Origin of the sequence: Mesorhizobium hawassense, from assembly GCF_003289945.1 — a bacterium.
GTDB lineage: Bacteria > Pseudomonadota > Alphaproteobacteria > Rhizobiales > Rhizobiaceae > Mesorhizobium > Mesorhizobium hawassense.
Window position 1 is genome coordinate 459,086 of record NZ_QMBP01000001.1, and the last position, 112,397, is coordinate 571,482.

Genomic DNA, 112,397 nt, shown 5'->3' on the forward strand with positions numbered 1-112,397 from the left:
TGAGGAGACGCTGGAGGATGCCGAGCAGATGATCTGGTTCCAGGGCGACTATACCAAGGAGCTGATGGACCAGACCGACTATCCGGGCTTCGACGTCGAGGCGGTCAACCACACCTTCATGGAGTGGGAGCACCACAAGGCGGAAAACATCATGACCTTCCGCGACAACGCCTACCGCTCGCTGATGACCGGCACCATGGCGCCGGTCCACCATACGCCCTGGCTGCAGGCGCTGGATGATTCCATGGAGAGCTATCTCGAAGTAAAGGGCGTCGCGGCCGAGTAGAGGAGAGGGCCGGCCCGCCACGGCGTCGCGCCCTAGTCCTACTGACTTGGCGAACCGCTAGTCCGCGGGTGCCCCCCGGGGATCGGCAGCTAATCCCGAAGGCGTCCGTATGAAAGCGGATCCGACGGGAGCATCAAGCAATGGAATGATCTCGGGATCATAGTTGGCAATTGTGTTCACGTCGTAGATGGCGTGATTGGCAGAATTGCTCATGTAAGCGTCGGTCTCGTCTCCTGCGAGAAAAGCCCAGCCGCTATCCATCTCGTTGTGTGGTCGCGTTCGATACATGTACCCTACGGGTCTTCCATCGACCGTAATTCGATCACTCGCGATCGCGCCGCCGTAGCCTGTTGCTAGTGGCTGAATTTGCTCGGCTGACAGTTTGAAGCGCTTGTTCATGGTCGTCTATATTACTCTCCGATTGTTCCGGAGAAACACGCTGCATTCACGAGGCCCGCCGATGGACGGTCGTCTCTACCAGCACACGTATCCGCCATCGACGATCAGGTCGAGGCCGGTGACGAAGCTTGCGGCGCGGCTGGCCAGGAACACGGTCGGTCCGACCATTTCCTCCGGCGTTGCCATGCGGCCCATCGGCGTGTCGCGCTTGAAGATCTTTATCTCCTCCGCCACTTCGGGCCGCTTGTTCATCGGCGTCAGCGTGTAGCCGGGGCTGACGACGTTGACCCGCAAGCCACGGCCCGCCCATTCCATGGCCAGGCTCTTCGACAGGTGGATGACGGCGGCCTTGGAGGAGTTGTAATGCGCCTGGGTCAGCCCGCGGTTGACGATGCTGCCCGACATCGAAGCGATGTTGATGATCGAGCCAGCGCGCCGGGGAAGCATGACGCGCGCTTCGGCCTGACAGGACAGGAACACGCCAGCGACATTGACCTCGTGCACCTTGCGCCATTTTTCCAGCGGCATGGTCTCGGCCGCTTCCGAACCGGCTATGCCGGCATTGTTGACCGCAACGGTCAGCGCGCCGAGCTCGGCTTCGACGCGGTCGATCGCCGTCGCCAGGTCGGTCTCGGAGGTCACGCTGCCGGTCAGCGCCAGCGCGTTGCGGCCGAGCGCCTTGATCCTCGCAGCCGTCTCCTCGAGCCCGCCATTCGAGGTATGGCCGAAACAGGCGACATCGGCGCCGGCTTCCGCAAGCCCGATGGCGATCGCCTGGCCGATGCCGCTGCCGGCGCCCGTCACAAGTGCTACGCCGCCGTCCAGTTTGAAAAGATCCATCACACCCTCCCTGGTCGCAGGGAAGGTATGCGCAGTCGCCTCATGCGATCAACCTCTTCAGAAATCACAGGCCTTGGGGCGCATGTCCGAGGACCAGTCCTCCAGGGGCACCGGCTTGAACTTGCCCTTGACGGGCTTGCCATCCTCAAGGTCCTTTGAGGCGGTGCCCTTGCCGGTAAGATAGTTGATGTCGCAGTCGCCGAGCGTCGTCTCGACGCCGCTCGATGTCTGCCGGTTCCAGTCCCAGTTTCGGCTGTAGCCGCCGACCAGGAATTCTCCCCGGCGATAGACGATCGTCAGCGTCTCTTCCGTCGATTTGCTGGCGCCGCAGCCGAAGCAGGACGTGATCGACAGCGATCCCTTGCCCTTGCTTTCGAGGCCGATGACCTGGTCTTCGGTCAGCCCCATTTTGACGAAATCCGGCCGGCGCGCGGGACCGGTTTTCTGCTCGTTGAGATAGATGTAGAGATCGGCGGCACCGCCGGCGTCCTGTATCACGACCGCCCTGTCGGTCCTGCCGTCCCGGTCGATGTCGAGCTTCAGTTCGAGACCGGAAGCATTTTCGGCAAGCACCGGAACCGGCGTCGCCGCCAGGACGACAAGCCAGGGCCAAACCGCATGATGGAATGCGTTCCTCATAGGCATGTGTCCGCCGCGCGGCGCAAAAATAGCACCGGCACAGGCGGACGCAAAATATGAACCGAGCCCGGTCCTGGCCAACCGAGCCTGAAGGCTCAGAAATACCCGTCCGACGCCGCCGTCGCTTCCTTTGGAATCTCCACGCCGTCGACCAGGATCTTGTCGACCAGTTCATGGTGGAAGCACACCAGCCCCTTGATGCGCTCGGCCTCGTGCACCGGCTCGGGATAGTACCAGACGAGGTTCTCGTGCCGCTTCTTCGGCGTCGTCACGTGGTAGTAGTTGGACATGCCCTTGTAGGGGCAGCGCGAGATGTAGCGGCTGGGCGAGAACATGTCGAGCCTGGTGTCCGAGATCGGCAGATAGTGGCGCACCGGATGTCCGGTCTCGAACAGGAACACGCCGCGCCGTGAATCGGCCACCTGCTCGCCGTCGAGGATCACCTGCACGCGTCGCGACGAGGGCAGGCAGTCGACGCGGCGGAACGGGTCGCGGGCGTGGACGAAGATCTCCTCGTCCTCTTCAAACCAGTGGGTCATCTTCGGCCAATAGAAGGAGATGTAGTCGGCGATCGGCGGGCAACCCTTGACCGGATCGAGGTAGCGCCACGCGCCGTCCTCGACCAGCGTGATGCCGGTGTTCAGCGAATAATGCGTGGCGACCCCTTTGAACGGGTCTTCGGTCGTCGTCCGGCTCGGCAGCAGGAACTCCTCGCGCACGTCGCTCATAGGGAAGTAATAGACCGGCAGATGATCGCTCTCCTGGAACACCAGCGCCTTGGTGGTGTCGGCGACGATCATCGGCCCGACCTGCACGCGCAGCCGCTTGGGCGAGGGCATGGTGAACGCGACATAGCCCGGTTCGAACTCATATTGCACGATATTGTCGAGCACCGGGAAATGCGGCCCGCGGCCGCGCAGATGTGGCTTGCGAATGGTCGTCGTCCTTTTCTCGTCGTTGGCGGCCGGGCTCTTTCGCGCAACCATGGTCATGATGCCACCGATACGCGATCGAGCAGCAGGCCGGCGGCGATCGGCGGCACGCCGCTGACATTCTTGCGCACCGGCACCAGAAGGTCCGGGAAATAGCTGAAGATCACCGGCGTCTCGTCGAGCAGCAGCTTCTGGATGTCGGAAGCGGCCTTGCGCTGCGCGTCGAGGTCGAGCGCCTTGAGATAGCCGGTGACCAGCCCGTCATAGCTCGCGTTCTTGAAATGCGCCGCGTTCCATGGCCCGTCGCTGACCAGCGGGCTTTTCAGGAAGACGTTCGGTACGCTGCGATGCGCGTAGTCGGTGATGCCGAGCGGGCTGTCCAGCCAGTCCGACTGGCCGAACACCGCCTTGCCGTAATATTTGTCCTGGTCCTCGATGTCGAGCGAGATGCGGGCGCCGATCTCCTTGGCGAAGTTCTGGAAGAGCTGCGCATAGCCGGGGATATCGGAATAGCGCAGCGTCGTCAGCGTCATGTCGAAACCGCCACCAAGCCCCGCAGCTTCCATAAGCTGCTTGGCCTTGGCGATGTCCCGCGTGCGCTGCGCCACCGACTTGTCGGTGACCGGGAAGGCCGGCGCGAACGGGCTGTCATTGCCGGTCGCCGCCATGCCGCGGCAGAGGCCGTTGACCAGTTGGGTACGGTCGATGCACAAGGCCAGCGCCTGGCGCACGCGCTTGTCGGTGAAGGGCGCCATGTCGCAGCGCATGTGGAGCTGGCGGTGCGCGGTCGAGGCGACGCGCAGCACGGTGATGTCGGGGTTGCCCAGCACCACCTGGCTGACGTCGAGCGGGATGGCATCGAGCACGTCGACCTCGCCCGCCTGCAGCGCCAGGATGCGCGGCTGCACGTCGCCATAGAACTTGAACTCGAGCCGGTCGGGCAGGGCCTTCTCGCCCCAATAGTCGGGGTTGCGCACGAAACTCGCGCCGACCTTCGGCGTGTAGCTTTCGAGCCGGAACGGACCGGTGCCCTCAAAGGTCTTCTCGTAGTCGCCCTTGTAGCTCGCCGGCAGGATGACGGCGTTGTAATTGTCGATCGACACCGAATAGGGGAAGCTGCCGTTCGGCGCGTCGAGATGGAATTCGACGGCGTGGTCGTTGACCTTGCGCGTGCCGCCCTTCGACAGCAGGCCTTTGAACACCGACAGCGCGTTCGACGTGCCGCTCGGATCGGCGAGGCGGTCGAACGTCGCCACGACGTCGTCGGCCCTGAAATCCTCGCCATTGTGGAATTTCACGCCCTTGCGCAGCTTGAAGGTCCACACGCTGCCGTCGGCATTGGGCGACCAGCTCTCGGCCAGCACCGGCTTCAGCGTCAGGTCAGGCTGCGTCACACACAGGAACTCGGCCACCTGGAAAACGAGCTGATAGCTGCCGCTGTCATAGAAGGTGACCGGGTCGATGGCGCCGCCGGGCACCGCGATGCCGGCGCGCACCGTGCCGCCGGGCTTGCCTTCGGCGCGCGCCTGCGGAGCGCCGAGGCCGACCGCCGAAGCGATGCCGCCGAGGAAAGGCAGCGACAGGCCGAGCACACTGCCATGGCGCAGGAATTCGCGCCTGCCGATCTTGCCGGCGAGCAATTCATCGATAGCGGAATTTTCGATTGCGCTGAGCGTTTTGCGAGCGGCGTCGATCGTCCTGAAATGCTTCGGCATGGTTGCATTCCTCGCTTCTTGTGGAGATGCCGTCATCTAGGTCACTGTTGACCGCAGCCGGAAAGCGATATTTTTTGATTGCGGCCATCGGAAATTTCGATGGCTTCAGATTGAAAGGCGGGAAGCCATGGACACCGAGAATCTGCGCAGTTTCCTGGAGGTGGCGACGCATGGCAGCTTCACCGTCGCGGCCAATCGGCTGAACCTCGCCCAGTCGACCGTCAGCGCCCGCATTCGCGGCCTCGAGGAGCAGCTGGGCCGCAAGCTGTTCGTCCGCGACAGCGACGGCGTTTCGCTCACGCCGGCCGGCCGGCAATTCCTGCCGCACGCCTCGACGATCACCCGCACCTGGGAGCAGTCGCGCCAGGACATCGCCGTTCCCGATGGTTATGAGACGCTGCTCAGGCTGACCGCGCCCGCCTATCTCTGGGACAGCATCACCTCGCCCTGGATCGGCTGGATGCGGCAGCGGCGGCCGAATGTGGCGCTGCGGCTGGAAGGCAGTTTTCCGGATCTGGCGATCGACCAGATAGCCGAGGGCCTGCTCGACATCTGCATCCTTTATTTGCCGAAGCCGCATCCGGGCATCGTCTATGAGACCTTGGCCGTCGACCAGGTGGTGCTCGTCCAGCACGCCGAGCAGCCCGGATCGTGGACCGACAACTACATCCTGATGGATTGGGGGCTGGAATTCCGCATCGAGCACGACCGCGCCTTTGCCGGTGTCGTGAAGCCCGCCATCTCGGCCGGGCTGGTGTTCATCGGGCTGCAGCACGTCCTGTCGCAGAAGGCGGCCGCCTACCTGCCGCTCAGCGCGGTGAGCGCGCATATCGAGCGCGGCGAGCTGAAGCGCGTCGAAGGAACGCCGGTGTTCCAGCGGCCGATCTATCTTGCCTATCCGGCCAACCCGGCTTCGTCCGACGCTCTCGACATCGCTTTGACGGGGCTGCGGATGCTGGTGCGGGATTGGTCAGGCGCAATCGGCTTTGCCGAGGGCGATCGAGCCCTCAGCATGGCGGACGCGCCGGCGCCCTGACTGCCGTCAAGCCGGCTCCACCGCCCTCGGCCTCTGCAGCTTCGCCAGTTCCGCATAAGGGATGTGGCAGCGGATGGTGTGGCCGGGCTGGGCCTCGGTGAGCTGCGGCTCCTGGGTTTCGCAGATGGCGCCGATCTTGCGCGGGCAACGCGTGTGGAAGACGCAGCCCGTCGGTGGATTGGCGGCGCTCGGGATTTCGCCGTCGAGGCGGATGCGCGAGCTCTCCGTCCGATCGAGCTTCGGCACTGCCGACAGCAGCGCTTCGGTATAGGGATGGTGCGGACCGGAGAACACCGCTTCCGACGGTCCGAACTCCATGATGCGGCCGAGATAGAGCACGGCAATCTTGTCGGAGAGATAGCGCACGACGCCGAGGTCGTGCGAGATGAAGATGTAGCTGACATCCTGCCTCGACTGCAGGTCGGCCAGAAGGTTGAGGATCGCCGCCTGCACCGAGACGTCGAGCGCCGAGGTCGGCTCATCGCAGACGACGATGCGCGGATCGCCGGCGAAGGCGCGCGCGATCGCCACGCGCTGCTTCAGCCCGCCCGAGAGCTGGCGCGGCTTGACCGCGAGGTGCCGGTCGGTGAGGCGCACAGAACGGACGAGCTCTTCGAGGCGTGTGTCCAGCGTCTTGCCGCTGAGCCCGCCCAGCCGCTTCAGGGCTCGGCTCAGGATGTGGCGGATCGAATGCGAGCGATTGAGCGCGGAGTCCGGATTCTGGAAGACGATCTGCACCGCCTTGACCTGATCCTCCGAGCGGCTGGCAAGCCGCGGCGCCAGCTTCTTGCCTTCGAGCTCGATCGAGCCGCCGTCGTCGGGCGCGACGAGGCCGAGCAGCAGCCTGGCGAAGGTCGTCTTGCCGCTGCCGGATTCGCCGACCAGCCCAAGCGTCTCGCCGGGCCTCAAACTAACCGAGACGTCCTTGACCGCCCGTAGCGGATGGCCGTGGCTGCCATAGGTCTTGTTCAGGCCTTCGACCTGCAGCACCGGCGGTGCATGCTTCGGCGCGACGGCGGGGACGTCGGCCGGCGTGGCGCGCGGCAGCGACTGTGCGTTGTCGTGATAGTGGCAGCGCGACAGCCGGCCGTCTCCGAGCTCGTAGAGCGGCGGCGGCTCTGTGCGGCAGCGCTCGGTCGCCAGCGCGCAGCGGTCGGCGAAGGCGCAGCCGACGATGGTGGCGCCGATGCCGGGCAGGAAGCCGGGGATTGTGTCTAGGCGGCCCTGGTCCTTGCGCTGGCCGCCGCGCGGCAGGCAGCGCAACAGCGCCACCGTGTAAGGATGGCGCGGGTCGTTGAAGACGTCCTTGGTCGAGCCTTCCTCGACCAGCATGCCGGCATAGAGCACGCCGACGCGGTCGCACATGTTGGAGACGACGGCGAGGTTGTGGCTGATGAACAGGATCGACGCCGACAGCTCGCACCGCAACTGGCCGATCAGGTCGAGCACCTCGGCTTCGACCGTTGCGTCGAGGCCGGTCGTCGGCTCGTCGAGGATCAGCATCGACGGATCGTTGGCCAAGGCCATGGCGATCGCCACGCGCTGCTGCATGCCGCCGGAGAGCTGGTGCGGATAGCGCTGCATGACGCTGACCGGATCGGAGATGCGCACCCGGTTCAGCATCGCGGTCGCCTTGTCGGTGGCCGCCTGTCCGGTGATGCCGGCGAGTTCGAAGATCTCGGTCAGCTGGCGGCCGATGCGCAGCGACGGGTTCAGCGCCTTGCCGGGATCCTGATAGACCATCGACACGCTGTCGGCGCGGGCGCGCCGCAGCGCCTCGCTGTCGAGCTTCATCACATCCTGGCCGTCGAGCGCGATCGAGCCGCCGGTGATCGAGCCGTTGCGCGGCAGGTAGCGCACCACCGATAACGCGACAGTGGATTTGCCGCAGCCCGATTCGCCGACCAGCCCATAGGCTTCGCCGGCCTTGATGGTCAGGTTGACGTTGCGCAGCACCGCGCGGTTGCGGCGTCCGACGCGATAGGCGACCGAAAGGTCCTTCAGCTCGAGCGCGTTGGCGGCGTGGCTAGGCTCAGTCATTGAACGCTCCATGCACACCGTCGGCCACCAGGTTGACGCCGATCACCAGCGAGGCGATGGCCAGGGCATCGAACAGCACCGTCCACCAGAAGCCGCCGCCGATCATGCCGTAATTCGACGAGATCGAGAGGCCCCAGTCGGGAGAGGGCGGCTGGATGCCGAAGCCCATGAAGGAGAGCGTGGCGACGGCAAAGATGGCGTAGCCAAGCCGCACCGTCGTCTCGACCAGGATCGGCGGGATGACGTTGGGCAGGATTTCGACGAACATCGTGTGCAGCGCGCCTTCGTGGCGCAGCTTTGCCGCCGCGACGTAGTCGAGCTCGCGTTCGGCCAGCACCGCCGAGCGCACCGTGCGGGCGATGATCGGCGCGAAGCTCAGGCCGATGACGACGATGACGGTGATCTTCGAGGTGCCGAGCGCGACGATGGCGAGCAGCGCGATGATCACCACCGGGATCGCCATGAAGGCTTCCAGCACGCGGCTGACGATGTCGTCGACGATGCCGCGGAAATAGCCGATCAGCAGGCCGAGCGCGGTGCCGGCGATGGTCGCAAGGATGGTCGCCAGCGGCGCCACTGTGAGGATGTCGCGCGAGCCGACGATGACGCGCGAGAACACGTCGCGGCCGAGCTGGTCGGTGCCGAACCAGTGATCGGCCGCCGGCGGCGTCAGTGCGTTGATGATGTCGCTTGCGAGCGGATCGTAAGGGACGAAGTACTGGCCGAACAGCGCGCAGACGACCCAGAACAAGAGGATGAAAAGCCCGGTGAGGAAAGTGCCTGATCTGAGCAGCGAATGCAGCACCTCGCCCCATGGGCTGCGTGATGCGGTGTCGGGCGCGGCGGGCGCCGGCGGGCTGGCGGGCGTGTCTGTGGCACTCATTGCTCTGCTCCCAGCCGGATACGCGGATTGAGCACGGAATAGAGGAAGTCCGCGACCAAGGTCGCCACTGCATAGACGATGCCGATGGTCAGGATGCCGGCCTCGAGCATTGGAAAATCCTTGCCGCGCGCGGCGGTGAAGATCAGCGAGCCGATGCCCTGATAGCGGAACAAAGTCTCGATCACGACCAGGCCGCCGATGAGATAGCCGGTCTGGGTGGCGATCACGGTGATGGTCGGCAGCAGCGCATTGCGCAGCACGTGGCGCCAGATCACCGTGCGCCACGGCAGTCCCTTCAGCACCGCGGTGCGCGTATAGTCGGAATCGAGCGCCTCGATCATGCCGGACCGCGCCATGCGCGCGATATAACCGAACAGCACCAGGAACAGCGGCAGCGAGGGCAGGATCAGGTAGTAGAGCTGGGTGAAGAAGCCGGCGCCTTTCGGCCATGCGGCGGCGATCGGCAGCCAGCGCAGCCAGACCCCGAAGATGAGGATCAGGATGATGCCGGTGACGAACTCCGGCAGCACCGTGACCGAGAGGCCGCCGAGGCTGATGATGCGGTCGAGCGGCCGGTTGAAATTGAGCGCGGCGATCACGCCGCCGAGAATGCCGATCGGCACCACCAGCACGAAGGCGACGAGCGCCAGCTTCATCGAATTGCCCAGCGCATCGACGACGAACGGCGCCACCGGCGCGCGGAACACATAGGACGTGCCCATGTCGCCATGCAGGAAGTTCCAGATCCAGCTTCCGTATTGGACGAGCAGCGGCCGGTCGACGCCGAGCGAGTGGTTGAGCGCATCGACCGCGCGCTGGTCGGCGAAGGGCCCGAGAATGGCGCGCCCGACATTGCCCGGAAGCACCTGGCCGCCAAGGAAGACCATGACGCTGAGCAGGAACAGCGTGATGAGCGACAGAGCCAGGCGCCGGGTGAGGAAAGCTAGAATGGCAGCGTCTCCTTACGAAAGGTCTTGGTGTCTGGCCTCGCCGGACATGTCGGACGAGCTGATAGTGGCAGGCGGATCGAAGGCTGTCACGGGCGGAACCGGTCCGGCAAACCGCGACACCTCAACCAGCGTCGAATTGCAGGTTGGCGATTGCGCGAGACGCGACGTGCCGCGATCGGGCGTCAGCACATTCGGATTGCCGTGTTTTTCGAGGCCCTCCGGTTCGCCTGGACGGGCCGGGTCGAACCAGGCGCCGGTCGGCAGTTGCACGACGCCCGGGATCAGGCTGTCGGTCAGCACGGCGCCGGCAAGGCATGATCCACGCTCGTTGAAGACAAACACGACCATGCCGTCCGCGATGCCGCGCACCGCGGCATCCTGGCGGTTGATCAGCAGCGGCGCGCGCCCCGCGACCTTGCTCGCCCGGCTGACCGACCCGTGGTCGTACTGGCTGTGCAGCTTGTCGGCCGGCTGCGGTGACAGGAGGTGCAGTGGAAACCGCTCGGCGAGGCGGTCATTGCCCAGCCACTCGCGCGGCTCGCGCCACACGGCATGGCCGGGGCAGTCGTCATAGCCGAAGGACTCGATCGTCGCCGAAAACAGCTCGATGCGCCCCGACGGTGTCGCCAATGGGTGCCGCTCCGGATCGTCGCGGAACGCGGCAAGGAATGTCTGCGACGTCACCGAGCGGGCAAGCTCGGCATGGCCGTCCTGCCAGAAGCGGTCGAACGGCGGCATCGCCACGCCGGCGGCCTCGGCATTCTCAACCGCCTGGTCGTAGAGATGCCGGATCCATTCGTCGGCGCCGCGTCCTTCGGTGAAGGCATCGCTTGTGCCGAGGCGCGCCGCGAGCTCGGCGAAGATGGCAAAATCGTCGCGCGCCTCATGGAACGGCTCGATGGCCTGCTTCATGGCGACGATGAGGTTCTCGCGGTTCGAGAAGGCGAGGTCGTTGCGCTCCAGCGGCGTCGTTACCGGCAGCACGATATCGGCGTGGCGCGCCGTCGCCGTCCAGAATTGCTCGTTGACGATGATCGTCTCGGGCCGCTGCCAGGCCTCGACCAGGCGGTTGAGGTCCTGGTGGTGATGGAACGGATTGCCGCCGGCCCAATAGACGAGCCTGATGTGGGGATAGGTCAGTTTGGTGCCGTTGAAGTCGAACGATCCGCCCGGATTGAGCAGCATGTCGGCCATGCGCGCGACGGGTATGAAATGCGCCACCGCGTTTCTGCCCTGCGGTACCGAAGGCCAGCGGAATCCCATCTCCGGCCTGCCGGCGCCGTTCGTCGAAGAATAGCCGAAACCGATGCCGCCGCCCGGCAGTCCGATCTGGCCGAGCAGCGTCGCCAGCGTGATCGCCGCCCAGTAGGGCTGCTCGCCGTGGTCGGCGCGCTGCAGCGACCAGCTGACCATCAGGATGGTGCGCCTGGCGGCCATGTCGCGGGCCAGCGCATCGATCGTCGCCGCGTCGACGCCGCTGAGTTTCGCCGCCCAGGCCGGATCCTTCGGCTGGCCGTCGCTCTCGCCCAATATATAGGCGCGAACCGCCTCGAACCCGGTGCAATAACGTGCGAGGAACGCCTCGTCGTGCAGCCGCTTGCTGATCAGCACATGGCAGAGCGCCAACATCACGGCGGTGTCGCTGTTCGGCCGCAGCGGCAGCCATTCCGTGTCGGCTCCGCGCGGCGCGTCGTCGCGCACCGGCGAAACGTTGATCAGCCGCGCGCCGTTGGCGACGGCACTGCGCAACGCCGCCGACGCCTCGTGCCGCGCCGAGCCGCCGCCCTGCACCTGCGTGTTGCGCCAAGGCAGTCCGCCAAAGGCGACGATCAGCTTGGCATGCCGCTCGATCCCGTCCCAGGTTGTATGGTTACCGGTCAGCGCGTCGGTGCTGCCCAACACATGCGGCAGGATGATCTCGGCCGCGCCATAGGAATAGCTCAGCACCGAACCCGTATAGCCGCCGATGGTGTTGAGGAAGCGATGCACCTGGCCCTGCGCATGGTGGAAGCGCCCGGCGCTCGCCCATCCATACGAACCCGCATAGATCGCGCTGTTGCCATATGTCGAGCGGACGCGGTCGAGCTCAGCCGCGACGATGTCCAGTGCGGTCTCCCAGGACACCTCGACGAAGGGCTCGTCGCCGCGCCTGCTTGCCGGACCGGACCTGTCTCCCTCCAGCCAGCCGCGCCTGATGGCGGGGCGGGCAACGCGCAGCTCGCCCTGCACCGTGCCGAGCAGCGACCTGCCGATCGGCGACGGGTCGGGATCGCCGCGCCACGGCTCGACGCCGACGAGCCGGCCGTTCTCGGCGCGGACCTCGTACGTCCCCCAATGCATGGTGGTGAGCACGGTTCCCATGGGACGCGTCATCCCGCTGCGGCGATGACGGGCAGGACGCACGGCGCCTTGTCCCGATCTCGCCGGCAAGCGCCGGCCCCTTTCGAGGCCGGCGCCGTGGGATCTACGCTTGCCTCATGCTCAGCCTTTCGACGCTTTCTCGAGGAACAACTGCGACATGGCGGTGGGCTGCACGCCTGCCACGCCTTTCGCCGTCGCCGTCAAGTAGTCGTAGAAATAGCCGAAGACCACCGGCGTTTCCTCGAGCAGCAGCTTCTGGATCTTGCCGGCGTCGGCCTTCTGCGCCTCGAGGTCGAGGGCGCCAATATAGCTCGCCGCGAGCTGGTCGTAGTCCTTGTTCTTGAAGTGGGCGGCATTCCAGGTGCCGTCGCTCTTCAAGGGAGCGGCAAGATAGACGTTGGGCACGCCGCGATGGCCGTAGTCGGTGATGCCCATCGCCGAATCCAGCCAGTTCGACTTGCCGAACACGGCGTCGCCGTAGTAAGCGCCCTGGTCGAGGATGTTGAGCTCGAGCTCGATGCCGATTTCCTTGACCCAGTTCTGAATGAGCTGCGCGTATTCCGGGATCTCCAGATAGCGCTCGGTGGTGAGCGTCATCTTGAAGCCCTGGGCGAGGCCGGCCGCTTCCATCAGCTGCTTGGCCTGGGCGATGTCCTGCTTGCGCTGCGGCACGCTGGTGTCGGTCGAGGGATAGACGGCGGCGAACGGGCTGTCGTTGCCGAGCGCCGAGCGTCCCTTCATCAGGCCGGCGGCGAGTTTCTCGCGGTCGAGGCAGAGCGCGATGGCGCGGCGCACGCGGGCGTCTTTCGTCGGGCCCTCGTCGCAATGCATATGCAGCTGCTGGTGCGCGGACGACTTCAGGCTGATGATGTCGACATTCGGGTCGTTGAGGACGGCGACGCCCGCCAGCACCGGCATCTGGTTGATGATGTCGATCTGGCCGCCCTGCAGCGCCAGGATCTGCGGCTGGATATCGGTGAAGAAGGTGAATTCGGTGCGATCCGGCAGCGCCTTGTCGCCCCAATAGTCGTCATTGCGCACGAAGGAGGCGCCGACCTTCGGGGTGTATTTCTCGAGCTTGAAAGGCCCGGTGCCGTCGAAGCTCTGCTCGTAGCCGCCCTTGTAGCTCGCCGGGATGATGACGGCGTTGTAGTTGTCGGACGACAGCATGTAGGGGAAGTTGCCGTTCGGCGCGTCGAGGTGGAATTCGACAGTGTAGTCGTCGACCTTCTTGGTGTTGCCCTTCTGCAGGATGCCGGTGAACACCGACAGCGCGTTGGACGAATTGGCCGGATCGGCGAGCCGGTCGATGCTGGCGATCACGTCCTCGGCCTTCATCTCGCCGCCTGAATGGAACTTCACGCCCTTGCGCAGCGCGAAGGTCCACACCGTGCCGTCCGCATTCGGCTTCCAGCTTTCCGCCAGCGCCGGCTTCAGCACCAGGTCGGGGCCGTCGATGCAGAGGAATTCGGCCACCTGCTGCATGACGAGCAGGCCGCCCGCGTCGGCGATGGTGACGGGGTCGATCGCCGCGGCCGGCACGCTGCTGCCGACGCGGATGGTGGCGCCGGCCGCTCCGGCGGCGCGAGCGAGCGAGGGCGCGGCGCCGAAGCCTGCCGCCATGCCGATGCGGCCGAGCAGCGGCAGCGACAGGCCGAGCAGGCTGCCGTGGCGGACGAATTCGCGGCGGCTGATGCGGCCGTCGACCAGGCCGTCGATGAGGTGGTTTTCAAGCGGCGTGCGGCCGCGCCGCAGGAGATCGAGAATGCGATAGTTCTTGCTCATGGTCTGAGCCCTTTCCCCAGTTGTTGTGGTTGGCGAGTGCATTCCTGTTGACGAGTTCCGCGGAGTTCTCCTGTTCCTGGGCCTCATCAATATCGGTCGATGTACAGTAGCATGCGGCTCCGACCGATCCATCCGCTCGTTGGGACGGAAAAGTCAGATTTTCTTGATGAATTGTCTGTCGGCCAGGCGACCCGTGGCCGCCTCTTTCCAGATAAATCCTGCTTGCTTTTCGACATCCCTCCTAATTCAGCGGCAGTCTGCGGTAAGTCCCGGGTTTTTCCGGGTCGTGATATTTGTTGCAGGGGCCGTTCTCGACGAAATCGCGATGGCAGGCGGCAAGCCGCTCCTGCGACAGCGTCACCCCGAGGCCGTGGCCTTCGGGCACCGGCACGGTGTTGTTCTTCGGCGAAAACGGGCCTTCCTCGATGATGTCCATCGGCTGCATGCGAAACAGGGACTGGTTGGGCTCCCTGATCCAGCCGAGCGCGGCGCACAGATGCAGGTAGCAGGCGCTGCCGATGCCCGTGTCGCCGCTGTAGCACCAATAGTCGATGCCGGCATGCTCGCAGGCGCCGACGAAACGCAACATGCGGTTGATGCCGCCATGCGCCGTCGGGTTACCGACGAAGGCGTCCGGCACCTTCAGCTCCATGGTGCGGGCGATGTCGATATTATGGGTCGAGAACGGGATTGAGGTGTGCCGGCGCAGTTCCCGCATCTCCTCAGATGTAGCCACCGGATCCTCCCAATTGCGCACGCCGAGTTCTTCCAACGGCCGCGCCAGTTGCCTGGCGGTGGCAAGCGAATAAGCTTGGTTGGAATCGATGCGGATCATCGCCTCGTCACCGAGCTGTTTGCGGATCAGCTCGACCATCTTCATCGAGACCTTTGGGTCCTGCGTCGAGAACTTGCCCTCGAAGAAGGTCGTGCCGTGGCCCTCGTTGAGTTCGACGCAGTAGTCGGCGACTTCCTCCGGCGTCTTCTCGCCCTTCACCCTGGCGCCGTCGCCGCGCAGCGAGAAATAGTCGGTGAAGGGGATCTCCTTGCGCACCGCGCCGCCAAGCAATTGATAGAGCGGCTGCTTCCAGGCCTTGCCGCGCAGGTCCCACAGCGCCATCTCGATGGCGCCGAAGGCCATGATGCGGGTGCGGTCGTTGATCGACTGCACGCCGTTCCAGAACGGCAGGCAGACTTCCTCCGCGCCGGCGATGTCGAAGGCGTCGCGGCCGGCGAGCCTCGGCGCCAGCGCGTCGTTGATGATGGCAGCGGCACCCGGTGTCGGCGCCTCGCCGATGCCGACGAGCCCGTCCTCGGTCTCGACCTCGACGATGGTCGGCGAGAAGCCGTCGAGCTCGCCGAAGACCCAGACATAAGGGGCCTCCAGCCGGTAGTTGATCGGTGTTGCTTTGACCCGCCTGATCCTCATGTCAGGCGATCTCGAAGAAGGGTTCGCCGAGCAGGCCCGGGTCAACGTCGATGCCGAGGCCGGGGCCGTCGGGAATGCCCATATGGCTGCCCGTCACCGGCGGAGCGTTCCTGGCCGTGCGCACCGTCACCCATTCGTGGAAGGCGATGGCATGCAGCCGGCGCTCCGCCGGTGTCGACAACGACAGATGCGCCATCGCGGCGGTATCGATCTCGGCGCCGCCGGTGTCCTCGACCGTGATCATGAAGCCGAGATCGACGGCGACGTCGCGGATCAGCCGGGTCTGCGTCACGCCGCCCAGCCGCGAAATCTTCAGCGTCAGTCCGTCGGCAGCGCCGCGGCGGTGGATTTCAAGCATCTCGCCGAGCGAGGTGACGGACTCGTCCAGAACCATCGGCTTGTCGAGCATGCGGCGCACGGACATGTTCTCGTCGAGCGTCGTGCAGGGTTGCTCGAACGTGTAGTCGATGCCGCGCGTGGCGTCGGCGAACTGGCGCGCCTGGTAGGGCGTCCAGCCGGCATTGGCGTCGCAGAAGATCACCGTGCCCTTTGGCACGGCGGCGGCCACGGTCGTCACCCGCTCGATGTCGTCATGCACATTGCCGCCGACCTTGACCTGCAGGCGGCGGCAGCCTTCGGCGATGATCCGCCTAGCCAAAGCCGCCATCTGGTCGAGCGTGCCGTGCGTGACGACCCGGTAGGTCTCCGCCATATCGCTTTCGCGGCCGCCGAGCATGGTCACCAGCGGCACATCGGCCGCCCGCGCCGCCAGGTCCCAGCACGCCATGTCGAGCGCCGACTTGACGTAGGGATGGCCCTTGAACACCGTGTCCATCAGCCTGCCGATGCCGGCAAACCCGCGCGGATCCTGGCCGATGAGATGCGGCGCGATTTCCGGCACGCCCGCGCGGGTTCCGGCCGGGAACGCGGCAGAATAGAAATTGCCGAGCGGCGCCATCTCGCCCCAGCCGGTCACGCCGCCGTCGGAGGTGATTGCGACGATCACCGCGTCGAAACAGTCGGCGACGCGCCCCTTGGACATGCGGTAGGGTCCGTCCACGAAGGGCTGCACGACATGATAGGCCTTGATGCTCTTGATCTTCACTTTTGCTGTCCGCTGTCAGGTCCGTCAGTTCTTCAATGCGCGCTTTTCGAGGCCGCGCGCGTAGGCAAGCAGCTCCTCGAAATCGAGGTCGATATGCTCGCGCGCATGGCGCTGGGCGGCGCGCATGTCCGAACCCTTCATCAGCGCCACATAGGTTTCGTGCACGTCCTCGGCCGGCACCGGCTCGTTGCGCGCTCGCTGATGCAGGGCAAAATACATCTGCAGCCGGCTGGTCAGCCGCTGCCAGGTCTCCAGCAGCACCGAGTTGTCGGCCCATTCGTAGATCAGCCCGTGCAGCTGCAGCGCCGTCTCGATCTGGCGCGTGGTGTCCTTTGCCCGCGTCGCCTCTTTCACCGCGTCGTGGCGGCGGTCGAGCTCGTCGAAGAAACGCTGGTCGCGCAGCGGCCAGGTCCGCTCGATGGCGAATTCGTCGAGCACCTGGTTGAGCGAATAGGCGTCGATGATGTCCTTGGCGGTGACCTCGATGACGAAGGTGCCGGCATAGGGGATGCTGGTCAGGATGCCTTCCTGCACCAGCTCGCGCATGGCCTCGCGCAGCGGCGCGCGGCTGACCCGCATCTGCTCCGCAATCCTGAGCTCATTGAGCTTCTGCCCCGGTTCCAATTGCCCGGTGAGGATGGCGCGCCGCAGCAGGGCGACGATCTCCGCCCTGCGCGTCGTATCCGCGATCGGACTGAAATCCAGCTTTGCCATAGGTCGACTCCCAGGAGGAATTCCTGCAAGACAAGCAGATTGTCGACAATCTAACAAGAGCCGATTTTTCACGAACTCCGGATCTCAGATCGACAGCCTCAAGCAGCCCTGCCGTAGAAGCCGATGCGCTCCTCATCGGTGAACATCACGCCGGGATGTTCATAGTAGGAGAACACCGCGATCATGCGCTCGCGATTGCCCTCGACGGTGGTGACGCGGTGCGCGGTGTTCTTGCCGCGGAAGACGTTCAGCGTGCCGGCCTTGATGCGCAGGATCTTCGCTTCGGGGTCGCGCCCCTCGAGCAGCTTCGCCACGCCGTCATAGTTCGGGTCGCTGTCCGAGCGCAAGTCGGTTCGATACTCGAAATCGCCGCCGATCTCCGGCGCCTGAAGAAGCAGCGTCGTCGTGAATTCCGAGCGATCGAAGTGCCAGTTGAGCGCTTCGCCGGCGCGGTAGCCCATGACATTGGCGCGGGCGAGAGGGTCCTGCATGACATGCAGTTGCGGCTTGTCCATCGTCGCCGCCAGGAACCGCACCAGCGGCGCGTACTCGTAGATCGACAAAACGGTGCTGCCCGGGATCTGGTCGGCGCAGACGGTGTGGCTGATCGTCTCGACCTTGCGCAGCGCGGGATGATCGGGCGCCAATTCCGGGATCGACGGCTTGAAGTAGATGTTGTGCATGCGCTTGTGGACATGCGAGTGGGCGTCCATCACCGGCCGGATTTCGGCGACGGCCTTCTCGGCGATGCCGGGGCGCAGGAACCCTTCCAGGTTGAACATGCCGTTTACCGCGAGCGCGGCCTTGGACTCGTCCACCAGGCGCTGCCATTCGGCACTGCCTTCGCGGTTCAGCGGATAGCGGTCCAGGTCGAGAATGTCTTCGATCATAGCGTCCTCCAAAATCCGGGGTCACTACACAGCAAGAAAATCTTTGCCACAACGTGGAAAATTGTTAGGATTCCCCTAGAAAAACTTTCGAGGAAAATGTGGAAAAGCTTCCGCCTTTGAATGCGATGCGGGCCTTCGAGGTCGCGGCCCGCGCCGGTTCCTTCACGCTTGCCGCGAGCGAGCTTGGCGTCTCGTCGGCTGCGGTCAGCCAGCAGATCCGCAACCTGGAGGACTGGTTCGGCAAGCAGCTCTTCATGCGCAACGGCAACCGCATCGCGCTGACCGATGCCGGCCACGCCATTTACCCGCAGACGGCGCATGCGCTGGGCGAAATCGCGGCTGTAGGCCGGCGAATGCTGGAAGGCGGCCTGCGGACGCGCCTTGTGGTCAGCGTGCCGTTCTCCCTGGCGGAGCTTTGGCTGGCGCCGAGGCTTGCGGTGCTGCTCGACGGTTTTCCGCGGATGGCGATCGATGTCCGTGTCGAGGACGATCCCGTCGACATCGTGCGCCAGAACATCGACCTGCGCATCTCCTATGGCGACTACCATTATCCGGCGCTGAAAATGGTCCGCCTCGTCCACGACGACGTGCTGCCGGTGGCATCGCCGGATTACTGGCAACGCCACGGCGCCGCCGATCTGGCGGATGTGCATGAGAGCCAGTTCATCCACACCAATTGGGGCCCGAACTATGCCTCGCATCCGAGTTGGGCGGACTGGTTCGTGGCGGCCGGCGGCAGCCGTGCGCCCGACCCCTCGCATGGTCGCCGCGTCGGCCTGTCCAGCCTGGCGATCGGCGCCGCCCGGCTGGGGCTTGGGATAGCTTTGGGGCAGAGGGTGATGGCAAGTGCCGACCTGGAAGTGGGTCGACTGATCGCGCTGTCGTCCGTCTCCGTTCGCCTTGGCCAGCCCTATTGCGCCTTCATGCTTCCGGCGAAGGCGGAACGCGCAGACATTACCGGTCTGGTGGAGCTGCTTGGAAGCAACCCCGGGAGGCCACGCGCGGAACCGACTGAGCCCAGATAACAAAACGGCGCCCTCGGAGTAGGAACCGAGGGCGCCGTCGGACCGGAAACTGATGGGGGAATCAGCTGGCCGGTTTCGGTTGCGGCAAGGGAGAAACCGGCATTCCGGGTCCGATCTTCTGCAGATTGCCCGTGATCACCTGGTCGGTCTCGGAGATACCGGAGGTCACGGAAATCAGGTCGCCGTCGGTCGGGCCCAGCGAGACCAGCTTCTGGTCGACGGTGTTGCCCTTGCCAAGCACGTAGAGGTACTTGCCGAGCTGGCTGGAGCCCAGTGCCACCTGCGGCACCATCAGCGTGTTGGGCTGCTCCTTCACATGCAGGCGCACGCGCACATATTGTCCCGGCAGCAGCGCGAACTTGGCGTTGCCGATCGTGGCGCGCGCCGTGATCGTGCCGGTCGAATGGTCGATCGTGTTGTCGATGAAGGTGAGCTCGCCCTTCTGACTGGGCTCAGTCTCACCGGGCAACAGCACGTCGACGGCGATCGGACCGTTAGCCTTCGCCTGCTCGATCTGCACGAGGTCGGTCTCGCTCGGATTGAAGGTCACGTAGATCGGGTCGAGCTGCACCAGCGTGTTGAGCACGGTGCCGGCGACGCTGACCAGCGTGCCGACAGAAGCCTGGTTGCGGCCGATACGGCCGTTGAACGGTGCCTTGATCTCGGCATAGCCGAGATTGAGCTCGGCCGTCCGCACCGCCGCCTGGTCGAGCGCGAGCGCGGCTTGCGCCGTGCGCAGATTGCTGGTGCGCTGGTCGAAGCTGTCCTTGTCGAGATAGCCGGCCTTGGCGAGGTCGCTGCCGCGGCCGAGATTGGACTTGGCATAGTCGAGCGTCGCGGTATCGCGCTGCACCTGCGCCTTGGCCTGGTCGAGCGCCGCCTGATAGTCCTCCGGTGCGATCCGGTAGAGCAGGTCGCCCTGCTTGATGTCGCTGCCATCGGCGACGGTCTGCTCCTGCAGATAGCCCGGCACGCGCGCCTGCAGCGTGATGCTGCGGATCGACTCCACCCGCGCGGCGTAGTCGAGATAGATCGGCAGCGTCTTCTTGACGACATTCACCACCGGCACCGGCATCACGAAGGCCGCCGGCGCGGGCGCAGCGCCCGCCGTGCCGCCGCTGAGATTGCCCATGTCGAGCAAATGCACGCTCGCCACCGAGATCGCGCCCAGCGCGACGGCCGTTCCCAAAGCGATTTTCCATTTACGCATCTTGGTTCTCCAATCCTATTCGGCCGCCTGGGCGAGCTGGAGCGCCGGCTCGGCGGTCGGTTCAATTTCTTGCTGCTGAGGGACGTCGTGATGTCCCTTGGCTGGTTCCTTTTCGCCGCGCTCGCGCAGCTGTTCGATCACCGCGTAGAAGACCGGCACGAAGACCAGCGACAGGATGGTCGCCGCCACCATGCCGCCGAAGACGGTGGTGCCGATCGACTGCCGGCTGGCAGCACCCGCGCCGGTCGCGAACATCAGCGGCAGCACGCCGAGGATGAAGGCGAAGGCGGTCATCAGGATAGGCCGCAGCCTCAGCCTTGCGGCTTCCATGGACGCCTCGACGATGGTCAGGCCTTCCTCGCGCCGTCGTCTTGCGAACTCGACGATCAGGATCGCGTTCTTGGCCGCGAGGCCGATCAGCATGACGAAGCCGATCTGCGAGTAGACGTCGATCTGCATGCCGCGCAGCAAAAGCACGACGAAGGCGCCGAACAGGGCCAGCGGCACGGCAAGCAGCACCATGAAGGGCATCGCCCAGCTTTCATACTGCGCCGCCAGGATCAGGAAGACGAAGACGATCGCCAGTCCGAAGACGACCGAGGCGATCGATCCGGCCTTGAGCTCCTGATAGGTGATGCCGGTCCATTCGTAGCCGAAGTCGCGCGGCAGCACGTTTGCCGCCGCCCGCTCCATGGCTGCCACCGCCTGTCCGGATGAGAAGCCGGGGGCAGCACCGCCATTGATGAGGGCCGAGGCATTGTTGTTGTAATGCGGCACGGTTTCCGGTCCGACGATCGGCACCAGCTTGCCCAGCGTGCTCAGCGGCACCATGCCGCCCGAGGCGTTGCGCACATAGAGCCGCGAGATGTCGGTGGCGTCGGCGCGCGCGTCCTTGTCTGCCTGGATGGTCACACGGAAGGTGCGGCCGAACAGGTTGAAGTCATTGACGTAGAGCGAGCCGAGATAGATCTGCAGTGTATTGAAGACATCAGGCAGGTTGAGGCCGAGAAGCTTCGCCTTGCTGCGGTCGAGGTCGTAGTTGAACTGCGGCGTCGAGGTCGAGAAGGACGAGAACAACTGCTGCGGATTGAGCTCCGGCTGCTTGCGCGCCTCGGCCAGCAGTGCCTGCGTGACATCGTTCAGCGCGGCGCTGCCGCGGCCCGACAGATCCTCCACCTGGAACTCGAAGCCACCGGTGGTGCCGATACCCGGGATCGAAGGCGGATCGAAGGAGAGCGCGAACGCATCCGGCATCTGCAAGAGCTTGCCGCGCACCTGCTCGACCAGTTTCGACGCGCTCTGGTCAGGGCCGCGTTCGTCCCATGGCTTCAGGATGGCGAATTCCACCGCCGAATTCGACTGCGCGGCGCTGGTCAGGAAGTTGAGGCCGCTGATCGAGCCGACGATGTCGACGCCGGGCGTGTTCTGCAGGATATCGCGCGCCTTCTGCGCCACCGCGTCGGTACGCTCCAGCGAAGCGCCGTCGGGCAACTGGATGACGACGAAGAAGTAGCCCTGGTCTTCCACGGGAAGGAAGGTCGAGGGCAATTTCTGCCAGACGAAATAGGTTGCGACCAGACCGGCCGCGAACAGGCCGAGCATGGCCCAGCGCAGCTTGATCAGGATGCGCACGCCATGGGCATAGGCATGCGACAGCCAGTCGAAGCCGGCGTTGAACCAGCGGAACAGCACGAACTGGGTTTCGCCGCGATGGCGCAGGAAGGCGGCGCTCAGCGCAGGCGAGAGCGTCAGCGAGTTGAAGGCCGAGATGCCGACCGAGATCGCCACGGTGAGCGCGAACTGGTTGTAGAGCCGTCCGGAAACGCCGGGGATGAACGCGACCGGGATGAACACCGCCATCAGCACCGCCGTGGTGGCGATGATCGGCCCGGTCACTTCGGCCATCGCCGCGCGCGTCGCGGCGAGCGGCTTCAAGCCCGCTTCCAGCTGTCGTTCGACATTCTCGACCACGACGATGGCGTCGTCGACGACAAGGCCGATCGCCAGCACCATGCCGAGGAGCGAGAGCATGTTGAGCGAGAAGCCCAGCATGTACATCACCGCCAGCGTTGCGATCAGCGACACGGGTATGGCGATGGTCGGAATGATGGTGGTGCGCCAGCTCTGCAGGAAGATGAACACCACCGCCACGACCAGCACCAGCGCTTCGCCGAGTGTGATCAGCACGTCATGCATCGAGGCCGACACGAAGCGCGTCGTGTCGTAGTGCATGGCGTAGTTGACGCCCTTCGGGAAACGGCCCGACAGCTCCTGCATCTTGTCCTTGACCCGCTGCTGCAGGTCGAGCGCGTTGGAGCCGGGCATCTGATAGACGGCCAGAACCACGGTCGGGTCCTTGCCGAAGAAGGCCGAGGACGAATATTGCAGCGCGCCGAGCTCTATGCGGGCGACGTCACGCAGCCTAACCAGCGAGCCATTCTGCGAATCGGCGCGCACCACGATGTCGCCGAATTCCTTCGGGTCGCTGAGGCGGCCGACGGCATTGACCTGCATCTCGAAGGCGGTGCCGGCGGGCGCCGGCGACTGGCCGATCTTGCCGGCCGCCACCTGCACGTTCTGCTCGGCGATGGCGTTCTGCACGTCGACGGCGGTGATGCCGAGATTGGCCAGCTTGTCCGGATCGAGCCAGACGCGCATCGAATAGCGGCGCTCGCCGAAGATCTGCACGTCGCCGACGCCGGGCAGGCGCTTCAGCGGATCGACGACCTGCAGATAGGCGAGGTTGCTCAGCGCCACCGGATCGACCGAGCCGTCCGGCGAGGTGAGGTCGACGATCAGCACGAAATTGGGGTTCTGCTTCTTGATCGTCACGCCGCCCTGGTTGACGATTGCGGGCAGGGAGGATGCCGCTTGGCTGACCCGATTCTGCACGTCGACGGCCGCCGTGCTCAGCGGATAGCCGACGTCGAAAGTGATGGTGATGGTGGACGAGCCGTCATTCGAGCTCGTCGACGACATGTAGGTCATGCCTTGCACGCCGTTGATCTGCTGCTCGAGCGGCGTCGTCACGGTATCGGCGACGACCTGCGCGCTGGCGCCCGGATAGTGGGCGCTGACCACGACCTGCGGCGGCGTGATGTCGGGGAACTGCGAGACCGGCAGAAGGAAATAGGCGATCGCGCCGGCGAGCACCATGATGATGGCGATCGCCGACGCAAAGATCGGGCGGTTGACGAAGAAGTTTACCATGATGCGGATGCCTCGCCGAAGGGCTTTGCGAAATGGCGCAGGCGCCGGGCCCGGCCGGAGCCGGAATCCGCCAGGAAGGATGGCAGGACGTCATCGTCCGGCGCCTGTTCCGCCGCGCGCGAGCGCAGCATCCTCTCGAAGGCTTTGGGATCGATTCCGTCAGCCTTCATCACCAGCCGGATCATCGGATCCCGGATGGCTTCGTCGATTGTCAGGTCTTTGCGCTTTTGCATAGGAGTGGCTCCTTGCTCGTCCCGCATCGGTTGATCACGGGCCGCTTTTTTCTCGTTCTTCACCGGCCGAAGCCGCATGACAGGCAGGTTTTGCGTCCTATCTCACTCTTGGCAGGCCATCGGTGGGCCTTGTCGTTTGACGGAGAGTGATATAGGTGTTACCAGTAAGTAACATGCTAAAAGTTACAGACCGGTAACACCCTAGTCAAGAGGTGACCTCGGTTTTTTTGGAAACGACGAAAGGAGAGCATGATGACTGACGGCGTTGCGGAGCGTTCCCGCCCCCGGGATCGAATCCTGGAAACGGCGCAGGACATGTTCCACAAGCACGGCATCAAGGGTGTGGGCGTCGACGCCATCACCGAGGCTGCCGGCACCAACAAGATGACGCTTTACCGTCATTTCGAGTCCAAGGACGAGCTGATCATCGAATGCCTGCGCGCGACGGCCGCCAAGGCTTCACGGATATGGGACGAGTTCGAGGCTCAGCATCCCGGCGACAAGCTCGGCCAACTGCATGCCTGGGTTCAAAAGGCTTCCGAGCTGCTTAGCGCCGACAGCCGCGGCTGCGACATGGCGAACGCCGCCGTAGAGCTCAGCGAGGCCGATCATCCGGCCAGGCGCGTCATCAAGGAACTGAAAGAGGCGCAGCGGGAAAAGCTGGTTATGCTGTGCCGCGATGCCGGCATAGGCCAGGCCGAGCTGCTCGCCGACACGCTGTCGCTGCTGCTCGAAGGCGCGCGCGTCTCGATGCAGAGCGTCGGTTCGGAGGGTCCGAGCGCGCAATTCGTGCGCATGGCCGAGAGCTTGATCGCCTCGTTCCGGGCGCGCTGATGTCTTCGCCTCATCCTGGTTCTGTTATGCTGTCTCGGAATCGGGAGCTGCGCGATGGGTCAGATAAGTTTTCCGGAGATGTATGAGCGCTGGCTCGTGGGGCCTCTCTTCCGCCCTTGGGCCGAAGTGACCTTCGATGAAGTGAAGCTATCTCGAGGCAACCGGGTCTTGGACATCGCCTGCGGTACAGGAATAGTCGCGCGCGTTGCTAAGGAGCGGCTCGGTGCCGCTGGATATGTTGTCGGCATCGACATCAACACGGATATGCTTGCCGTCGCGCGCGCTGAGGCGCCAGACATCGATTGGCGCGCAGGTAATGCCAGTGCTCTGCCACTGCGCGACAGAGAGCAGTTCGACGTGATCGTCTGTCAGCAGGGGCTGCAGTTCTTTCCCGACAAGCCCGCCGCGGCGGCGGAGATGCGGCGAGCGCTGGCGCAGGGCGGCCGCTTGGCAGTTGCCACGTGGCGCTCCGACGAGGAAATCCCCTTCTTTCGAGAACTCCGCCGGGTCGCCGAGCGGTTCCTCGGCCCAATCACGGACCTGCGCCACAGCTTTGGGAATGCGGCGTTGCTCGAGGCGCTGCTCCGGGACGCCGGCTTCCACGATGTTCGATCAAGGACAATATCGCGCACGATACGCTTTGAGGACGGCGCGCCTCTACTGCGATTGAATACGATGGCGCTGGTCGGCATGAGTGCTGCCGGCAAGGCAATGGCCGATCAGGAACGCAAGCGCGTCCTGGAGGATATCGTGAGCGGGAGTGCACCCGTGCTGCAGTCACACGCCGATGGATCGGGAGTCGTTTTCGAGATCAGCTCCAATCTGGCGACGGCTAAAGGCTAGAGCAATCCCAGGAAAAGTGTGACACGGATTTCCGTCAGGGATTGCGTCAAAACAAAGAGATAGAGCGGCTCGCCGTTTCCATGACGGTTATACGCTCCAGACGCATACCTGGCCAGCATCAGATGGACGCTCGCTCCACGCGGCTGACGTTGCTTCCGTGTTGTCCATGCGGGCAAAGAAAAAGCCCGCTGCCGGGAGGAGGTGGCAGCGGGCTCGATTTCGAGTACGGCACGGGAGGAGGTGTACCGCACTCACCGTCGGCATCACATCTGGGAGGAGGAGACGGCCGACACCCAGACATTTACGAATTGCCTAACGATTCGGCAATTGCGAAAGTTGCATAGCTGGTGTGCAGATTTGTAAGATCAATTGTCATACAAATCCGGAAAGAGCGGCTTTTCCAAGGCGGCCGCGTCACTGCACCGGCACGTTTTCCTTGAAGATCAGCCGCGGCTCGATGAATTTCTTTGTCAGGTACGGCGCCGACGAGGCAATCGAGCCGAGCAGGCGGATCACCGACTGCTCGGCGATCAGCCGCGCATTCTGGTCTATGACTACGTCGGCGAGATCGTCGACGAGATAACGGCGCGTTTCCTTGGTCAGGTCGTGGCAGATGAACACCGGCTTCCGGCGCGGCCTGACCTCGAGCAGCGCCTTGGCGACGCCGGAACGCCCGGCCCCGACGCAATAGATGCCAAGCAGCTCCGGTTCGTTATGCAGCGCCTTGATGGTGGCGCTGTAGCTGGCCTCCGGGTCGTCGTTGCTCTCGGCGGCACTGGAGACGGTGAGGTTGGGAAACTCTTCGCTCAGCACCGAACGAAAACCCATCTCGCGCTCCTCATGGCCGCGATAGGAGCGCGAGCCGACCACCATCGCCAGATGTCCTGTACGGCCGCCGACGAAGCGGCCCATCAAGAGCGCGGCCGTGCGACCCGCGACCCGGTTGTCGATACCGACATAGGCCGAGCGGGGCGCTGCCGGCACGTCCGAGACCAGCGTCACCAGCCTGATCCCGGCCTCGACAAGCTCGCGTAGGATGTTGCGCGTGCGCGGGTGGTCGACGGCGATGACGCCGACGCCATTGGCCTTGAGCGACAGGTTCTCGACCGCGCCCTGCAGCGCGCCGGGCGAGATGCCGGCAAGGTTGTGGATGCGGCAGGAGGCGACCAGCGGCAGGCGCTGGGCATAATCCTCGATGTGATGGGCGAGGTCGGCCATGAAGGCGTTGGACCCGATCGGCAGGAAGAATTCGAGATGCGCCGGCTTCGACGGCAGCACCACCTGGTCGAGGGTCGGCAGATAGCCGAGCTGCTTGGCCGCCTCCATCACGCGCTGCCGGTTGGCGGCACTTGCGCCCGGACGGTTGTTCAGCACCCGGTCGACGGTCGCGGTCGATAGGCCGCAGCTTCTGGCGATGTCGGTTACGGTGGCTTTCATGGGTCCAGTCATAGGCGCTGATGCAATCCCGTGCCAATGGCCGGCGTGAAACTGCGTGCGGTCGCCGACGCGATCCGCCCGGTCAGCAATCAACCATGTTGCTGCGGGCCGTCGGCGATCGCGTCGCGGATTTCCTTGTCCGACATGCCGGTGATGACGCGCTCGACCTCGGCGACCGTGGTCTTTTTCGGATCGATATCGTCGGCCACCACCTTGCCCCGCCGCATCACCACGATGCGGTCGACCACCTGGAAGACATGGTGGATGTTGTGCGCGATGAAGATGCAGGAATGGCCCGAGTCGCGGGCGCTGCGCACGAAGCTCAGCACGCCTTGCGTCTCGGCGACGCCGAGATTGTTGGTCGGCTCGTCGAGGATGATGAGATCGCTGTCGAAATGCATGGCGCGGGCGATCGCCACCGCCTGCCGTTCGCCGCCCGACAGCGAGCCGATCGGCGTCGTCGGCGGGATGTTCTTGGTGATGCCGACCTGCCTCAGCAGGTCGCGCGCCACCGAGTTCATCGCCTCCTGGTCCATGCGGTTGAGGAAGCGCGGCGGCTTGATCGGCTCGCGCCCGAGGAACAGGTTGCGCGCGATCGACAACTGCGTGACCAGCGCCGAGTCCTGGTAGATCGTCTCGATGCCATGCGCGATGGCGTCGCTGGTCGAGCGCAGCGTGACCTTCTTGCCGCGGATGAAGATGTCGCCGCTGGTCAGCGGCACCGCCCCCGACAGCACCTTGATCAGCGTCGACTTGCCGGCGCCGTTGTCGCCGAGCAGGCCGACGATCTCTCTTTCGTTGACGTGGAAATTGGCGTCCACCAGCGCCTGCACGCGCCCGTAGGACTTGCGGATGTTTTCCATGCGGATCAGCGGTTCGGCCATGGTTTCACGTCCCTGCCTGGTGCCGGCGTTCGAGCCATGAATGCAGCGCCATCATGCCGAGGATGATCGCGCCGATGAAGATGTTGTAGGCGAGCCCCGGCACGCCGATCAGCACGATGCCGTTGCGCATGACGCGCAGGATCAGGATGCCGAGCACCGTGCCGATGATGGTGCCGCGCCCGCCAGTCAGCGCCGTGCCGCCGATCACCACCATGGCGATGACCTCGAGCTCGTAACCGGTGCCGCTGTTGGGGTTGGCGGCCGATGTGCGCAGCGACGAGATCACACCGGCGAGCGAGGCCATCACCGCCGACAGGATGAACAGGCCGACCTTGACGCGGTTGACGTTCACGCCGCGCGCCCGTGCCGCAAGCGGATTGCCTCCCGCCGCCTGGATCCAGTTGCCGGTGCGGCTCTGCGTCAGCACATAGCCGAGCACGATCGCGGCCCCGATGAACCAGAACAGCGAGGCGTAGATGCGGAACGGCCCGACATAGAAATCGCCGACCAGGATGTTCGCCAGCCAGCTGCCCTCGGCGCTCCAGGTGCGCTGCGGGAAGCCGTCGGTGACGAAAAGTGCCGTGCCACGCACCACCAGCAGCATGCCGAGCGTGACCAGGAAGGACGGGATCTTGAGCTGGGTGACGAACCAGCCATTGACCAGCCCGATGACGGCCGCGACCACCAATGCGATCAGCAGGCCCACTTCCAGCGAGGTGACGCCGCTGTTGTAGAGCGTCCACATCAGAACCGGCGAGAAGCCGAACAGCGAGCCGACCGACAGGTCGAATTCACCCGACGTCATCAACAGCGTCATCGCCAGCGCGATCAGGCCGAGCTCGACGGTGAAGGCCAGGATGTTGGAGATGTTCTGCGCCGACAGGAAGTCGGGATTGATGCCCCAGAAGACGACCAGCTCGATGACGAGCAGGACGAGGGGGCCGAATTCGGATCTGCCGATCAGGCGCTGGATGAAGGAACGATTTTCCACGAGGTACCCGCGACGTGATTAGAACTGGCCGGATCTTGCGCCGCGTGTGTGACGGCGGCCTCCGGCGGCGGCATCCAGCGCCGCGCCTTGAGCTGGAAAGCGCGGCGCTGGTGAAACGCGCGGGACTTATTTGCCGGACAGGATCTTGTCGTAGACGCCGGCGGTGTCCTTCTCATAGAGCGCGCCGGTGATGACGTTGAAGCCTGGAGGGATGCCGCTGGCGGCCATATTGGCCAGCGAAAGCGCCACGTAGCTCGTCGCCTGCGGATCTTGCCACTGCGCGGCATTGACGTAGCCGTTCAGCACTTCCTGCGTGGTGTCGAGCGAGTTGCCCCAGCCGACCACCGGGATTTCGCCGGGCTTGACGCCAACCTGGTCGAACACGCGCTTGATCGAGCCGGTGACGAGGTCGCCGAGGCCGATGATGGCTTTCACCTTGCCTTTGTGCGCGGTGAGATAGTCGGACATGCGGCTGATCACTTCGGCCTGGTCGAGGGTGGCCTCGGTGATTTCATAGGTGACGCCGAGCGGCCCGAAGACGCTCTTGATGCCTTCTTCCTCCTGCACGCCATAGGTGGCGCCGGGCACCTCGACGGGCATCCAGACGAAGTCGCCTTTCTTCACCAGGCCCTTGTCGACCAGATATTGCGCCCAGTGCTTGCCAAAGGTGGTGTTGTCGCCGCCGACATAGGCGTTGAAATTGGCTTTCGGATCGGGCGTGTTGAAGTTGATGATCGGGATATTGGCGGCGCGCGCTTCCTTGGCCAGTTCGATCAGGCTGCCCGGATCGGGGCTGGTGGTGACGATGCCATCGGCCTTGGCCGAGATGGCGGCGCGGATCGCCTCCTGCTGCGAGGCGACGTCGCCATTGTGGAACGAGGTATTGACCTTGTTGCCGGTGTCGGTCGCCCATTGCTTGGCGCCGGCGAGGAAGTAGGTCCAGACCGGGTCGGCCGGGCCGCCATGCGAAATCCAGTAGAACGTCTTGGCCTGAGCCATCGCCGGGATGGCGATGGCCGCGATCAAGGCAAGCACGAGCAGTCTTAGCCGCGAAAGCATTCGATTTCCTCCCATGTTGAAATTCTCCTCCTGGATCAAGCGTGGCGCGATCGCCTGGGACCGCACCTCCTGCCAGCGCCGACCGGAACGTCCAGAGCATTCCCTTTTTCGGGCGGTGGCAAGCCTCCATCGCCAATGGATGTTGGCACAGGCGCGCACGCCATCAGCAATCCCATCAGATTGCATCAGCTATGGTGATATTTTCCAGGGCAACCGCCACCGTCGCCCATCGCGCTGCGTGGACGGCCTTTCGACGACTTCGCTCGTGGTGCAGCGTTAGATGAGATTGGCCTTTGCCAGGTCGCGCATCAGGTGGCTGGCGCCGTAGGTCCAGTGCGGACAGTCCGGCGAAAGGCGCACGCGGTTGGTGAGCGCGCCGAGTTTTTCCGACGAGATGGTGACGATGTCGCCGACCTTGTGGGTAAAGCCTTTGCCCTTCTCGCCGCGATCCTTCGACGGCACGAACATGGTGCCGAGATAGAGCGCCAGCCCGTCGGGATACTGGTGATGCGGGCCCATCGCGGCCTTGACCAGCTCTTCCGGCGAGCGGCTGATTTCGGCCATCGAACTGGCGCCCTCCAGCGAGAAGCCGTCTTCGCCTTCGACGCTCAGCCGCACCGTGGCCCGTTTGACGTCGGCGATCGCGAAGGTGTCGTCGAACAGCCGGATGAACGGCCCGAGCGAGGCGGAGGCGTTGTTGTCCTTGGCCTTGCCGAGCAGCAGCGCCGAGCGTCCCTCGACATCGCGCAAATTGACGTCGTTGCCGAGCGTGGCGCCGACGATACGGCCGGAACTGTCGGCAATCATGGCGATCTCCGGCTCCGGATTGTTCCAGGTCGAGACCGGGTGCAGCCCGACATCGGCGCCGAAGCCGACGGAGGCCATCGGCTGGCATTTGGTGAAGATTTCGGCATCCGGCCCGATGCCGACTTCCAGATATTGCGACCAGGCGCCGCGCGAAATCAGCTTGGCCTTGATCTCCATCGCCTCTGGCGAGCCAGGCTTGAGCTTCGACAAATCGTGGCCGATCAGCCCGGCGATGTCGGCGCGGATGGCGTCGGCCTTTTCCGCCGAGCCGCGCGCCTGCTCCTCGATGACGCGTTCCAGCAGGCTGACGACGAAGGTCACGCCGGAAGCCTTCACCGCCTGCAGGTCGACGGGTGAAAGCAGGATCGGCTTAGTCGCATCGCGTTTGGCCTCGAAACTGTTCGCCCCGATGTCGGCGAGCGCGCCGATCGCCTTGCCTTTAGCAGAACGCAGGTAGCCGGCCGGATCCGTCAGCTCGCAAAGGTCGCGCACGGTCGGCGCCGCACTCGAGGTGATGTCGATGACCTCACCGTCCCGCACCGTCACCACCAGCGGATGGGCAGCCTGGCTGGTCCGGGCACGGCCGACGAAAATGCCGTCGGCGGGCAGGCGGGTCGGATCGGTCATGGCAATGGTCCTCTCGATTTTTCGGGCGGCACTTTCCCCGGATTTTGCCCGAACGTCTATCCCGTTGATGGCGTGGTCTATGGGGCCAATGGGCTTGTGTCACAGCCGCCGGCGATCTGGCCTATGGAAACGCGCTTTCAAATCTGTGAAATCGACAATAGGATTTTCATGCAACTCCAGCGCCGAGGTGGTCTTTGCCCGCAGCCTTCTCCGATCCGGTCTGGCGGAAGCCCCAAACGGCACCGGCGTTTCGGTCCGAACTGTCATTCGGCGGCACGCTGGACGCGATCATCGTCGGCGGCGGCATCATGGGCCTGTCGACGGCGCTGCATGCGGCCCGCGCCGGGCTTTCCGTGCAGGTGCTGGACGCCGGCGCGATCGGGCAGGGCGCTTCGGGCCTCAATGGCGGACAGGTCATTCCCGGCCTCAAATACGATCCAGAATGGCTGCTCAGGCATTTCGGCAAGGAGCGCGGCGAAGCCCTGGTCGCGTTCGCTGCCTCGACGGCCGACGCGGTGTTCGACGTGATCCGCGACGAGAGGCTGGCCGTGCCGTTCACACGCAATGGCTGGATCCAGGCGGCGCACACCGAGACCGCCCTAAAAGCCGCGGCGAACCGCGATCGCCAATGGCGCTCGCGCGGCGCCGACGTCGAGTTGGTCGACCAGGCAGAAATCGCCGCGATGACCGGAGCCAGGGGCTATCTCGGCGGCTGGCTCGACCGCCGCGCCGGCGTCATCGATCCGCTGTCCTACACGCTCGAACTCGCCCGCGTCGCCTCGGCGGCCGGCGCCAGCATCGCCGAGCAGCAGAAGGTGGTGAAGCTCGCCAAGAAGGCCGGCGTCTGGTGGGTTTCGACGCAAGGCGGCGTCGAATTGCGCGCCAAGTCGGTCGTGCTCGCCACCAATGCCTATACGGACGGGCTGTTGCCCGGGCTTGCCCAGACCATCGTGCCGCTGCACTCCTTCCAGATCGCCACCGCGCCGCTGCCGGCCGAGCTTGCCGCAAGCATCCTGCCGGGCGGCCAGGCGGTTTCGGATTCTCGCCGCATCCTGGTCTATTACCGCCGGAGTCCCGATGGCCGCATGGTGCTCGGCGGCCGCGGCCGTATGGCGCTGCCGTCAAGCGCCGCCGACTGGGCGCATTGCGAACGCGCGCTCACCCGCCTCTATCCGGCGCTTGCCGGCATCGCGATCGAAAAGCGCTGGTTCGGCCGTGTGGCGCTGACGCCGGACCACCTGCCGCATCTGCATGAACCGGAAAAGGGGCTGCTCGCCGTCGTCGGCTGCCAGGGCAGGGGTGTCGGCCTGATGAGCGCGCTGGGCAGGCGCGTGGCGAACTACCTCGCGAGCGGCGATGCCGGCCAATTGCCGTTCCCGCTGTCGCCGATCCGGCCGATCCCGTTCCACGCTTTCCGCCAGGTCGGCGTTGTCGCGGCAATCACCTGGTACCGGATGCTCGACGCGTTCGAGCGCTGACCAATGCATGTCGCCCAGAAGTTTGCAGCGGTTCTGGGAAAACGACATGCATCAAAACAAAGACTTAAAGCGCGTCGCCTGAATCCGCTTCATCGCGACGCGCATTAAGCATGCAGCGCACAAGCGATTCAGCTTGACAGTTTCATGAATATGAAAAATCATTAGGTGATTTCAGAATTCCGATGGGCAGTTCGATGTCATCGACCATCGTCGCAGCACGGCCACTGCCGGAAAACCGCATCTCGCCGGTGTTCCGCTTCGCCATGCTGCTGCCGGGCGGGCTGGTCACCTTCTTCCTCATCCTGTTCGCGCTCGGCCTCGTGGTCTTCCTCGCCTTTCGGGGCAATGACGGCTCGCTGCTCGGCGTCGGCCTGACGGCCGAAAATTTCCTCACCGTCGCGACCGATCCGCTTTACTGGACGGTGACGCTGCGCTCGCTGGTCATTGCCGGTCTGGTGACGCTTGCCACCGTCGTCACTGCCTATCCGGTCGCATATTACCTCGCCTTCCATGCCGGGCGACGCCGCAACCTGCTGCTTTTCCTGGTCACGCTGCCGTTCTGGACCAGCTATCTCTTGCGCGTCTTCGCCTGGAAGATCGTGCTTGCCTATAATGGCGTGCTCAACTCGGCCTTCATCGAGACCGGCCTCTGGTCGCAGCCGACGCTCGCCTTCCTCAACACGCCGGCCGCGGTGGTCGTCACGCTGGCGCATGCCTATGCGCCCTTCGCCATCCTGCCGATCTATGTGGCGCTGGACACCATCCCGAAATCGCTGCTCGAAGCCGCCTCCGATCTCGGCGCGCGGCCCTTCACCAGCTTCCGCCGCGTCGTGCTGCCCAACTCCATGCCGGGCGTGCTGGCGGCGGCGCTCGTCGTCTTCGTGCCGACGGTCGGCGATTATGTCACGCCGGCCATGGTCGGCGGTCCGGCGAGCACCATGATCGGCACGCTGATCCAGTCGCAGTTCGGCAAGGCCAATGACTGGCCGTTCGGTGCCGCGCTCTCGGTCTGCGTCATGCTGGTCATCCTGTGCGTCGTCCTGGTCGCGCGCGGCGCCGACCGCAGATTTGGCAGCCGCACATGAGCGCGCGGACCGACATCAACGCAGGCGGCGGCTGGCTCGGCCTCTATGTGCTCGGCTATCTCGTCTTCCTTTATCTGCCGGTGCTTTTGATCCCGCTGTTTTCCTTCAACAACTCCATCCAGGCGGCGTTTCCGCTGCAGGGCTTCACGCTTGACTGGTACCGCACGCTCTATGGCAATCCGGCGCTGTCCGGCGCCTTGGCCAACAGCCTCGTCATCGGTGTCATCGCCGCCTTCGGGGCAACGCTCTGCGGCATCACCGTTTCCTATATGGACCTCTATGGCCGTTCGCCGCTCGCCACCATCATCAGCGCCATCGCCCGGCTGCCGATCCTGATCCCCGGCGTCATCGTCGGCATTTCGCTGCTGATCCTGGTCAACCTCGTCGGCCTCGGCCCGTCGCGCGTTTCCATCGTGCTCGGACATATCCTCGTCGCGCTGCCGACGACGGTGGTGGTGATGCGCAGCCGCTTCGCCGCCATCCCGAAAACGATCCGCGAGGCGGCGCTCGATCTCGGCGCCTCCGACTGGACGACGTTCCGGCGCGTCATGCTGCCGCTCAGTGCGCCCGCCGTGCTGTCGGCTTTCATGCTCTCTTTCCTGATTTCCTTCGACGAGTTCATCGTCGTCTTCTTCCTCGCCGGCACCGAGCCGACGCTGCCGCTCTACATCTGGAGCCAATTGCGCTTCCCACGCTCGCTGCCGACCGTGATGGCGCTGGGAACGGTGATCCTCACCGTCTCCTTCATCATCGCCGGCAGCGCCGAAATCCTGCGCCATCGCGGCCTTGGCGCCGCGCGCCGCAATCCAGCCTGAACCACAACAAAGAAGAGGAGAACGAAAATGACATTCCACCTGAAATCGATCACCGGACACAAGGCTCGGGCCGGCCTTGCCGCGCTCGCCCTCGCGCTGTCGTCGACGGTCGCCCTAGCCGCCGACAAGCTGCAATATTTCACCTGGTCGGGCTACGAATTGCCCGACTTCAACAAGAGCTTCCTCACCGCGCATCCGGACGGTGTCGAGGCGACGATCTTCGGCGATGACGACGACGCCTTCACCAAGGTCAAGGCCGGCTTTCGGCCCGACATAGCGCATCCCTGCTACGACAAGGTGGCGCGCTGGAACAAGGAAGGCCTGCTGCAGCCGATCGACACCAAGCGCATCAAGAACTGGGATTCGATCTTCCCGGTGTTCAAGAACCTGCCCGATCTGCAGGCCGGCGACGGCAAGGTGTGGATGGTGCCGTGGGACTGGGGCAACACCTCGATCCTCTATCGCACCGATCTGGTGAAGAACCCCGAGGCGAGCTGGAACCTTCTGTGGGACAAGCAATATGCCGGCCGCATGGCGACCATTGATGCCGTGCATGACACGCCGATCGTCGCGGCTCTTCTGGCGGGCGTGAACCCCTTCGACATGACGCCCGAGCAGATGGACAAGGTGGCCGAAAAGCTGCGCGAGCAGCGGCCGCTGCTGTCGAGCTACACCACCGACATGACCTCGGTAGAGCAGGCGCTGGCGAGCGGCCAGCTGGTCGCCGCCATGACCTGGAACGCGTCGGCCACCTCGCTGAAGAAGCAGGGCGTGCCGGTCGAGTTCATGAAGCCGAAGGAAGGCATGCTCACCTGGGCCTGCGGCTTCGTCATGCTGAAAGACGCCAAGAACGTCGATCTTGCGTATGACTTCATCAACAGCCGGCTCGACGCCGACTCGGGCAAGTTCCTGATCCAGTCCTACGGCTATGGCAGTTCGCTCGCGACCGCCTTCGCCGGCGTGTCGAAGGACGAGCTGGAGAAACTGCAGCTGCCGGCGGATCCGGACGTGATGCTGAAGACCACCATCTTCACCGGCCCGATGAAGCAGAACGACGATATGGCAAAGATGTTCGAGAAGGTGAAGGCTGGCGGCTGAGCTGAGGCCTCCCCTTCTCCCCTGTGGGAGAAGGTGGATCGGCGCGCAGCGCCGAGACGGATGAGGGGTGTTGGACGGATCACCGTCCTTGCCAAGCTGGAACACCCCTCATCCGTCGCCTTCGGCGACACCTTCTCCCACAAGGGGAGAAGGGGGAGCCTGGCGGCGCTGCGCCGCACCGGTGGAAAGACAACGAGGACCGATGCATGGATGTTCTTGACGAAGCGGCGACAAAACCGAAGGACGATGCCGATATCCGCGTCGGCCGGCGCGTGCGGGCGCTGAGGCTCGAGCGCAACCTGTCGCTGGCCGATCTCGCGGCAAAAGCAGGCATTTCCATTGGCGCGCTCAGCCAGATTGAACGCGGCATGTCCTCGCTGCGCGTCAAGGTGATCTGGCCGCTGGCCGCCGCCCTCGACATCGAGCCTTCGGCGCTGATCGCCGACGGCAACGAGGCAGTCAACGACCTCTATTGCGTGCGCGCCGACAAGCGGCGCGCGATCCCGGTGAAATCGGAAGGCATCGCCAAGGCGCTGCTGTCGCCGCCCGCCGCGACGCTCACCGGCATGCTGGTGACGGTCGAGGCCGGCGGCGGCACGGCGGAAGCCTACGCCCATGCCGGCCACGAATTCGGCTTCGTCATGGCCGGCGAGGTCGAGCTGGTCGTCGACGCCACCACCTATTTGCTGAAAGCCGGCGACAGCTTTGCCTTCAAGAGCACGCTGCTGCACGCCTTCCGCAATCCCGGCGCCGAGCGCTGCCAGATTCTCTGGGTCAACACGACGAAACCCTCCGAGGTGCGCGATGGCGCCTGATGCGCTCGTTCGACTGCAGAAAGTCTCCAAGGTTTTTCCGGGCGGTATTGTTGGCCTCGAAGCCGTCGATCTGGACATTGCTCCCGGCGAGTTCCTGACCCTGCTCGGCCCCTCCGGCTGCGGCAAGACGACGAGCCTTCGCGTCATTGCCGGCTTCGAGAGCCCGACCGGCGGCAATGTCCTGCTCGAAGGCCGCGACATCACGGGCTTGAGGCCCTTCGAGCGCCCGGTCAACACCGTCTTCCAGGACTATGCGCTGTTCCCGCATATGGATGTCGCGGCCAATGTCGGCTTCGGCCTGTCGCTGCGCAAACTCACCAGCGCCGAGCAGGTAAAGCGCGTCCGCGACGCGCTCGACATGGTCGGTCTCGCCGACAAGCTGCGCGCCCGCGTCTCGGAGCTCTCGGGCGGCCAGCGCCAGCGCGTCGCTCTGGCCCGCGCCATCGTCTGCGAACCGCGCGTGCTTTTGCTCGACGAGCCGCTCTCGGCGCTCGACGCGCATCTGCGCGAGCAGATGCAGATCGAGCTGAAGCGGCTGCAGGCGCGGCTCGGCACCACTTTCGTCATGGTCACCCACGACCAGACCGAGGCGCTGTCGATCTCCGACCGCATCGTCGTCATGAACAAGGGCCGCATCGAGCAGACCGCCGCGCCGGCGACACTCTATGACCGCCCGGCGACGCGCTTCGTCGCCTCTTTCATCGGCACGATGAACCTTTTGCAGTCGCGCTTTATCGGCCGCGACGGCGAGCGCCTGCGCTTTGCCGCGGGCGAACTGCCGCTGGAGGCTACCTCCGACAACGGCGACACGCCGGCTGCTGGCGACACGCGCACCATCGGCGTTCGTCCGGAGGATCTTCTGGCTGCCGGCGAAGCCGCCGAGGGAACCGCACCGGCGCGGGTCAGCGGTGTCGTCTTCCATGGCCGCACGCTGCGCCTTCATGCCGAGCTCGGGCAGGGGACGCCGATTGTCATCGACGCGCCGCGTCGCGCCGACGGTTCTCAATTCGGTGTCGGCGACGTGGCACACATAAGTCTGCGGCGGGGCGCCAATTGCCCTGTGCTGTCGAACTGAATGTCTAGCCAAGGGGTTACGACGCCTTGGCGAAAAATCCCTGATAGTCGGACTTGGCCTGCAGCAGGCGCAGGATGTTCTCGCGCGAGCCGCGCACATGCGCCCGGGCGCGCGCGCCGGCTAAAGTAACATCGCCATCACAGATCGCATCGACGATGCCGGTATGCTCCTCGCGGGTGAGCTTCCACTCGTCCAGCCACAGAAGCTCGGTCCAGACATATTGCTGGCATTTGTCGAGGATGCCGCCGAGCATGCCGGAGAGCATCTCGTTGCCGCTGATCTCGGCGATCACCCGGTGCAGGTCGATGCCGACCTGCAATTCCTCGAATTTCTCCCTGGTGTTGCGGTCCGGAATCGCCGCCAGCCGCTCGCATTCGGCGAGCATCTCGCGCAGCCGAGCCTTGTCGGCGGCGGTCGCGTTGGCCGCCGCCAGCTCGGTCGCGCGCCCGTCGAGCAGTTCGCGGATATCGAAGGCCTCGCGGAACATGGTCAGGTTGAACTCGGCCACCACATAGCCCTGGCGCGGACGCCCGATCACCAGTCCGTCGCGCTCCAGCCGGTTGAAGGCCTCACGCACCGGCGTGCGGCTCACCTTCAAGCGCTCGGCGATCTCGTTTTCCGTCACGCGCCCGCCCGGCGGGATCTGGCCGGTGATGATCAACGCCTTCAGCGCCTCGAACACCGAGTCGCGCAGCGTGTTCTTTCTCTCTTTCAAGCGTCCCGCCTCCAACGTTGCGTCACGGATTCGCGAGTTTAGTTCGTTTTAGGGCACGCTTGAACAGGAGCATTTCGCGGGAGGCAATTGCCTCCTGCGGAATGGGCCTGTCTCTCCCGTACCAAAAAACACGAAAACCCGAGTTGACATCGGCCTCCGAGAAATTACACTCAAAATTGTATACAAATTCGCATACCAAATCAACGATAACGGGAACACCGATTGGAGAAGCGAAAATGACGAAGAGACTTTGTATTCACGGGCTGACCGTTGCCGGCCTGCTGGCTTCGGTCGCCGTTCCGGCGTCGGCCGCCGACACCATCACCGTCGCCTCATGGGGCGGCACCTACCAGGAGGCGCAGACCAAGGCCTTCTTCGATCCGACGGCCAAGGATCTCGGCATCACCATCAAGCAGGACACCACCAACGGCCTCGACGACGTGCGCCTGCAGGTCACCGGTAATGCCGTCAAATGGGACATCACCGAGCTTGGCGCCGACGAATGCGCCCGCGGCTCCAAGGAAGGCCTGTTCGAAAAACTCGACTACAGCGTCATCGACAAGAGCGGCATCAATCCCAAGCTCGTGCATGACGACTGGGTCGGCATCTCCTACACCTCCGTCGTGCTGATCTACCGCACCGACGTCTTTGGCGACAAAGGCCCGAAGACCTGGGCCGATTTCTGGAACGTCGAGAAATTCCCCGGCCGCCGCGCTCTCTCGGGCAGCCAGGCGACCGAGACGCTGAGTGTCGCCGCCCTCGCCAAGGGCATTCCGATCGACAAGGTCTATCCGGTCGACATCGACGGCGCCTTGCAATCCGTCGACAAGGTCAAGGGCCACATCGATGCCTGGTGGACATCCGGCGCGCAGGCCATGCAACTCGTCAAGGACGGCGAGGTCGACATGGCGAGCATCTGGAACGGCCGCGCTGGCACGCTGAAAAAGAGCGGCGCCCCGGTCAGCTTCTCCTTCGACCAGGGCGTGCTCACCGCCGATTGCATGGTCATCCCGAAGGGCTCGAAGAACAAGGATGTCGCCATGAAGGCGCTGGCCAAGTTCGTCAGCCCTGATCTCCAGGCCAACCTGCCGCTCTATGTCGATAACGGCCCGGCCAACGAGAAGGCATTCGAGACCGGCAAGATCCCGCCCGAGCGCATCAAGGACATCAACTCCGCGCCGGAGAACGTCAAGAAGCAGGTGCTGCAGGACCCGGCCTTCTGGCGCGACACGCTCGTCGAGGCGACGGAGAAATTCAACAACCTGATCCAGCAATGATGAACGTGTGTGGAGCGGCGCAAAACGCGCCGCTCCGCATCGTTTTCGCGAAAAAGATCCGGAGTTGAAGGGAGATGCTCTTGTCTCTTGCGCAGTCCGCGCTTCCCATCGCGATCGGCGGTATCGAGAAGCGCTTCGGCGGCGTGTCGGTGCTGCACGATCTCGGCCTCGATGTCGCCGCGGGCGAATTCCTGACGCTGCTCGGACCGTCCGGCTCGGGAAAGACGACGCTGTTGATGATCCTGGCCGGCTTCGTGCGGGCCAATGCCGGCTCCATCAAGGTCGGCGGCGAGGAAATCATCACCATGCCGCCGCACAAGCGCAACATCGGCATGGTGTTCCAGAACTATGCGCTGTTCCCGCATATGAACGTCTTCCACAACATTGCTTTTCCGCTGAAGCAGCGTCGCGTATCGGCCACGGAAACGGCGGAACGCGTCGAGCGGGCGCTGGACCTGGTGCAGCTGAAAGGCCTCGGCGAGCGCCGTGTCGACCAGCTCTCCGGCGGCCAGCGACAGCGCGTGGCCCTGGCCCGCGCCATCGTCTTCGAGCCGCGCATCGTTTTGATGGACGAGCCGCTGTCGGCGCTCGACAAGAGCCTGCGCGAGCATATGCAGATCGAATTGCGCAACCTGCATCGCAGGCTCGGCATGACGACGGTCTACGTCACGCACGACCAGCGCGAGGCGATCACCATGTCGGACCGCATCGCGGTCATGAATGCCGGACGCATCGAGCAGATCGACCAGCCGGAAGTTCTCTACGCCAAGCCGCAGACCAAGTTCGTCGCCGGCTTCATCGGCGAGTCCAACTTCGTTCCCGTCGAATGCCGCAATGGCAGCGTCTGGTATGAGGACAGGAAGCTTCGCATGACCACGGCCGCGCCGTCCGCCGGCCGGCATCTGATGGTGGTGCGGCCGGAAAAGCTGCGCCTGATCAACGGCGAACAATCGGGCGACGTCAATGCGTTGCCGGCGACCGTCGGCGACGTCATCTACCAGGGCGACAGCTTCGTCTGCTACGCGACGCTCAGGGACGGGCGGCAGGTGACGTTGCGCGACTATTGCCGCTCCGACGTGCTGGCGAAACTGCCGGGGCCGGGCGAGCCGATCACGCTCGGCATCGACGCGCAGGACGTCGTGCTGGTGGCGGACCAATGAGCATCGTGTCCGCCAGTCTCGATCATGCCGGCAGGCCCGATCGCGCGCTCAACGCCGATGCGCTGGCCGCCGACGCGCGGCGGGAATCGCGCGGCCTGCTCGCGCTTCTGTCGCCCGGGCTGTTCCTGGTCTTCGCCGTCATCATCGTGCCGATCGGTTGGCTGTTCTGGCTCTCGCTGTTCGACGAAACCGGCCAGCTGAGCGCCGCCAATTACGCCCGCTTCTTCGAGCAGGCGTCCTACATCAAGACCTTCGTCACCACCTTCAAGGTGGCCTTCATCGTCACCGGCGCCTGCGTGCTCTTCGGCTATCCGCTGGCCTATATGCTGTCGCAGCTCCCGCGCCGCGCCGCCTCGATCTGCCTGATCTTCGTCATCCTGCCGTTCTGGACCTCGGTTCTGGTGCGCACCTATGCCTGGCTGGTCATCCTGCAGCGCAAGGGGCTGGTCAACAGCTGGCTGATCGATCTCGGCGTGATCGGCCAGCCGCTGCCGCTCGCCAACAATTTCAGCGGCGTCGTCATCGGCATGACCCACATCATGCTGCCCTTCCTGGTGCTGCCGCTTTACGCCTCGATGAAAACCATCGACGTCGATTGCCTGCGCGCCGGGATGAATCTCGGCGCCAGCCCGGCCGCTACCTTCCGGCAGATCTTCTTCCCGCTCTCGCTGCCGGGGCTGGCCTCGGGCGTGGTCATCGTCTTCGTGCTGTGCCTCGGCTTTTTCGTCACGCCGGCGCTGATGGGCGGCGGCAAGGTGATCATGTGGGCGATGCGCATGGAGCAGACCACCAGCCTCTATTCCAACTGGGGGGCGGGCGCTGCGTTGGGCGTCGTGCTGCTTGGCTTCACGCTGGCGCTGCTCGGCCTCTTCCAGTGGCTGCTCGGCGCCCGTGCCACCGGGGTCTGGAGCCAGCGATGAGCGTGGAAAACGCCTTGCCTATCACGCATCGCCAGCGCCTCTGGCTTTACACGCTCGGCGGCCTCGTCATGCTGTTCCTGATCGCCCCGTCGGTGATCATCGTCATCATGTCCTTCTCCGACTCGACGCTGCTGCAGTTCCCACCGCAGGAATGGTCCCTACGTTGGTACGAGAGCTATTTCGGCTCCGTCGAATGGCGCGACGCCACCATCGTATCGGTCAAGGTGGCGGTGATGACGGCGATCGTCGCGACGCTGCTCGGCACCGCCGCCGCCTACGCCATCAATGCCCGCACGCTGCGGCTGACCGGCTTGATCAACGCGCTGCTGACGGCATCGCTGATCATCCCGGTCATCCTGATCGGCATCGGCACTTTCTTCCTCTATGCGCGCATCGGCCTCAACAACACGCTGACCGGCCTCGTCATCGCGCACACGGTGCAGGCGCTGCCGCTGGTCGTGCTGACGGTGCTGTCGGGGTTGCGCTCCTACGACATGAACCAGGAGAAGGTGGCGCGCAGCCTCGGCGCCGGCCGTTTCTCGGCCTTCTTCCAGGTGACGATGCCGCAGATCCGTTTCTCGATCGTCTCGGGCGCGTTGTTTGCCTTCATCACTTCCTTCGACGAGGTGGTGGTGTCGCTGTTTATCTCCGGCGGCGAGACCACGACGCTGACGCGGCGCATGTTCAATGCGTTGCGCGACCAGATCGATCCGACGATTGCCGCCATTTCGACTTGCCTGATCGTGCTATCGATCGTCTTGTTGTCCGCCGCCCAGCTTTTCGGCCGCGAACGTTGATTTGAGGGATACCAAAACCAGCATGCGTGACTTCCAGTTCCCAGGCCGCTCGCCGGTCCGTGCTACCGAGGCGATGGCCGCGACCTCGCACCCGCTCGCCACTTTAGCCGCCATCGACATGCTGCGCTCCGGCGGCAACGCCATGGATGCCGCCGTCTGCGCGGCGGCCGTGCAGGCGGTGGTCGAGCCGCAGTCGACCGGCATCGGCGGCGACTGTTTCGTCCTCTGCTGCCCGAAGGGCGACGGCAACGTTCTTGCGTTCAACGGCTCCGGCCGTGCGCCCAAGGCCGCGACAGTCGACTGGTATCTGGACAAGGGCTTCAGCGAACTGCCGAAACAGGGGCCGCACGCGGTTACGATTCCCGGCGCCATCGACGCCTGGTGCCGGCTGCTGGAGGATCATGGCCGCAAGGGCATCGCCGACGCGCTCGCTCCGGCTATCCGTTATGCCGAAGACGGCTATGTCGTGCACGACCGGGTCGCGTTCGACTGGGAGGATCCGGAAACCGACCTGTCGGCCGACGAGGTGGCGACGCGCATCTTCCTGCCCGGCGGCAAGCCGCCGAAAGCGGGCGACGTGCACCGCCAGCCGGAACTTGCCGAGACCCTGCGCATCATCGCCAGGAAAGGCCGCGCCGGCTTCTATGAAGGCGCGGTGGCTGAGGACATCGTCGGACGTCTCCGCGCGCTCGGTGGTCTGCACACGCTCGACGATTTCGCCGCCACGAAGGGCGATTACCGGGTCCCGGTCAACACCTCCTATCGCGGCCATGACATCCACCAGATGCCGCCGAACAATCAGGGCCTGACCGCGCTTCTGATGCTAAACGTGCTCTCCGGCTACGACCTTGGCGCGCTCGACCCGAACGGTCCTGAGCGCCTGCATCTCGAGATCGAGGCGGGTCGGCTTGCCTATCAGGACCGCGACGCCTTTTTCGGCGACCAGGACCATGTCGACGTGCCGGTAAAGGCGCTGCTCTCCGGCGCCTATGCCGACCGGCTGCGCGCCGCGATCGACCCCGCGCGCGCCATGACCGATCTGCCGCGCCTCGATCTTCCGGGCAGCGACACGGTCTATATCAGCGTCGTCGACCGCGACCGCAATGCGGTGAGCTTCATCAACTCGACCTACTATTCCTTCGGCAGCGGCGTCGTCGGCCCGAAGACCGGGGTCGTGCTGCAGAACCGTGGTTCCAGCTTCCGCCTCGATCCGAAGCATCCCAACGCGATAGCGCCGGGCAAGCGGCCGATGCACACGATCATGCCGGGCATGATGACGAAGGGCGGCCGCGCGGTGATGCCCTTTGGCGTCATGGGTGGCGGCTACCAGCCTTTCGGCCATGTGCATCTTTTGACCAACATGATCGACTTCGGCATGGACCCACAGCAGGCGATCGATGCCGCGCGCGTGTTCTACAACCACGATGTCGCCGAGGCCGAGCGAAGCGTGCGCGCCGAGACGATCGAAGGCCTGCGCCGGCGAGGCCATAAGGTGGTGGAGCCGGATCATCCGCTGGGCGGCGGGCAGGCGGTGCTGATCGACTGGGAAAAGGGCACGCTGACCGGCGCGTCCGATCCGCGCAAGGACGGCCTCGCGCTCGGATATTGAGAAGGCCTTTGCTGGACATCGGCCGATCCTTCGAAACATAGTCTGGAACCATGACAAACAGCGAAAACGCCACCGATCTCGCCCATCGCCTAACGCCCGGCGACGAAGACGCGCCGGCCATTGCCGCGCCCGAACGGCCAGCCCTGTCGCATGGCGGGCTGCGTCGCCTGATCCGCGATACGTTGGCGCGGCTCAACGCACTCGGCATTGGCCGTGGCGACCGTGTCGCCATCGTGCTGCCCAACGGCCCGGAAATGGCGACGGCGTTCATAGCCGTGGCGGCCGCCGCGTCCACCGCGCCGCTCAATCCGGCCTATCGCGCCGACGAGCTTGACTTCTATCTCAGCGATATCGGCGTCAAGGCAATCCTTGTCGGCAAGGATGAGGTAGGCCCTTCGGTCGAGGTTGCCGAACGCCTCGGCATCCCGGTGCTGCGGCTGGTGGTGCCTGACGATGCGCCGGCCGGTGTCTTCACGATCGAGGGCGACCCTGTCGCATCGCCGGTCTCATCCGGATTGGCCGAGAACGGCGATGTCGCGCTGCTGCTCCACACCTCAGGCACCACTTCGCGTCCAAAACTTGTTCCGCTCAGCCACGCCAACCTTGCGGCGTCGGCGGCGCATATCGGCGCCACGCTCGGCCTGACGCCGGCCGACCGCTGCCTCAACATCATGCCGCTATTCCATATCCATGGCCTGATCGCCGCGGTGCTGTCCTCTCTCGCCGCCGGCGGCAGCGTCTTCTGCACGCCGGGCTTCAGCGCGCTGCGTTTCTTCCAATGGCTCTCTGAGGCCAGACCCAGCTGGTACACCGCCGTGCCGACCATGCATCAGGCGATCCTGCCGCGCGCCGCCCGCAATCCCGAACAGCTTGCGGAGGCGAAATTGCGCTTCATCCGTTCGTCTTCGGCCTCATTGCCGGCGCAGGTCATGGCCGAACTGGAAGCGACCTTCGGCTGCCCGGTGATCGAATCCTACGGCATGACCGAGGCCGCGCATCAGATGGCCTCCAACCGTTTGCCACCCGGCCAGCGCAAGCCCGGCAGCGTCGGCGCGTCGGCAGGACCGGAAGTCGCCGTGATGGCGCCGGATGGGCGGCTGCTCAAGGCCGGCGAGGTCGGCGAGATCGTCATTCGCGGCCCGAACGTCACCGCCGGCTATGAGAAGAGCCCGGACGCCAATGCCAGCGCCTTCGCGCATGGCTGGTTCCACACCGGCGACCAGGGCGTGCTCGACGAGGACAACTACCTGCGCGTCACCGGCCGGCTGAAGGAGATCATCAATCGCGGCGGCGAAAAAATCTCGCCGCTCGAGGTCGACGAAGTGCTGATGGACCATCCGGCGGTGGCGCAGGTCGTCACCTTCGCCATGCCGCATGACAAGCTGGGCGAAGAGGTCGCGTCCGCCGTCGTGCTGCGCGAAGGCCAAAGCGCCAGCGAGGCCGACATCCGCGGTTTCGCCGCGACGCGTCTCGCCGATTTCAAGGTGCCGCGCAAGGTGGTGATTCTCGACGAGATCCCGAAAGGCGCGACCGGCAAGCTGCAGCGTATTGGTCTCTCGGCAAAGCTCGGGCTCGGCTGATGCGCGTCACGGTTTTCGGCGCTGGCGCCATCGGCGGCTATCTCGCCGCCAAGCTGGCGATCGCCGGCTCGGTCGATCTGTCGATCGTGGCGCGCGGCGCACATCTTGAGGCGATCAAAGCCGATGGCCTTCGCCTGATCGAGGGCGGCAAGGAAACGGTGGCGCGGGTAAGGGCCGTCTCCCGCGCGGAAGAACTCGGCGTGCAGGACTATGTCGTGCTGGCGATGAAGGCGCATTCGCTGGCGCCGGCGCTTGGCGAGATCGCGCCGCTGCTGGGTGAAGGGACCGCCGTCGTCACCATGCAGAACGGCGTGCCCTGGTGGTATTTCCACAAGGCGGGCGGCGCGCTCGAAGGCACGCGGCTCGATGCGGTCGATCCAGGTGGCGCGATCTGGCAGTGCATCGGACCGGAACGCGTCATCGGCTCCGTCGTCTATCCCGCCGTCGAGGTCGATGCGCCAGGCCTGATCCGCCATGTCGAAGGCACGCGCTTTTCGCTGGGCGAACCTTCGGGCGAGAAGAGCGAGCGGGCGACAGCGCTCGCCCGCGAAATGGTCAAGGCCGGGCTGCAGGCGCCGGTGCGCGAGGACGTCCGCTCCGAAATCTGGGTGAAGCTCTGGGGCAATCTCTCCTTCAACCCGATCTCGGCGCTGACCGGCAGCACGCTCGCGGCCATCGTCGCCGATGAAGCCACACGCGCCGTCGCCCGCGCCATGATGCTGGAGGCGCAGGCGATCGGCGAAAGCCTCGGCGTGCGTTTCCTCATTCCCGTCGACCGGCGCATCAAAGGCGCCGGCGATGTCGGCGAGCACAAGACCTCGATGCTTCAGGATCTGGAGCGCGGCCGCCCGATGGAGATCGACGCGCTGGTCGGCGCCGTGCGGGAGCTCGGCCGCCTGACCGGCCAGCCGACGCCGACCATCGACACCGTGCTGGCGCTGGTGCGGCGGCTGGCGACCGAGCGCGGGTGTTATTCTCCCTCATAGTTCTTGCGGCAAGCCAACGCGCTGACTGTCATGTGGGCATCTCAGACGGTGACTATCATTCACCGGCTGGCGCCTGCATCCTGACACGAATTGTCACCTTGGAACGGCGCGCGGGTGGCAGCCGAACAGTCGGCAGCCTACCTGCAGTTCGTCTGAACAGGAGGACATCATGACCACTGCCGATATTGCCAAGGACTTCACCGAACTCCTCAAGCAGGGCGACCACAATGGCGCTGCTTCGAAGTACAATGCCGACGACATCGTCAGCTACGAAGCGATGGAGGGGCCGATGGCCGTCTGCCACGGCAAGGATGCCCTCAAGCAGAAGAGCCAGTGGTGGCAGGAAAACCACGAAGTCCATGGCGGCTCCGTTGAGGGCCCCTATGTCAACGGCGATCAGTTCGCGGTTCGCTTCAGCTTCGACATCACGCCCAAGTCCACCGGCGAACGCGTCAAAATGGACGAGGTCGGCCTCTATACGGTCAAGAACGGCAAGATCAGCGAAGAGCGTTTTTACTACTAGGCCGCTGCATCACCTTCGACCACGGCGGCAGGGGCGCCACGCCCCAGCCGCCATGCTTGGACAAAAAACTCAAATCGTCTTCGCATAGTCCGCGAGCTGGTCGGCAACCGTGCCCCAGCCGTCGAAGAACCCCATTTCCTCATGGTTGTTGCGGGTCGCCTCGTCGCGATGGATGGCGGTGGCGGTGTAGCGCGTGCCCTTGCCTTCGGGCGCCAGCGCGATTACCGCGGTGATGAAGGGCTGGCCGGACGGCCGGTAGCCCGGCAGCAGCGCGTCGGTCCACACCAGCCGTTCGTTCGGCACGATTTCGAGATAGCAGCAATGGCGGTCGCTCACCTCCTTGCCGTCGGGCGACTGCATGCGCGTGCGGAACAGGCCGCCGGGTCTGAGGTCGATCTCGCAATCGATGATGACCCATGGTTTCGGCGTGAACCATTGACGGACGTACTCCGGCGTCGTCAAGGCACGCCACAGCAATTCGCGCGGCGCGTCGAGGAAGCGCTCCAGCGTTAGGTCCAGGTTCGGATTCGGCTTGAACGGATAGCTCACTTTTCACTCTCCTTGAGGCTCATCACATAGGCGTCGAACTGGTCGAGGCGGCGTTCCCACAGCGCGCGCTGTTCGGCGAGCCAGTTTTCCGCGAGCTTCAGGGGCTCGGGCGAAAGACTGTAAGTCCTGACCCGGCCGGCCTTTTGCGACTGCACCAGCCCGCAGCCCTCCAGAATTTTCAGGTGCTCGATGAAGGAGGGCAGGGCCATCTCGAACGGCTCGGCCAACTCGCTGACCGATGCCGGGCTCCTGTTCAGCCGCTCCACCACGCGCCGTCTTGTCGGGTCGGCCAGCGCGCGAAAAATGCCGTCGATCTGCGGCACACTTTGGCTGACGCTTTGCAGGTTGATCATTGGCCGTTGCTCCAAAGTTCGAATAATACTTAGGGAAAAACCTTAGTGTTAGCAAGAGCCAAATCGGCGTCGATGCAAAGCGCTGGCAAAGCAGCTAGGGCGCGCCTAGGGTTTTGCCGGATTCGCAACCCCATTCGACCGAGGCCTGAATTGACCATCACCATGTACGGCATCACCACCTGCGATACGATCAAGAAGGCGCGCGTCTGGCTGGAGGGCCACGGCTTGCCGTACCGCTTTCATGACTACCGGGCCGAGGGGATCGAAGCTGACAAACTGAATGGCTGGGTCGGCAAGGTCGGTTGGGAAAAGCTGCTCAACAAGGGCAGCACGACCTTTCGCGAGTTGCCGGAGGCGGACAAGGCCGGGCTGGACGAGAAGAAGGCGAAGAAGCTGATGCTCGCCAGGCCGACAATGATCAAGCGGCCGGTGCTGGAGGTGGGCGATCGGGTGTTGGTGGGGTTCAAGCCGGAGGTTTATGAGGGGGCGGTGAAGTAGGATTAGGCTGGACCCTACCTATCGCGTCGTCATTCTAGGGCGGAGCAAGGAGCGAAGCGACGCGCGCAGACCCTAGAATCCATGCCGTGACGCTAACGCGTTGCAGCGGTTGAGAATTCTACTCCGTTGCGCCCTTCAGTGACGGTCACGGCATGGATCCTCGGGTCAAGCCCGAGGATGACGAAGTAGATAGTCGGCCAGCGCCACGGCATTGTTGTGCTTCTCGTCATGGGCGCCGTAGAGCAACGTCACCTTGCCTTCGCGCAATAGCTCACGCAGCTCCGCCACCGCGTCACCATTCGCGTCGAGCTCCGCTCGATACCGCTTCTGAAATTCCGCCCAGCGCTCCGGCTCATGCCCGAACCATTTGCGCAGCGCGTCGCTCGGCGCGATATCCTTGAGCCAGAGCGCCAGCGCGGCGTCCTTCTTGGCAACGCCGCGCGGCCAGATGCGGTCGACCAGCACCCGCTGGCCGTCGGCTTCTGCCGGCGGCTCATAAATGCGCTTCACCGGTATGTCGAAGGCCATCGCGTCTCCTGGTCAGGGTCTGTCAGGCCCACTCGCCCTTGCGCATAACCGGCACGCGGCTGCCATCCTTCGCCACGCCGTCGATGTCGATCTTGTCCGAGCCGATCATCCAGTCGATGTGGATGAAGCTCTTGTTGCCGCCGCGCGCGGCGATCTCGTCCTGACTGAGCGAGGCACCGTCGACGAAGCACTTCGAATAGCACTGCCCGAGCGCGATGTGGCAGGCGGCGTTCTCGTCGAACAGCGTGTTGAAGAACAACAGCCCACTCTTCGAGATCGGCGAGGAATGCGGCACCAGCGCCACTTCGCCGAGGCGGCGCGCGCCCTCGTCGGTGTCGAGCACTTTCTTCAGCACGTCCTCGCCCTTCGACGCCTTGGCCTCGACGATCCGTCCGCCTTCGAAACGCACCGAGATCTCGTCGATCAGCGTGCCCTGGTAGGACAGCGGCTTGGTCGAGGAGACATGGCCTTCGACGCGCCTCGCATGCGGCGTCGTGAAGACCTCCTCGGTCGGGATGTTCGGGTTGCAGGTGACGCCGTTCTTCGCCGTCGAGGCGCCGCCCATCCATTCATGGCCTTCGGCCAGTCCAACGGTCAGGTCGGTGCCCGGCCCGGTGAAATGCAGCGCGTGGAAATTATGCTCGTTCAGCCATTTCGTGCGCTCGGCCAAGGCCGCGTTGTGCGCCTTCCAATTGCCGATCGGATCCTCGACGTCGACGCGCGAAGCCGAGAAGATGGCGTCGGCAAGCTTGACCACCGCGACGTCATCCGGCTCGCTCGGAAAAACCTGCTTGGCCCACGCAAGGTCGGGATAAGCGACGATGTTCCAATTGATGTCGAAGCCGGTGATCTTTTCCAACGCCGGCTGGTAGGCCATCGAGTTCGCCTTGTTGGCGCGCGCGACCTTGGCCGGGTCCTGCGCGGAAAGCAGCGACGGGTCCTCGCCGCGCACGGCAAGCCGCGCGGCATTGTTGGAGAAGGCCTTCGCCATGCCTTCGTAGAGCCAGCCGGCGGCGCGGTCGAAACTGGCCTCAGCGCCATAGCGGAAGCGCGCCAGCGTGATCTCGTCGTCGTTGAAGATCGGCGTCACCAGCCCGGCGCCGGCCTTGTAGGCATGCTCGACGATGCGGCGGGTCAGCGGCAGCGCCGCGATCGAGGAGGTCAGCACCAGGTCCTGCCCGGGCTGCAGCTGCAGCCCGACCTTGATGGCGACTTCCGCCAGCCTGTCGAGCTTCACCGGGTCGATGCTTGCCGAGACGCCGCGTGAATGTGTGGTCATGATCCTGCCTGCCATTTGTTGGGGTCTGGCTCTTACATAGACCGCTGGGCCTGGCCTTTCCACCGCGATCGACTGGGCCTGCCGAACCGCGGGACCGCGTCAGCGAAAAACGCAGAGCGATTCAAGCGGCGCTGTCCAGCGCCTGGAACTGCGCCATGGTCGCTTCTATCTCCTCGCGTACCCAGGCCTTGAAGTCGCGCACCTTGCGGCTTTCGCTCTTGGTGGCGGACGTCGCCATCCAATAGCCAAGCCCGCTCTCGGCGCGCACGCCGAAAGGCGCGACCAGCCGGCCGTCGGCCAGCGCATCGGCGGTCAGCAACTGCCAGGCGAGCATCACGCCATGGCCGGCGATCGCCGATTCCACGCACAGCATCGGATCGGTGAAGCGCGCGCCCTTCTGAAAGGTCACCGGCTCGACACCGGCCGCCTTGAACCAGCCGTCCCAGTTGAACATCGCCCGCTCGTCGGTGATGGCGCAGGTCTGCGCCAGATCCTCGATCGAGTGCAGCCTGGCCGCGATCGACGGCGCGCAGACCGGAAATACTTCCTGCGCCAGCAGTAGTTCCGAATGCACGCCCGGCCATGCGCCATCGCCCATCCGGATCGCGACGTCGATATCGGAATGGTCGAGATCGGAGAGTTTGCCCGATGCGTCGATGCGCAAAAGCACATTCGGATGACGCGCGAAGTGCCGCGACAGCCGCGGCAGCAGCCATTTCGAGGCGAAGGCCGGCGCCACCGAGACGACCAGCGTGCATTGGCTCGTCTCGTCGGCAAGCGCCACCGCCTGCGCGAGCTCGCGGAACCCGGCGCTGAGTCGCGCGGTGAAGGCGGTGCCGAATTCCGTTGGCGCGAGCCCGCCTGGCGTGCGTTCGAACAGCGCCTGTCCAAGCTGCTTTTCCGTGCGCTTGACCTGCTGGCTGACGGCGCTGACCGAGACATTGAGCTCTGCCGCCGCCGCGGCGAGCGAGCCCAGCCGGGCGACGGTTTCCACGGCGCGCAGGCCGTTGAGATGGACGCGGTTCAGCATAGCCATTCAGTTTTTCTAAAGTGCATGGGCCGAAATCTCAATTGAAACCTGATGGCAAAACGCAGAATTTAGCCGGACTGGCCTTGAGGTAGCAGGTTCGTCCCATGAAGATTTTATCTTTGCTGAAAGGGCTTTCCGGCGCCGAGGCCAAGCCGCGCGACGATGGCGAGCTCGCCCGCTGGGTCGCCGATCCGCTGTCGCATCCGGTGCTCGACACCATGTCGGAGCGCGAGCTTGGCGACATGCCGTTCCGGCTGACGGCGCGCCGGACGGCGCATGAAACGGCGAGCTGTTGAGGAACGCTCTCCGGAAATGACGCTCATCAGGGGCAAGGCGCTGCGACCATGGTGTACAGCCGGCTGTCGTCAGCGCTGCCCCTCATTGCCCTGCCGGGCATTTCTCCCCGTATAGTGACGGGGAGAAAGGGCTAGGCGCCGGCGTCGCGACGCTACCTTCTCCCCGTTTCACGGGGAGAAGGTGCCCGAAGGGCGGATGAGGGGCGGCGCTGACATAGAGGATTTTGGTACCAATCCGGTGTAGGCGATCCTTCCACATCGCCATTCTGGCCCAACGCAAGCGCATTGTTTCGCGGGCCTGCACACTTATTGTGCGCCGCAATGAACGCCTCGCCATCTCCCTTGCGTCTTGCCTTTGCCGGCATGACGGCGCTCGCCGTCGCCATGGGCATCGGGCGCTTCGTCTACACGCCGATCCTGCCCGGCATGATGGAGGCGCTGCATCTGACGCCGGCCGATGCCGGCTGGATCGCGTCCGCCAACTATCTCGGCTATCTCGTCGGCGCGCTGGCTGCGGCGGGCGGCTGGGCGCATGGCCGCGAGCGTATGCTGATGTTCGCCAGCCTCGCCGCCAGCGCCCTGCTTGCCGGCCTGATGGGACTGAACGAGACGATGGCCGCCTTTCTCGTCATCCGCTTCCTCGCCGGCCTCGCCAGCGCTTTCGTCATGGTGTTCATGTCGTCGATCGTCTTCAGCCATCTCGCCGAAGCCGGGCGCGGCGATCTGCAGGCGCTGCATTTCGGCGGCGTCGGCCTCGGCATTGCGGCGTCTTCGGCCCTGCTGGCAATCCTGGTCACCGAGCATGCCGATTGGACGGCGGGCTGGCTCTGGTCGGGAGCGATCTCGCTGGCCGGCCTGATTCTGGTCGCGCTGCTTGCCGGCGCCGCCAGGCCCGCCAACGGCGTAGCCGGCCGCGAGCCGGCGCTGCCTAAGGACAGGTCGCTGACGAAGATGATCGTCGCCTACGGCCTGTTCGGCTTCGGCTATGTGGTGACGGCGACGTTTCTGATTGCCATTGTTCGTCAGGGCGGCGGTAGCCGCGTCTTCGAGGCGAGCGTGTGGATGGTCGCCGGCCTTGCCGGTTTTCCCTCGACCTGGTTCTGGCACAAGCTTGCCGGCCGGATCGGGCTCAATGCCGCCTATGCGGTCACCTGCCTGATCGAGGTGGTCGGCGTCACCGCCAGCGTCGTCGTCAAAGGCGCTGCCGGACCGCTGATCGCCGGCGTCCTGCTCGGCGGCACCTTCATCGCCATCACCGCGCTGGGGATACAGATTGGCAGGCAGCTCGCACCGCAGGCACCGCGCCGCATCTTCGCGGTGATGACGGCGGCCTTCGGCCTCGGCCAGATCGTCGGCCCGATCGCCGCCGGCCTGCTCGCCCAGGCCTCGGGCAATTATGTGCTTGCCTCGATCATGGCGGCGGCAGCCCTGTTGCTCTCCGGCGTCATTGCCTGGTCGGCCGCGCCAAAATCGCCATGATTTGCGGCCTTGCTCGCTGACGGGCATCGGGCAAGGCATTTTCTTTCCCACTAATGTGTGACCTTATGCCCGCCGAACAGCAATGCCGCTGATTTGCGGTCAGACCGAGGAAACCCGCCACAGTGTTCGTATCCTTCTTCCCGCAGCCGAAGCTCTTCTTCACCTCGGCCGCCGCCTGGAGCCTTGCCGCGATCCTGTTCTGGTTTTTCGGCGGTGAGCAACTGGGCGCTCTCTTGGGCCTGCCGCCTGCTGCCGCCGATGCGCCGCCTATCATCGGCATCGCCGTGCTGTGGTCGAAGCCGTTCCTGTGGTTCTACATCTACTTCGTACTCTGCGTGGCTGCCTTCTATGCATTCTGGGCCTGGTATTCGCCGCATCCGTGGCAGAACTGGTCGATCCTGATGACCGCCGTCATCCTGTTCTTCATCTATTTCAATGTTCAGGTCAGTGTCGCCGTCAACAACTGGTATGGCCCGTTCTTTGATTACGTGCAGAACCTGATGTCGGGCAAGTCGGAGTCGACTAATTCGGAATTTTACATAGGGTTGGCCGATTTCTCCTGGCTAGCGCTGGTCGGCATGAACGTGCAGGTGGTCAATGCCTTCGTCGTCAGCCACTGGATCTTTCGCTGGCGCACCGCCATGAACAATTATTTCATGGCGCACTGGGGCCAGTTGCGGCATATCGAGGGCGCCTCGCAGCGTATCCAGGAAGACACGATGCGCTTCTCGCAAATCATGGAGGATCTGGGCTCGACCTTCGTCCAGTCGATCATGACCCTGATCGCCTTTCTGCCGGTGTTGATTCGATTGCAGGCCCACATTACCGAGTTGCCAATCATCGGCGCGGTCCCGCAGCCGTTGGTCGTTGCGGCATTGGCGTGGTGTCTGTTCGGAACGATTTCCGTTATGGTCGCCGGTCTCAAACTGCCGGGCCTGCAATTCCGAAATCAGCGCGTTGAAGCGGCCTATCGCAAGGAGCTCGTCTATGGTGAGGACCACGCGGACCGCGCACAACCCGCGACGACGGCCGAACTCTTTGCCAATGTGCGGCATAATTATTTCAGGCTCTACTTCCACTACATCTATTTCAATGTCGTTCGCTACACCTACCTCCAGGCCGACAACATCTTCTCGCTCCTCATCCTTGGCCCCTCATTGGTTGCCCACAAGATCACCTTCGGCGTCCTGAGCCAGATATCGAATGCTTTCGGCAAGGTGACCGGATCGCTGCAGTTCCTGCTTACGTCGTGGTCGACCATTGTCGAGCTGCAGTCGGTGCATAAGCGCCTGCGCGCCTTCGAGGCGACGCTGGAGGGGGCGCCGCTGCCGGACATCGACCAACGCTATCTCGCCCGGCAGAGTGCCGAGGATCCCGCCTGAATCGGATTAGATAGCGGGCGGCTCAGCCGCCCGCTACCGCCTGCGCCTGGCCGCCGCGCTGGCGCTGGATATAGTCGCGAAAACTGATGCACTCGACGTCTGCCTTCACGCAAACCTCGCCGGCGAAGCGTTCCAGCGCGTTCCAATAGGCGCCGTCGTTCATCAACGTGAAGTGGAAGCCGAGTTCCAGCGGCAGTCGCTTGCCGTTGTACTGCGCCTCGAAGGCGGCACGAAATGCCTGATAGGCGCGCTCGGTGAATGCGTCCGCCAAGGCCGGCTTCTCGGTGCCGTCTGAGTGGCGGACATAGAGGTTGTAATCCATGGCGACCACCGGCTTCGCCTTCGGCCCCTCCGGAATGAGCGGCAGGGCGAAGCGGGTTATGCCGTTTCGGGTCGGCGGCAGCTCGGGGCCGTTCGAGACGCCGCTGGCGTCATATCGGAAGCCGGCCTCTGGCAGCGCCTCGTAAAGCGCCTTGTTCGTCGAAAGATAAGGCGCGCGAAACCCGACCAGCGCGGATTGGGCGAAATCGTGCCAGTCGGCCGGTTCCGGAATGCCGTTGATCGCATAGGCGTTTTGGAAAATGCGCCGGACGGATGCGAATTCGGCCAGCCAGTCGGCCTTACTCCAGTCCTTGCCGTCGAAATGGCCGCAGGCATGGCTGCCGATGTCGTGGCCCTCGGCAGCCGCGAGCCGGACCTGCGCCAGACGCTCGGCGACGTCCTGCTTCGAGGCGCCGAAGCCGACATTGGATTTGCCGGCGGCCTTGCCGGGGCCGGCATAATACTGCCGTGTTTCCGGCGAGAGCAGGAAGACGCAGGACAGGAAATAGGTGAAATGCGCGCCGGTGCGCTTTGCCAGCGCCCGGCTGCGCTCCCATTGCGAAATCTCGCGCGCGGCGTCGAACGAGATCAGCACCACCTGCTTGGGTTTGGCCGGCGACGCGCCTGGCGATTTCGGCGGATCGGCCAAGGCCGCATTGGCGCAGGCGAGCGAGGCGAGACTGAATGCAAGGACGCGGTACGAACGAAGCATTGGCAACCTTCTGGCAGGACCCTTTCCGGCCGATCAGAAGCCGGCTATCGCGCAAATGTGGCGTCGGTGCGTTCCGGCAAGCCCTGCGGCGCATCTGCGGTTCTCAGCCGATTTTCCGGGCCGCCCCCTTCCATGCCGACAAATTTTCGCTAAAACGCGGGCTCAAGAAGCGCCCCCTCGGGGGCAACAATGGTTTTTGATTGATGTCGGACGACAGTTTTATCCGCGAAGTCAACGAAGAGATGCGTCGCGAGCAGGCGCAGAAGCTTTGGGATCGTTTTGGCCCGGCCATGCTCGGCATCGCGATCCTGATCGTGCTGGGAACGGCAGCCGTCGTTGGCTACCGCTATTGGGACGAGAGCCGCGCCAACCGCTCGGGTGACGCCTTCTCGGCCGCGCTCAAGCTCGCCAATGACGGCAAGAACGATGAGGCGATCGCCGCGCTCGACCAGTTGGAGAAGGACGGCTACGGCGCCTATCCGCTGCTCGCCCGCATGCGTGCCGCGACCGTCAAGGCCGACAAGGGCGACGTCGACGGCGCTGTCAAGGATTTCGACGAAGTCGCCGCCGACAACGCCATCCCCGGCGGCATCCGCGACATCGCTCGACTCAGGGCAGCGCTGCTGCTCGTCGATCACGGCTCCTACGCCGATGTCTCCAGCCGCATCGAGGCGTTGACCGCCGACACCAATCCGCTGCGCCACTCGGCGCGCGAGGCGCTCGGCCTCGCCGCCTGGAAGGACGGCAAGTCGGCGGATGCGCTCAAACTCTTCGACCAGATCTCTTCGGATGAAGGCGCCCCGCGCAATGTGCGTCAGCGGGCGCAGCTGATGTCCGAACTGATCCGCGGGTCGGGCAACGCCTCGTGACCTCGGATGAGCTTCAAAGTCGCCATCATCGGCCGGCCTAACGTCGGCAAATCGACTCTTTTCAATCGGCTGGTCGGAAAGAAGCTGGCGCTTGTCGACGACACGCCGGGCGTGACGCGCGACCGTCGCGTCCATGCGGCAAAACTCTACGATCTTCATTTCGACGTCATCGACACCGCCGGCTTCGAGGATGCGGCCGCCGCGACGCTGCCCGGCCGCATGCGCCAGCAGACCGAGATCGCCATCCGCGAAGCCGACCTGATCTTCTTCACCGTCGACGCCAAATCCGGCCTGATGCCCGACGACCGCACCTTCGCCGAAGTGGTGCGCAAATCCGGCAAGCCGGTGGTGCTCGTCGCCAACAAGGCCGAGGCGCGTGGCGCGCAAGGCGGCCTGCTGGAAGCCTGGGAGCTCGGCCTCGGCGAACCGATCCCGGTCTCGGCCGAGCACGGCCAGGGCATGCCCGACCTGCGCGACGCGGTGGTCGAAGCGCTTGGCGAGGAACGCACCTTCGGCGAGGACGACGAAGACGACAGCGACGAGATCGCCGCCAGCGAGGTGCTGATCGGCGAGGACATCGCCGACCCGGATGCTGAAGCAGCCTATGACGACACCAAGCCGCTGCGCATCGCCGTCGTCGGCCGTCCCAACGCCGGCAAGTCGACGCTGATCAACGCGCTGATCGGCGAGGAGCGGCTGCTCACCGGCCCGGAAGCCGGCATCACCCGCGATTCGATCTCGGTCGACTGGGACTGGCGCGGCCGCAGGATAAAACTGTTCGACACCGCCGGCATGCGGCGCAAGTCGAAGGTGCAGGAGAAGCTCGAAAAGCTCTCGGTGCAGGACGGCCTGCGCGCCATCCGCTTCGCCGAGATCGTCATCATCGTGCTCGACGCCACCATCCCCTTCGAGAAGCAGGACCTGCAGATCGCCGACCTCATCATCCGCGAGGGCAGGGCGCCGGTGATCGCTTTCAACAAATGGGACCTGATCGACAACCCGCAGGAACTGCTGGCCGAATTGCGCGAGAAGACCGAGCGGCTCTTGCCGCAGGTGCGCGGCATCCAGGCAGTGACTGTTTCGGCCGAGACCGGGCGCGGCCTCGACAAGCTGATGGACTCGGTCATCAAGACGCACAAGGTGTGGAACAGCCGTGTCTCGACCGGCAAGCTCAACCGTTGGCTGGAAGGCATCCTGGCGCACCATCCGCCGCCCGCCGTCGCCGGCCGCCGGCTGAAGATCAAATATGTCACCCAGGCAAAGACCCGTCCGCCGGGCTTCGTCGTCTCGTGCTCGCGGCCGGACGCGATGCCGCAATCCTATGTCCGCTATCTGACCAACAGCCTGCGCGAAGCCTTCGACATGCCTGGCGTGCCGATCCGTATGGCGCTGCGCACGTCGGACAATCCGTTTGCTGGTCGCGCGAAGAAGCGTTGACGCTCAGGCGACCTTCTTCAGCACGTCATAAGTCCGCGCGCCCTCGGGTAGCCTCTCCAGCGCCGCCTGCAGCAATATCTCCGCCAATCTCGCCGCCACCGGGTCGAGCTCGGCGTCCTTCTGGTGCAGATGCAGCGCCATCATCGGCAGGGCGGGAAGCCCGAGCACGCCCGGCGCGATCGCCCTGACATTGGCGGGCAGGCCGATATCGGTGCGGATCGTCAGGCCGAGCCCCGCCGCCACCGCCGCCCAGATGCCGCCGAGGCTGGGGCTGGAGAAGGCCATGCGCCAGGGCATGCCGGCGCGGTCGAGCGTTTCCGTCGCGACAGTGCGCAGAAGACAGGGCGCCTCGAATACCACCAGCGGCAGCGCCTCGCCGTTGCGCGGACCTGCCTCGATCGGTTTCGCCGGACCGATCCAACGCGCCTGCACGTCGGCGATATGGCGGCTGTAGGGCAGGGTGGTGCCGTCATGCCAGGCGAGCGCGATGTCGAGACTGCCTGCAAGGACACGCTCGGCGAGATCGTGGCTGCGTCCGATCCGCGCCTCGATGCGCACCTTGGGATGGGCGCGGGCGAAACGGCCGAGCACGTCGGGCAGCACCGCCTCGCCGAAATCCTCCTGCAGGCCGAGCCGTACCCAGCCTTCCAGTTCGACGTCGCGTATGGCGGAGACCGCCTCGTCGTTGAGTTCGATCAGCCGCCGTGCGTAGCCGAGCATGGTTTCGCCGGCTTCGGTCAATGCCAGGCCGCGTCCCGCCTTGCGGAAGATCGGCGTATCCGCCTGCTCCTCGAGCTTCTTCAGTTGCGCGCTGACGGCCGACGTCGAGCGCCCCAGCCGTTCGGCTGCCTTGGCGAAGCTGCCCAGCTCCATACCGGTGACGAAGGTTCTGAGAACATCGAGATCGAATGTGACGCGGCGCATGAGATAGTCCTGATTTTCAGGATTGTTGGTCAAAAACTTCCTGATTTTATGAATGAAGCTATGACGCTACATCCCCTCCGTCAAGCCGGGCAACCGGCCGCCACGGGAATGAGCTCATGTCCGCCATCGTCACACGCAACGACTGCCAACCGCCTGAGGCGCGCGCCGACAGGGCCGCCGCTCGCCGCGCCTTCGGTCCCAACCACCGGTGGAAGGTGCTGGGCATCGGCGTCGCCGCCAATGCCGGCTTCTCCGCCACCTTCTCCGGCATTCCGGCGACTGCCGTGGCGATGCGCCAGGCCTATCATCTCGACAACGCCTCGCTCGGCCTGGCGCTCGGGCTTCTCGGTCTTGGGGTGGCGCTCAGCGAACTGCCCTGGGGCATGCTGACGGACCGCTGGGGCGACCGCCGCGTGCTGCTGACCGGGCTCGGCGCGACGGCGGCGTGGCTGCTCAGCATGGCGCTACTCGTCGTGCCGACCAGGTCTGTCGTCCCGGGCGTCACGCTGCTCTCGGCGAGCCTGCTCGTGGCCGGCCTGCTCGGCGGCAGCGTCAACGGCTCCAGCGGCCGCGCCATCATGGGCTGGTTCGGCGAGGGCGAGCGCGGCTTCGCCATGAGCATAAGGCAGACGGCGGTGCCGCTCGGCGGCGGGCTCGGCGCGCTCGTCCTGCCGTCGCTGGCGCTGGCTTTGGGCTTTACCGCGGTCTTCGGCCTGCTTGCGGCCGTCTCCTTCATCTCTGCCTATTTTACCTGGCGCTGGCTGCACGAGCCGCCGGTGGGAAGCGGCGGTCACGCCGCCGCAGCGGCAAGCGGCCCGGCGCCGCTTCGCAACATCGAGGTATGGCGCATATCGAGCGCGATCGGCCTGCTCTGCTTCCCGCAGGTCGCGGTGCTTACCTTCGCTTCGGTCTTCCTGCATGACTTTGCCGGCATGGGCACCTGGGTCACCAGCGCCAGCCTCGCCACCGTGCAGACCGGCGCCATGGTCATGCGCGTCTGGAGTGGCCGCTTCACCGACCGCCACCGCAACCGCCGTCTGTTCCTGAGATTCTGCAGCGCATTGAGCACCTTTGCCTTCCTGGCGCTGTGGCTGCTGGTGATCGGCGCCGCCGCAATCCCAGCGCTGGTGCCGCTGCTTCCGCTGATGGTCGTTGTCGCCGGTATTTCCGTCTCGGCCTGGCACGGCGTCGCCTACACCGAGCTCGCCACGCTTGCCGGTGCCGGCCATGTCGGCACGGCGCTCAGCCTGGCCAACAGCTTCGTCTTCATCGGCTTCTGCCTGGTGCCGATCACCATCCCGTGGCTGCTGGTGGTCTTTGCATGGCCGGGCGTGTGGCTCGCGGCCGCGATCTGCGCGGCTGTCGCCTTTCCGATTTTCCTGCGCCCAGCCTGATTCTTCGCCGGCTGCCGTGAAAACCGCAAGCCGGCTTCACTCAAACATGAAAAGAACACGATCGATGTCGTTAACCCCGCATCAAGGTTAATGCATCATTGTGACTCTCCGGGGTCAGTAGCGTTCTGGAGAGTTCCGTGCATCGACGCGTTTCATTGCGGCTTGCCGCCGCCGCCGTTGCGAAAAAGCGTTCCTTCCTTCCTCCTTTGGTGCTCGGGCTCGGTATCTGGATCGGCTTTCCGTCGGTCGTCGCCTATCAGGATATGACCAGCCTGATTTCCGGCCTGGAATCGCCCAACGTCCGCTGGAACGCCTATATCGAGAAATCCGCCGCCGGCTCGGTGCACGCCGCCGAAATGCCCTTTGTCGATTCCGTCACCACCGGCTCGCTCTCCGGCTCCGGTGTAAATTTGCCGGGCGTCGGCACGGTAGCCTTTCGCGGCAAGGGCAATGTCGCCGGCGCCACGCCCGACGAAGACCGCGTCATACGCGCCGACAAGAAGGGTCGCCTGGTCAAGGTGGCGCCGGTCGCTCCGCCAAAGAATTTCAGTGCCGGCTCGATCTTCGAGCGCACCTCCTCGCTGCTTCGTCCCTCGATGGACAGCAATCTGAAGCTCACCTTCGCCAAGCCCGGCATCAAGGGCAAGGAAGTCCAGATCGCCCAGGCTTTTCACATCCGCGAGGACAAGCAGCCCGATCCCGAGCTGCCGGCCGCGCTGGTCGCCCTCGTCAACAACGACAAGCCGGATATCCTCGCCACCGCCTACGCCCAGTCGGCGCCCGATTACGCCAAGTCGTCGCCGTTCGAGGCGCTGCTGCAGGACGATCCGAACGATGGCCGCTTCATCCCGCCGATGGGCAAGGGCGACCATGCCTGGATGCAGAACCCGCTGCCGGCGAGTGTGTTCTCCAAGCCGGAGCAGGCTTGCCTTGCCAAGGGCATCTATTTCGAGGCGCGCAGCGAGCCCGTTCGCGGTCAGGCGGCGGTCGCCCAGGTGATCCTCAACCGCGTCCGCAACCCTGCCTATCCGAAGACCATCTGCGGCGTCGTCTATCAGAACGACGACTGGTTCAACCGCTGCCAGTTCTCCTTCGCCTGCGACGGCAGGAAGAAGACCATCACCGACCAGGCTTCCTACAAGACCGCCCAGGAGGTCGCCATGGCGGTGACCGCCGGCAAGATCTTCATTCCCGAGGTCGGCTCCTCGACGCATTACTACGCCAATTACGTTCATCCCGGCTGGGCGCGCGCCATGCAGCGCATGACCAGGATCGGCCTGCACATCTTCTACCGCACCTATGGCGGTGGCTGGAGCTGAGCCGTTAGGCGGCTCTGGTTGAGCCGGTCAAACGACACCTTCCTCCAACCCCCGGCATGCTCCGGCGGGAGCGCCTTGCCGCGCGGATTCGCCCCGTTGCCTCACGCGGGCGTGAAGGGCACGATGTCGCACCTCGATAAACCATTGATTTAACAGTCAAAAATACATCGCTTCGAAGTTCGGCCCGTGGCTTGACGGGGGCGGACCCTCTAACTATGTTGCCGGCGACTTTAGAAGCGGACGGACGGCAATCGTCTGCCCGGGCAGGGGGGTTGCGATGGCCGACAAAACCGGGCCAGACGGAACCGGAGAAACCGGCCGCGGCAGGCAGCCAGAAGCCACCATCCGCGACGACGAACTTGAGCGCCGCCGGCGCGATCTCGAGGCATCGCTTGCGACGAGACGCACGGACCGGCTCGAGGGGAAAGACGAAGCGAAAGCTGCGACCGGCTACGGTCAGGCGCTGAAACTGTCCAGCGAGTTCATCGCCGGGGTGGTGGTCGGTGTCGGCTTGGGCTGGTTCATCGACCGCGTGGCGGGAACGGCGCCGTGGGGTCTGATCGTGGGCCTTTTGCTCGGCTTTGGCGCAGGTATACTCAATGTCCTGCGTTCGGCGGGACTGGCATCGGAATTCGGCCAGAGCGGCGAGCCGCGCGAACCGAAGAAATGAATGAGGTGCCGCAAGGCGCCAAAGAAACTTAAGAAGCCGGTTGTGGCTTTGACGGGGATAAAAAGTGGCTGCTGCTGACAAGGTCGACCCGATCCACCAGTTCCAGATCCATCCGATCATCCCGCTGCATATCGGCGGCTACGACGTCTCGTTCACCAATTCCGCTTTGTTCATGGTCGTGACGGTCCTCGTCGCTTCCGCTTTCCTCTATATGAGCACCGCCAGCCGCGCCCTGATCCCGGGCCGCCTGCAGTCCGTTTCCGAAATGGCCTACGAATTCGTCGGCAACATGCTGCGCGACGCGGCGGGCAAGCAGGGCATGCAGTTCTTCCCGTTGGTGTTCTCGCTGTTCATGTTCGTGCTGGTCGCCAATCTGATCGGCCTGTTCCCCTATTTCTTCACCGTCACCAGCCACATCATCGTCACCTTCACGCTTGCCGCGCTGGTCATCGGCACCGTCCTCGTCTACGGCTTCGCCAAGCATGGCCTCGGCTTCCTCAAGCTGTTCGTGCCGCATGGCGTGCCGGGATATCTCCTGCCGCTGGTGGTGGCGATCGAGATCATCTCCTTCGTCTCGCGCCCCGTCAGCCTTTCGGTCCGTCTTTTCGCCAACATGCTGGCCGGCCACATCACGCTGAAAGTGTTTTCGGGCTTCGTCGTCAGCCTCAGCGCATTTGGCGCCGTGGGCATTGCCGGCTCTGTGCTGCCGCTTGCCATGGCGGTCGCGCTCACGGCGCTCGAACTGCTGGTCGCCTTCCTGCAGGCTTATGTGTTCGCGGTGCTGACCTGCATGTATCTGAACGACGCGCTGCACCCGAGCCACTGATCGATTTTTACCGGCGCCCCGGCGCCAGCATACCCAACGTACCAACTGCAACGAACAAGCAACCACAGGAGTTTTGAAATGGACGCAACTGCAGCAGCTGCTATCGGCGCTGGTATCGCCTGCATCGGCATGGGCGGCGCGGGCATCGGCCTCGGCAACATCTTCGGCAGCTACCTCTCGGGTGCGCTCCGCAACCCGTCGGCTGCCGATGGCCAGTTCGGCCGCCTGATCTTCGGCTTCGCGGTGACCGAAGCTCTGGGCATCTTCTCGCTCCTGATCGCTCTGCTCCTGGTCTTCAAGTAAGAGCCAGAGCTGACGAGAGGGGCCGCATGGTGCGGCCCCGCCGAATGGACAGGGGAATGAGATGTTCGTGACATCTGCCTATGCGCAAGAAACAGCGCCGGCCGCAGCCGAGGGCGATACGCATGCGGGCACCGCGGTGCCCGCCGCGGAGCATGAAACGTTCCCGCCGTTCAATGCCGCAACCTTCCCGTCGCAGATCCTGTGGCTGGTCATCACCTTCGGGCTCTTCTACCTGTTCCTGAAGCGGGTTGTGATGCCGCGTCTTGGCGGCATCATCGACGTCCGCAACGACCGCATCACCCAGGATCTCGATCATGCCGCAAGGCTGAAGGGCGAGGCGGACGCCGCCGTTGCTGCCTATGAGCAGGAACTGGCGGAGGCCAAGGCCAATGCCAACAAGATCGGCCAGCAGGCGAACGATGCTGCCAAGGCGCAAGCCGAAGGCACGCGCAAGAAGCTCGAGGCCGAGCTCGAGAAGAAGCTTGGCGAGGCCGAGGCGAGCATCGCCTCGATCAAGGCCAAGGCGATGAAGGAAGTCGGCACGATCGCCGAGGACACCACGTCGGCCATCGTCGAGGCGCTCGTCGGCGGCAAGTCCGACAAGTCCGAGATCGCGGCCGCGGTCAAATCCGCGAGCCGGTGAGGAGCGCATAATGGACGCCACATCACTCGCCACGCTCTGGGCTGCTATCGCCCTGTTCATCTTCCTCGGCGCCGTCATCTATCTGAAGGTGCCGGGCATGCTCGCCAAGTCGCTCGACGCCCGCGCGGCCAAGATCAGCGGCGAGCTCGAGGAAGCCCGCAAGCTTCGTGAAGAGGCCCAGCAACTGCTCGGCCAGTATCAGCAGAAGCGCAAGGAAGCCGAGAAGGAGGCCGCCGACATCGTCGCCGCCGCCAAGCGCGAAGCTGAATTGCTTGCCTCCGAGGCGGCCAAGAAGACCGAAGACTATGTCGCCCGGCGCACCGCGCTTGCCGAGCAGAAGATCAGCCAGGCCGAGCGCGAAGCGGTCAGCGAAGTGCGCGCCAGCGCCGTCGACATCGCCGTCGAGGCCGCCCGCGCGCTGCTCGCCGCCAAGGTCGACGCCAAGGCTGGAGCCGACCTGTTCAAGTCGGCGCTGGACGACGTCAAGGCCAAGCTGAACTGAGCTGACGTCGAAGCTTCGAGAACAAAGCCGCCTGGGCAACCCGGCGGCTTTTTTTGTTGTTTGAAAGGCAGCGCGTCGCTGAAGCTGCCAATCTCCCCCCTCGTGGGGGAGATGCCCGGCAGGGCAGAGGGGGCGTTAAGGATCGCGGCGTCGCAGGATCAAGGTTCCTCGCCCCACGAATGTGGGGAGAGGTGGCTCGGCGAAGCCGAGACGGAGAGGGGAGCGCCCTACGAGGCCCTCTCCGTCCGCTTCGCGGCCACCTCTCCCCGCCTTTGGCGGGGCGAGGAACCCAAGCATCGTTAGGTCGGCGGGACAGCGCCCCCTCTGTCCTGCCGGACATCTCCACCACAAGGGGAGATCAGCCGTCACTCCAGTCCGGCGAAGCTCTCTTCCTCAATCACCTCGGCCGCACCCAGCCTGAACGGCGCGAACGACGCGCGGTGCAATCTCGCCACCGGTCCATGCGTCTCGATCGCGGTCCGGTGCCTCACCGTCGCATAGCCCATATGGACTTCGAAGCCGTAATGTTCGTGGTGTCCGCCGCAGCCGCACATCATGCGGTCGCGCATCACCTTGGCGACGATCGAGGCGGCGGCGATCGACTGCGAGCGCTGGTCGCCCTTGATCAGCGCCCGGCCTTCGCAGGCAAGACCGGGCGGGATGTCGCGGCCGTCGGCCAAGGCAAGTTTCGGCTGCAGCGACAGGCCCGCGGCGGCGCGGCGCATCGCTTCCAGGCTGGCTTTCAGGATGTTGCTGTTGTCGATGCCTTCGGCGCTGATCGAGGCCATCGAGACGCCGAGCGCCGAGCCGAGAATTTTGAGAAACAGCGCCTCACGCTGCAAATGGGTCAGGCGCTTGGAATCGTCGAGGCCCTCGGGAATGTTGGCGGGGTTGAGCACCACCGCTGCGGCCACCACCGGCCCGGCGAGCGGACCGCGGCCTGCCTCGTCCATGCCGGCGACCGGCCACAGCCCGTCGGCCATCGCCTTGGTCTCGATCGAGAAGTCGGGCTTCTCGACCATTTCAAAGAGAAGCGGAGAATCGGAACGCGCGCGAGCCATGGTGCGGCGAGGTTCGCATCGGCTCCGATTCTCCGCAAGTCCTTCCGGGTCGGATGGGGCGTCGGACCGGGAAGGCACCGTCTCGCGGCCGGGGGACAGTGGCCGGACGGGATTCTTCAAAAGGACTGCAATGCCAGGCGGAAAATCGCTTTGCCTGGAACTGCTTGGCGCCGGCTCGTCACGGCCGGCACCGACGTTAAAGCAGCATCAACTGCTCGCCGGCGCCGGAGCCTGCGACGAATTGATCGGTGCGGAGTTGCCGTCGCTCGACATTGAGGCCGAGCCGCTTGGCGGCGATCTCGAAGCGCCGGCCGATCTGCCAGGCATAGGGGCCGGCGCCCTTCATGCGCTTGCCCCATTCGGAATCGTAATCCTTGCCGTCGCGCATCGAGCGGACCAGCGACATCACATGCCGGTAGCGGTCCGGATAGTGGCGCAGCAGCCAGTCCTTGAAGATCGGCGCCACTTCGAGCGGCAGGCGCAGGATGACGTAGCCCGCCTCCCGCGCGCCGGCGGCGCGCGCCGAATCGAGGATGCGCTCCATCTCCGGATCGTTGAGGCCGGGAATGATCGGCGCCACCATCACCGAGGCCGGGATGCCGGCGTCCGAAAGCTGCCTGATCGCCTCCAGCCGTTTCGTCGGCGTCGACGCGCGGGGTTCCATCGTTCTCGCCAGCATGCGGTCCATCGTCGTCACCGAAAGCGCCACCTTGGCGAGGCCGCGTTCGGCCATGCGCGACAGGATGTCGATGTCGCGCGTCACCAGCGCCGACTTGGTGACGATGCCGACCGGATGGCCGCGCGCCTCCAGCACTTCCAGGATCTCGCGCATGATCCGGTATTGCTTCTCGATCGGCTGGTAGGGATCGGTGTTGGTGCCGATGGCGATGGTGCGCGGCTGATAGCCCGGCTTCGACAATTCCCGGTCGAGCATGCGTGCGGCGTCCGGCTTGGCGAACAGCTTCGATTCGAAATCGAGCCCCGGCGACAGGCCCATGAAGGAATGCGTCGGCCTGGCGAAGCAGTAGACGCAGCCATGCTCGCAGCCCCGATAGGGATTGATCGAACGGTCGAAGGAAATGTCCGGCGATTCGTTGCGGGTGATGATGGTGCGCGGCTTCTCGACCTGCACTTCGGTCCTGAACGGCGGCAGTTCCTCAAGCGAGTTCCAGCCGTCGTCGAAGACGTGACGGCTGACCGGCTCGAAGCGGCCGGACGGGTTGATACCGGCCGAGCGGCCGCGATTGCGGTCGGGCCGCACGCGCATGCCGCTCTGCTCGATCATCGCGTCTGCCATCTCGGCTCTGCCTGCTCCGAAAGCAGCAATGTCGGCGCGCACGATCTGTTCCATTTTCGCCCTCTCCCAGGGACTGTCGGCAGGCTGTCGAATCGCTCTGTTCATGAAACTATTCCTATTTTGCCGATGAGAACAAAGCAAGAACTTTTTCGGCAAAAAGCGTAACTGGCGCAAGCCGCGGCTTTCCGCTATTCGGCTGGGAATGCTCAGCGTCCTTATCGAAACCCGCAACGACGAAGAGGGGCTTGCCCGCACGCTCGCCTCTTTGGTCGGCGGCGCGGTCGAGGGCGTGGTGCGCGACGTCATCGTCTGCGATCAGGGTTCGACCGACCAGACGCATCGCGTCGCCGAGCATGCAGGCTGTCACTATGTGACGGGCGGCATCGGCGCCGGCATCGGCCAGGCCAAGGGCGACTGGCTGCTGCTTCTCGAACCCGGCGCCCGGCTCGCCGAAGGCTGGATCGACGAGGTCGTCGCCCACACGGCCAAACAGACCATGCCGGCGCGTTTCTCGCGCTCCCGCGCCGATCGCGCACCTTTCCTGGCCCGCGTCTTTTCCGGCAATCGCGCGCTGGCCGAGGGCCTCGTCGTCAGCAAGCGGCAGGCCGCGGCTCTGGCCAAGGGCACGCGCAGCGCCGAAGCCCTGGCCCGGGGCCTCGCGACCAGAAGGCTGAACGCCGAAATCTGGGTGGCGCCGCCGAAATGAGCTCGGTGTTCGCTATGTGCGGAAGACGCTCGCGAGTCGAAAAGTGGGAAAATTCACCACATTGTGCATTGCACAAAAATCTCCGGCGTGATTAGCATCGTCATTGATGCGGGACAATCGGGATGGGGTGACGGCGAGGCGGCTGACGCTTCGTTGTACGCCATGCATTTGAGGGACCCCGATGAATCTTGCAGACAACTCCGGCGCGGCCAGCCTTGAGGCGATCGCCTGCAACGGCAGCCTGTTCAGGCGCATCGCCGTGCGCATCCCGACCTATCTGAAGGACCTGCGCGAAAATCCGGCCTGGCTGCCGATGTTCGTGCTGGCACGCACCATGTCCGGGCGTCGCCTGCATTGGCTTAGCGCCAGACGCGCCCGCCCGCTCGACGATGCGGGGGAGACGATGTTCACCGGCATCGACCGCAAGGCAGTGGTCGAGAGTTTGCGCGCCGAAGGCCTGTTTTCGGGCTTGATGCTGCCCCCGGCGATCCACCAGGAGATCGCCGCATTCGCGCAGCGCACATCTTGTTTCGGCAATTTCGACCGCCGCCTCGAATTCATGCCGGGCGACTATGCCGAGGCCGAGAAACGTCTCGGCCGTTCGCTGCTCAGCGGCCATTATTTCGAGCGCATCCTGGACTGCCCGGCAGCGCTCGCCATCCAGAAGGACCCGCTGCTGCTCGACATCGCCCGGCATTATCTCGGCGGCCAGGCGAAGCTGATCACCACGCGCGTCTGGTGGAGTTTTCCAACCGGCAAGGCTTCGGACGCCGACAAGAACCTCGCCTCGTTGGGCAAATATCATTTCGACCTCGACGACTGGCGGATGCTGAAGTTCTTCTTCTACCTGGTGCCAGTCGATCAAGGCACCGGGCCGCATGTCTATGTCCGCGGCAGCCACAAGCGCCGCGCGCTCAGGCATCAGCTGACGCTGCTGGTAGGCCATCCCGCAGAGGACGTTCTCGGCGTCTACGGCCCGCAAAGCCCGGTCACGTTGACGGGCGAGGCGGGCCTCGGCTTCGTCGAGGATCCGTTCGGCTTCCACATGGGCACGGTGCCGGCGCACACGCCGCGGCTGATGATGGAAATCGGCTTCGGCGTCTCCAATCCGTCGCGCCGCCGTTTTCACGGCGAGCCGGTCATCCGCTAAATCTGTCATCCGCTGAACTCGACAGGTCAGCTCAGCTGGATATCCACCGGCATCCAGGCGCTGCGGCGCCTGGCCAGGCGTTGCTCGCGGCTTTCGGCGTCGTAGCTGACCGCGACAGGCTCGCGCGAGAACCGCTCACGCTCGTAGAGCGCGTTGACGATGACGATTGCCCTGGCGTCGTCTTTTTCTCCGGCGATTGCCGCGACATAGACGCCGCAGTTGCGGCAAACGAGATAGTCGGCGGTGCGCAGGCCGAAGCGATAGACCTGCAGGCGTTGCCTGTCCGAGACCGAGACGACCAGCCTGCCGTTCGGATCGGCAGCCGCCCGCGAACCGTGCCGGGTGCAGAACGAACACTGGCAGGCACGGATTTCCAGTGCGGCCGGATCGAGCGCGCTGGAGAAGCTGAGGCGGATATTGCCGCAATGGCAGCCGCCGCTGTGAACGGTCATGGCGGATTGTCCCTTGTTCGCTCACACAAGGTACTTCTCCGGGATCGGCTTCGGAATGGCGCCTCGAAGGCGCAAGCGCCATTTCGCTTGCGAACCGGATGCCGATCGGGATGTCTTGCCTTCAGTTATGCACCGGGCTTGCCGCCGCGCCTGAGATGCTCGTCGAGCCGCGGCATGATCTCGACGAAGTTGCAGGGCATGTGGCGGTAGTCGAGCTGCGTCTTGATGATGCCGTCCCAGGCATCCTTGCAGGCGCCGGGCGAGCCCGGCAGCACGAAAACGAAGGTGGCGTTGACGACGCCGCCCGTCGCCCGGCTCTGGATCGTCGAGGTGCCGATCTTGTCGTAGGAGATGCGGTGGAAGACTTCGGAAAACCCGTCCATGCGCTTTTCGAAGATCGGTTCCAGCGCCTCCGGCGTCACGTCGCGGCCGGTGAAGCCGGTGCCGCCGGTGGTGATGACGACATCGATGTTGTCGTCCTTCGACCAGCCGAGAACCTTGTCGCGGATCTTTTCGCGGTCGTCGGTGACGATATCGCGCGCGGCAAGGGTATGGCCGGCCTCGGTGATGCGGTCGGCCAGCGTCTGGCCGGATTTGTCGTCGGCGAGGCTGCGCGTATCGGAAACGGTCAGCACCGCGATGCGCACCGGGATGAAGGGCCGGCTCTCGTCAAGCTTCGCCATCGCTCGCCTCCATGCTGCGGGTGGCGGCGACGAACCAGTCGGGGTGTCGCGCGCGGATCTCGATCGCGGCGCGCTTGGCGACATTGCCGGTCTCGAACAGGCCAAAGCAGGTGGCGCCGGAGCCGGACATGCGCATGAAGGCGGCGTCGGCACGCTTGAGCGCCTTCAGCGCTTCGCCGATCGCCGGCTCGATCGATCGGGCGGGCGCCTCGAGATCGTTGCGCGTCGTCTCCAGCCAGTTGCGGACGGCGTGGAAATCGAGACGCTTCGGCAGCGGCGGCAGCGCCTCGTTGTCGCGCCGGGCGAGCGCCTTGAACACGTCCGGCGTCGATACGGCGACGCCGGGATTGACCAGAACCAGGCCAAGCGCCGGAAACACCGGCAACGGCGACATCTCGTCGCCGATGCCGCGCGCGATCAGCGGCTTGCCCTTGAGGCACATCGGCAGGTCGGCGCCGAGCGAAAGCCCGATCCGGGCCAGCGAAGTGCCGTCGATGTCGAGCTTCCAGAGCCGCGCCAGAGCGTTGAGCGCGGCCGCGGCGTCGCTGGAGCCGCCGCCGACGCCTGAGGCGATCGGCAGGTTCTTTTCGAGCCTGATGGCCACGGGCGGCGCAGGCTGCGCGCCGGCTTCCCGGCGCAAGGCATCGCGCGCCTTCACCACCAGATTGTCTGCGTCGAGCGGCAGGCCGGCGGCATACCGGCCGGATACCGAGAATTGGTCGTGCTCCGCCGGCTCGATCTCGAGCCGGTCGCCGAAGCGGGTGAACACCCCAAGGCTGTCGATGAGGTGATAGCCGTCGGCGCGCTGTCCGGTGACATGCAGCGCCAGGTTGATCTTGGCGGGCGCAAGCCACGTCCGGACTTCCGTGCCGGGCTCCAGAATGTCGGCTGCTGGCGAGATGGGATCAGTCCTTGGCGAGATGGTATTCGCCGGTCTTCGGATCCTTGACCAGCGTGCCCATCGTGCCGTTCGCCGCCTGTTTCTCGGTGCGCCGGATCTTGGCCGTCACGCGCTCGGCCTCGCGCACGAAAGCGCGGTAGCCAAAGTATGCGGCGGCGCCGACGACGGCGAAGAAAATGATCTGCGGCATCTCAAAACTCCTCCCGCGTTCTCGCGGCAAGGCCGGCCGGATGGGTCGGTCAAGCGGTCATGCTAGACGCAATCATGGCTTTTTCAAAGCCCGAAGCGTGCCCACAGCGCGCGCTCTTCCGCCGCATCGATGACGCCGCTGGCCGCGGCGGCGGCGATATCGGGCGCCGATGCACGCGAGCCGAACAGGCCGAAACGCCCAAACAGGCCACGCGGCGCGGTGATCAGCTTGAGCTGCGTCTTGTCGCCGAAACGCGTCCTGAGCACGCCGCGCATATCGCCCAGTGCATCGACAAGGCCGAGCTCGAGGCCTTTCTTGGCGGTCCAGAACAGGCCGGTGAACAGGTTCGGATCGTCCTTCAGCTTGCTGCCGCGCCGCTCCTTGACGAGGTCGATGAAGGTCTCGTGCACTTCGAGCTGCAGCGCCTTCAGCCGCTCGACGTCTTCCTCCTTCTCGGGCTTGAACGGATCGAGCACCGCCTTGTTCTGTCCGGCGGTGTGGACGCGCCGCTCGACACCGATCTTCTTCATCAGCTCCGGGAAGCCGAACGAGGCGGAGACGACGCCGATCGAGCCGACGATCGATGACGGATCGGCGAAGATCTCGTCGCCGGCGATCGCGATCATGTAGCCTCCGGAAGCCGCCACGTCCTCGACGAAGACCAGCACCTTCTTGTTCTTTTCCCCCGCCAGATCACGGATGCGCTTGAAGATCAGCCGCGACTGCACCGGCGAGCCGCCCGGCGAATTGATCGAGATGGCAACCGCCGGCGCGTCGAAGCCGAACGCCTTTTCGATAAGGCCTGCCGTCGAGGCGAGCGACAGGCTCGGCCGGAACTGGCCGCCGCCGGCCATGATGGCGCCTTGCAGCCGGACGACCGGAATGGTGACGACTGTCGAGCGCCAGGATTTCGGCAGCAGGCGGTTTAAGAGGCGTTTCACGAACGAGTGTCTCCGGTCGATTTGCAGGAGTGAAGATGAGAAACTCATCTTTGCTCCCGGGCATGTAAGGAACTCGCCAGCCAACGGCAATGCCGCATCGCCGGCCCCGGATCAATCGCCGAACAGCGATGAGAGCCCGTTATTGATCATTTCCGTCCGCTCCGTCGGCTCGTTGCCGGATGGTCCGTGCAAGGTGAGCGGCGGGCGGATCGACAGTTTTCCGCGCGCGCCGAGCACCGCCCTGACGACGATGCGGATCGCCGCCGCGTCCGGCCGCGGATGCACGCACAGCATCTCGGCATCGCCGAAGCGCCCCTCCATCGCATCGAGAATCGCGACCAACTGCTCGGGCCGGGCGATGACGGCCAGCCCGCCGCGCGGCCTGACGACGGCGGCCGCGCTCCTGATCCAGCGCTCGAACAGCCCATCTTCCGTCACATGCGCCTGCTTACGCAGGACATCCGGTGTCGAGCGGTCCTCGGCGGCGTTGAAAGGCGGATTCATGATGACGAAGTCGAAGGAATTGTCGGCAAGCCCGGCCTCAGTGCGCGCCCGGCCGGTCAGCGTGACATCCGCCGTCAGCACCGAAGCGCGGTCGCCGAGATGCGCGTTGCCGGGATGCGAAAGCGTGGCGGCGGCGAACCCCGCCATCTCGGAGGAGCGCTCGACGAGCACCGCCCGCGCCGCCGGGCAGCGCGACAGCACGGCAAGGGCGCCGGCGCCGGCGCCGGCGCCGAAATCGGCGAGTCGCCCGGAAAAGGCCGACGGCACCGCGGCCGCCAGCATCATGGCGTCCATGCCGGCGCGATGGCCGCCCCGGCTCGGCTGCACCAGCCAGAAGCGCCCGCGATGGAAGGCATCGACCGTGTGCGCCGGCGTATCCGGGACGGGGGCGGTGGTCGTTGCCATTACTTCTTGCGGATCTCGTTCTCGATACCGGCATCCTTGAGGATGCGGCGCGCGGCATCGACCTTCTCGGCGTCGACCATCACCCGCCGGGGCAGGATGCCGAGCGAGCCGTCGAGCACGCTCATATTCTGGTCGGCGACGAAACAGGCGATGCCGGCATCGCGCATCAGCGATTCGACAAAGGAGATGACGACGGCGTCGTTGGTGCGGACAAGCTCGATCATGGAATGAAAATCGCAGGTTGCGGCGTTCGTGTAAACGTGCGGGTAGACACACCGTCGGCATGGCCGCGCCAATTCGCCTCTTGCCGTGCCCGGTTGTGCCGCCCTAGAGTCGGCCTGGGACTAGTGCATGTCGCCCAGAAGTGCGCAGCGGTTCTGGGACAACGACATGCATCAAAAATGACTTGAAGCACGGCGCCTGAATTCGTTTCAGCGCGAGGCGCTTCAAGCGTGCTGTCGTGCGCGTCAATTGAGACGGGAGTGATTGTGGTGGGAGTCGTTCTCAACATCGAAGGCAAGCGGGAACCCGCTTCCATCAAGGACCTGATCGATCTGACGGCAGCCGACATGGGGCGCGTCAACGAGCTGATCCTGTCCAAGGCCGGCTCCGACGTCGAGATGATCCCGGAGATCGCCAACCATCTGATCTCGTCGGGCGGCAAGCGCCTGCGGCCCATGCTCACCCTCGCTGCCGCGCAGATGTTCGGCTATTCCGGCGAAGGCCATGTCAAGCTCGCCACCGCGGTCGAGTTCATGCACACCGCCACGCTTCTGCATGACGACGTGGTCGACGAGAGTGCGCTGCGCCGCGGCAAGAAGACCGCGCGCATGATCTGGGGCAACCAGGCAAGCGTGCTGGTCGGCGATTTCCTGCTCGGCCAGGCTTTCCGCATGATGGTCGAGGTCGGCTCGCTCGAAGCCCTCGACATCCTGTCGGCGGCCGCCTCCATCATCGCCGAGGGCGAGGTGATGCAGCTTGCCGCGGCGAAGAACCTCGAAACCACCGAGGACGAGCATTTCGCCGTCATCAAGGCAAAGACCGCGGCGCTGTTTTCGGCCGCCGCCGAAGTCGGGCCGGTCATCGCCCAGGCCTCGCGCACCGATCGCGCGGCGCTGCGCTCCTACGGCATGAATCTCGGCCTTGCCTTCCAGCTCATCGACGACGCGCTGGACTATGGCGGCTCCAGCAAGGACCTCGGCAAGAATGTCGGCGACGATTTCCGCGAGGGCAAGGTGACGCTGCCGGTGATCCTCGCCTACCGGCGCGGCACCAAGGCCGAGCGCACCTTCTGGAAGCGCGCCATCGAGGACAATGTCGCCGACGATGCCGGGCTCGAAAAGGCGATCGGCCTGATGGCCCGCCACGGCGCCATCGCCGACACGATCGGCCGCGCGCGCCATTTCGGCGAGATCGCCCGTGATGCGCTGGCGCCGCTCGAAGCGACGCCGCAGAAGTCGGCCTTGATCGACGTCATCGATTTCTGCATCAGCCGCGTCAACTGAGCCTTTCAATCCCAAAGCCGGCCAGGCTGCGAGTGGTTCGATCTGTGCGGTCGCGGTCGCGGCGGGCGGCCTTCCAGGAAAAGTGCGCAGCGGTTAGCTCGGCGCCTTGCCGTGGCCTTCCGTCCGGAATTGCGCAAAACAAGGAACTTTAGACCGCTCATCCCGGCATTTGTCGAAATTCAGCCGCCGATCCGCATATTTTCGCTGCTTGCCATCGTTTGTTAAGCGGGATGATTGGATTGTGATTCGCTTGCCGATTGAAGCCTGACCGCAAAAAGGCCATGCTTTGACCGGAAAAGTTCGAGTCTGTGGGGCGGTCCTCCAAGGGCGGGATCGCATCTGGCTGAAAGGGATACGATGCAAGGACGTGCGCGCTGGCTGACGAGGTTGGCATTTTTGACCGGTGTGGCGCTTTGGGTGCTTCCGGTCCAGGCCAAGGAAGAAGCCAAACCGCTGCAGATCACGTCTTTCTCGGGCGCCTATCTTGCTGCCCATATCGCCGAAAGCGACAACGACCTTGGCGACGCGATCACCTATTACAAGCAGGCGCTGGCCTTTGCGCCGGACGACAAGGAACTGCAGCAGAGCCTGATGCTGGCGCTGGTCGCTCAAGGCCGTTTCGAGGAATCGCTGGTCTATGCCGACAAGCTGAAGGAAGTGCCCGACGTCGAGCGCTTCTCGCGCCTGGCGCTGGCGGTCGATTCCTTCCACAAGAAGGACTACACCAAGGCGCAGTACTGGCTGAAGCTGTCGCTCGAATCCGACCTCGACCGGTTGCTCTCCGGCGTCATGGACGGCTGGGCCAAGGACGGCGCCGGCAATGCGTCCGAGGCCATGGATGCTATCGACAAGCTGAAGGGCCCGGATTGGTTCGGCCTGTTCAAGTCGTTCCACCGCGCGCTGATCGCCGACGCCGCCGGCCTGAACGACAAGGCCGATGAGATCTACGCCGCCACCATGGCCGACACCGCCGCCGGCGGTTCCGCGCCCGAAACCTGGATGCGCAACGCCCAGGCCTATGCCTCGTTCCTTGCTCGCAAGGGCGACAAGGCGAAGGCTCAGGCGGTGTTGAACCAGGCGGAGGCCTTCGCGCCCGGCAAGCTCGAGATCACCACGCTGCGCGACCGCATCGCCAAGGGCGAAAAGATCGAGCCGCTCGTCGCCAGCCCGGCGGACGGGGCGTCCGAAATCCTGCTCGACCTTGCCACCGCGCTCAACCGCGGCGGCGGCGAGCCTTTCGTGCGGCTTTACCTGCAATACGCCCTGGCGCTGAAGCCGGACAGCGACTCAGCCCTTGTGCAGCTTGCCGCCGTCGCCGAGCAGTTGAAGGACGGCGAAGGCGCCGTCGCGCTCTATCGCCGCATTCCGGCGTCCTCGCCGCTGAAAGAGCTTTCCGACCTGCAGATCGGCCTCAACCTTGCCGATCTCGACAAGCATGACGAGGCGATTTCCCACCTCAAGGCCTATCTCGACAAGCACCCGGACGACATGCGCGCCTATCTGGCGCTCGGCGGCGTCTATGGTTCGAAGGAAGATTTCCGCTCGGCCGCCAATCTCTACGACAAAGCCGTCGAGCAGCTGAAGACGCCGACCGCCGCCAACTGGAACATCTTCTACCAGCGCGGTATCGCCTATGAGCGGCTGAAGGAATGGCCGAAGGCGGAACCCAATTTCCGCAAGGCGCTGGAGTTGCAGCCCGACCAGCCGCAGGTCATGAACTATCTCGGCTATTCCTGGGTCGACATGAACATGAACCTCAAGGAAGGCTTGGCGATGATCCAGAAGGCCGTCGACCTGCGGCCGAACGACGGCTACATCGTCGATTCGCTGGGCTGGGCTTATTTCCGCATGGGCCGCTTCGACGACTCCGTGCGCGAGATGGAACGCGCCGTGTCGCTGAAGCCGGAGGATCCGGTCCTCAACGACCATCTCGGCGACGCCTACTGGCGCGTCGGCCGCAAGCTCGAGGCTACCTATCAGTGGACCCAGGCGCGCGACCTGAAGCCCGATCCGGACGTGCTCGCCACCCTGCAGCAGAAGCTGCTCAAGGGCCTGCCGCCGATCGAATCCAGCACCGCGCAGGAAACCCCGAAAGTGAAGCCGGACCCGACGCCCGCGCCGAAGGGCTGAGCGACTTTCGTCGACGTTCAAGAATGCGGGGCTCGTCGAGCCCCGTTTTCGTTTCGGCCTGGCGTCTTAGCCGAAGCGCCCATCGCGATCGTCATTCTATAGCGGAGCAAGGAGCGAAGCGACGCGGCGCAGACCATAGAATCCATGCCGTGACCTTAAAGCGTTGCAACGGCGCAGAATTCTGCTCCGCTGCGTTCTTCGATCAAGGTCACGGAATGGATTCCAGGGTCTGCGCGACGCCGCTTCGCGGCTGCTCCGCCCTGGAATGACGAGGTTGGGAAGGCTTTAGCCAATCTCCAGCGTTGGCGCTCATCTCGCGGAAATGGACGATGAAAGTCTTTCTTCCCGACGAACGGCGACCTTTCAAAATCCCTGTGTCAGAGAGCTAGAACATCTTTCTGTAGACGACGAACCCCGACCGCTCGCCGATCCGGTCGTAGAGCTGCATGGCGGTGTGGTTCGTCTCATGCGTCAGCCAGTAGACGCGGTTCGCGCCCGCTTGGCCGGCGCGGTCGTAGACGCCTTCGATCAGCGCCCGGCCGACGCCCTGGCCGCGCGCCGCCTGCGTGGTGAAGAGATCCTGCAAATAGCAGGTCGGCGCGATCGACGTCGTCGAGCGATGGTAGAGATAGTGGACGAGGCCGAGCAGGTTGCCGTCGCGCTCGGCCACCAGCGCATGCACCGGCTCATAGGCATCGAAGAAGCGCGACCAGGTCATCTGCGTGATCTCGCCGGCAAGCGCCGTCGGGCCGGAGCGCCCGTAAAACGCGTTGTAGCCGTCCCAGAGCGGCAGCCACTGCTCGTAATCCTGCCTTGTGACGGGTCGTACGGTGAGTTGACCGGACATGACGGAACCTTCGTTGTTGAAGCTCGCCGGAGCAAAGGATCACCGCCGCGCGCCGGCAATGGGCCAGCCGGCCGCAAAGCGTTCAACCTCGTCGGATGCGGGCCGCCGCCTTGACGCTCGGCGGCCCGGCAACTAGGGAAGCGTCATTCTGCGCTTTCCGAGGCCGCCGTGACCATCGAGATTCCCGCCCATATGCATCCCAGCCGCTCCTTCCAGGGGCTGATCCTGACCTTGCACAATTACTGGGCGGACTATGGTTGCCTCATCCTGCAGCCCTACGACATGGAAGTCGGCGCCGGCACCTTCCACCCGGCAACCACCTTGCGGGCGCTCGGTCCGTTGCGCTGGAACGCCGCTTATGTGCAGCCCTCGCGCCGGCCGAAGGACGGCCGCTACGGCGAAAACCCGAACCGCCTGCAGCACTACTACCAGTACCAGGTGGTCCTGAAGCCCAATCCGCCGAACCTGCAGGAGCTCTATCTCGGCTCGCTCGAGGCGATCGGCGTCGATCCGCTGCTGCACGACATCCGCTTCGTCGAGGACGACTGGGAAAGCCCGACGCTGGGCGCCTGGGGGCTCGGCTGGGAATGCTGGTGCGACGGCATGGAGGTTTCGCAGTTCACCTATTTCCAGCAGGTCTGCGGCATCGAATGCGCGCCGGTGGCGGGCGAACTGACCTACGGGCTTGAGCGGCTCGCCATGTATGTGCAGGGCGTCGACAATGTCTACGACCTGAACTTCAACGGCCGCGAGGGTGCCGAGAAGGTTACTTACGGCGACGTCTTCCTGCAGGCCGAGCAGGAATATTCGCGCCACAATTTCGAATTCGCCAACACCTCGATGCTGCTCAGGCATTTCGAGGACGCCGAGGCCGAGTGCAAGGCGCTGCTCGATGCCGGCACGCCCAAGCCCAGCGACAATCTGGCGATGCACCGCATGGTTTTTCCGGCCTACGACCAGTGCATCAAGGCAAGCCACGTCTTCAACCTGCTCGACGCGCGCGGCGTGATCTCGGTCACCGAGCGGCAGAGCTACATCCTGCGCGTCCGCAACCTCGCCAAGGCATGCGGCGAGGCGTTCCTGAAGACGCGGGCGGGCGGGCTCGCGGCGGCTTAAGCCGACAGGGTTTTCACGGTAGTGGGATCGGCCGGCAATACGATCTGCGCCGTCGCGCCGTCGATCGTGCGCATGGCCTGCCTGACCCCCGGCATCGTGATCGTGCCGTGCGCCTGGGCGGCGAAGCAGGCGCTGAGCGCCAGGATCTGCAGGGTTCTCGATGCCGTTTTCATCGTCGTTCAGCCAATACGTCTCTGCCTGAGCGTTTGTCGCTTCAGCGCAGCGTTAGGTTCATGGGATGTCTGCACTTAGGACGGGTGGACCCGCTGCGTCCCGACAAAGACCTGAAAATTTCCTGAAATCGATCGAAATGGAGATCGGCATGCAGGGTGACAGCGGCCGGTCGAGTTGCTATGCCGCCCGGACAATTCGCCCGCATGAGCTGAACCAATGCCTGACCTGCTTCTAGAACTTCGCTCGGAAGAGATTCCCGCCCGCATGCAGCGCAAGGCTGCCGGCGACCTCCGGAAGATGCTGACCGACGGTCTGGTCGAGGCGGGTCTCACCTATGAGGCGGCGCGCGAATATTGGACGCCGCGGCGCCTGGCGCTCGACATCCGTGGCTTGACCGCGCGCTCCAAGGATATCCGCGAGGAGATCAAGGGTCCCTCGACCACCGCGCCCGAGCAGGCGGTGCAGGGTTTCCTGCGCAAGGCCGGCCTGTCATCGGTCGCCGAGGCGCATGTCCATTCCGATCCGAAGAAGGGCGACTTCTATGTCGCCCACATCTCGAAGCCGGGCCGGGCGGCCGAAGAGATCATTGCCGAACTGGTGCCGGGCATCATCAAGAGCTTCCCCTGGCCGAAATCGATGCGCTGGGGGCCGGCCTCGGCCAAGCCCGGCTCTCTGCGCTGGGTGCGGCCGCTGCAGTCGATCGTCTGCACCTTCGGCCCGGAGACCGAGGAGCCTGTCGTGGTCGATTTCGAGATCGACGGCATCCGTGCCGGCAACGTCACCTATGGCCACCGCTTCCATGCGCCGGGCGCCATCACCGTGCGCCGCTTCGACGATTATGTGTCGAAGCTCGAGGCCGCCAGGGTCGTGCTCGATGCCGACCGGCGCAAGGAGATCATCCTCGCCGACGCCCGCAACATCGCCTTCGCCAACGGCCTCGACCTGGTCGAGGACGAAGCCCTGCTGGAGGAAGTCTCCGGCCTGGTCGAATGGCCGGTCGTGCTGATGGGCGAGTTCGAACGGGATTTTCTCACCATTCCGGGCGAGGTGATCCGCCTCACCATTCGGGCCAACCAGAAGTGTTTTGTCACGCGGCCGCATGGCGCGGCCGAAGACCTCTCCAACCGCTTCGTCCTGGTCGCAAACATCGAGGCGAATGATGGCGGTAAGGAAATCGCGTATGGCAACGGCAAGGTGGTCAGGGCGCGCCTGTCCGACGCGCTCTATTTCTGGAAGACCGACCAGGGCGACCTGCCGGACCTCGACCAACTCGCGGAATCGGCAGCGAAGTTCGGCCTCGATTTGAACAAGCCGCTCGATCAGCGCATGGCGCGGCTCGACCATCTGAACGTCACCTTCCACGCCAAGCTCGGCACGCAAGGGGAGAGGGTCGCGCGCATCAAGAAGTTGGCGAGTCAAATCGTGCTTAGGCTGTCGAGGCAGCCAAATTTCTTTCAGGGTGACCAACGTTCTGGCGCGACTTTGGACGCTGAGCGGATTGGTCTGCATGAAGCGGCGACACGCGCTGCTGTTTTAGCTAAAGCGGACCTACAGACTGAAGTCGTCGGCGAATTCCCTGAATTGCAGGGCGCGATGGGTCGGAAATATGCGGCGCTACAAGGCGAAGACTCGGCTGTAGCGAATGCCATAGAAGAACACTACAAGCCTCAAGGACCGTCTGACTATGTGCCAAGCCATCCTGTATCGATAGCTGTAGCGCTGGCCGACAAGTTGGATACGCTGGTCGGCTTCTGGGCCATCGACGAGAAGCCAACCGGGTCGAAGGACCCTTACGCCTTGCGGCGGGCCGCACTCGGAGTAGTGAGATTGGTATTGGAGAATGAAATCGATCTCAGGACACACTACTCAAGCGGAACAGTATCGCTTCTGGGGCTGTTTGCTGCCTCGTTCGTAGATCATTCCATAGGGCTCCGGCTGCGAGGCTACGCGGAATATTTGCAGGCTGCACAGAAGCTCGAAGGTGTTGGATTAATGCCATCGGGATTCCAGTCTGAGATTCTTGACGGACTTATCAGTCAGGAGGCCGCCGACAAATTCGAGGAGGGCTCGGCCGACAGGTATTGGGAAACAGCTTTAAGTCTCCTCGCCTTCTTCCACGACCGCCTGAAAGTTTACCTCCGCGACCAGGGCGCGCGGCACGATCTGATCGACGCCGTTATCACCCCGCAGTCCGACGACCTGCTGCAGATCGTGCGCCGCGTCGAGGCGCTGGGTTCCCTGCTCGACACCGACGAGGGCAAGAACCTGCTCGCCGGCACCAAGCGCGCCGCCAACATCCTGGCCGCCGAGGAGAAGAAGAAGAAAACGCTCGTCGCCGAGACTGTTGAGCCGGCATTGTTCCGCGAGGACGCGGAAAAGAAGCTCTATGCCGCGGTGAATCAGGCCGAGAAGGAAGCCGGCCAAGCAATTCAAAACGAAGATTTTTCCGCCGCCATGCTGGCGCTTAGCGTGTTGCGCGAACCGGTTGATTCATTCTTTGAGCGTGTTCTCGTGAATGATGAGGACCAGGCCGTGCGCGCCAACCGCCTGGCGCTGCTCGCCCGCATCCGCGCGGCGACCGATCAGGTCGCGGATTTTTCAAAAATCGTCGGCTGACGGCGCGAAAAATCGTCCGTCGGCGCTGCTCGCATCCGCTAGGATGCGGGCATTCCAGAACAATCTGGCGCTGGAAATTTAATGCGCCGGAGCCGGCTTACAGTCATATGGCGATGACCTCCGCGTGGGAGAACGATGCGTTCCCAAAACCACGGAGGCATGCCATGAATTCCGTTGACGATATCGACCTGATTGAAGAGACCCCGGCCGCCGCCGAGGCCACCGAATCCGCTTCCGAAAACGTCCTCGATCACGCCGCCGCCGCGGCTGCCGAAGCCGCCGATCCGTCCGACGATGACGAGGAAGATGGCGACGACGAAGACGGCGACGAGGAAACCACTGCCTCGGTCGACGACGAATCGGACGATGAGGATGAAGACGACGAGGATAGCGACGACGAGGACGAAGAAGCCAAAGCCTCAAGCGATGACGACTCCGACGACGAGGATGAAGACGCCGAGGACGAAGACGAGTCCGACGACGACGACGACGACAAGGAGGAGGCCGCCTGAGCCGTTTCCCGTCGTCTGAAAAATGTGGGGCGGCGTCCCAGGCGCCGCCCTTTTTTGTCAGCGTCTCAATCTTCCACGATGCTGACCCGCACGGCGTCGGAATAGACGTCGACCTCGATCAACGGCTCGCCGTTGACGATGGCGCGCCTTGTGGCGCTGCTCATGGCGCCGCCGCGTTCCAGCATGCGCTGCAGGTCGGCGCGCGAGCCGTCGCTGCGAAACCAGGGATCGCCCTGGTCGTCGCTGTCGCGCCGGTGGAACTTGTGCCAGTTGGCGCGGTCCTGCCGCACCATCTGCGCCGCGCTGCTCAACGGATAGCCGTCGCTGGCGCGATGGTCGCGATCGGAAATCCGCGCCACGTAAGAGCCGAGCATGTCGTCGGCCCGCGCCGTGCCGGCACCCAACGCTGTGGCCGCCACCAGGCCGGCAACGGCGATTGCTTTCGAAACAGTCATGGAAAACCCCCTTTGAAACGTCTGAGCCATCGTGCCCGATCCGGGTGACGGAAATCGGACAGGCTGGCCAAAGCAATTTCCGGAAAAGTGTGGAGCGGTTTTCCGGAATTGCGTCAAACCAAACAGAAGCCGCCTAGCATAGAGGGGCGAAGTTCAATGTGAACTACATCGCCTTGCCGACGCGCGGCGGTGGCGTGGTGTTTTGCGTCTGCGTCTGCGTCTGTGGCTGCGCGCTGGGCGACGCATTGGCCGTCGCGGCAGGCTGGTTGCTGGTCTTGCCGTTGCCGTTCGAAGCGGTGCCGTTGGCGGGCGTCGCAGGCGAAGTGCCGTTGGCCGGTGCGGTGGCCGCGGGTGTCGCGGGCTTGGCCGCCGCAGTCGGCGCGGGCGTTGCGAAAGCGCCGCCGACCACGCCGCCGCGAATGATCATCGGGGCCAGCTGGTGTCCGGACTTTTCGGGAATTGCCGCGACCTTTTCGTCGGTGACGGCGGGCATCGGATCGCCCAGCGCTATTACCGACGGCGTCACGGCCGCGGACAGCTTGGCCGGCTCGATCACATTCAGCCTGATCACCGACGGCGTCGAGGTCGAGGGGCCAAGCACGATGATCGACGAAGCATGCGCCGCGCCGTGCATGGCCAAAAGGCCGATAGCGAACGCTCCGAGCAAACGCATCACAAGAACTCCCCAGCCCGCAAAGACATCAAACCCGCACCTTAGGGCCGGCACATTGAAGCCGGCTTGCGCGGAACCTTAACATTTTAGGGATTGATAAATCGCCAATGCCCGCACTTGCCCGAGAGAAGCGGCCGTATTACGGGACCGGCATGTTCGAGACTGGTGGCGCATTTGGCTGAGATATTGGCGGTCGGCGAGGCTCTGGAGCATGCTTTGGCGCTGCTCGAAGGCGGCGATGTCGTCGCCATCCCGACCGAGACGGTTTACGGCCTGGCGGGCGATGCCACCAATGGCGTTGCCGTAGCGCGCATTTTCGAGGCCAAGGGCCGGCCGCGCTTCAACCCGCTGATCGCCCATGTCGCCGATCGCGCCATGGCGGACCGCATTGCCGTTTTCGATCCGCTGTCGGCCAAGCTCGCCGAGGCGTTCTGGCCCGGTCCGCTGACGCTGGTCCTGCCGCACCGCGCCGACAGCGGCATCCATCCGCTGGCCACCGCGGGGCTGGATACCATCGCGCTGCGCATGCCGAGGGGCTTCGGCGGTGAACTGATCGCGCGGCTCGGCCGCCCGCTCGCCGCCCCCAGCGCCAATTCCTCAGGCAGGATCAGCGGCACCACCGCAGGTGCTGTCGCCGCCGATCTCGGCGACAGGATCAAGCTGGTCGTCGATGGCGGCGCGACGCCCGTCGGTCTGGAATCCACCATCGTCAAGGTCGAGCACGGCGAACTCAGGCTGCTGCGGCCCGGCGGCATCGGCGCCGAGGAGATAGAGGCGGTGGCCGGCGCGAAACTGTTGCGCGGCGCCAGTGGCATCGAGGCGCCCGGCATGCTCGCCTCGCATTACGCGCCGGGCGCCGCAATGCGGCTGAACGTCGACAAGATTGCCGGGGGCGAGGCGCTGCTCGCTTTCGGCGGCAAACGCGCCGCGGGCTGGGAACAGGCGATTGCGCTGCGCAATCTCTCCGAAGCCGGCGATCTGCGCGAGGCGGCCAGCAACCTCTTCGCCTTCATGCAGGCGCTCGATCGCGTCGGAGCCGCGACCATCGCCGTCGAGCCCATCCCGTTCGAGGGACTGGGCGAGGCGATCAACGACCGGCTTGCCCGCGCTGCCGCGCCGCGTGACAAGATCGGCTGAGCGCCCCCCAAGTCAAGGAAGTAGAGTATGTCCGAAAACCGCTTCACACTTTTCGGCATCATGCTCTAGTTTCGAACCATGAACGATCAGCCCTTCGATCTCGATCCCGCCGTCATCGACCGTTTCGCTTCTATCGTCGGCGAAAAATACGCGCTGCGCGACCAGGCCGATATCGCGCCTTACATCACCGAACGGCGCGGTCTGTGGCATGGCCGCACATCGCTTGTGCTCAGGCCGGGCAGCGTCGAGGAAGTGAGCCGCATCATGCGCCTCGCCACCGAGACCGGAACGCCGATCGTACCGCAGAGCGGCAACACCGGGTTGGTCGGCGCGCAGGTGCCCGACAAATCCGGCCACGACATCGTGCTGTCCCTGTCGCGATTGAACCGCATCCGCGAGATCGATGTCTTGTCGAATACGGTGACGGTCGAGGCCGGCGTCATCCTGCAGACGCTGCAGGAAGCCGCCGACGCCGCCGACCGGCTGTTTCCGCTGTCGCTCGCCGCGCAAGGCTCCTGCCAGATCGGCGGCAATCTTTCCTCCAATGCCGGCGGCACCGGCGTGCTTGCCTACGGCAATGCGCGCGAGCTCTGCCTCGGCGTCGAGGTGGTGCTGCCGACCGGCGAGGTGTTCGACGATCTGCGCAAGCTGAAGAAGGACAACACCGGCTACGATCTGAAGAACCTCTTCGTCGGCGCCGAAGGCACGCTCGGCGTCATCACCGCCGCGGTGCTGAAACTGTTCCCGAAGCCGAAGGGCAGGGAGGTCGCTTTTGCCGGTCTTCCGTCATCCCCGAACGACGCGCTGTCGCTGTTCACCCTGGCGATGGATCGCGCCGGCGCCTCGCTCACCGCTTTTGAATTGATCGCCAAACGGCCTTACGACTTCACGCTCAAGCATGGTCAAGGCATCACGCGGCCGCTGGCCGATGACTGGCCGTGGTATGTCTTGATGCAGGTTTCGTCCGGCCGTTCCGAAGAGGACGGCAAGGCGCTGATCGAGGAGATTCTTGCGGCCGGCCTCGAACAGGGCATCGTCGGCGACGCCGTGGTGTCGGCAAGCCTCGCCCAGGGTGACGCCTTCTGGAATTTCCGCGAGACGCTGCCCGAATGCCAGAAGCCGGAGGGCGCCTCGATCAAGCACGACATCTCCGTGCCGATCGCCTCGATCCCCGAGTTCATCGAAAAGGCGGCCGGCGTGGTCGAGACCGTCTGCCCCGGCGCGCGCGTCGTCTGCTTCGGCCATATGGGCGACGGCAATCTGCACTACAACATCTCGCGCCCCGTGGACTGGCGGGACGAAGCGTTCCTCGACCTCTACCACCTTATGAACCACGCCGTGCACGACGTCGTGCGCTCCTTCCACGGTTCGATCTCGGCCGAGCACGGCATCGGTCAGTTGAAGCGTGACGAGCTCATCGCCACGGCGCCGCCGATGGCCATCGATCTGATGCGACGGGTGAAGGCGGCCTTCGATCCGGCCGGCATCATGAATCCCGGTAAGGTTATCTGATCCTTCCTGGATCCGGCGGCCGGTCGCATTCCGATAACCATCGCTGCGATCAGCAAAATTTAACCGAACTTCTTAAGCGCGACGGTAAGAAGCGAGCGCTAATGTTTCTTCCCATAACGAGGCCGGAAAAACCGGCCCTGAGAGAACCGGAAAACGGCCCTCAGGAGTAACAGGGAAGACATTCGATGAACACTGGACTGAAGCCAGTCTGGGCCGGGCGCAACATGCGTCTCGACCCGTTTCGCCTGCCGCAGATGGTGAGCTACGCCACCCGCGACGACTATGGCGATGTCACCTTCACCATCGACCAGCGCGGCGCCGTCATCCGCCGCATGCTGGAGATGAGCGGCGTGCCGGCGATCATCGCGCTGCCCGCCAAGGCCTTCCTCGGCGTCGCCGCGCGCGCCATGGAAGATCCGGACGGCAACGTCACCGTGACGCTGGAACTCCTGCACAATGACCCGATGCTGTCGGTGCCGCTGCTGGTCGCCGACGACCTCGAGGACGTCGCCGCCGACTGGCGCGCCTGGGCCGACGCCTATCGCCTGCCGATGCTGCTGATCGAGGCCGACGGCATTGCCCGCACGCTGGAGGAATCGCTCGGCGTCGCCATCAAGGCGCTGCCGCCGCAGGAGCGCCGCAAGGGCCGCGTCTCCAACATGCGCCGCCCGCGCTTCCTCGCCCGCCGCAAGGCCGGCAACCTTGGCCTGAGGCTGGTCATCGACGGCCAAGAGATTATTGCAAGGGAGTAGCCGATGACAGCCTTCTTCTCCCCGTCACTATACGGGGAGAAGTGCCCGGCAGGGCGATGAGGGGCAGCGCTGACCTCCGCCATTTTGGCCATCTCAAACTTTGATGGAATACACGCGCTCTGTCGCCGCCGTGCGTTTCACCTTGCCTCCCAGGTCGGCGCTGCCCCGCATCCGGCTGCCGCCACCTTCTCCCCGTGGAACGGGGAGAAGGGAGAACTACACCAGCGGCTTCAGCCATATCCAGACCGAGCCGCCGATCAGTCCGAGGAAGATCAGCCAGCCGACCTGGTTGTTCGACTTGAACAGCTTCAGGCATTGGTCCGGATTGTTGATGTCGAGCCGGATGATCTGACGCGCCATATGCGCGCCGGCGGCGATCAGCCCCGCCAGTGACACCACCGGCACCTGCGCCGAGGCAAAGGCGATGGCGAAGCAGACCAGCGCGCCGCCATAAAGCCCAACCAGCCAGGTCTTGGTGTTGTCGCCGAACAGCCGCGCCGTCGAGCGCACGCCGACGATGGCGTCGTCTTCCTTGTCCTGATGCGCATAGATCGTGTCGTAGCCGATCACCCACAGGATCGAGCCGATATAGAGCATGATCGCCGGGTCATCGATGTCGCCGAACTCGACCGCCCAGCCCATCAGCGCGCCCCAGGAGAAGGCGAGCCCAAGCACGAATTGCGGCCAGTTGGTGATGCGCTTCATGAAGGGATAGACGGCGACGATCGCCAGCGAGGCGATGCCGAGCGGAATGGCGAAGCTGTTGAACTGCAGCAGCACGGCCAGGCCCACGAGCGCCTGGATGATGACGAATGCCCAGGCCTGGCGGCGCGTCACCTTGCCGGCCGGCAGCGGCCGCGAGCGGGTGCGCTCGACCTGATTGTCGATATCCTCGTCGGCGAGGTCGTTATAGGTGCAGCCGGCGCCGCGCATGGCGACCGCGCCGATGAAGAACATCAGCAGATACCAGGGCGCCGGAAGCAGCGTCAGCAGCGGGTCGGTCGGGCGCGGATAGGCGCCCGCGGCAAGTGCGGCGGACCACCAGCAAGGCCATAAAAGCAGCTGCCAGCCGATCGGTCGGTCCCAGCGCGCCAGCTGCGCATGGGGCCACAGCCAGCGCGGCAGCACCCGGTAGACCCAATGGCCGCTCGGCGCATCGGCGACACGGCCCTGGATCGCTTTCGACTGGACGGTTTCCATCGTGCTGGAGTGGCAGCAGCAAGGGGCGCCGTCAAGCTGCCGCGTTGTCGCTCAGCCGGTGAAAACATCGTGACCGGCAAACCATGCCTTGGCGACCTCGATGAAGGCCATGGCCGCCTTGGACAGGCGCTGACGCGTGTCGTGGGTCAGGATGATGCGCTGCATCGGCAGCGGGTCGGAGAGCGGCTTGCAGATCAGCGGCAGTCCGTCATAGCTCATATCGCCATGCGGCCTGGTGTAGCTGACGGCGACGCCGAAGCCGTTGGCCACCATCGAGCGCTGCAGCTCGAACGAACTCGTGGTCGCCCGGGCGATCGGCGACAGGCCGCGGCTGAGGAAGAGGTCCAGCATGTGCTGCCAGCTGTGCGGCTGGTCGGTGGTGATCAGCGGGTAGGTCGCGAGCTCTGCCAGGCTGACGGCATGCTTGTCCGCCAGCACATGGCCTGCGGGCAGAAGCGCATGCGGCCGCAGTTCATGCAGCAGAATGCGCTTGAAATGCCCGGGCAGGCCGAGATCGTAGGTGAGGCCGAGATCGACGGCGCTGTCGGCGAGGCGCCGTCCCAGCGTGTCGAAGGTCTCGTCGCCGATGACGACGGTGACGGCCGGGCAGCGCTCGGCGAAGGCGCGCATCAGCGCTGGCGCGAAATAGGGCGCCAGATCCTCAAAACAGCCGAGCACCAGTTCGCCGCCGATATCGGCGTCGCGCGATCCGAGCGCCGCCAGTTCGTCCGCCTCGCCCAGCACCTGCCTTGCCTTGGCGACGGCCCTGCGGCCGAACGATGTCAGCGCAACGCCGCTGCCGCGCTGGCGCACGAACAGTTTCTGGCCAAGCGCGTCCTCGACATTGTCGATCGCCACCGAGATCGACGGCTGCGAGACGTTCAGTGCCTGGGCCGCCATGGTCACGCTGCCATAGCGGGCGACGGCAACGACATAGCGCAATTGCGTGAGTGTGAATTTCATAGGCTAAAACTATAAGCAGGATGAGAAGTTATTATTTTACCCGATATGAGACGACTGCGATAGTTGGGTATCGCACCCAAGGAGAGAGCCATGGCCAGCCCAAAGATCGATGCTTCGACGATTGCCGATTATCAGCGCGATGGCGCCGTCTGCATCCGCGGCGCCTTCAAGGACTGGGTCGACGTAATCGCCGACGGCATCGAGCGCAATATGCAGAGCCGCAGCGCCACGGCCTCCGACATCGCCGGCGGCAAGGGCAGCTTCTTCGACGACTACTGCAACTGGGAGCGCATCCCGGAATTCGTCAGGATCGTCAGGGAATCGCCGGCCGCCGAGCTTGCGGCCGCCGTCATGCAGTCGCGCAGCGCGCAGTTCTTCCACGACCACGTGCTGGTCAAGGAGCCCGGCACGCAGAAGCCGACGCCCTGGCACCAGGACATCCCCTATTACTTCGTCGACGGCAGCCAGACGGTGAGCTTCTGGATCCCGATCGATCCGGTGAAGGAGGCGACGCTTCGGCTGATCGCCGGCTCGCACAAATGGGAGAAGATGGTGCTGCCGGTGCGCTGGCTGAACGACGACAATTTCTATGCCGGCCAGGGCGATTACCGGCCGGTGCCGGATCCCGACAACGATCCGTCGATGAAGGTGCTCGAATGGGAGATGGAGCCGGGCGACGCCATCCTGTTCGATTTCCGCACGGCGCATGGCGCGCGCGGCAACATGACCGCGGCGCGGCGCCGGGCGCTGTCGTTGCGCTGGGTCGGCGACGACGCGCACTATGTCGAGCGCCCCGGCCGCACCTCGCCGCCCTATCCCGGCCATGACATGAAGCCCGGCCAGAAACTGCGCGAGGACTGGTTTCCGGTCGTCTATCAGAGCTGAGTCGTTCTTCCGGACTGGCCTCATCACATCTTGATGAACGCCATGTTCCCGTGCGCAATTGCCGCCAAAATGCCAATGTGCCTTGACCCGTCGCCCGCGGACCAATAGCGGGTTCTCTCGACGGGACGAGCGGCAGCAAGAGGTGGCCATGAATGTTCTTCTTCTCGGCTCGGGTGGCCGCGAACATGCGCTCGCCTGGAAGATGTCCGACTCGCCGTTGCTGACCAGGCTCTATGCCTCGCCCGGCAATCCGGGCATCGGCCGTGTCGCCGAACTGGTGAAGGTCGACGTCGCCGACCATTCCGCGGTCGCTGCATTCTGCCAGGAAAAGAAGATCGATCTGGTCGTCGTCGGCCCGGAAGGTCCGCTGGTGGCGGGCATCGCCGACGATCTGCGCGCCTGGGGCATCCGTGTCTTCGGCCCGTCCAAGGCGGCGGCGCGGCTCGAGGGCTCGAAAGGCTTCACCAAGGATCTCTGCGCCCGGTTCAACATCCCCACCGCCGCGTATGGGCGCTTCAGCGATCTCGCTTCGGCCAAGGCCTATGTCGAGAAGGTCGGCGCGCCGATCGTCATCAAGGCCGACGGGCTGGCCGCCGGCAAGGGCGTGACCGTCGCCATGACGCTTCCAGAGGCGATTGCCGCGCTCGCAGCCTGTTTCGACGGCTCCTTCGGCGCCGCCGGCGCCGAGGTCGTGGTCGAGGAATATCTGACCGGCGAGGAGGCGAGCTTCTTTTGCCTGTGTGACGGCGTCACCGCGCTGCCCTTCGGCACCGCGCAGGACCACAAGCGGGTCGGCGACGGCGATACCGGGCCGAACACCGGCGGCATGGGCGCCTATTCGCCGGCCCCGGTGATGACGCCGGAAATGACTGAGCGCACCATGCGCGAGATCATCGAGCCGACAATGCGCGGCATGGCCAATATCGGCGCGCCGTTCGCCGGCATCCTGTTCGCAGGCCTGATGATCACCGATCAGGGCCCGAAGCTGATCGAGTACAACACTCGCTTCGGCGATCCCGAATGCCAGGTGCTGATGATGCGGCTGAAGGACGATCTGCTCGTCCTGCTCAACGCCGCCGTCGACGGCCAGCTCGCGCATATGTCCATCCGCTGGAGCGACGAGGCGGCGTTGGCCGTGGTGATGGCGGCGCGCGGCTATCCGGGCACGCCGGAAAAGGGCTCGGTCATCCGCGGCCTCGACAAGCTGGAAGGCGAGGGCGTCCAGGTCTTCCATGCCGGCACCGCCGTCAATGGCGGCGCGCTGGTCGCCAATGGCGGCCGCGTGCTCAACGTCACCGCGCTTGGCAAGACCGTCGGCGAGGCGCAGGCCAAGGCCTACGCGGCGGTCGACCGTATCGACTGGCCGCAGGGCTTCTGCCGTCGCGATATCGGCTGGCAGGCCGTGGCGCGCGAGAAGGCTGGGACCTAAGCCGCGGCGCTCTTGCGGCCTCCGCGCGCCCAGGCCGGCAGCCAGTCGCCATGCGCGGCGAGCAGATCGTCGACCAGCGACCAGATCTGGTCGAGGTCGAGCTCGGCCGCGGTGTGCGGATCCATCATCGCCGCGTGGTAGATATGCTCGCGGTTCTCGCTCATCAGCGCCCGCACCGTCAGCTCCTGCACGTTGATGTTGGTGCGGATCAGCGCCGTCAGCTGCGGCGGCAGCTCGCCGATATAGGTCGGCTGGATGCCCGAGGCATCGACCAGGCATGGCACCTCCGCCGCGCAGTCGACAGGCAGCGAGGTGATGCAGCCATTGTTGCGGACATTGCCGTAGATCACCGACGGCTCGCCGGTCCACACCGAGTTCATGATCGAGGAGGCATATTCCCTGGATTGCTCGACCTCGATCCGGTCGGCGGAGCGGTAGGCCTCCGCCTGGCCCTTCCAGCGCTCGATCTGCTCGATGCAGCGCTTTGGATATTCGTCGAGCGGAATGCCGTATTTCTCGATCAGGTCGGGCCGGCCGTCCTTGATGAAATAGGGCGTGTATTCGGCGAAATGTTCCGAGCTTTCAGTGACGAAATAGCCGAGCCGGGTCAGCATCTCATAGCGCACCTTGTTCGGGCAGCGCGGATTCCAGCCCGGCTTCGGCGCGCGGCCTTCGCGGTAGGCGCGCACGAGGTCGGGGTAGAGGTCGCGATAGGAGCCGTCGGGCTGGCGATGCTCGAATTTGAGATAAAAGGCCATGTGGTTGATGCCGGCCGAGCGGTAGCGGATCTCCTCATAGGGGAGGTCGAGATCGTGCGCCAATTCCATCGCCGTGCCCTGCACCGAATGGCAGAGCCCGACCTGCTTGATTTGGGGGTATTTCTCGGCGATCGCCCAGGTGTTGATCGCCATCGGGTTGACATATTGCAGCATGATCGCTTCCGGGCAGACGGCGAGCATGTCCTCGCAGATCGTCCACAGATGCGGCACGGTCCTGAGGCCCCGCATGATGCCGCCGACGCCCAGCGTGTCCGCGATCGTCTGGCGCAGGCCATATTTCTTCGGCACCTCGAAGTCGGTGACGGTGCAGGGTTCGTAGCCGCCGATCTGGAAGGCGACGACGACGAAGTCGGCGCCCGCCAGCGCCTTGCGCTGGTCGGAATAGGTCTCGGCCTTGGCCTTGACGCCGAGCGTCGCGATCAGCTTGTTGACGACGATGGCGCTTTCTTCCAGCCGCTGCGGATTGATGTCCATCAGCGCGATGGTCGCGCCCGACAGCGCCGGCCGCTGCAGCACGTCGCCGACGATGTTCTTCATGAACACCGTCGAGCCGGCGCCGATGAACGTGATCCTGGGATTTCTAGCCACTGTAAGCCTCCGGCACTTGTCTACGCCACCTCAAAGGCGGCCCTGACGAGCCGTTCGGTGTAGGCGGTCTTGGGATTGGAAAGGACCTCGTCGACAGGCCCCTGTTCGACGATCTTGCCCTGCTGCATGACGATGACGCGGTGGCAGAGCGCCCGCACCACCTTGAGGTCGTGCGAGATGAACAGATAGCTCAAGCCCCGCTCGTCCTGCAGCTTGCGCAACAGGTCGATGATCTGCGCCTGGACGGAAAGGTCCAGCGCCGATGTCGGCTCGTCGAGCAGGATGAATTCGGGCTCCAGCGCAATCGCCCGCGCGATCGCGATGCGCTGCCGCTGGCCGCCGGAGAATTCATGCGGAAAGCGCGACAGGATGTTGCCGGGCATGCCGGCGCTGACCAGCGCCTCGCGCACGCGCTCGACCCGCTCGCGCCGCGTCGCGCCCAGTTTGTTGACGACCAGCCCCTCCTCGATGATCTGGCCGATCGTCATGCGCGGATTGAGCGAGGAGAAGGGGTCCTGGAAGACGATCTGCATGCGCGAGCGCAGCGGCCGCATCTCGGCTCGCGACCGGCCCTGGATCGGTTGTCCGTCGAAGCTTATTTCGCCGCGCTTGGCGTCCTGCAGCCGAAGCAGGGTAAGGCCGAACGTGGTCTTGCCGGAGCCGGACTCGCCGACCAGCCCCAGCGTCTCGTGTCGGCAAAGCTTCAGGCCGAGATTGTCGACCGCGACCAGTTCGCGCCAGTCCGGTTTCAGGAACGAACCGTGGCGCAGCATGAAGCAGACGCGCACGCCGTTCGCCTCGAGGATGGCGCCGCTGCCTTCCGGCAGTGGTTGCGGCCGCCCGCGCGGCTCGGAGGCGAGCAGCCGCTGCGTGTAGGGATGCTGGGGGTCAGCGAACAGCCTTTCGGTGACGTTGTGCTCGCGCATCTCGCCATTCTGCATGACATAGACATAGTCGGAGAACTTGCGCACCACCGTGAGGTCGTGGGTGATCAGGATCACCGCCATCTTCAGCTCTTTCTGAAGATTGCGGATCAGGTTCAGGATCTGCGCCTGGACAGTGACGTCGAGCGCCGTCGTCGGCTCGTCGGCGATCAGCACGTCGGGTTCGTTGGCCAGAGCCATGGCGATCATCACGCGCTGGCGCTGCCCGCCGGAGAGCTGGTGCGGATACTGCTTGATGCGTGCTTCCGGCTCGGGGATCTGGACATGCTTGAGGAGTTCGAGCGCCCGCGCCCAGGCTTCCTTGCGGCTCACCTTGCGATGCACCCTGATCGCCTCGACGATCTGGCTGCCCACCGTGTAGATCGGGTTGAGCGAGCTCATCGGCTCCTGGAAGATCATCGAGATCCGGTTGCCGCGCAGCTTGCGCCGGGCGCTCTCGGGGAACTTCAGAATGTCCTGCCCGCAATAGTCGACGCTGGAGCGTGGCGATACCGTCGCCCGGCGCGACAATAGCCCCATGACCGTCCGCGCCGTCACCGACTTGCCGGAACCGGACTCGCCGACGATGGCGATGGTCTCGCCGCGATAGAGCTGGAACGACACATCCTTCACCGCCTCGACGGTGCCGTGTTCCACCTTGAAAGCGACCTCGATGTTGCGCGCATCGATGATCGGCTGTTCATGCCGCGCGGCATGGTCGTGCCGGACGGCGGGTGCGAAATCATCTGCGAGGGCGATCGTCGTCATCCCGGCCACCTCAGTACGGATCGACGGCATCGCGCAGGCCGTCGCCCAGCGCGTTGAAAGCAAACACGGTGACCAGCACGAAGCCGACCGGCGACAAGATCCACGGATAGGTGCCAATGACCGAATAGGTCGCCGTGTCCTGCAGCATCAGCCCCCAGGAGATCAGCGGCGGCTTCACCGCAAAGCCGAGGAAGCCGAGGAAGGCTTCGAGCAGCACCACCGTCGGAATGGCGATCGTCACCGCGACGATCACATGGCTCATCACATTGGGGAAGATGTGCTGCATGATGATGCGCCGGTCGGTGGCGCCGACCGCCATGGCGGCGCGCACATAGTCGATCCGCGCCAGCGCCAATGTCTTGCCGCGCACCTCGCGCGACATCTGCGCCCAGCCCAGCGCCGACATGACGATGATGACGAAGGCAAGGAAGACGTTGGTCGGCGCGGTGACCGGGATCAGCGTCGTCAGCGCCAGATAAAGCGGCAGTTGCGGGAAGGCGAGCACCAGCTCTACGAAGCGCTGCATCCAGACGTCGAACTTGCCGCCGAAATAGCCGGAGACCATGCCGATGGTGGTGCCGATCAAGGTGATGATGAAGACCACCGTCAGCGCGATCATCAGCGAGACGCGCGAGCCGTGGATGGCGCGTGACAGCACGTCGCGGCCGAACTTGTCTGTGCCGAGGAAATGCACCGGCTGGCCGTCCATCGAGGCAAAGAAATGCCGGTCCGCGGGGATCAGACCGAGAAGCTTGTAGGGCGCGCCTTCGGCGAAGAAGCCAAGCAGGCGTGGATGGTCGTAGTCGGGGCCGACGATCGGCTGGAACGTGACCGGATCGAGATCGGCCGAGTCGGCCAGTGCGTAGACCCGCGGCTGCCAGACGAAATTGCCGTCCTTGTCGTGGAAACTCATGACCTGCGGCGGCGCGAAAGCGACATCGGTGGCCTTCGGGTCCATCGGCGCCAGGAAATCCGCGAAGACAGCCATGATCAAAAGCAGCACGACCAGGATCAGCCCGGCCATGCCGGTCCAGGAGCGCTTCAGGCGGCGCCAGACCAGCGCGATATAGCTCTCGTTGGCGTGCGCCGGTTCGGCGATCGTCACGCCCTCGGCCGGCAAGGGCGTAAGGGATGGGGGCGTCGGGGAGGGGTCGCGCGCCAGCATCTAGTGTTCCCCGAACTGGCGGACGCGCGGGTCGAGCAGCACGAGCAGCAGGTCGGCTATGATGTTGCCGACGATCAGCGTCGCCGACAGCACCATCATGAAGGTGGCCGTGACATAGACGTCGCCGACCGCCATCGAGCCGACGATCGCCGGGCCGACGGTGGGCAACGCGAAGATGATCGCCGTCTCGATTTCGCCGGTGAGCATGTAGGGCAGCACCACGCCTTGATACATGATCAGCGGATGCAGCGCATTGGGCACGGCATGACGCATCACCACGGCGCCGCCGGTCAATCCCTTGGCCTTGGCCGTCTCGACATATTGGGCGTTCAGCGTGTCGAGCAGATTGCCGCGCATGACGCGCATGTTGTAGGCGAGGCCGCCGAAGGTCGCGATCGCCACCACCGGCCAGACATGCTTGACGAGGTCGACGAATTTCGCCCACGACCATGGCGCGCCGCCATATTGCGGCGAGAAGAACGAGCCGATCTCCGAAACGTTGAACTGGAAGACCAGCAGATAGACGATGATCAGCGCCATCAGGAAGCGCGGCACCGTCATCCCCAGGAAGGAGATGACCGAAAGCGTCGAGTCGATCCAGGAATACTGCCGCGTCGCCGCCCATATGCCGAAGGTGATGCCGAGCACCGAGGCGAGCAGGTGGCAGACCAGCGCCAAAAGCAGCGTGCGCGGCAGCCTCTCGCCCACCACGTCGGCCACCGGCTTGTTGTAGTAGAGGCTGTAGCCGAAATCGCCGCGGGTGACGATGCCGCCGATCCAGTTGAGATACTGGATGGGCAGCGGCTTATCGAGACCATGCTCCACGCGATACGCCTGCGCCTGCGCGTCAGCCTCGGCATAGGAGGCGCCGCCCTGGTTGATCAGCTGCGATTTGATGTAGTCGGCATAGTCGCCCGGCGGCGCCTGGATGATGGCGAAGGTGACCAGGCTCAAAATCGCCAGCACGGGAACGGCCGACGCGATGCGCATGAGCAGGAATCGCAACATGGACGGTCTGCTTCCTTTCTGGCCGGTCACGCATTCGATACGTTCGGAGGATCTGCTCTGTCCGGCCGCGCCGCAACGCGGCCGGACATCTCTTCGTCAGGGAGGTAAAGCTTAATCCATTGGTCCCTTCTTTCCAGGCTTGCCGGGAAGTTCCTGGGGAAAGAGTTCATACTTGGCCTGCTTGTCCGCGTTGACGAACACGCGCTCGCGGATGATCGAGTCCTCGGCCCAGTTGAACATGAAGATCGGCGTGCCCTGCGGGATGTTGGAGAAGCGCTTGTTGACGATCAGCGCGCCCGGATACTCGGTCAGGCCGACATTGTAGACGTTCTCTGTCGAGATCTTCTGGAACTTCCGCATCAGCTCGGCACGCTGGTCGTTGTCTTGCGTCGAGACGAACTTGTTGACGATGTCGACGAGGTCCTTCTCGAACGGCATCAGGTCGACCTCGCCGCTTTCCGGCGCCCGATGGTTCCAGCTGGTCTTCGGCCCGACCGGCGCGAGCTGCTCGGTGTTCTGTACCACCGAGGTGAGCTCCTGGTCGTTGCGCCGGATCAGCCAGTCGAAGCGGCCCGAGTACTGCGAGGCGTCGCGCTGCGTCCCGTTGAGGCCGTTGAGCACGACCCTGAGGCCAAGTTTCTCCATCTGCGCCACCACGCCTTCGGCAAGGCTCTTGTCGGTCGTGTAGTCGTTGTTGACCAGCATCACGATCTCGACATCCTTGCCGCCGGCGGTGCCGGCCCGGAAGTTCACGATGCCGTCGCCGTCGGTGTCCTTGAGGCCGGCCTTGGCGAGCAAGGCCTTGGCTCCCGCGAGGTCGAAGGGATAGTAGACCGTCGACTTGCGGTCATAGAAGCTGGTGCCGGACGAGAAGCCGCCCGGATAGATGGCAGTGAACGGACCCTTGACGAGGGAGTCGCCCAGCGCCTTGCGGTCGAGCGCCATGGTGACGGCCTTGCGGAAGTCCTCGTTGCGGTTCAATTCGCGCACCGCCTGGCTGCGCTCGTCTGGGTTGCCCCAGCCATTGGCGGAAAAGTTGAGCCGCAGATTGTAGCCGATCAGGCGCGGCCCGAAGGCGAGCCGCGCCGGCGCTTTCGGGTCGGCCGCGCGCTTCAGCGAGGCGACGAAGTTCTCGGGCTGCTCGAGATTGGAGAAGTCGCCCGAGCCCGCCACCGCCTGGACATCGCGGTCGGCCCAGGTCGACAGCTTGTACTGCAGCTCGTTGAGGTAGGGTAGCTGGTTGCCCTTCTCGTCGACTTTCCAATAGTACGGGTTGCGGCGCATGACGATGATGTCGTCCGGCCTGTATTCGACCGGCACCCAGGCGCCCATCACCGGCATGTTCATATATTCCGGCGGGAAAGCGTTCTTGAACTGGTCGTAGGTGTTCTTCGAATATTTCGGATGCTGCGGCTTGAGGATGTGCGACGGACCGGGACAGAACGTGCCGTAGGCCATGGCATAGAGATATTGCCGCGGGAACGCCTCCTTGAAAGTCCATTCGACGGTGTAGTCGTCGACTTTCTTCAGCGTCGTGCCGACCCCGAAGGTTTCAGGCGTGGCGCCGTTCAGCGGCGAGACGTTCGGATCGACGACCTCGTCGTCCCAGTAGAACATGACGTCGTCGGCGTTGAAGGGCGCACCGTCGGACCATTTGGCGCCTTCGATCAGATGCATGGTCAGCTTGTGGCCGTCGCTCGACCAGTCCCAGCTCCTGGCGAGATTGGGCAGCGGCTCGGTGTCCTTGGCCTCGACCTGGAACAGCGGTGCCGTGCGCGTCAGGCATTCTGAAAGCCCGATGTCGATGCCGCCCCAGCCCTGCGTCTGGCCGGCGCCGTAGTTCCAGCCTTCCGGCCGGCCGCCGATGACATGGCGCATCGTGTCGCCGTAGACGCCGACGCCGTCCGGCATGTTGCCGGTCTTGAAGACCAGCGGCTCCTTCGGCAACCGGTCCTTGACCGGCGGCAGCTTGCCGGTCTTGACGAATTTCTCGGTCACCCAGTCCGGCTCGTGATAGTCGGGCAGCGCCTTGAACTCCAGGATGGAGTCGCGCGCTACAAACTTGATCTTGCCTTCGGCGGGGAACGTCGCCGGCTCCGGTGGCACTGTCGGTTCGGACGCGAAAGCGTTGAGCGCATGGACCGAAACGCCGAGCATCAACCCGGCGGCAATGCCAATTCTACGAATACTTCTCATAGTTCTCCTCCCAGATGTTTGGACGTTCCTGTTGCCCGCCTCTTATTTTCGGATGGCTGATCCGACGGATGTCCCTCTGTCTCGGATCTCAGCCGGCCTGTTTCAGCGCCGCCTTTTCGGCGCGCAATTCCTCGATCGAGCGCACGCTGCGCCGTGCCGCGCCCGCCCATTCGCGGGTCTTGACCCTGGATTTCGAAAGCCGCTCCTTCGCCGCCGGAACCGCATCTCCATATTGCGGCAGCCATTGCGCCTGGGCGACGATCATCTCGTCCACCATCTGCCAGACCTCTTCCGGCGTCGACACGGCGCCGACGAGCGGGTCGTGCAGCACGGCGAGCTTCAACAGATCGATGTCGCCGGCAATCGCGGCGTGCACCGACATGCGCTGCACGTTGATCGAGGCCATGCAGGTGGCGGCGCAGGCTTCCGGCAGCGTGATGCCGGCCGCCATGTTGATGCCGAAGCGGTCGACGAAGCCGGGCGACTCGATGATGGCGTCCCGCGGCAGGTTGGTGATCACGCCGTCATTCTTGACGTTGAAGTGGCCGCGATAGACGCGGTTGGTTTCCAGCGCCTCGAGGATGTGGCTGGCATGCTCGTTGGAGCGTTTTGCCGGGTCGATCGGCTTCGAGGCGGCTTCGAGGAACTGCGGATATTCGGTCTCGAACCAGTTGCGGGTCTCGGTCGAGTAGCGGAGATAACCACCGGTCTCGCCATGGATCCAGTCGGACATGTCGATCCATCGCGTGATTTCGTCGGGGCGCTTGCGGTACCAGGGCAGATACTCCGACAGATGGCCGTTGCTTTCGGTCGAATAGACGCCGAAGCGCTTCAGCACGTCGATGCGCAGCTTTTCCTGTTTCGAATAGACCGGGTGCGCCTCGAAGGCGGCGACCAGCTCGTCCTTGCCGATCGGCCGGCCGTTCAGCCGCAACTCGATGAACCAGGTCTGGTGGTTGATGCCGGAGCAGACATAGTCGAGCTCGCGCGGCGATTTCGCGCCGAGCACCTCGGCGATCTGCTCGGCGCCGTGCTGGACGCCGTGGCAGAGCCCGACCGTGTCGACCTTGCCGTATTCGATCGCCGCCCAGGTGTTCATCGCCATCGGGTTGGCGTAGTTGAGGAACTTGGCATTCGTGTCGGCGACTTCGCGGATGTCCCGACAGAAGTCTAGGATCACCGGAATGTTGCGCTGGCCATAGAGGATGCCGCCGGCGCAGATCGTGTCGCCGACGCACTGGTCGATGCCATATTTCAGCGGAATGCGGATGTCGTCGGCATAGGCTTCGAGGCCGCCGACGCGCACGCAGCTGATGATGTAGCGCGCGCCTTCCAGCGCCTCGCGGCGGTTCGTCGTCGCCGTGACTTTGGTCGGAAGCTTGTTCGCCTCGACGATCCGGTCGAGGATCGCCTTGATCATCCCGAGATTGTGCTCGCTGATGTCGGTCAGCGCGAATTCGATGTCCCTGAATTCCGGCACGCACAGAATGTCGGTGAACAGCTTCTTGGTGAATCCGACGCTGCCTGCGCCGATAATAGCGATTTTGAAGCTCATCACCTTCACCTCGATCCAATCGAATGCTAGGCAAGGAGCAGCAAGGGAGGATTACGGTCGCGCGCCATGGCGCACGCACCGCTCAAATCCGGAAATCCGGCTTTTTCTCCTCCCGCCCGCTCCTCGACCGCGGGTCATTCCCGTTCTTGAGGGCCCGATTATGCGCTTATTCGCCGGCGCGACCAGAGAAGGATTATGCTTTCGAGGGTAATTTTGTGCTGCGGGACCTGATCGCCAACGGCAAGCTGATGCGGACGATTTCGCTGCCGCGCGGCCGCCAGCGTCTGCATGCCATGCCGACCAGCACGGGCTATGAAGTGCGCGAGGATGAGACCTATGACTGGGACGGGCGAAAGCGCGGCCAGACGCCCTTCACCGTGCTCCAGCACACCATCAGCGGCGCCGGCCAGCTACGCTACGAAAACCGCAGCTATCGGCTGCAGGCCAACGACACGCTGCTGGTGCTGGTGCCGCACAACCATCGCTATTGGCTGGCGAAGGGCGACCGCTGGGAATATTTCTGGATCTCGATGAATGGCGAGGAGGCGCTGCGCGTCCACAAGTCTATTCTTAGCGTCTCCGGCCCGGTGCTCCGGCTGCAGCAGGCGACCATCGATCATCTAGCCGATTGCAGCCTGCGGCTCATCAAGGGTGCCGGTTCGCCCGGCGCTGCCTCGGCGATCGCCTATGAGGCGGCGATGGCGCTTTACGACGATGTCTTCGGCTCGCATGCCTTCGCCGAAAAGCAGAGCGCCATGCAACCGGTCATCGACCACATCAACGCCAATCTCGACAAGCCGCTGCCAGTGGCGGAACTGGTCGAGATCAGCGGCCTCAGCCGCGCCCATTTCTCGCGTTGCTTCGCCGAGAGCGAGGGACTGCCGCCGGCGGAGTTCGTCCTGCAGCAGCGGCTGCAGCGCGCGGCGAAGCTCCTGACCAAGGCGGACTTCCTGCCGGTCAAAGAGGTCGCGGTGCTGTGCGGGTTCGAGGACGCGAACTACTTCTCCAAGGTCTTTCGGCGCTGCTACGGCATCAATCCGACGCAGTTCCGCACCACCGGCATGTATGCCAGCCTGGGGAACCATCGCTGACGATGCTCAATGCACGTCGCCCAAAAGTGCGCAGCGATTTTGGGACAACGACACGCGCTTTAGAGCTCAGTGCCGCTTCTGGTCGAGAGCGGTCGAAGCGGTGTTGACCGGATCGGCGGCCGCGAACGCCGCGTCGATCTGCTCGGGCGTGCGCTGCTCGGTCCGCTTCCAGGCGACATATTGCACGATGCCGAAGCCCGGGCGCCGCGGCACCGTCTTGACCACCGGCATGTGGAAACCGGCGCGGAATTTGTCCCAGCGCGATCCGAGCACGGCGACCATTTCCTCGACGGTCGGCGGCGTCGCCACATCGGCATAGGTGATCGTCACCTTGCCGGCCAGCGCCGTCTCGCGCGGAACTGGCACCGGGATCGAGGCGAGGTAGTCTGACGGCACGTCGAGCAGGCCGCCAAAGGCCCACTCCTGGCGCAGCTGGTCGGCGCTCATCGGCGCGACGCTGACGTCGATGTCGTTGGGCGTGCCCGGTACACGATAGGGGCAACGGAACCGGCCGCAATTGGCCTGCGCCGAGAATTGCCACAGCGCGTAGCCCTGCCAGTTGCCCATCGGGAAATGCACGTCGATGTCGGGCTTGTAGCGCGCATACCAGAGCGGCAACCGTGACAAGAGGCGATACTGGTAACGGTTGTCGGCGATGTACTGGGCGGTCTTGCCGTTGACGTAGAGCACCGGAAAGCGGCCGAGGCGGCGGTGCACCTGGCGCACGAACTCCTCGGCGTCTTCCAAAGACATCCATTGCGCAGGATCGATTCCTTCGATGTCCAGGGCCATCAGCTCGTCGGGCGCCGGCTCCGCGAAATCGATGAAATTGTTGGCCTGCTCGACCGGGTTGCCGGGGCGCGCGAGATGATAGGCGCCCCATTTCAGCCCAAGCGCCTTGGCCACGACCTTGCGCGTCTGGAACAATTCGCGCGTCACCGCATAGCGCTTCCACTGCGCCTTGCAGAGTTTGACGTCCGCCTCGGCGCCGAAGCAGAAGTAAGGCGGCGGCAGCCCGTCGGACGCCTTGTTGATGAAGCCGGCGATGCGCTTGTCGGTGACGAGTTGCTGCCAGTCGATCGAATTGTATTCGTAAGCGTCGATCACCAGCGGGCGGTCGGCATTCTTCCACGGCTCGGAGAAATCCGAGGCCTTTGCCGCCGTGCCCAGCACCATCGCCGCAGCGATCAGAGCCAGGCGGCGAAGAGGGCGCGCCGGCTTTTTCAATCAGGGTGTCCCCACTGACCAGGGAACGATCCTGAACGGCTATGGTTAAGGAATTGCTTTCAGAACATCGGCTGCTTCGGCCTGCTCCAAAACGTCAAAAAAGTATCGGTCGGGTGGACAAGCCGTGGTGGCAGGCGCTTCAATTGCCGCCTAAGCTTTCAATCATGGCGGCCAGTGGGAATACACGGCCCGCCGAACGAAGCGCAGCAACCGGTCACAAGCCCGGACCCGCGCGGGGAGGAAAATGAGCATGAATCCGGACCTGGAAGTCGTCCAGATCAGACAAGGAGAGTCGTTCAAGGCCTGGGCCCACGGCTATCCTTTCCGCACCGTGCGCTGGCACTTCCATCCCGAATACGAGCTGCATCTGGTCGTCGCCACCACCGGCCGCTATTTCGTCGGCGACTTCATCGGCGAGTTCGAGCCGGGCAATCTGGTGCTCACCGGACCCAACCTGCCGCACAACTGGGTCAGCGACGTGCCGCCGGGCGAGACCGTGCCGCTGCGTGGCCGCGTCGTGCAGTTCTCCGAAGAATTCATCGCCGACGCTTCTGCGGCGTTACCTGAACTTGCCGCCTGCGCCGGGATTCTCGAGACCAGCCGTCGCGGCGCGCTGTTCTCGCCGGCGACGGCCGAGCTCGCGGCGCCCCTGCTGGCGGAGCTGACCGAGGCGCAGGGCGTGCGCCGCCTGTCGCTGTTCATGGCCGTGCTCGATGTCTTGAACCGCGCCGGCGATGTCCGCACTTTGGCCAGCGCCGGCTATCTGCCGGACCCCTCGGGCTTCATGTCGGCAGGCATCAACCAGGCTCTCGCCTATATCAACGGCCACCTGACCGAGCCCTTCAGCGAAGGCACTTTGGCCGAGATCGCCGGGCGCAGCCCGAGCGCCTTCTCGCGCAGCTTCCGTCGCCACACCGGAATGGCGCTGGTGCAGTATGTCAACCGGCTGCGCGTCAACCTGGCCTGCCAGCTGCTGATGAGCGAGGGCCAGATGTCGATCACCGAAATCTGCTACGCCGCCGGCTACAACAACATCTCGAATTTCAACCGCCAGTTCCTGGCGCAGAAAGGCATGTCGCCTTCGCGCTTCAGGGCGTTGCTGGCGCAGAACATCAACGCGGAGATTGCCGCCTAACAGGGAGGAAGCGGGAGGAGCCAAAGGCAATTTCGGCCTGAAAGATTTCTGGCCGGAATTGCGTCGAAACGAAGAGAATTCAGGGAGGGAAAGACGCGGGGTGCGAGGCATCCTGTGCTAGGGATCGTTTGTCCTGAAACCAGCACGTCAGGAGGATGTTCGCGGCCAACCGGGATCGGATCGATCCTCGGCCGCCGCCGATCACACTCCTTGCAACAGTTCGACATGCAGTCAAGGCCTGATGCGTCGTTCATCGCGCAGGTCATCGTGAAACCATTTCTCGAAACGGAGACATTCGAATGACCAGAAATACTTGGAAATCGCCGTTTGCCTTGAAATCGACGGTCGCGGCCGTTTTCGCGGCCTCGCTGCTCGCCAGCACGGCGGCATTCGCCGGCGCCGTCACCGACGCCACGGTTGCCTTCCTGATGCCCGACCAGGCATCGACACGCTACGAGCAGCACGACTATCCCGGCTTCGTCGCCGAGATGAAGAAGCTCTGCCCGGGCTGCAAGGTGATCTACCAGAACGCCGATGCCGATGCGGCGCGCCAGCAGCAGCAGTTCAATTCGGTGATCTCGCAGGGCGCCAAGGCGATCGTGCTCGATCCGGTCGATTCCACCGCCGCCGCCTCGCTGGTCAAGCTGGCCCAGAGCCAGGGCGTCAAGGTGATCGCCTATGACCGGCCCATCCCGACCGCGCCCGCCGATTTCTACGTGTCCTTCAACAATGAGGGCATCGGCAAGGCGATCGCCGACTCGCTGGTCGAGCATCTCAAGGCGCTCAAGGTCGACCCGGCCGGTGGCGGCCTGCTGCAGATCAACGGTTCCCCGACCGATGCCGCAGCGGGCCTGATCAAGAAGGGCATCCACGAAGGTCTCGACAACAGCGGCTATCCGATCCTGGCCGAGTTCGACACGCCGGAATGGGCGCCGCCGAAGGCCCAGCAATGGGCGAGCGGCCAGGTCACGCGTTTCGGCGCCAAGATCCTCGGCGTCGTCGCCGCCAATGACGGCACCGGCGGCGGCGCGATCGCCGCCTTCAAGGCGGCCGGCGTCGATCCGGTTCCGCCGGTGACCGGTAACGATGCGACGATCGCGGCTTTGCAGCTGATCATCGCCGGCGACCAGTACAACACCATCTCCAAGCCGAGCGAGATCGTCGCGGCGGCCGCGGCCAACGTCGCCGTCAAGCTGTTGTCGGGCGAGACGCCGAAGGCCGAGATGACGCTTTACGACACGCCCTCGCAGCTCTTCACCCCGGCGGTGGTGACGCAGGAGAACCTCAAGGCCGAGATCATCGACAAGAAGATCAACACGGCCGCCGAACTCTGCGTCGATCGCTATGCCGAAGGCTGCAAGAAGCTCGGTATCACCAACTGATAATATGGCATCCGGCCGCCAGTCGGCGGCCGGATGCCCAGGGAACGACTGTCAAGAAAGGCGGCGCATGAGTGAGAGTCCTGAAGGGTCGGCTTCCGTCGGCGAGCTGGTGCTCAGCCTGCGCGGCATATCGAAGAATTTCGGCGCCGTTTCGGCGCTGACCGATATCGATTTCGACGTCCATGCCGGCGAGGTCGTCGCTTTGGTCGGCGACAACGGCGCCGGCAAGTCGACCCTGGTCAAGATCCTCGCCGGCGTGCATCAGCCGAGTTCGGGAACGATCAATTTCCGCGGCAGGGCGGTGACGCTGCCCGACCCGCGCGCGGCGCTGACGCTTGGCATCGCCACGGTGTTCCAGGATCTCGCGCTCTGCGAAAACCTCGATGTGGTCGCCAACATTTTCCTCGGCAACGAGCTCAGCCCGCTGCGTCTGGACGAGGTGGCGATGGAGATGCGGGCCTGGACGCTGCTAAACGAATTGTCGGCGCGCATTCCGAGCGTGCGCGAGGCGGTCGCCTCGCTGTCCGGCGGCCAGCGCCAGACGGTCGCCATCGCGCGCTCGCTGCTGCTCGAGCCGAAACTCATCCTGCTCGATGAGCCGACCGCCGCCCTTGGCGTCGCCCAGACGGCGGAGGTGCTCAACCTCATCGACCGCGTCCGCGCGCGCGGCCTCGGCGTCGTGATGATCAGCCACAACATGGAGGATGTCCGCGCCGTCGCCGACCGCATCGTGGTGCTGCGGCTGGGGCGCAACAACGGCGTCTTCGAGCCCGACGCCTCGAACCAGGATCTGGTGAGCGCCATCACCGGCGCGTCCAACAATTCGGTGTCGCGCCGCGCCGAGCGCCTGCGGGCGGAACGCGATCAGGCGAGGGAGCAGCATCCATGACGGAGCAAGGCAATTCGGCTCCCATGGCGCTCGACCGCGCCGATGCGCGAGTGAAGCATGAAGCCGGCCTCGGCGGCGCGGTCAGCGCCTTCCTCGACCGCGTGCGCAGCGGCGATCTCGGCTCGCTGCCGGTCGTCGTCGGCCTCGTCGTCATCTGGACCGTGTTCACCAGCCTCAACCCGGTGTTCGTCTCCAGCAGCAATCTGGTCAATCTCCTGTTCGACTGCTCGACGGTCGGCGTCATCGCGCTCGGCATCGTCTGCGTGCTGATGGTCGGCGAGATCGATCTTTCCGTCGGCTCGATCAGCGGCTTCGCCTCGGCGATGGTCGGCACGCTCTGGGTCAACCAGGGATGGCCGGTCGCGCTCGCCATCGTCGCCGCGTTGGCCTTTGGCGCCCTGATCGGCTCGCTCTATGCCTTGCTGTTCAACCGGCTCGGCATGCCGAGCTTCGTGTCGACGCTGGCCGGCCTGCTCGCGGTGCTGGGCATGCAGCTCTACATCCTCGGCTCCACCGGCTCGATCAACCTGCCCTATGGCTCGGCTCTGGTCGATTTCGGCCAGCTGATGGTGATGCCGAAATGGGTCTCGCACACGCTGGCGGCGATCCCCGGCCTGGCGATGCTGATCAGCGGCCTTCGCACCTTCGCGCGCCGCCGCGCGGCCAACCTGTCGACGCCTTCGGTGGCCGGGCTCATCCTGCGCGTCGCCGCCACAACAATCGGCCTCGAGCTGATCGTCGCCTACCTCAACCAGTCGCGCGGCATCCCATGGATGTTCGGCCTCTTCGTCGGCCTCGTCGTGGCGATGAACTATGCGCTCACCCGGACCAAATGGGGGCGTTCGATGACCGCCGTCGGCGGCAACCGGGAGGCGGCGCGGCGCGCCGGCATCAAGGTGCGCGCCATCTATCTCAGTGCCTTCGCGCTGTGCTCGCTTTTCGCCGCGCTCGGCGGCGTGCTTGCGGCGGCGCGGCTCGCTTCCGCCAGCCAGCAGGCCGGCACCGGCGATGTCAACCTGAACGCCATCGCGGCCGCGGTCATCGGCGGCACCAGCCTGTTCGGCGGCCGCGGCAGCGCCTATTCGGCGCTGCTCGGCATCATCGTCATCCAGTCGATCGCCAGCGGCCTGACGCTGCTCGATCTGTCCTCGTCGCTTCGCTACATGATCACCGGTGCCGTTCTCGCCATCGCCGTGATCGTCGACTCCCTGGCGCGCAGGTCCCGTGCTTCGCACGGCCGCGCCTGAACAGTTCAAACGAGAAGGGTACACATGGCTCACGATCTTTCGGGAAAAGTCGCCGCGATCACCGGCGCGGCATCGGGCATCGGCCTCGAATGCGCCAGGGCCATGCTGGCGGCCGGCGCCCGCGTCGTGCTGGTCGACAGGGCAGGGGACAAGCTGAAGGAGATCGTCGGCGAACTCGGCTCCGGCGCGATCCCGCTGGTGGTCGACCTCACCAGCCCCGCCAGCGTCGCGACTATGCTGCCCGGCATCCTCGACAAGGCCGGCCAGCTCGACATCTTCCACGCCAATGCCGGCTCCTATGTCGGCGGCGAGATCCTGAACGGCGATCCCGACGCGTGGGACCGCATGCTGAACCTCAACATCAACTCGGTCTTCCGCTCGGTGCACGCGGTGCTGCCGCACATGGTCGGACGCAAGACCGGCGACATCATCGTCACCAGTTCCATCGCCGGCCTGGTTCCGGTCGTCTGGGAGCCGGTCTACACGGCCTCGAAGCATGCCATCCAGGCGTTCGTTCATACGCTGCGCCGGCAGGTCGCCAAGCACGGCCTGCGCGTCGGCGCCGTGGCACCGGGGCCGGTTGTGACGGCGCTGATCAGCGACTGGCCGAAGCAGAAGCTCGAGGACGAGCTCGCGGCCGGCGGGCTGATGCAGCCCACCGAGGTCGCGGACGCCGTCCTGTTCATGCTCACACGGCCAAGAAACATCACCATCCGCGACCTGGTGATCCTGCCGCAGAGCAATGATCTGTAGGCAGTAGGTACTAGGCAGTAGGGAATAGGGAAAGAGGTTCTTGCGTCCGGCCATTCAACACTGACCATCTCCTACTGCCTACTGCCTACTGCCTACTGCCTACTGCCTACTGCCTACTGCCTTAACTTGAGGTCCCCCATGCCTTCCCATTTCCTCGGCATCGATGTCGGCACCGGCAGCGCGCGCGCCGGCGTCTTCGACGAGCGCGGCGAGCTGCTCGCTTCCGCCAAGCGCGATATCGCCCTCTTCGTCGAGCCCGGCGAGATCGCCGAGCAGTCCAGCCGAGACATCTGGCAGGCGGTGTGCGCCAGCGTGCGCGAGGCGGTCGCGAAGTCGGGCGTCGGCCCCCGGAACATCGGCGGCATAGGCTTTGATGCGACCTGTTCCCTGGTGGTAGTCGGCGACGATGGCGAGCCGCTGCCTGTGGGGCGTTCCGGAGACAGCGATCGAAACATCATCGTCTGGATGGATCATCGCGCCCTCGACCAGACGAGGCGCATCAATGCGCTGCGGCATCCGGTCCTCGACTATGTCGGCGGCGTCATCTCGCCGGAAATGGAGACGCCGAAGCTTTTGTGGCTGAAGGAAAACCTGCCCGCGACCTTTGCCAAAGCGAAGCATTTCTTCGACCTCGCCGATTACCTGAGCTGGCGCGCCACCGGCAGCCTTGCCCGTTCGGTCTGCACGCTTTCCTGCAAATGGACCTATCTCAGCCACGAGCGGCGGTGGGACGACGGCTATTTCCAGGCCGTCGGACTCGGCGAGCTTGCGGACGAGGGTTTTGCTCGCATCGGCACGGAAGTGGTCGATCCCGGCGCGGCGGTGGGTGCCGGCCTGACGGAGGCGGCCGCGGCCGAACTGGGACTGTTCGCGGGCACGATCGTGGCCGCCGGGCTGATCGACGCCCATGCCGGCGGCGTCGGCACGGTGGGGGCGGCCGGCGATGCCGGCACCACTCTCTCGCGCATGGCCTATGTGCTCGGCACCTCGGCCTGCACCATGGCAAGCAGCGAAGGTCCGGCCTTCGTGCCGGGCGTGTGGGGACCCTACTATTCCGCCATGGTGCCGGGGTTCTGGCTGAGCGAGGGCGGCCAGTCGGCGGCCGGCGCGGCGATCGATCTCCTGGTGCATTTCCACCCGGCCCAGGCCGAGGCTTCCGCGCGCGCCACGGCTGAAGGCAAATCGCTGGTCGACTGGCTGGCCGCGGCAGCGACGGCGGGTTCGCGCGACCTGTCGGCCGCCGTCGCGCTCGCGGGCAGCATCCATGTGGTGCCCGAATTCCTCGGCAATCGTTCGCCCTTGGCCGACCCCGATGCGCGCGGCTTGATCGCCGGGCTCGGCACCGATCGCTCCATCGAAAGCCTCGTCGGCCTCTACGTGGCCGGGCTTTGCGGCCTCGGTTACGGCGTGCGCCAGATCGTGGCCGCGATGGCGTCGTCTGGCCATGCCGTCGACACCATCGTCATCAGCGGCGGTGCCGGGCAGTCGCCGCTGGTGCGTCAGCTGCTCGCCGACGCCGCCGGCCTGCCGGTCGCCGCCTCGCAATCGCCGGAACCGGTACTGCTCGGCGCCGCGATGCTCGGAGCGGTGGCGGCCGGCAGGTATGCGGATTTATCGACTGCCATGCCTGCCATGTCCCGGCTCGGTGACGTTTTCGCACCTGCGACGGGCGCCACGCGGGCGTTACACGACAAGCGTTACGAAGCCTTCCTGGCCCTGCAGGCGGTGGGCCGCAGCATACGCTGAGGGATCGATCAGCGCCTGAAGGCAACAAAAGCCTCGAAAATTGGCCGAACCCGTCGCGTTCGTGGGCGGAGCAAGGAGCGTACCGACGCTCGCAGCCCGTGGATGACGAAGTCTATGCAAAATCCGCGTGACAAAAGTTGACGTTTACGTAAAAAGAAGGTGCGAGATCGACGATGGTTTCGCTTCAGCCATGCGACTACGCTTGGCCGGAACGGAGGAGGAGCAGCAGACATGTATCGCGCGCCGGTCGAGGACATCGCCTTCACGCTGAAGCACGTCGCCGGGCTGAAGCCGGCGCTGGATGCCGGCACATTCGGCGACCTCGGCGAGGACCTGGTCGACGCGATCCTGGCCGAAGCCGGCCGCTTCGCCAGCGAGGAGGTGGCGCCGCTCCACAAGATCGGCGACGAACATGGCGCGGTGCTGAAGGATGCTTCCGTCACCACGCCGCCCGGCTGGAAGGAGCTTTACCGGCGCTGGATCGAAGGCGGCTGGAACGCGCTGTCCGGGCCGGAAGAGTTCGGCGGACAGGGCCTGCCGACCATGCTCGGCGTCGCCGCGCTCGAGATGTGGAACTCCGCCGCCATGGCCTTCGGCATCGGCCCGACGCTGACCATGGGCGCTGTCGAGGCGCTCGACAAGCATGCCTCCGAGGGACTCAAGGCCAAATACCTCACAAAACTCGTCTCCGGCGAGTGGATGGGCACGATGAATCTGACCGAGCCGCAGGCGGGCTCCGACCTCGCGGCCCTGCGCAGCCGCGCCGAGCCTGTCGGCGACGGCAGCTACCGCATCTTCGGCCAGAAGATTTTCATCACCTATGGCGAGCACGATTTCACCGACAACATCGTGCATCTGGTGCTGGCCAGGCTGCCCGACGCGCCGGCCGGTACGCGCGGCATCTCTCTGTTCTTGGTGCCGAAGTTCTTCGTCAACGACGACGGCTCGCTCGGCGCCCGCAACGACGTCTTCTGTTCCGGCCTCGAGCACAAACTCGGCATCCATGCCTCGCCGACCTGCACCATCATCTATGGCGACGGCTTCCAGGGCGCGACGCCCGGCGCCATCGGCTGGCTGATCGGCGAGGAGAACAAGGGTCTCGCCTGCATGTTCACCATGATGAACAACGCTCGCCTCGCCGTCGGCATGCAGGGCGTGGCCGTGGCCGAGACCGCGACGCAGAAGGCAATCGCCTATGCGAATGAGCGCCGCCAGGGCAAGGCCTCTGACTATTCGGGGCCCGGCATGGCGCCGATCGTCCATCACCCGGACGTGCAGCGCAATCTGCTCACCATGCGGGCGCTGACGCAGATCGCTCGTTCGATCAGCTATTGCTGCGCGCACGCGCTTGACCGTGCCCGCCTCGGCGAGGGCGAGGCAGCCGCCAACTGGCGCGACCGCGCCAACCTTTTGACGCCGCTGGCGAAGGCCTTCTCGACCGACGTCGGCGTCGAGGTTGCCTCGCTGGGTGTTCAGGTGCATGGCGGCATGGGCTTCATCGAGGAGACGGGCGCGGCGGCGCTTTATCGCGATGCCCGCATCGCCCCGATCTATGAAGGCACCAACGGCATCCAGGCGATCGACCTTGTGGCGCGAAAGCTGCCGCTCGGCGGCGGCGAGCACGTCCATTCCTATATCGGCGAGTTGAAAGCGGTTGCCGATGCGGTGCGCACGTCGAACATCGACGGCTTCGGCCGCACGGCCGACAACCTCGACCGTGCGCTGGCTGATCTCGACGAGGCGACCCGCTTCCTGCAGAAGCTCACGGCCGACGGTAAGGCCGACGCCGCGATGGCTGGCGCCACGCCCTATCTGCGCCTTTTCTCGCTTGCCGCCGGCGGCGCCTATCTGGCGCAGGGCGGCCTCGCCGACCGCAACCGCATCGCGCTTTGCCGCTTCTTCGCCGAGAACCTGCTCGGCGAGACGCGCGCCCTGAAGGAGCGCGTCATCGACGGCGCCGAAAGCCTCGCCGCTGCCGGCAAGGCGCTGATCTCCGCTTGACGTTCACAGGGAAAAAATCGTGACCGACCATGTCCTTATCGAGCGCCGCGGCGCGGTGCAGATCATCCGGATGAACAGGCCGGACAAGAAGAACGCGCTGACACGCGCCATGTACGCGAAAATGTCGGCCGCACTTGCCGAGGGCGACGCCGATCCGGCGGTTCGCGTCCATGTCTTCCTCGGCGTTCCCGGTGCCTTTTCCGCCGGCAACGACCTTGCCGACTTCCTGGTCATCGCCACCGGCGGCGAAGGCGGCAACGAGGTCTGGGATTTCCTGATGGCGCTGGCCAGGGCCGAAAAACCAATGGTGTCGGGGGTCGACGGCATCGCCGTCGGCATCGGCACCACGCTCAACCTGCATTGCGACATGACCTTCGCCACGCCGCGTACGCTCTTCCGCACGCCCTTCGTCGATCTCGGCCTTGTGCCGGAAGCGGGTTCGAGCCTGATTGCGCCGCAACTTCTGGGGCGGCAGGGCGCCTTCGCTCTGCTCGGTCTCGGCGAGGGTTTTTCGGCCGAGCGCGCCAAGGCCGCGGGTCTGATCTACGACGTCGTCGCGGAAGACGCGCTGGAAGCCGCTGTGCTGGCCGCCGCCAACGCCATCGCCGCCAAGCCGCCGCAGGCGCTGAAGATCGCGCGCGACCTCATGCGCGAGCCGCGCGAAGAACTGGTCGCCCGCATCAAGGTCGAAAGCGAGCATTTCCGCGAGCGCCTGACCTCAGAGGAGGCGCGCGCGGCGCTGAACGCTTTCATGACGCGCAAGAAGTCGAGCTGATCCCGCGACACTGTCAGGTTGTGTCAGCTTCGCGCGAAACTCGCGTAAAACGCGATTTTCGGTCTGCACACTCTCAGCCCGCCGCCCTATCTCGTAGAGCCGACGGGGCGGGGGCTTGGTCGGTGGAGAAGACATGGCCCGCAAAATTGCCGCCCACGCGCAATCTTCCGAAACGATGAGGCATGCATTGACGGATTGAGCGTCCGACATGCTTGCCGTTGCCGTAAAACCGCTGGCGCTGACCCTGAAACTCTGGTGGCGCTTCTGGCCGCAACTGGTTGCCATCGTGCTTTTGGGCATCATGTTCGGCGACCTGTTCATGCAGGTCGCTGCGCGCATCGCCCTGCTCAACCACATGGCGGGCCTCGCCCTGCTGACGCTCGTCGCGCTGACTCAACTCATCGTCACCGTCGCCTTGTTCCAGACGCTGCTGCCCGCCTTGCCTTCCGTGCGCGCCGCGCAACAGGCGGCTCAGGGTGAAAGCGAAACCGGACCGCGCAGCGGCAGCGCCCGGCTGGCGCGTATGGTCAGCGTCGCGCTGCTGCCCTTCTTCGCCTATTACGCC

General features: G+C 64.7%; 107 protein-coding genes (2 of these 107 running past the window's edge). 55 read left to right on the forward strand and 52 right to left on the reverse strand.

What is annotated here, in order from left to right; genetic code table 11:
* Positions 1-286, forward strand: the 3' portion of a protein-coding gene (locus tag DPM33_RS02040; protein WP_112095217.1) for an NAD(P)-binding domain-containing protein. 1,073 nt of this gene lie to the left of the window's left edge; only the last 286 of its 1,359 coding nucleotides appear in the window; its start codon lies beyond the left edge, outside the window; its stop codon occupies positions 284-286.
* Positions 287-343: 57 nt separating this feature from the next.
* On the opposite strand, the gene DPM33_RS02045 is transcribed toward DPM33_RS02040, so the two are convergent.
* The 5 genes from DPM33_RS02045 to DPM33_RS02065 form a co-directional block, all read right to left on the reverse strand.
* Complete coding sequence (locus DPM33_RS02045) at positions 344-685, reverse strand: DUF2185 domain-containing protein (protein ID WP_112095218.1); 342 nt, start codon at positions 683-685, stop codon at positions 344-346.
* Between the two features lie 75 nt (positions 686-760).
* The gene (locus DPM33_RS02050; RefSeq protein WP_112095219.1) at positions 761-1,525 is read right to left on the reverse strand and encodes an SDR family oxidoreductase; all 765 of its coding nucleotides are present in this window, start codon (positions 1,523-1,525) and stop codon (positions 761-763) included.
* Positions 1,526-1,582: 57 nt separating this feature from the next.
* Complete coding sequence (locus DPM33_RS02055) at positions 1,583-2,164, reverse strand: hypothetical protein (protein WP_112095220.1); 582 nt, start codon at positions 2,162-2,164, stop codon at positions 1,583-1,585.
* A gap of 95 nt (positions 2,165-2,259) precedes the next feature.
* The gene (locus DPM33_RS02060) at positions 2,260-3,150 is read right to left on the reverse strand and encodes a DUF427 domain-containing protein (RefSeq protein ID WP_112095221.1); all 891 of its coding nucleotides are present in this window, start codon (positions 3,148-3,150) and stop codon (positions 2,260-2,262) included.
* Between the two features lie 2 nt (positions 3,151-3,152).
* The gene (locus tag DPM33_RS02065) at positions 3,153-4,811 is read right to left on the reverse strand and encodes an ABC transporter substrate-binding protein (RefSeq protein WP_112095222.1); all 1,659 of its coding nucleotides are present in this window, start codon (positions 4,809-4,811) and stop codon (positions 3,153-3,155) included.
* A 127-nt stretch (positions 4,812-4,938) separates the two neighbouring features.
* On the opposite strand from DPM33_RS02065, the gene DPM33_RS02070 reads away from it, so the two are divergent.
* A complete protein-coding gene (locus DPM33_RS02070) occupies positions 4,939-5,847 on the forward strand; it encodes a LysR family transcriptional regulator (protein ID WP_112095223.1) in 909 nt (302 codons plus the stop codon).
* Positions 5,848-5,853: 6 nt separating this feature from the next.
* Here DPM33_RS02070 and DPM33_RS02075 read toward each other — a convergent pair whose 3' ends face one another.
* From DPM33_RS02075 to DPM33_RS02115, 9 genes are all read right to left on the reverse strand, one after another.
* Positions 5,854-7,887 (reverse strand): ABC transporter ATP-binding protein, encoded by a 2,034-nt coding sequence (locus tag DPM33_RS02075; RefSeq protein WP_112095224.1) that lies wholly within the window; start codon positions 7,885-7,887, stop codon positions 5,854-5,856.
* Positions 7,880-8,770: an ABC transporter permease gene (locus DPM33_RS02080; protein ID WP_167448912.1), complete on the reverse strand. Its 891-nt coding sequence runs from the start codon at positions 8,768-8,770 to the stop codon at positions 7,880-7,882. Before DPM33_RS02080 ends, DPM33_RS02075 begins: the two co-directional genes overlap by 8 nt.
* Complete coding sequence (locus DPM33_RS02085; protein ID WP_040991384.1) at positions 8,767-9,657, reverse strand: ABC transporter permease; 891 nt, start codon at positions 9,655-9,657, stop codon at positions 8,767-8,769. The genes DPM33_RS02080 and DPM33_RS02085 overlap by 4 nt, the downstream gene beginning before the upstream one ends.
* Positions 9,658-9,732: 75 nt before the next feature.
* Positions 9,733-12,093 (reverse strand): molybdopterin guanine dinucleotide-containing S/N-oxide reductase, encoded by a 2,361-nt coding sequence (locus DPM33_RS02090; protein ID WP_245441962.1) that lies wholly within the window; start codon positions 12,091-12,093, stop codon positions 9,733-9,735.
* Positions 12,094-12,201: 108 nt separating this feature from the next.
* Positions 12,202-13,866: an ABC transporter substrate-binding protein gene (locus DPM33_RS02095; RefSeq protein WP_112095227.1), complete on the reverse strand. Its 1,665-nt coding sequence runs from the start codon at positions 13,864-13,866 to the stop codon at positions 12,202-12,204.
* Between the two features lie 241 nt (positions 13,867-14,107).
* On the reverse strand, positions 14,108-15,292 hold the full coding sequence (locus DPM33_RS02100; protein WP_112095228.1) for a mandelate racemase/muconate lactonizing enzyme family protein: 1,185 nt from the start codon (positions 15,290-15,292) through the stop codon (positions 14,108-14,110).
* A 1-nt stretch (position 15,293) separates the two neighbouring features.
* Positions 15,294-16,397, reverse strand: coding sequence for a mandelate racemase/muconate lactonizing enzyme family protein (locus DPM33_RS02105; RefSeq protein WP_112095229.1), 1,104 nt, complete (start codon positions 16,395-16,397; stop codon positions 15,294-15,296).
* A gap of 24 nt (positions 16,398-16,421) precedes the next feature.
* On the reverse strand, positions 16,422-17,111 hold the full coding sequence (locus tag DPM33_RS02110; protein WP_112095230.1) for a GntR family transcriptional regulator: 690 nt from the start codon (positions 17,109-17,111) through the stop codon (positions 16,422-16,424).
* A 98-nt stretch (positions 17,112-17,209) separates the two neighbouring features.
* Positions 17,210-18,001 carry a HalD/BesD family halogenase gene (locus tag DPM33_RS02115; protein WP_245441963.1) on the reverse strand — a complete coding sequence of 264 codons (792 nt, stop codon included), beginning with the start codon at positions 17,999-18,001 and terminating at the stop codon, positions 17,210-17,212.
* A gap of 125 nt (positions 18,002-18,126) precedes the next feature.
* On the opposite strand from DPM33_RS02115, the gene DPM33_RS02120 reads away from it, so the two are divergent.
* Positions 18,127-19,026 carry a LysR substrate-binding domain-containing protein gene (locus DPM33_RS02120; RefSeq protein WP_245441964.1) on the forward strand — a complete coding sequence of 300 codons (900 nt, stop codon included), beginning with the start codon at positions 18,127-18,129 and terminating at the stop codon, positions 19,024-19,026.
* A gap of 61 nt (positions 19,027-19,087) precedes the next feature.
* Here DPM33_RS02120 and DPM33_RS02125 read toward each other — a convergent pair whose 3' ends face one another.
* Genes DPM33_RS02125 through DPM33_RS02135 form a run of 3 tightly spaced genes read right to left on the reverse strand, consistent with a single transcriptional unit; the run spans position 19,088 to position 23,742 of the window.
* Entirely contained in the window at positions 19,088-20,236 is a 1,149-nt protein-coding gene (locus tag DPM33_RS02125; RefSeq protein ID WP_112095232.1) for an efflux RND transporter periplasmic adaptor subunit, read from the reverse strand.
* A 15-nt stretch (positions 20,237-20,251) separates the two neighbouring features.
* Complete coding sequence (locus DPM33_RS02130) at positions 20,252-23,446, reverse strand: efflux RND transporter permease subunit (protein WP_112095233.1); 3,195 nt, start codon at positions 23,444-23,446, stop codon at positions 20,252-20,254.
* Complete coding sequence (locus tag DPM33_RS02135; RefSeq protein WP_245441965.1) at positions 23,440-23,742, reverse strand: hypothetical protein; 303 nt, start codon at positions 23,740-23,742, stop codon at positions 23,440-23,442. Before DPM33_RS02135 ends, DPM33_RS02130 begins: the two co-directional genes overlap by 7 nt.
* 189 nt (positions 23,743-23,931) lie before the next feature.
* Between DPM33_RS02135 and DPM33_RS02140 the strand changes: the two genes are divergently transcribed.
* Entirely contained in the window at positions 23,932-24,513 is a 582-nt protein-coding gene (locus DPM33_RS02140; RefSeq protein WP_112095908.1) for a TetR/AcrR family transcriptional regulator, read from the forward strand.
* Between the two features lie 54 nt (positions 24,514-24,567).
* The gene (locus DPM33_RS02145; protein ID WP_112095234.1) at positions 24,568-25,356 is read left to right on the forward strand and encodes a class I SAM-dependent methyltransferase; all 789 of its coding nucleotides are present in this window, start codon (positions 24,568-24,570) and stop codon (positions 25,354-25,356) included.
* A 414-nt stretch (positions 25,357-25,770) separates the two neighbouring features.
* Here DPM33_RS02145 and DPM33_RS02155 read toward each other — a convergent pair whose 3' ends face one another.
* The 4 genes from DPM33_RS02155 to DPM33_RS02170 form a co-directional block, all read right to left on the reverse strand.
* Positions 25,771-26,793, reverse strand: a complete 1,023-nt coding sequence (locus DPM33_RS02155; RefSeq protein ID WP_112095235.1) for a LacI family DNA-binding transcriptional regulator — start codon at positions 26,791-26,793, stop codon at positions 25,771-25,773.
* An 89-nt stretch (positions 26,794-26,882) separates the two neighbouring features.
* Complete coding sequence (locus DPM33_RS02160) at positions 26,883-27,677, reverse strand: ATP-binding cassette domain-containing protein (RefSeq protein WP_112095236.1); 795 nt, start codon at positions 27,675-27,677, stop codon at positions 26,883-26,885.
* A 4-nt stretch (positions 27,678-27,681) separates the two neighbouring features.
* Entirely contained in the window at positions 27,682-28,668 is a 987-nt protein-coding gene (locus DPM33_RS02165) for an ABC transporter permease (RefSeq protein ID WP_112095237.1), read from the reverse strand.
* A 126-nt stretch (positions 28,669-28,794) separates the two neighbouring features.
* Positions 28,795-29,727, reverse strand: a complete 933-nt coding sequence (locus DPM33_RS02170) for a sugar ABC transporter substrate-binding protein (protein WP_112095238.1) — start codon at positions 29,725-29,727, stop codon at positions 28,795-28,797.
* 13 nt (positions 29,728-29,740) lie between these two features.
* On the opposite strand from DPM33_RS02170, the gene DPM33_RS35720 reads away from it, so the two are divergent.
* A complete protein-coding gene (locus tag DPM33_RS35720) occupies positions 29,741-30,007 on the forward strand; it encodes a hypothetical protein (RefSeq protein WP_146770183.1) in 267 nt (88 codons plus the stop codon).
* Here the strand turns inward: DPM33_RS35720 and DPM33_RS02175 are convergent.
* Positions 30,004-31,161 carry a fumarylacetoacetate hydrolase family protein gene (locus tag DPM33_RS02175; RefSeq protein WP_112095239.1) on the reverse strand — a complete coding sequence of 386 codons (1,158 nt, stop codon included), beginning with the start codon at positions 31,159-31,161 and terminating at the stop codon, positions 30,004-30,006. The two genes, DPM33_RS35720 and DPM33_RS02175, sit on opposite strands and share 4 nt — an antisense overlap.
* Before the next feature lie 194 nt (positions 31,162-31,355).
* On the opposite strand from DPM33_RS02175, the gene DPM33_RS02180 reads away from it, so the two are divergent.
* The 6 genes from DPM33_RS02180 to DPM33_RS02205 all read left to right on the forward strand — a co-directional run bounded on the left by DPM33_RS02180 (position 31,356) and on the right by DPM33_RS02205 (position 37,527).
* Complete coding sequence (locus DPM33_RS02180; protein ID WP_112095240.1) at positions 31,356-32,639, forward strand: NAD(P)/FAD-dependent oxidoreductase; 1,284 nt, start codon at positions 31,356-31,358, stop codon at positions 32,637-32,639.
* Between the two features lie 194 nt (positions 32,640-32,833).
* A complete protein-coding gene (locus tag DPM33_RS02185; protein WP_112095910.1) occupies positions 32,834-33,724 on the forward strand; it encodes an ABC transporter permease in 891 nt (296 codons plus the stop codon).
* Positions 33,721-34,539, forward strand: a complete 819-nt coding sequence (locus DPM33_RS02190; protein WP_112095241.1) for an ABC transporter permease — start codon at positions 33,721-33,723, stop codon at positions 34,537-34,539. The genes DPM33_RS02185 and DPM33_RS02190 overlap by 4 nt, the downstream gene beginning before the upstream one ends.
* A gap of 27 nt (positions 34,540-34,566) precedes the next feature.
* Positions 34,567-35,637 carry an ABC transporter substrate-binding protein gene (locus DPM33_RS02195; protein WP_112095242.1) on the forward strand — a complete coding sequence of 357 codons (1,071 nt, stop codon included), beginning with the start codon at positions 34,567-34,569 and terminating at the stop codon, positions 35,635-35,637.
* A gap of 206 nt (positions 35,638-35,843) precedes the next feature.
* Positions 35,844-36,452 (forward strand): cupin domain-containing protein, encoded by a 609-nt coding sequence (locus DPM33_RS02200; RefSeq protein WP_112095243.1) that lies wholly within the window; start codon positions 35,844-35,846, stop codon positions 36,450-36,452.
* A complete protein-coding gene (locus tag DPM33_RS02205) occupies positions 36,442-37,527 on the forward strand; it encodes an ABC transporter ATP-binding protein (protein ID WP_112095244.1) in 1,086 nt (361 codons plus the stop codon). Before DPM33_RS02200 ends, DPM33_RS02205 begins: the two co-directional genes overlap by 11 nt.
* 16 nt (positions 37,528-37,543) lie before the next feature.
* Here the strand turns inward: DPM33_RS02205 and DPM33_RS02210 are convergent, their stop codons facing one another.
* A complete protein-coding gene (locus tag DPM33_RS02210; RefSeq protein ID WP_167448914.1) occupies positions 37,544-38,242 on the reverse strand; it encodes a GntR family transcriptional regulator in 699 nt (232 codons plus the stop codon).
* Between the two features lie 236 nt (positions 38,243-38,478).
* On the opposite strand from DPM33_RS02210, the gene DPM33_RS02215 reads away from it, so the two are divergent.
* From DPM33_RS02215 to DPM33_RS02250, 8 genes are all read left to right on the forward strand, one after another.
* Positions 38,479-39,519, forward strand: coding sequence for an ABC transporter substrate-binding protein (locus DPM33_RS02215; RefSeq protein ID WP_112095246.1), 1,041 nt, complete (start codon positions 38,479-38,481; stop codon positions 39,517-39,519).
* Between the two features lie 80 nt (positions 39,520-39,599).
* The gene (locus DPM33_RS02220) at positions 39,600-40,679 is read left to right on the forward strand and encodes an ABC transporter ATP-binding protein (RefSeq protein WP_112095912.1); all 1,080 of its coding nucleotides are present in this window, start codon (positions 39,600-39,602) and stop codon (positions 40,677-40,679) included.
* The gene (locus DPM33_RS02225) at positions 40,676-41,599 is read left to right on the forward strand and encodes an ABC transporter permease (RefSeq protein ID WP_112095247.1); all 924 of its coding nucleotides are present in this window, start codon (positions 40,676-40,678) and stop codon (positions 41,597-41,599) included. Before DPM33_RS02220 ends, DPM33_RS02225 begins: the two co-directional genes overlap by 4 nt.
* Complete coding sequence (locus tag DPM33_RS02230) at positions 41,596-42,396, forward strand: ABC transporter permease (RefSeq protein WP_112095248.1); 801 nt, start codon at positions 41,596-41,598, stop codon at positions 42,394-42,396. Before DPM33_RS02225 ends, DPM33_RS02230 begins: the two co-directional genes overlap by 4 nt.
* A gap of 22 nt (positions 42,397-42,418) precedes the next feature.
* Positions 42,419-44,005: a gamma-glutamyltransferase gene (ggt, locus tag DPM33_RS02235; RefSeq protein ID WP_112095249.1), complete on the forward strand. Its 1,587-nt coding sequence runs from the start codon at positions 42,419-42,421 to the stop codon at positions 44,003-44,005.
* Positions 44,006-44,055: 50 nt separating this feature from the next.
* Positions 44,056-45,585, forward strand: a complete 1,530-nt coding sequence (locus tag DPM33_RS02240) for an acyl--CoA ligase (protein ID WP_112095250.1) — start codon at positions 44,056-44,058, stop codon at positions 45,583-45,585.
* On the forward strand, positions 45,585-46,571 hold the full coding sequence (locus DPM33_RS02245) for a 2-dehydropantoate 2-reductase (protein ID WP_112095251.1): 987 nt from the start codon (positions 45,585-45,587) through the stop codon (positions 46,569-46,571). Before DPM33_RS02240 ends, DPM33_RS02245 begins: the two co-directional genes overlap by 1 nt.
* Positions 46,572-46,740: 169 nt before the next feature.
* A complete protein-coding gene (locus DPM33_RS02250) occupies positions 46,741-47,094 on the forward strand; it encodes a nuclear transport factor 2 family protein (protein WP_112095252.1) in 354 nt (117 codons plus the stop codon).
* A 69-nt stretch (positions 47,095-47,163) separates the two neighbouring features.
* On the opposite strand, the gene DPM33_RS02255 is transcribed toward DPM33_RS02250, so the two are convergent.
* Both DPM33_RS02255 and DPM33_RS02260 read right to left on the reverse strand, forming a co-directional pair.
* On the reverse strand, positions 47,164-47,643 hold the full coding sequence (locus DPM33_RS02255) for an SRPBCC family protein (RefSeq protein WP_112095253.1): 480 nt from the start codon (positions 47,641-47,643) through the stop codon (positions 47,164-47,166).
* Positions 47,640-47,996 carry an ArsR/SmtB family transcription factor gene (locus tag DPM33_RS02260; protein ID WP_112095254.1) on the reverse strand — a complete coding sequence of 119 codons (357 nt, stop codon included), beginning with the start codon at positions 47,994-47,996 and terminating at the stop codon, positions 47,640-47,642. Before DPM33_RS02260 ends, DPM33_RS02255 begins: the two co-directional genes overlap by 4 nt.
* Before the next feature lie 150 nt (positions 47,997-48,146).
* Between DPM33_RS02260 and DPM33_RS02265 the strand changes: the two genes are divergently transcribed.
* The gene (locus DPM33_RS02265; protein ID WP_112095255.1) at positions 48,147-48,494 is read left to right on the forward strand and encodes an ArsC family reductase; all 348 of its coding nucleotides are present in this window, start codon (positions 48,147-48,149) and stop codon (positions 48,492-48,494) included.
* A 165-nt stretch (positions 48,495-48,659) separates the two neighbouring features.
* Here DPM33_RS02265 and DPM33_RS02270 read toward each other — a convergent pair whose 3' ends face one another.
* The 3 genes from DPM33_RS02270 to DPM33_RS02280 form a co-directional block, all read right to left on the reverse strand.
* On the reverse strand, positions 48,660-49,022 hold the full coding sequence (locus tag DPM33_RS02270) for a DUF488 domain-containing protein (protein ID WP_112095256.1): 363 nt from the start codon (positions 49,020-49,022) through the stop codon (positions 48,660-48,662).
* 22 nt (positions 49,023-49,044) lie between these two features.
* Entirely contained in the window at positions 49,045-50,301 is a 1,257-nt protein-coding gene (locus tag DPM33_RS02275; protein WP_112095914.1) for an aminopeptidase, read from the reverse strand.
* A gap of 121 nt (positions 50,302-50,422) precedes the next feature.
* A complete protein-coding gene (locus DPM33_RS02280; protein WP_112095257.1) occupies positions 50,423-51,337 on the reverse strand; it encodes a LysR substrate-binding domain-containing protein in 915 nt (304 codons plus the stop codon).
* A 98-nt stretch (positions 51,338-51,435) separates the two neighbouring features.
* Between DPM33_RS02280 and DPM33_RS02285 the strand changes: the two genes are divergently transcribed.
* The 3 genes from DPM33_RS02285 (at position 51,436) to sbmA (ending at position 54,488) form a co-directional block, all read left to right on the forward strand.
* Positions 51,436-51,627 (forward strand): hypothetical protein, encoded by a 192-nt coding sequence (locus DPM33_RS02285; RefSeq protein ID WP_112095258.1) that lies wholly within the window; start codon positions 51,436-51,438, stop codon positions 51,625-51,627.
* Positions 51,628-51,990: 363 nt separating this feature from the next.
* Complete coding sequence (locus tag DPM33_RS02295) at positions 51,991-53,106, forward strand: YbfB/YjiJ family MFS transporter (protein ID WP_112095915.1); 1,116 nt, start codon at positions 51,991-51,993, stop codon at positions 53,104-53,106.
* Positions 53,107-53,228: 122 nt separating this feature from the next.
* Positions 53,229-54,488 (forward strand): peptide antibiotic transporter SbmA, encoded by a 1,260-nt coding sequence (sbmA, locus tag DPM33_RS02300; protein WP_112095259.1) that lies wholly within the window; start codon positions 53,229-53,231, stop codon positions 54,486-54,488.
* A 22-nt stretch (positions 54,489-54,510) separates the two neighbouring features.
* On the opposite strand, the gene DPM33_RS02305 is transcribed toward sbmA, so the two are convergent.
* On the reverse strand, positions 54,511-55,521 hold the full coding sequence (locus DPM33_RS02305; protein ID WP_112095260.1) for a polysaccharide deacetylase family protein: 1,011 nt from the start codon (positions 55,519-55,521) through the stop codon (positions 54,511-54,513).
* A 203-nt stretch (positions 55,522-55,724) separates the two neighbouring features.
* Here DPM33_RS02305 and DPM33_RS02310 point away from each other — a divergent pair, with 203 nt between their 5' ends.
* A complete protein-coding gene (locus tag DPM33_RS02310) occupies positions 55,725-56,390 on the forward strand; it encodes a tetratricopeptide repeat protein (protein ID WP_112095261.1) in 666 nt (221 codons plus the stop codon).
* Between the two features lie 6 nt (positions 56,391-56,396).
* Positions 56,397-57,827, forward strand: coding sequence for a ribosome biogenesis GTPase Der (gene der / locus DPM33_RS02315; protein WP_112095262.1), 1,431 nt, complete (start codon positions 56,397-56,399; stop codon positions 57,825-57,827).
* Positions 57,828-57,830: 3 nt separating this feature from the next.
* On the opposite strand, the gene DPM33_RS02320 is transcribed toward der, so the two are convergent.
* The gene (locus tag DPM33_RS02320) at positions 57,831-58,751 is read right to left on the reverse strand and encodes a LysR substrate-binding domain-containing protein (RefSeq protein WP_112095917.1); all 921 of its coding nucleotides are present in this window, start codon (positions 58,749-58,751) and stop codon (positions 57,831-57,833) included.
* Between the two features lie 116 nt (positions 58,752-58,867).
* On the opposite strand from DPM33_RS02320, the gene DPM33_RS02325 reads away from it, so the two are divergent.
* The 7 genes from DPM33_RS02325 to DPM33_RS02355 all read left to right on the forward strand — a co-directional run bounded on the left by DPM33_RS02325 (position 58,868) and on the right by DPM33_RS02355 (position 64,408).
* The gene (locus DPM33_RS02325; protein ID WP_112095263.1) at positions 58,868-60,145 is read left to right on the forward strand and encodes an MFS transporter; all 1,278 of its coding nucleotides are present in this window, start codon (positions 58,868-58,870) and stop codon (positions 60,143-60,145) included.
* 137 nt (positions 60,146-60,282) lie between these two features.
* Positions 60,283-61,464 carry a cell wall hydrolase gene (locus DPM33_RS02330; RefSeq protein ID WP_112095264.1) on the forward strand — a complete coding sequence of 394 codons (1,182 nt, stop codon included), beginning with the start codon at positions 60,283-60,285 and terminating at the stop codon, positions 61,462-61,464.
* 277 nt (positions 61,465-61,741) lie between these two features.
* Positions 61,742-62,134, forward strand: coding sequence for an AtpZ/AtpI family protein (locus DPM33_RS02335; protein ID WP_112095265.1), 393 nt, complete (start codon positions 61,742-61,744; stop codon positions 62,132-62,134).
* A gap of 64 nt (positions 62,135-62,198) precedes the next feature.
* Entirely contained in the window at positions 62,199-62,960 is a 762-nt protein-coding gene (locus tag DPM33_RS02340; RefSeq protein WP_112095266.1) for a F0F1 ATP synthase subunit A, read from the forward strand.
* A gap of 78 nt (positions 62,961-63,038) precedes the next feature.
* Complete coding sequence (locus tag DPM33_RS02345) at positions 63,039-63,263, forward strand: F0F1 ATP synthase subunit C (RefSeq protein WP_027164582.1); 225 nt, start codon at positions 63,039-63,041, stop codon at positions 63,261-63,263.
* Positions 63,264-63,324: 61 nt separating this feature from the next.
* Positions 63,325-63,906 carry a F0F1 ATP synthase subunit B gene (locus tag DPM33_RS02350; RefSeq protein WP_112095267.1) on the forward strand — a complete coding sequence of 194 codons (582 nt, stop codon included), beginning with the start codon at positions 63,325-63,327 and terminating at the stop codon, positions 63,904-63,906.
* A 10-nt stretch (positions 63,907-63,916) separates the two neighbouring features.
* A complete protein-coding gene (locus DPM33_RS02355) occupies positions 63,917-64,408 on the forward strand; it encodes a F0F1 ATP synthase subunit B (RefSeq protein ID WP_112095268.1) in 492 nt (163 codons plus the stop codon).
* A gap of 365 nt (positions 64,409-64,773) precedes the next feature.
* On the opposite strand, the gene DPM33_RS02365 is transcribed toward DPM33_RS02355, so the two are convergent.
* Both DPM33_RS02365 and DPM33_RS02370 read right to left on the reverse strand, forming a co-directional pair.
* Complete coding sequence (locus DPM33_RS02365) at positions 64,774-65,469, reverse strand: ribonuclease HII (RefSeq protein WP_112095270.1); 696 nt, start codon at positions 65,467-65,469, stop codon at positions 64,774-64,776.
* Positions 65,470-65,665: 196 nt separating this feature from the next.
* The gene (locus DPM33_RS02370; RefSeq protein WP_146770184.1) at positions 65,666-66,820 is read right to left on the reverse strand and encodes a PA0069 family radical SAM protein; all 1,155 of its coding nucleotides are present in this window, start codon (positions 66,818-66,820) and stop codon (positions 65,666-65,668) included.
* A gap of 148 nt (positions 66,821-66,968) precedes the next feature.
* Between DPM33_RS02370 and DPM33_RS02375 the strand changes: the two genes are divergently transcribed.
* Both DPM33_RS02375 and DPM33_RS02380 read left to right on the forward strand, forming a co-directional pair.
* On the forward strand, positions 66,969-67,472 hold the full coding sequence (locus tag DPM33_RS02375) for a glycosyltransferase (RefSeq protein WP_112095272.1): 504 nt from the start codon (positions 66,969-66,971) through the stop codon (positions 67,470-67,472).
* A 181-nt stretch (positions 67,473-67,653) separates the two neighbouring features.
* The gene (locus DPM33_RS02380) at positions 67,654-68,622 is read left to right on the forward strand and encodes a hypothetical protein (protein WP_112095273.1); all 969 of its coding nucleotides are present in this window, start codon (positions 67,654-67,656) and stop codon (positions 68,620-68,622) included.
* 26 nt (positions 68,623-68,648) lie between these two features.
* Here DPM33_RS02380 and DPM33_RS02385 read toward each other — a convergent pair whose 3' ends face one another.
* The 7 genes from DPM33_RS02385 to DPM33_RS02415 all read right to left on the reverse strand — a co-directional run bounded on the left by DPM33_RS02385 (position 68,649) and on the right by DPM33_RS02415 (position 72,922).
* Entirely contained in the window at positions 68,649-69,074 is a 426-nt protein-coding gene (locus DPM33_RS02385) for a GFA family protein (RefSeq protein WP_112095274.1), read from the reverse strand.
* A gap of 125 nt (positions 69,075-69,199) precedes the next feature.
* Positions 69,200-69,757: a molybdenum cofactor biosynthesis protein B gene (gene moaB, locus DPM33_RS02390; protein WP_112095275.1), complete on the reverse strand. Its 558-nt coding sequence runs from the start codon at positions 69,755-69,757 to the stop codon at positions 69,200-69,202.
* Positions 69,744-70,637 carry a 4-(cytidine 5'-diphospho)-2-C-methyl-D-erythritol kinase gene (locus DPM33_RS02395; protein ID WP_112095276.1) on the reverse strand — a complete coding sequence of 298 codons (894 nt, stop codon included), beginning with the start codon at positions 70,635-70,637 and terminating at the stop codon, positions 69,744-69,746. Before DPM33_RS02395 ends, moaB begins: the two co-directional genes overlap by 14 nt.
* Before the next feature lie 25 nt (positions 70,638-70,662).
* Positions 70,663-70,848: a hypothetical protein gene (locus DPM33_RS02400; RefSeq protein WP_112095277.1), complete on the reverse strand. Its 186-nt coding sequence runs from the start codon at positions 70,846-70,848 to the stop codon at positions 70,663-70,665.
* Between the two features lie 83 nt (positions 70,849-70,931).
* A complete protein-coding gene (locus DPM33_RS02405) occupies positions 70,932-71,789 on the reverse strand; it encodes a S49 family peptidase (protein ID WP_112095278.1) in 858 nt (285 codons plus the stop codon).
* Between the two features lie 111 nt (positions 71,790-71,900).
* Complete coding sequence (locus DPM33_RS02410; RefSeq protein WP_112095279.1) at positions 71,901-72,698, reverse strand: tRNA1(Val) (adenine(37)-N6)-methyltransferase; 798 nt, start codon at positions 72,696-72,698, stop codon at positions 71,901-71,903.
* Positions 72,698-72,922, reverse strand: coding sequence for a putative signal transducing protein (locus DPM33_RS02415; RefSeq protein WP_027164594.1), 225 nt, complete (start codon positions 72,920-72,922; stop codon positions 72,698-72,700). Before DPM33_RS02415 ends, DPM33_RS02410 begins: the two co-directional genes overlap by 1 nt.
* A gap of 267 nt (positions 72,923-73,189) precedes the next feature.
* On the opposite strand from DPM33_RS02415, the gene DPM33_RS02420 reads away from it, so the two are divergent.
* Together DPM33_RS02420 and DPM33_RS02425 are read left to right on the forward strand one after the other, a co-directional pair.
* Positions 73,190-74,203, forward strand: coding sequence for a polyprenyl synthetase family protein (locus DPM33_RS02420; RefSeq protein ID WP_112095919.1), 1,014 nt, complete (start codon positions 73,190-73,192; stop codon positions 74,201-74,203).
* Between the two features lie 357 nt (positions 74,204-74,560).
* On the forward strand, positions 74,561-76,333 hold the full coding sequence (locus DPM33_RS02425) for a tetratricopeptide repeat protein (RefSeq protein ID WP_112095280.1): 1,773 nt from the start codon (positions 74,561-74,563) through the stop codon (positions 76,331-76,333).
* A 385-nt stretch (positions 76,334-76,718) separates the two neighbouring features.
* Here the strand turns inward: DPM33_RS02425 and DPM33_RS02430 are convergent, their stop codons facing one another.
* Positions 76,719-77,180, reverse strand: a complete 462-nt coding sequence (locus DPM33_RS02430) for a GNAT family N-acetyltransferase (protein WP_112095281.1) — start codon at positions 77,178-77,180, stop codon at positions 76,719-76,721.
* Positions 77,181-77,372: 192 nt separating this feature from the next.
* Here DPM33_RS02430 and DPM33_RS02435 point away from each other — a divergent pair, with 192 nt between their 5' ends.
* On the forward strand, positions 77,373-78,296 hold the full coding sequence (locus DPM33_RS02435) for a glycine--tRNA ligase subunit alpha (protein ID WP_208648358.1): 924 nt from the start codon (positions 77,373-77,375) through the stop codon (positions 78,294-78,296).
* Here the strand turns inward: DPM33_RS02435 and DPM33_RS36075 are convergent.
* The gene (locus DPM33_RS36075; RefSeq protein WP_167448915.1) at positions 78,293-78,469 is read right to left on the reverse strand and encodes a hypothetical protein; all 177 of its coding nucleotides are present in this window, start codon (positions 78,467-78,469) and stop codon (positions 78,293-78,295) included. The genes DPM33_RS02435 and DPM33_RS36075 overlap by 4 nt on opposite strands.
* 217 nt (positions 78,470-78,686) lie before the next feature.
* Between DPM33_RS36075 and glyS the strand changes: the two genes are divergently transcribed.
* Positions 78,687-81,086: a glycine--tRNA ligase subunit beta gene (gene glyS, locus DPM33_RS02440; RefSeq protein ID WP_112095283.1), complete on the forward strand. Its 2,400-nt coding sequence runs from the start codon at positions 78,687-78,689 to the stop codon at positions 81,084-81,086.
* 164 nt (positions 81,087-81,250) lie between these two features.
* A complete protein-coding gene (locus DPM33_RS35725; RefSeq protein WP_146770185.1) occupies positions 81,251-81,598 on the forward strand; it encodes an ATPase in 348 nt (115 codons plus the stop codon).
* Between the two features lie 65 nt (positions 81,599-81,663).
* On the opposite strand, the gene DPM33_RS02450 is transcribed toward DPM33_RS35725, so the two are convergent.
* Both DPM33_RS02450 and DPM33_RS02455 read right to left on the reverse strand, forming a co-directional pair.
* A complete protein-coding gene (locus DPM33_RS02450; RefSeq protein WP_112095284.1) occupies positions 81,664-82,053 on the reverse strand; it encodes a hypothetical protein in 390 nt (129 codons plus the stop codon).
* Positions 82,054-82,216: 163 nt separating this feature from the next.
* Positions 82,217-82,726, reverse strand: coding sequence for a hypothetical protein (locus DPM33_RS02455; protein WP_112095285.1), 510 nt, complete (start codon positions 82,724-82,726; stop codon positions 82,217-82,219).
* 174 nt (positions 82,727-82,900) lie between these two features.
* Here DPM33_RS02455 and DPM33_RS02460 point away from each other — a divergent pair, with 174 nt between their 5' ends.
* The 3 genes from DPM33_RS02460 to DPM33_RS02470 all read left to right on the forward strand — a co-directional run bounded on the left by DPM33_RS02460 (position 82,901) and on the right by DPM33_RS02470 (position 86,127).
* Positions 82,901-83,863, forward strand: coding sequence for an L-threonylcarbamoyladenylate synthase (locus DPM33_RS02460; protein WP_167448916.1), 963 nt, complete (start codon positions 82,901-82,903; stop codon positions 83,861-83,863).
* 78 nt (positions 83,864-83,941) lie between these two features.
* Positions 83,942-85,375 carry an FAD-binding oxidoreductase gene (locus tag DPM33_RS02465; protein ID WP_112095287.1) on the forward strand — a complete coding sequence of 478 codons (1,434 nt, stop codon included), beginning with the start codon at positions 83,942-83,944 and terminating at the stop codon, positions 85,373-85,375.
* A gap of 185 nt (positions 85,376-85,560) precedes the next feature.
* Positions 85,561-86,127, forward strand: a complete 567-nt coding sequence (locus DPM33_RS02470; RefSeq protein ID WP_112095288.1) for a DUF6101 family protein — start codon at positions 85,561-85,563, stop codon at positions 86,125-86,127.
* Positions 86,128-86,343: 216 nt separating this feature from the next.
* Here the strand turns inward: DPM33_RS02470 and ubiA are convergent, their stop codons facing one another.
* Both ubiA and DPM33_RS02480 read right to left on the reverse strand, forming a co-directional pair.
* Positions 86,344-87,327: a 4-hydroxybenzoate octaprenyltransferase gene (gene ubiA / locus DPM33_RS02475; protein WP_112095289.1), complete on the reverse strand. Its 984-nt coding sequence runs from the start codon at positions 87,325-87,327 to the stop codon at positions 86,344-86,346.
* A 51-nt stretch (positions 87,328-87,378) separates the two neighbouring features.
* Entirely contained in the window at positions 87,379-88,290 is a 912-nt protein-coding gene (locus tag DPM33_RS02480; RefSeq protein ID WP_112095290.1) for a LysR family transcriptional regulator, read from the reverse strand.
* Positions 88,291-88,380: 90 nt separating this feature from the next.
* Between DPM33_RS02480 and DPM33_RS02485 the strand changes: the two genes are divergently transcribed.
* Together DPM33_RS02485 and purD are read left to right on the forward strand one after the other, a co-directional pair.
* Positions 88,381-89,175 carry a phytanoyl-CoA dioxygenase family protein gene (locus DPM33_RS02485; RefSeq protein ID WP_112095291.1) on the forward strand — a complete coding sequence of 265 codons (795 nt, stop codon included), beginning with the start codon at positions 88,381-88,383 and terminating at the stop codon, positions 89,173-89,175.
* Positions 89,176-89,323: 148 nt separating this feature from the next.
* Positions 89,324-90,604, forward strand: coding sequence for a phosphoribosylamine--glycine ligase (purD, locus tag DPM33_RS02490; RefSeq protein ID WP_112095292.1), 1,281 nt, complete (start codon positions 89,324-89,326; stop codon positions 90,602-90,604).
* Here the strand turns inward: purD and melA (DPM33_RS02495) are convergent.
* The 6 genes from melA (DPM33_RS02495) to melA (DPM33_RS02520) all read right to left on the reverse strand — a co-directional run bounded on the left by melA (DPM33_RS02495) (position 90,601) and on the right by melA (DPM33_RS02520) (position 99,586).
* Positions 90,601-91,971: an alpha-glucosidase/alpha-galactosidase gene (gene melA / locus DPM33_RS02495; protein ID WP_112095293.1), complete on the reverse strand. Its 1,371-nt coding sequence runs from the start codon at positions 91,969-91,971 to the stop codon at positions 90,601-90,603. The genes purD and melA (DPM33_RS02495) overlap by 4 nt on opposite strands.
* 20 nt (positions 91,972-91,991) lie before the next feature.
* Positions 91,992-93,662, reverse strand: a complete 1,671-nt coding sequence (locus DPM33_RS02500) for an ABC transporter ATP-binding protein (protein ID WP_112095294.1) — start codon at positions 93,660-93,662, stop codon at positions 91,992-91,994.
* A gap of 10 nt (positions 93,663-93,672) precedes the next feature.
* A complete protein-coding gene (locus tag DPM33_RS02505; RefSeq protein WP_112095295.1) occupies positions 93,673-94,827 on the reverse strand; it encodes an ABC transporter permease in 1,155 nt (384 codons plus the stop codon).
* Positions 94,828-95,835: an ABC transporter permease gene (locus DPM33_RS02510; protein WP_112095296.1), complete on the reverse strand. Its 1,008-nt coding sequence runs from the start codon at positions 95,833-95,835 to the stop codon at positions 94,828-94,830. It abuts the gene before it with no gap.
* Positions 95,836-95,946: 111 nt separating this feature from the next.
* Positions 95,947-98,031, reverse strand: coding sequence for an ABC transporter substrate-binding protein (locus DPM33_RS02515; protein ID WP_112095297.1), 2,085 nt, complete (start codon positions 98,029-98,031; stop codon positions 95,947-95,949).
* Positions 98,032-98,119: 88 nt separating this feature from the next.
* A complete protein-coding gene (gene melA / locus DPM33_RS02520) occupies positions 98,120-99,586 on the reverse strand; it encodes an alpha-glucosidase/alpha-galactosidase (protein ID WP_112095298.1) in 1,467 nt (488 codons plus the stop codon).
* 23 nt (positions 99,587-99,609) lie between these two features.
* Here melA (DPM33_RS02520) and DPM33_RS02525 point away from each other — a divergent pair, with 23 nt between their 5' ends.
* Complete coding sequence (locus DPM33_RS02525; protein WP_342634309.1) at positions 99,610-100,677, forward strand: AraC family transcriptional regulator; 1,068 nt, start codon at positions 99,610-99,612, stop codon at positions 100,675-100,677.
* A gap of 66 nt (positions 100,678-100,743) precedes the next feature.
* Here DPM33_RS02525 and DPM33_RS02530 read toward each other — a convergent pair whose 3' ends face one another.
* Positions 100,744-101,853 carry a glycoside hydrolase family 25 protein gene (locus DPM33_RS02530; protein ID WP_112095923.1) on the reverse strand — a complete coding sequence of 370 codons (1,110 nt, stop codon included), beginning with the start codon at positions 101,851-101,853 and terminating at the stop codon, positions 100,744-100,746.
* Positions 101,854-102,154: 301 nt separating this feature from the next.
* On the opposite strand from DPM33_RS02530, the gene DPM33_RS02535 reads away from it, so the two are divergent.
* The 9 genes from DPM33_RS02535 to DPM33_RS02575 form a co-directional block, all read left to right on the forward strand.
* The gene (locus DPM33_RS02535) at positions 102,155-103,039 is read left to right on the forward strand and encodes an AraC family transcriptional regulator (protein ID WP_112095299.1); all 885 of its coding nucleotides are present in this window, start codon (positions 102,155-102,157) and stop codon (positions 103,037-103,039) included.
* A gap of 299 nt (positions 103,040-103,338) precedes the next feature.
* Complete coding sequence (locus DPM33_RS02540) at positions 103,339-104,421, forward strand: ABC transporter substrate-binding protein (RefSeq protein WP_112095300.1); 1,083 nt, start codon at positions 103,339-103,341, stop codon at positions 104,419-104,421.
* 67 nt (positions 104,422-104,488) lie between these two features.
* On the forward strand, positions 104,489-105,310 hold the full coding sequence (locus tag DPM33_RS02545) for an ATP-binding cassette domain-containing protein (protein ID WP_112095301.1): 822 nt from the start codon (positions 104,489-104,491) through the stop codon (positions 105,308-105,310).
* Entirely contained in the window at positions 105,307-106,557 is a 1,251-nt protein-coding gene (locus tag DPM33_RS02550) for a sugar ABC transporter permease (RefSeq protein WP_112095302.1), read from the forward strand. Before DPM33_RS02545 ends, DPM33_RS02550 begins: the two co-directional genes overlap by 4 nt.
* Positions 106,558-106,581: 24 nt before the next feature.
* A complete protein-coding gene (locus DPM33_RS02555) occupies positions 106,582-107,310 on the forward strand; it encodes an SDR family oxidoreductase (RefSeq protein ID WP_112095303.1) in 729 nt (242 codons plus the stop codon).
* Between the two features lie 138 nt (positions 107,311-107,448).
* Entirely contained in the window at positions 107,449-109,056 is a 1,608-nt protein-coding gene (locus tag DPM33_RS02560; RefSeq protein ID WP_112095304.1) for an FGGY-family carbohydrate kinase, read from the forward strand.
* A gap of 231 nt (positions 109,057-109,287) precedes the next feature.
* On the forward strand, positions 109,288-111,057 hold the full coding sequence (locus tag DPM33_RS02565) for an acyl-CoA dehydrogenase family protein (protein ID WP_112095305.1): 1,770 nt from the start codon (positions 109,288-109,290) through the stop codon (positions 111,055-111,057).
* A 19-nt stretch (positions 111,058-111,076) separates the two neighbouring features.
* Complete coding sequence (locus tag DPM33_RS02570) at positions 111,077-111,832, forward strand: crotonase/enoyl-CoA hydratase family protein (protein WP_112095306.1); 756 nt, start codon at positions 111,077-111,079, stop codon at positions 111,830-111,832.
* Between the two features lie 208 nt (positions 111,833-112,040).
* A protein-coding gene (locus tag DPM33_RS02575) for a hypothetical protein (protein ID WP_245441966.1) crosses the window boundary here: on the forward strand, positions 112,041-112,397 show its beginning. It continues 645 nt past the right edge of the window; 357 of the gene's 1,002 nt are visible here — the first part of the coding sequence; it begins with the start codon at positions 112,041-112,043; the stop codon falls past the right edge of the window.

Excerpts from the sequence above, each read along its gene's own strand:
- DPM33_RS02045 (WP_112095218.1), bottom strand. The coding sequence starts at position 685 with ATGAACAAGCGCTTCAAACTGTCAGCCGAGCAAATTCAGCCACTAGCA.
- DPM33_RS02050 (WP_112095219.1), bottom strand. The coding sequence starts at position 1,525 with ATGGATCTTTTCAAACTGGACGGCGGCGTAGCACTTGTGACGGGCGCC.
- DPM33_RS02055 (WP_112095220.1), bottom strand. The coding sequence starts at position 2,164 with ATGAGGAACGCATTCCATCATGCGGTTTGGCCCTGGCTTGTCGTCCTG.
- DPM33_RS02060 (WP_112095221.1), bottom strand. The coding sequence starts at position 3,150 with ATGGTTGCGCGAAAGAGCCCGGCCGCCAACGACGAGAAAAGGACGACG.
- DPM33_RS02065 (WP_112095222.1), bottom strand. The coding sequence starts at position 4,811 with ATGCCGAAGCATTTCAGGACGATCGACGCCGCTCGCAAAACGCTCAGC.
- DPM33_RS02070 (WP_112095223.1), top strand. The coding sequence starts at position 4,939 with ATGGACACCGAGAATCTGCGCAGTTTCCTGGAGGTGGCGACGCATGGC.
- DPM33_RS02075 (WP_112095224.1), bottom strand. The coding sequence starts at position 7,887 with ATGACTGAGCCTAGCCACGCCGCCAACGCGCTCGAGCTGAAGGACCTT.
- DPM33_RS02080 (WP_167448912.1), bottom strand. The coding sequence starts at position 8,770 with ATGAGTGCCACAGACACGCCCGCCAGCCCGCCGGCGCCCGCCGCGCCC.
- DPM33_RS02085 (WP_040991384.1), bottom strand. The coding sequence starts at position 9,657 with ATGGTCTTCCTTGGCGGCCAGGTGCTTCCGGGCAATGTCGGGCGCGCC.
- DPM33_RS02090 (WP_245441962.1), bottom strand. The coding sequence starts at position 12,093 with ATGACGCGTCCCATGGGAACCGTGCTCACCACCATGCATTGGGGGACG.
- DPM33_RS02095 (WP_112095227.1), bottom strand. The coding sequence starts at position 13,866 with ATGAGCAAGAACTATCGCATTCTCGATCTCCTGCGGCGCGGCCGCACG.
- DPM33_RS02100 (WP_112095228.1), bottom strand. The coding sequence starts at position 15,292 with ATGAGGATCAGGCGGGTCAAAGCAACACCGATCAACTACCGGCTGGAG.
- DPM33_RS02110 (WP_112095230.1), bottom strand. The coding sequence starts at position 17,111 with ATGGCAAAGCTGGATTTCAGTCCGATCGCGGATACGACGCGCAGGGCG.
- DPM33_RS02115 (WP_245441963.1), bottom strand. The coding sequence starts at position 18,001 with ATGATCGAAGACATTCTCGACCTGGACCGCTATCCGCTGAACCGCGAA.
- DPM33_RS02120 (WP_245441964.1), top strand. The coding sequence starts at position 18,127 with ATGCGGGCCTTCGAGGTCGCGGCCCGCGCCGGTTCCTTCACGCTTGCC.
- DPM33_RS02125 (WP_112095232.1), bottom strand. The coding sequence starts at position 20,236 with ATGCGTAAATGGAAAATCGCTTTGGGAACGGCCGTCGCGCTGGGCGCG.
- DPM33_RS02130 (WP_112095233.1), bottom strand. The coding sequence starts at position 23,446 with ATGGTAAACTTCTTCGTCAACCGCCCGATCTTTGCGTCGGCGATCGCC.
- DPM33_RS02140 (WP_112095908.1), top strand. The coding sequence starts at position 23,932 with ATGACTGACGGCGTTGCGGAGCGTTCCCGCCCCCGGGATCGAATCCTG.
- DPM33_RS02145 (WP_112095234.1), top strand. The coding sequence starts at position 24,568 with ATGGGTCAGATAAGTTTTCCGGAGATGTATGAGCGCTGGCTCGTGGGG.
- DPM33_RS02155 (WP_112095235.1), bottom strand. The coding sequence starts at position 26,793 with ATGAAAGCCACCGTAACCGACATCGCCAGAAGCTGCGGCCTATCGACC.
- DPM33_RS02160 (WP_112095236.1), bottom strand. The coding sequence starts at position 27,677 with ATGGCCGAACCGCTGATCCGCATGGAAAACATCCGCAAGTCCTACGGG.
- DPM33_RS02170 (WP_112095238.1), bottom strand. The coding sequence starts at position 29,727 with ATGCTTTCGCGGCTAAGACTGCTCGTGCTTGCCTTGATCGCGGCCATC.
- DPM33_RS35720 (WP_146770183.1), top strand. The coding sequence starts at position 29,741 with ATGTTGAAATTCTCCTCCTGGATCAAGCGTGGCGCGATCGCCTGGGAC.
- DPM33_RS02175 (WP_112095239.1), bottom strand. The coding sequence starts at position 31,161 with ATGACCGATCCGACCCGCCTGCCCGCCGACGGCATTTTCGTCGGCCGT.
- DPM33_RS02185 (WP_112095910.1), top strand. The coding sequence starts at position 32,834 with ATGTCATCGACCATCGTCGCAGCACGGCCACTGCCGGAAAACCGCATC.
- DPM33_RS02190 (WP_112095241.1), top strand. The coding sequence starts at position 33,721 with ATGAGCGCGCGGACCGACATCAACGCAGGCGGCGGCTGGCTCGGCCTC.
- DPM33_RS02195 (WP_112095242.1), top strand. The coding sequence starts at position 34,567 with ATGACATTCCACCTGAAATCGATCACCGGACACAAGGCTCGGGCCGGC.
- DPM33_RS02200 (WP_112095243.1), top strand. The coding sequence starts at position 35,844 with ATGGATGTTCTTGACGAAGCGGCGACAAAACCGAAGGACGATGCCGAT.
- DPM33_RS02205 (WP_112095244.1), top strand. The coding sequence starts at position 36,442 with ATGGCGCCTGATGCGCTCGTTCGACTGCAGAAAGTCTCCAAGGTTTTT.
- DPM33_RS02215 (WP_112095246.1), top strand. The coding sequence starts at position 38,479 with ATGACGAAGAGACTTTGTATTCACGGGCTGACCGTTGCCGGCCTGCTG.
- DPM33_RS02225 (WP_112095247.1), top strand. The coding sequence starts at position 40,676 with ATGAGCATCGTGTCCGCCAGTCTCGATCATGCCGGCAGGCCCGATCGC.
- DPM33_RS02230 (WP_112095248.1), top strand. The coding sequence starts at position 41,596 with ATGAGCGTGGAAAACGCCTTGCCTATCACGCATCGCCAGCGCCTCTGG.
- ggt (WP_112095249.1), top strand. The coding sequence starts at position 42,419 with ATGCGTGACTTCCAGTTCCCAGGCCGCTCGCCGGTCCGTGCTACCGAG.
- DPM33_RS02240 (WP_112095250.1), top strand. The coding sequence starts at position 44,056 with ATGACAAACAGCGAAAACGCCACCGATCTCGCCCATCGCCTAACGCCC.
- DPM33_RS02245 (WP_112095251.1), top strand. The coding sequence starts at position 45,585 with ATGCGCGTCACGGTTTTCGGCGCTGGCGCCATCGGCGGCTATCTCGCC.
- DPM33_RS02250 (WP_112095252.1), top strand. The coding sequence starts at position 46,741 with ATGACCACTGCCGATATTGCCAAGGACTTCACCGAACTCCTCAAGCAG.
- DPM33_RS02260 (WP_112095254.1), bottom strand. The coding sequence starts at position 47,996 with ATGATCAACCTGCAAAGCGTCAGCCAAAGTGTGCCGCAGATCGACGGC.
- DPM33_RS02270 (WP_112095256.1), bottom strand. The coding sequence starts at position 49,022 with ATGGCCTTCGACATACCGGTGAAGCGCATTTATGAGCCGCCGGCAGAA.
- DPM33_RS02275 (WP_112095914.1), bottom strand. The coding sequence starts at position 50,301 with ATGACCACACATTCACGCGGCGTCTCGGCAAGCATCGACCCGGTGAAG.
- DPM33_RS02280 (WP_112095257.1), bottom strand. The coding sequence starts at position 51,337 with ATGGCTATGCTGAACCGCGTCCATCTCAACGGCCTGCGCGCCGTGGAA.
- DPM33_RS02285 (WP_112095258.1), top strand. The coding sequence starts at position 51,436 with ATGAAGATTTTATCTTTGCTGAAAGGGCTTTCCGGCGCCGAGGCCAAG.
- DPM33_RS02295 (WP_112095915.1), top strand. The coding sequence starts at position 51,991 with ATGACGGCGCTCGCCGTCGCCATGGGCATCGGGCGCTTCGTCTACACG.
- DPM33_RS02305 (WP_112095260.1), bottom strand. The coding sequence starts at position 55,521 with ATGCTTCGTTCGTACCGCGTCCTTGCATTCAGTCTCGCCTCGCTCGCC.
- DPM33_RS02310 (WP_112095261.1), top strand. The coding sequence starts at position 55,725 with ATGTCGGACGACAGTTTTATCCGCGAAGTCAACGAAGAGATGCGTCGC.
- der (WP_112095262.1), top strand. The coding sequence starts at position 56,397 with ATGAGCTTCAAAGTCGCCATCATCGGCCGGCCTAACGTCGGCAAATCG.
- DPM33_RS02320 (WP_112095917.1), bottom strand. The coding sequence starts at position 58,751 with ATGCGCCGCGTCACATTCGATCTCGATGTTCTCAGAACCTTCGTCACC.
- DPM33_RS02325 (WP_112095263.1), top strand. The coding sequence starts at position 58,868 with ATGTCCGCCATCGTCACACGCAACGACTGCCAACCGCCTGAGGCGCGC.
- DPM33_RS02335 (WP_112095265.1), top strand. The coding sequence starts at position 61,742 with ATGGCCGACAAAACCGGGCCAGACGGAACCGGAGAAACCGGCCGCGGC.
- DPM33_RS02345 (WP_027164582.1), top strand. The coding sequence starts at position 63,039 with ATGGACGCAACTGCAGCAGCTGCTATCGGCGCTGGTATCGCCTGCATC.
- DPM33_RS02350 (WP_112095267.1), top strand. The coding sequence starts at position 63,325 with ATGTTCGTGACATCTGCCTATGCGCAAGAAACAGCGCCGGCCGCAGCC.
- DPM33_RS02355 (WP_112095268.1), top strand. The coding sequence starts at position 63,917 with ATGGACGCCACATCACTCGCCACGCTCTGGGCTGCTATCGCCCTGTTC.
- DPM33_RS02365 (WP_112095270.1), bottom strand. The coding sequence starts at position 65,469 with ATGGCTCGCGCGCGTTCCGATTCTCCGCTTCTCTTTGAAATGGTCGAG.
- DPM33_RS02370 (WP_146770184.1), bottom strand. The coding sequence starts at position 66,820 with ATGGAACAGATCGTGCGCGCCGACATTGCTGCTTTCGGAGCAGGCAGA.
- DPM33_RS02375 (WP_112095272.1), top strand. The coding sequence starts at position 66,969 with ATGCTCAGCGTCCTTATCGAAACCCGCAACGACGAAGAGGGGCTTGCC.
- DPM33_RS02380 (WP_112095273.1), top strand. The coding sequence starts at position 67,654 with ATGAATCTTGCAGACAACTCCGGCGCGGCCAGCCTTGAGGCGATCGCC.
- DPM33_RS02385 (WP_112095274.1), bottom strand. The coding sequence starts at position 69,074 with ATGACCGTTCACAGCGGCGGCTGCCATTGCGGCAATATCCGCCTCAGC.
- moaB (WP_112095275.1), bottom strand. The coding sequence starts at position 69,757 with ATGGCGAAGCTTGACGAGAGCCGGCCCTTCATCCCGGTGCGCATCGCG.
- DPM33_RS02400 (WP_112095277.1), bottom strand. The coding sequence starts at position 70,848 with ATGCCGCAGATCATTTTCTTCGCCGTCGTCGGCGCCGCCGCATACTTT.
- DPM33_RS02410 (WP_112095279.1), bottom strand. The coding sequence starts at position 72,698 with ATGGCAACGACCACCGCCCCCGTCCCGGATACGCCGGCGCACACGGTC.
- DPM33_RS02415 (WP_027164594.1), bottom strand. The coding sequence starts at position 72,922 with ATGATCGAGCTTGTCCGCACCAACGACGCCGTCGTCATCTCCTTTGTC.
- DPM33_RS02425 (WP_112095280.1), top strand. The coding sequence starts at position 74,561 with ATGCAAGGACGTGCGCGCTGGCTGACGAGGTTGGCATTTTTGACCGGT.
- DPM33_RS02430 (WP_112095281.1), bottom strand. The coding sequence starts at position 77,180 with ATGTCCGGTCAACTCACCGTACGACCCGTCACAAGGCAGGATTACGAG.
- DPM33_RS02435 (WP_208648358.1), top strand. The coding sequence starts at position 77,373 with ATGCATCCCAGCCGCTCCTTCCAGGGGCTGATCCTGACCTTGCACAAT.
- DPM33_RS36075 (WP_167448915.1), bottom strand. The coding sequence starts at position 78,469 with ATGAAAACGGCATCGAGAACCCTGCAGATCCTGGCGCTCAGCGCCTGC.
- glyS (WP_112095283.1), top strand. The coding sequence starts at position 78,687 with ATGCCTGACCTGCTTCTAGAACTTCGCTCGGAAGAGATTCCCGCCCGC.
- DPM33_RS35725 (WP_146770185.1), top strand. The coding sequence starts at position 81,251 with ATGAATTCCGTTGACGATATCGACCTGATTGAAGAGACCCCGGCCGCC.
- DPM33_RS02450 (WP_112095284.1), bottom strand. The coding sequence starts at position 82,053 with ATGACTGTTTCGAAAGCAATCGCCGTTGCCGGCCTGGTGGCGGCCACA.
- DPM33_RS02455 (WP_112095285.1), bottom strand. The coding sequence starts at position 82,726 with ATGCGTTTGCTCGGAGCGTTCGCTATCGGCCTTTTGGCCATGCACGGC.
- DPM33_RS02465 (WP_112095287.1), top strand. The coding sequence starts at position 83,942 with ATGAACGATCAGCCCTTCGATCTCGATCCCGCCGTCATCGACCGTTTC.
- DPM33_RS02470 (WP_112095288.1), top strand. The coding sequence starts at position 85,561 with ATGAACACTGGACTGAAGCCAGTCTGGGCCGGGCGCAACATGCGTCTC.
- ubiA (WP_112095289.1), bottom strand. The coding sequence starts at position 87,327 with ATGGAAACCGTCCAGTCGAAAGCGATCCAGGGCCGTGTCGCCGATGCG.
- DPM33_RS02480 (WP_112095290.1), bottom strand. The coding sequence starts at position 88,290 with ATGAAATTCACACTCACGCAATTGCGCTATGTCGTTGCCGTCGCCCGC.
- DPM33_RS02485 (WP_112095291.1), top strand. The coding sequence starts at position 88,381 with ATGGCCAGCCCAAAGATCGATGCTTCGACGATTGCCGATTATCAGCGC.
- purD (WP_112095292.1), top strand. The coding sequence starts at position 89,324 with ATGAATGTTCTTCTTCTCGGCTCGGGTGGCCGCGAACATGCGCTCGCC.
- DPM33_RS02500 (WP_112095294.1), bottom strand. The coding sequence starts at position 93,662 with ATGACGACGATCGCCCTCGCAGATGATTTCGCACCCGCCGTCCGGCAC.
- DPM33_RS02505 (WP_112095295.1), bottom strand. The coding sequence starts at position 94,827 with ATGCTGGCGCGCGACCCCTCCCCGACGCCCCCATCCCTTACGCCCTTG.
- DPM33_RS02510 (WP_112095296.1), bottom strand. The coding sequence starts at position 95,835 with ATGTTGCGATTCCTGCTCATGCGCATCGCGTCGGCCGTTCCCGTGCTG.
- DPM33_RS02515 (WP_112095297.1), bottom strand. The coding sequence starts at position 98,031 with ATGAGAAGTATTCGTAGAATTGGCATTGCCGCCGGGTTGATGCTCGGC.
- melA (WP_112095298.1), bottom strand. The coding sequence starts at position 99,586 with ATGAGCTTCAAAATCGCTATTATCGGCGCAGGCAGCGTCGGATTCACC.
- DPM33_RS02525 (WP_342634309.1), top strand. The coding sequence starts at position 99,610 with ATGCTAGGCAAGGAGCAGCAAGGGAGGATTACGGTCGCGCGCCATGGC.
- DPM33_RS02530 (WP_112095923.1), bottom strand. The coding sequence starts at position 101,853 with ATGGTGCTGGGCACGGCGGCAAAGGCCTCGGATTTCTCCGAGCCGTGG.
- DPM33_RS02535 (WP_112095299.1), top strand. The coding sequence starts at position 102,155 with ATGAATCCGGACCTGGAAGTCGTCCAGATCAGACAAGGAGAGTCGTTC.
- DPM33_RS02540 (WP_112095300.1), top strand. The coding sequence starts at position 103,339 with ATGACCAGAAATACTTGGAAATCGCCGTTTGCCTTGAAATCGACGGTC.
- DPM33_RS02545 (WP_112095301.1), top strand. The coding sequence starts at position 104,489 with ATGAGTGAGAGTCCTGAAGGGTCGGCTTCCGTCGGCGAGCTGGTGCTC.
- DPM33_RS02550 (WP_112095302.1), top strand. The coding sequence starts at position 105,307 with ATGACGGAGCAAGGCAATTCGGCTCCCATGGCGCTCGACCGCGCCGAT.
- DPM33_RS02555 (WP_112095303.1), top strand. The coding sequence starts at position 106,582 with ATGGCTCACGATCTTTCGGGAAAAGTCGCCGCGATCACCGGCGCGGCA.
- DPM33_RS02560 (WP_112095304.1), top strand. The coding sequence starts at position 107,449 with ATGCCTTCCCATTTCCTCGGCATCGATGTCGGCACCGGCAGCGCGCGC.
- DPM33_RS02565 (WP_112095305.1), top strand. The coding sequence starts at position 109,288 with ATGTATCGCGCGCCGGTCGAGGACATCGCCTTCACGCTGAAGCACGTC.